Below are 113,380 nucleotides of genomic sequence, written 5' to 3' on the forward strand. Positions count from 1 at the left end.
CCGTCCATCTGTTACCAGCGCAACCCTCAGCCCGCGGTCCTGCAGGACGGACAGCACCGGGGTCAGGCCGTGCAGTTCGGGCATGCCATTGGCGCATGGGCCCTGAAAGCGGACGACGACGACCGTGTCCTCGGTGAACTCGCCGGCCTGGAATGCAGTCTTGACCGAGGCCTGGTCGTGGAACACCCGAGCTTTCGCCTCGATCACCTGGCGGTCGGGGGCGACGGCCGAGACCTTGATTACCCCGCGACCCAGTGAACCATCGAGCTGCTTCAGCCCGCCGCTCGCCTGGAACGGATTGGAGGCGGGGCGCAGGATCCTGTCGTTCAGGCTTTCTTCCGGGCCATCTTCCCAGACCAGCGCGCCGTCGCGCAGCTTGGGCTCGCGGGTATAGCGCGCCAGCCCCTCGCCAGCCACGGTCCGTGTGTCGGGGTGCAGCAGACCTGCGCCCAGCAATTCGCCGATCATATAGCCGAGTCCGCCGGCAGCGTGGAAATGGTTCACGTCGGCAAGGCCGTTGGGATAGACCCGCGCCATCAGCGGTGTCGCGTCCGAAATCTCGGAAAAATCCTCCAGCGTCAGATGGATCCCCGCCGCACGCGCCATTGCCGGCAGGTGCAGCACCAGATTGGTCGATCCGCCGGTTGCCATCAGCCCGACCATGCCGTTGACGAAGGCACGTTCGTCCAGCACCTCGCCCACGGGCGTATATTCGTTGCCGAGGGCCGTGATCGCGGCCGCACGCTCCACCCCGGCAATGGTCAGGGCATCCCTGAGCGGCGTGTTCGGGTTCACGAAACTTGCGCCCGGCAGGTGCAGCCCCATGAATTCCATCAGCATCTGGTTGGTATTGGCGGTGCCGTAGAAGGTGCAGGTGCCCGGACCGTGGTACGAGGCCATCTCGGCCTCCATCAGCTTGTCACGGCCGACCTCGCCGGTGGCAAAAAGCTGGCGCACCTTCGACTTCTCGTCATTGGGCAGGCCCGACGTCATCGGCCCGGCCGGCAGAAACACCGTCGGCAGGTGCGAAAAGCTTGCCGCCGCCATGATCAGTCCCGGCACGATCTTGTCGCAGACGCCGAGGAACAGCGCCGCATCGAAGGTGTTGTGGCATAGCGCGACACCTGCCGCCATGGCGATCACGTCGCGAGAGAACAGGCTCATTTCCATGCCGGTCTGGCCTTGGGTGACACCGTCGCACATCGCGGGAACCCCGCCGGCCACCTGGGCTGTCGCGCCTGCCTTGCGCGCGGCCTCGCGGATCAGCTCGGGATACCTCTCGAAGGGCTGGTGGGCCGACAGCATGTCGTTATAGGCGGTGACGATGCCGATGTTCGGCGCCCGTCCCTCGGCAAGAAGGTCCTTCTCGGCCCCCATCGCCGCATAGGCATGGGCCTGGTTGCCGCAGCTCAGATGCGCCCGCGCCGGCCCCGTTTCGGCTGCGCGCCGCATCCGCTCGAGGTAGTCCTTCCGGCTGTCCTGACTGCGTTGCACGATACGTTCGGTCACTCGGGCGATCGTGGGGTTGAGGTCCATCGAACTCTCTCCTTCGCTGCTGCGAACGGTATAGCTGGTTAGCGCTAACGCCGCAATTCCCGGCCGCGATGTCGCCGGGTGTTTCCCGGGGATATTGACGCCTGCCATGTGGTTTCTGCAAGGCGGGCTTTCACTGATAGCGCTATCTAGGTCAAGTATGTTGAACTATATCGGTTGGCAGGGAGGGACCGCTAGTTCATTTGAAAAGGCAGGACCCATGACAGTTCAATCGCTCGACCACTTCAGCGACACAAATACCAAATTCAGCGACTTCTCCGAGATCGAACGCGAGGCGGCACGGCTTCGGGCCGAATTCATCCGTGAGCAGGCTGTCGCATTTTCCAGCTGGCTGCGCGGTGTGTTCCGCGGTCGTCCGCTTCGTCACCCGGCCTGACCCACCGCGGCGGCGGTCACAGGACCGCAGGACCACCCCTGAGATCGGTTCCCATGACCCGTTTGCCGATAAGGCCCCGGCAGTTCCACACGCCGGGGCTTTATCCTTTTCCGGGGACCGGATAGGTCGGGCATATGTCTGACGCTCCCTTGCCCGATTCACGCCCCGACACGTCCCGCGCCACGGTTCGCCTGCGCCCCAATGCCGATGCCCGCGCGATCCGCCACGGCTTCCCTTGGGTCTATGCCGACGAACTGGTGATCGACCGGCGCACCCGCGGCCTTGCCCCGGGCGCTATCGCCCTGCTCGAGGATGCCGCACGCACGCCCCTTGGTCTCGTGGCCGTCAACCCGTCGTCCAGAATCATCGCCCGAATGCTCGACCGCGATCCCGAGGTCAGCATCGACCAGCGGTGGTTCAAGGCGCGCCTGATCCGGGCGCTTTCGCTGCGCGAACGGCTTTTCGACACCCCGTTCTATCGTCTCGTCCATGCCGAGGCCGACGCGCTGCCAGGTGTGGTGATCGACCGTTTCGGCGACGCCGCGGTGATCCAGCCGAACGCTGCCTGGGCCGATCGGCTGCTCGGCCCGCTCTGTGACGCGCTGACCGAGGTCACCGGGATCCGGACACTGGTGATGAACGGAACCGGGCGGTCCCGGACGCTGGAGGGCCTGCCCGAGGAAACCCGGATCCTGAGCGGCGCGCTCGACGTTCCGGTGCCGGTGCCGATGAACGGAGCAATCTACATGGCCGACCTGATCGGCGGCCAGAAGACCGGACTGTTCTTCGATCAGCGCGACAACCATGCCTTTGCCCAGCGTCTGGCCCGCGGCGGCCGCGTTCTCGACGTCTTCTCCCATGTCGGGGGGTTCGGCCTTGCGGCACTGGCCGGCGGGGCGGAAAGCGCGCTCTGCATCGACGGATCGGCCCCGGCCCTCGAGCTGGCCGAGGCCGGTGCCCGGGCCATGGGCGCGTCCGAACGCCTTTCCATCCGCCGCGGCGACGCCTTCGATGCGATGGAAGCGCTCGCCGCCGAATCCGCGACCTTCGATCTCGTGGTCTGCGACCCGCCCGCTTTCGCCCCCTCGAAACAGGCGCTCGACGCGGGACTGCGCGCCTATGAGCGCGTTGCGCGCCTTGCCGCGCCGCTCGTTGCCCCGGGCGGCTATCTGGTGCTCTGCTCGTGCTCCCACGCCGCCGATCTCTCGCGTTTCCGCAATGCCTCGGCCCGTGGCATCGGGCGCGGCGGGCGTCGTGGCCAGCTTTTGCACACAGGGTTTGCCAGCCCCGACCATCCGATGCTGCCGCAACTGGCCGAAAGCGGCTATCTCAAGGCGCTGGCGTTCCGGCTCGCTCCGTGACTATCCCAGTGACGATCCCCGGGCCGTTTCGCGGCAAGCGGATCGTGATCGACGCCTGCGTGCTCTATCCGACCGTCCTGCGCGAGATGGTGCTTGGCGTGGCCGGGCAGGGGCTTTTCGTGCCGCTCTGGTCCGATCGCCTGCTCGAGGAGTGGGCCCGCGCCGTTGCCCGCCTTGGTCCGGTCCAAGAGGCGCAGGTTCGCGGCGAGATCGCGCTCCTGCGCGCCGCCTGGCCGCACGCCAGCGTCACCCCCCGCCAGGGCGATCTTGCGCGCCTCTATCTGCCCGACGAAAATGACGTCCACGTCCTCGCCGCCGCCATCGCGGGCTCTGCCGATCTGATCCTCACGCTGAACGCCCGCGACTTCCCGCGCCATACCCTGGCCGAGGAAGGGCTCGCGCGCATCGACCCCGACGGCCTGCTGACCCGGCTCTGGCTGTCCGATCCCGCAGCCGTCGCCACCGTGGCCGAAACCGTCCTGGCCGAGGCCGAACGGCTCGACAACGCCCCCCACGATCTTCGCAAACTGCTGAAAAAGGCCGGCCTGCCCCGCCTCGCCAAGGCCATCACGGCTTGAAGCCGCGGCCCGGCTTCTTCTGTTCCCAAATATCCCCGCCGGAGGCACGATCCGCCAAAGGCGGATCGTTCCGACTCAGCGCGCTCCCTCAGCCTTCCGGCAGGATCTGCCAGCGCGCCTCCAGCGCCTCGATTGCGGCCACCCGCTCGCCGGTCTTGGGATGGCTCATCAGCCAGGCGGGCGTGCCGCCACCCAACCCTCCGGTCAGATGCCCCAGCTTCGAAAGCAGGCTCTTCTGCGCTCCGGTGCCGATACCGGACTTGACCAGCAGGGCGGCGGCATAGGCATCGGCCTCGTACTCGTCCTGCCGGCTCAGCCGGGCGGCCAGAAGCGAGGTCACGGCGGTCGCGATCCAGACCCCGAGACCGGGCAGGAACCGGTTCAGCACGGTCGCAAGGGCCACACGTATCGCGTTCTGGCCGGAAAAGTCGATCATCCGGCGCCGCGAATGCCCCAGCGCCACATGGCCCAGCTCATGGGCGATCACGCTCGCCAGTTCATCGGCACTGACCTCGCCCGCGCGATAGCGTTCGTAAAAGCCCCGCGTCAGAAAGATCCGCCCGTCCGGCGCCGCCAGCCCGTTGATCGGCGCGACTTCGTAAAGATAGACGCGGATCCGCTCGATCCCGAGCGCCGCGGCCATGCGGTCGGTCAGACGCTTCAGCCGCGCATCGGCCAGTTCGGTCGACCGCGCATCCAGCTCCCGCGCCGTGCGCCAGGCCGAGAAGTGATACATCGCCAGCCCATAGGCCAGCATCAGCAGCAGGGGGGTCAGCTTCAGCATCACCGGGATATGGGGCCGAAGCGGGCTCCGGGCAAGCGGCGGGGCCGCGCCGGCGCGGCGTCGCTCACTTTGCCGGGGCGCGGTAGGGCGCGCGATGCGGCGCCAGCGTTACCACCAGCACGGCAATCGTGATCGTCACCGCGCCCGCCAGCCCCAGCGGTCCCGGCGGCGTGGCAAAGACCAGCACGTCGAACCCCAGCGCCAGAATCAGCCCAGTATAGTCGAGCGGTGCAAGGCTCGAGACCGGCGCACGGGCCACGGCCTCGGTCACCGCGATCTGCGCCAGACCACCGATCAGCCCGGTCACGGCCAGCAGCAAAAGGGTCGTGCCATCGGGGCTGACCCAGCCGAGCGGCAGGCTCGCAAGGCCAAGGATCGTCCCGGTCGCCGTGAAATAGAAGGCGATCGTCACCGGACGCTCGGTCCGGGTCATGGTCTTGATATGAACCTTCACGAAGGCCGACACGAAGGCAAAGGCGAACCCGGCCGAGACCCCGATCAGCGCGCCGTTCCCTGGCACCTCGAGCGATTCCCAGACCATCGCAATCACCCCGGCGAACCCCAGCGTCGTGGCGCTGATGACCAGCCAGCTCACCTTCTCGCGCGCCACGATCACCGCCATGGGCAGCACCAGGATCGGCGCCAGATAGCCCAGTGCCTGGGCGTTCGCGACGTGCAGATAGCGCAACGACAGAAACGACAAGGTCATGCCGCACATGCCGACAAGGCTGCGGGTCACGTGCTTGCCGGGATGGCCGGTCTTCAGCGCCGCCGGAAACTCGCGCCGGATCGTCATGTGAATCATGATCGGGACCAGCGCCATCGACGACCGCCAGAAGATCACCTGGCCCAGCGGAACGCTGTCAGACACCTTGTGGACAAGTGCCGACATCGTGGTGAACAGCACGATCGAAAACAGATACAGCGCGATGCCGGGAAACATGGGAGATCCGAGGGGGAAAGCGGCGACATTTCGGCGATACTCCCGCCTCGCCGTTCCCGCAAGCCTATTGCGTCAACGCAGGATCCGCATGCCCCGGGTGATCCCTTCCAGCGTCATCGGCACCATGCGATCCTCGAAGATCTCGCGGATGATTTCGATGGTCTGGGTGTACTGCCAGTGCCGCTCGGGAACCGGATTGATCCACAGATGGTCCGGCCATTGCGCGCGCGCCCGGTTCAGCCAGACCTGCCCGGCCTCCTCGTTCCAGTGCTCGTTCGCGCCGCCGCGGTGGATGACCTCGTAGGGGCTCATCGAGGCATCGCCGACGAAGATGCATTTATAGTCCGACCCGAACCGGTTCAGCACCTCCCAGGTCGGGGTCTGCTGGTCCCAGCGGCGGTTGTTGTCGCGCCAGACGCCTTCATAAAGGCAATTGTGGAAATAGTAGTGTTCGAGGTGCTTGAATTCGGTCCGCGCGGCCGAAAACAGTTCCTCGACCACACGCACAAACGGGTCCATCGATCCGCCGGCATCGAGAAAAAGGAGGACCTTGATCGCATTGTGCCGCTCGGGCCGGGTCCGGACATCGAGATAGCCATGATCGGCGGTCGCCCGGATCGTGCCGTCGAGGTCGAGTTCCTCCTGCGCTCCGGTCCGCGCCCATTGCCGCAGCCGTTTCAGCGCCACCTTGATGTTGCGGGTACCCAGTTCGACCGTGTCGTCGAGGTTGCGAAACTCGCGCCGGTCCCAGACCTTGACCGCGCGCCTGTGGCGGCTTTCGTCCTGGCCGATCCGCACGCCCTCGGGGTTAAAGCCATAGGCGCCGAAGGGCGAGGTTCCGGCGGTGCCGATCCACTTGCTGCCGCCCTGATGGCGCCCCTTCTGTTCCTCCAGCCGCTGTTTCAGCGTCTCCATCAGCTTGTCGAACCCGCCAAGCGCCTCGATCTCGGCCATCTCCTCGGCGCTCAGGTGCTTTTCGGCCAGCTTGCGCAGCCAGTCCTCGGGCAGGTCCACCGCCTGCAGCACATCCTCGAGCGTGATCGCCTCGAGCCCGCGGAAGGCTTCGGCAAAGGCGCGGTCGAAACGGTCGAGGTGGCGTTCGTCCTTCACCATGATGCTGCGGGCGAGGTAGTAAAACGCCTCGACGTCATAGGTGGCAAGCCCCGCCGCCATCCCTTCGAGGAAGGCGAGAAACTCGCGCAAGCTCACCGGCACACCACCGGCGCGCAGGGCCTGGAAGAAGGGAAGAAACATCGCCGCTCCTTGTTGGGCTCGGCGCAAGGATCCGCCGCGGCGGCGGGATCGTCAACCACTCCCGGCCGTTCGATCATAAGCGCCGAAAACCGCGCCCCGGCCGACCGCGCCCGCAGGGCGCCCTGGCCCAACGCTTTGTGCAAGCGCGCCAGCGCGCGCAGAAGGGCGGGAGCCTCTGGTTGCGGCGGGCCGCTACATCATCCGTTCGAGGAAGATGGTCACGAACACCCCGATAAGCGCAAAGGCAATGGCATAGCCCGCACCGTACTGCGCCATGTCCAGCCGCGTGCCGCCGCGTGCTCTGGCCACGAACACGCCCCGGATCGCTCCGATCAGGGCTGCCAGTATCACGATCATCGCCTGCTCCTGCCGCTCTTCGATGCGCCTGCCGTGTGCGCGCCTTGTGACCTATCCGCCCGGGCCTGGCACGGCAAGGGCAGCAACCCGATCGGTGCGGGCCTCAGCGACCGCCGGGGTGCCAAAGCCATAGCGCGCCCAACCCAGCGCTTCGGTCTGAACGGCCTTCGCCTCCTTGCGCTGTCCCATACGTTCCAGCGCCTCGGCACGCAGCATCAGCAGCGTCGACAGCAGCACCGCGTTTTCGGACGCCCTGGCCACCGGCACGTTCTGTTCGACCAGCGCAAGCGTCGCCTCGGGTTCGCCCGCGCTCAGCGCGAAGGCGGCAAGCTGCATCGCGACATGGGCTTCCTGCACCCGGGTGTCGGGCAGCGCGCGATAGAGCTTTCCGGCCTCGATGAAATCGGTCAGCGCCTCGGTCGAGTTGTGACCCAGCGCCAGCCGCCCCGAGGCATAAAGCGAAAAGCCAAGCCGCGTGTCGTTCCATCCGGCCTCCCTGGCCAGACGCACGGCGCGGCGGGCGGCATTCTGGCGCCGGGTGTGCGACCCGCGGGGGCCAAGTGCGGTCTCGATCGCATCGACCCAGGCCTCGGTGGTCGGTTGAACGGGCACATAGGGCCGGCGGGTTCCGGCCGGATTGAGCCGCGCCAGGATCGCCGGCAGCCGGCTTGCGACCTCGTCCCGTGTCATTCCGTTCTGCAGCGCCGGATCGTAATAGACCTCCAGCATCAGCATGTCGAAGCCGGTCAGAACGGTGTGAAAGTTGTCATCGTTGAACACCGAATCGGGCAGCCGGTAGAGGTCGTTCAACGGTCCCAGCGCTTGCGCGATCTCCTCGTGCAGGCAGTCGCGGGCCTCTTGCGGGCTGACATCGCCGGGCAGGAACACCGAGGCGTGTTCGCGCCGGTCGAGCGTCGTCCAGTCGGTCACGCTGGACCGCCAGGTGCTGCGGAATTCGTCCCAGCCGTCGACCCGAGGCACCACGAAACAGGCCGCGCGCGGCACCGCGCGCTCCAACTCTCGGCGCGGCAGCACCTCGACCACGATCCCGGCCGTCTCGCCCGCCTTGGCGCGGCGGATCTGCAGATGCGCCTCGTGGCGCAGCCGGGCGATCAGCTGGTCGAGGTCGCGCGACAGGACAGGGTCGGTCGATCCGCGCAGCTCGACCGTGATCTCGCCCTCATAGCGGGTCATCCGCGGCACCGGCCGGCCGCTTTCGAGCAGGAAGCTGAGGTCGAGGAAATCCTGCGCAAGCTGGCGATTGTTGCGGATCGTCGGTGTGACCGGCGCGGCGGAAAATGTCCGCATAACGGGCAGGTTGATCACCGACACGTCGAGGCGGTCGACCTGTTGCGGCTCTGTGCAACCGGCCAGTGCGCCGACCAGCCCGGCCACAGCTAGGATCCGGGCGCGGCCCAGTGTCATCACGGGTGCCGGGTGTATTTGACGAACGGAGATTTCTCGCCGATCCGGTCATAAAGCTGGCGCGCCGTGGTGTTGAACTCCTGCGTCATCCAATAGACCCAAGGACAGCCCGCGGCATCGGCCGCGGCATAGACCGCCTCGATCAGCGCCCGGCCGGCGCCGGTGCCGCGGACCGCGGAATCGACATAGAGGTCCTGCAGATAACAGACATTGTCGACCCGCCACATGTGACGGTGGAACAGATAATGGACGAGCCCGACCGGCCGGTCGCCGTGGAGCGCGAGAAACCCGTGATACTCGTGCGGATCGTCGGTCAGAAGCCGTGCGAACGAGGTGCGATAGACCTCTTCGTCGACCTTGGACTCATAGAACGTCAGATACCCGGTCCAGAGCCGGCGCCATTCGGCTTCGTCCTCGGACGTGATCGGACGAACGGTCAACTCTTGCCTCTCGGACATTCAGGGTCCCCGCCTCTGATTGGACTGTCTTGCGACAGGATCTTTTGTCGGACCCTAGCCGCCGGAATGGTCCGGGGGAAACGCCTGAGTCGGGGGCGAGGCTAGCACCCGCCCGACAGTTGCGGCAGTGCCTCTGTTCGCTTGGCAGTCGGTGCCGACTGACCTGTGACCCTCAGGTCCCGCAGAATGTCCTCTGTACCCGCTCGTCCTCGGTCGGCGGAAAGGTCAGCGGGCGGGTGTCGGCATCGGGATCGTCGAAGGGCCTCGCCAATGCCCGGACCAGCCGCGCCGCGGGATCGAGGTTGCCCTCCATTGCCGCCTCTATCGCCTGTTCGACCCGGTGGTTGCGCGGGATGATCGCCGGGTTGGCGGCCTTCAGCCGCTGTTCCAGATCGCCCGCCTCCGGTTCGCGCGCCAGCCGGTCCTGCCAGGCCGTCTCCCAGGCGTCGAAACCGGCGGGGTCGAGGAACTGATCGCGCGCCGTGCCATCTGCAAGCGCGCGGAACGTGTTGGTGAAATCCGCCTCGCCCGCGGCCATGCGGGCCAGCAGATCGCCAATCAGGTCGGCATCCCCGTCCTCGGCCGTCCTCAGCCCGATCTTGCGGCGGAACACCCCGGTCCAGGCATTGCGCACAAGTTCGGGAAATTCGTTCAACGCCGCCTGAGCTTCGGCCAGCGCGCTGTCCTCGTCGCCGTCGATTACCAGCAGCAGGCAGGAGGCAAGCTTGGCGAGGTTCCACATCAGGATGTCGGGCTGCTTGTCATAGGCATAGCGCCCGTGATGATCGATCGAGGAATAGACCGTCGCCGGATGAAAGCTGTCCATGAAGGCGCAGGGGCCGAAGTCGATGGTCTCGCCCGAGATTGCGGTATTGTCGGTGTTCATCACCCCGTGGATGAACCCGAGCCCCATCCACTGCGCCACCAGCCGCGCTTGTGCCGCGATCACCGCCTTCAGCAACCCCAGCGCGCCCTCTGCCTCGGGATAATGGCGCGCGATCACATGCGTGGTCAGCAGCTTCAACGCCTCGGTGTCGCGGCGGGCGGCAAAGAACTCGAAGGTGCCGACGCGAATGTGGCTCGATGCGACTCGTGTCAGCACGCCGCCCGGGTATGGGCGCTCGCGGCGCACCTGTTCGCCGGTGGCGACCGCGGCAAGCGCCCGGGTGGTTGGCACGCCAAGCGCGTACATCGCCTCGCTGACGATGAACTCGCGCAGCACCGGGCCGAGGGGGGATCGCCCGTCGCTGCCCGGCCGGCTGAACGCGGTGCGGCCGGCCCCCTTCAACTGGATATCGCGCCGCTTGCCCGACCGGTCGATGATCTCGCCCAGCAACAGCGCCCGCCCGTCGCCCAGAACCGGCGAGAACCCCCCGAACTGATGCCCGGCATAGGCCTGTGCCAGCGGGTCGGCGCCCGCCGGAACGGCATTCCCGGCCAGCACCGCAACCCCGTCGGGCGACTGCAGGGCCGCTGCATCGAGCCCCAGTTCCTCGACCAAAGCCAGGTTCAGAAGCAGCAGTTCGGGCTGCGCAACCGCCACGGGCGGCTGACGGACATAGAACCGGTCGGGCAGACGGGCATAGGAGTTGTCGAAGGCGATGGCGAGGGTCATGCGGGTCTCCTTTCCCCAAAGGTAGGGCGCGACGGGCCGCGATGCCAGTGCGGGTGACCGGACACGGCGCATTGTGCCAGGGCCCGGCACGCATGTCGCGGCCGCTTTGCCCCGTCGATCCTTGCGGCCGCCGGGACGGGCTGGTACCGAGGACCCGACGATGCCGAAAGGCTGAGCGGGAGAAAGGCAGGTCCGACCCATGTCGGGGGATCTGTCGATCATCGTCGGACCGGCGCCCATCGAGGCGCGGTCACGGCCCCCGTCATGCCGACGGCGCAGCAACGGGAGCCACGTCATGACCGCCACCTTGCCATCGACCTCGGACGAAAAGATCGGCGTGCTGCTGTGCGGCCACGGCTCGCGCAGCCAGGCGGCGGTCGACGAATTCGCGGTTCTGGCCCAGAAACTGCCGGCCCTGCTGCCCTCGGACTGGCATGTCGACTACGGCTATCTCGAATTCGCCAACCCGGTGATCCGCGTCGGGCTCGACAATCTGCGCGAGGCCGGTTGCACGAGGATCCTCGGCGTGCCGGGGATGCTGTTTGCCGCCATGCACGCCAAGAACGACATCCCCTCGGTGCTGAACGCCTATGGCCGGGAGCACGGGATCGCGGTCGATTACGGCCGTGACCTCGGCGTCGATGCCCGCATGATCCGCGCCGCCGCCGACCGCATCAATGCCGCCATGGCCGAGGCCGACGCCACCCAAGGCCCGGTTCCTGCGCACGAGACCTGCCTTGTCGTGATCGGCCGCGGTGCCTCGGACCCTGACGCCAATTCCAACGTGTCGAAGATCGCCCGCATGTTGTGGGAGGGGATGGGCTTTGGCTGGTGCGAGACCGGCTATTCCGGTGTCACCTTCCCGCTGGTCGAGCCCTGCCTCGATCACGCCGCAAGGCTCGGGTTCCGGCGCTATCTGGTGTTTCCCTATTTCCTGTTCACCGGGGTGCTTGTCGACCGGATCTATGGCTTCACCGACATGGTTGCCGCCCGCAATCCGCAGGCGCAATGGGTCAAGGCCGGCTATCTCAACGACCATCCGCAGGTGCTGGAAACCTTCGCCGAGCGGGCGACCGAGATCCTCGTCGGCAAGACCGACATGAACTGCGGGCTTTGCAAGTACCGCACCCAGGTTCTGGGGTTCGAGGCCGAGGTCGGGCGCGCTCAGGAAAGCCATCACCACCATGTCGAAGGGCAGGGGGCGAGCGCACCGGGATCGAATGTCGCCGACTGCAAGCTGTGCGATACATTCTGCACCGGTGTCTGCCGGCTCGACGCCGGTCAGGACCCGCATCACCACGGCCATCACCACGGCCATGGTCACGAACACGCCCACGATCACGGCCACCATCATGCCCATGGGCACGACCACGATCACGACCACGACCATGCGCATGACCATGGCCACGATCACCACCATCCGCCCTATCCCCACGCCAAACACCCGCTTGGCCCGGAAAGCGTGCGAAAGCACATGAAAACCGAATGATCCCGCGCTACGAACGCGACCCGGCCGAGATCTATGCCCGCAGTTTCGCCACGATCCGGGACGAGGCGGCGCTTGATACCCTGCCCGAGGATCTGCGCGAGATGGCGGTGCGGCTGATCCACGCCTGCGGCATGGTCGATGTGGTTGCGGATCTGCACGCCTCGCCCGGTGCGGCGGCCGCGGGCCGCGCGGCGCTCAAGTCGGGGGCGCCGATCCTCTGCGACGCCGAAATGGTTGCGCGCGGGATCATTGCGCGTGCCTTGCCGGCGGGGACGTTGCCCGTCGTGACGCTGAACGATCCGGCGGTCCCCGCACTTGCGGCGCGCCTTGGTACCACCCGCTCGGCGGCGGCAGTCGAGTTGTGGCGCGACCGCCTCGACGGTGCGGTCGTTGCGATCGGCAATGCACCGACGGCCCTTTTCCATCTGCTCGAACGGCTCGATCAGGGCTGGCCGCGCCCGGCGCTGATCCTCGGCTTTCCGGTCGGTTTTGTCGGGGCGGCCGAAAGCAAGAGCGCGCTGGCGGATCTGCCCCATGGCGTGGCATATGTTACATTGTTTGGGCGCCGCGGCGGGTCGGCCATGGCGGCGGCGGCGGTGAACGCCCTGACGCTTGGCCTGCAAGGAGACGGCACATGACCAAACCCTGGCTTGATATCGTCGGAATCGGGCACGACGGCTGGCACGGGATCAGCCCGCAGGCGCGCGCCCGGCTCGAGGCGGCCGAAGTCATCGTGGCAAGCCCGCGCCACCACGCGCTGGTGCCGGACCTGCCCGCCGAACGCCTGGAATGGCCGCATCCCTTCGGCATGCTCGGCGACGAGATCGCCGCCATGCGCGGCCGCCGGGTCGCCGTTCTGGTCACGGGCGATCCGCTGTGGTTTTCGGCAGGGTCGCTGTTTCTGCGCCGCTTCGATCCCGAGGAACTCACCTTCTATCCGAACCTCTCGTCCTTCCAGCTTGCTTCTGCGCGGATGAAGTGGAGCCTTGCCGATGTTGAAACCGTCACCCTGCACGGCCGCCCGGCCGAGCAGGCGCTGCCGTTCTTCGGCCATGGCCTCCGGTTGCTGATCCTTGCGCAGAATGGCGAAACGCCCGCCAAGGTCGCCGCGATGCTGACCGAGGTCGGGCTTGGCCCCAGCCGCCTGACGGTGCTGGCAGACATGGGCGCGCCCGAGGAGGCGCGGCTCGAAGGCCGGGCCGACAGTTGGGAGGCGGCGGCGCCCGATTTTCATGTTCTTGCCGTCGATTGCCGGGCCTCGGCCGAGGGGGCGTTCTATCCCCGCACCGGCCTGCCCGACGACGCCTTCATTCATGACGGCCTGCTGACCAAACGCGAGGTGCGGCGGATCACGCTGTCGGCGCTGGCGCCGCGGCGCGGCCAGCAGCTGTGGGATATCGGGATCGGCTGCGGCTCGGTCGCCATCGAATGGATGCGCGCCGACCGCGACATGCAGGCTATCGGCATCGACAGCTCGACCTCCCGTCTCGCCATGGCCGCGGCCAATTCGATGCGGCTCGGCGCGCCGCGGCTCGATCTGCGCAAGGGCAAGGTCCCCGAGGCGATGTCGGACCTGCCGCCGCCCGATGCGGTCTTTATCGGGGGCGGTCTGTCGACCGAGGTGGTGGACATCGCGTTTGCCGCATTGCACCGCCGCGGCCGGCTGGTCGCCAATGCGGTGACGCTCGAAAGCGCCATGCTTCTGGCCGAACTTCACGACTTGCACGGCGGCGAACTGACCCGGATCGACATCGCGCGCGCAACCCCCGTTGGCAACCGCCGCGGCTGGAAACCCTTCATGCCGGTCACCCAATGGTGCCTGGTGAAATGACGGCAGATATGAATACCAAGACGACCGGAATCCTATATGGCGTGGGCGTCGGCCCGGGCGACCCCGAATTGCTGACGCTGAAGGCGCATCGCCTGATCGCCGCAGCCCGTGTCGTGGCCTATCCCGCCCCCGACGACGGCGAGAGTTTCGCCCGCGCAATCGTCGCGAATGTCATCCCCGAAGGTGCCCGCGAGATCCCGATCGTGATCCCGATGCGCGACGCGCGCTTCCCGGCGCAGGCGGTCTATGACGCCTCGGCCGCCGAGATCGCCGAATGCCTTGCCTCGGGACAGGATGTCGTCGTTCTGTGCGAGGGCGATCCGTTCTTCTATGGCTCTTTCATGTATCTCTTTGCCCGTCTCGCCGGGCGTTTTTCGGTCGAGGTCGTGCCGGGCGTCAGCTCGCTTGGTGCCGTGACCGCGGCGGCGCGCCGTCCGCTTGTGGCGCGGGCCGAGGCGCTGGCGGTGCTGCCCGCGACGCTTCCGGTCGAAGACCTCGAAGCCCGCCTTGGCACCGCAGAGGCGGCGGCAATCATGAAACTTGGCCGCAATTTCCCGGCGGTGCGCGAATTGCTGACCCGGATGGGGCTGGCCGAGCGGGCGATCTTTGTCTCGCACGCCTCGCTGCCGGGCCAGATTGTCTGCCCGCTGGTCGAGGCGCCCGCGGTCGCGCCCTATTTCGCCATGGTGCTGGTGCCGGGGCAGGACGCGCATGTTCTCTGATCCCGCGCGCGCCGCTGCCGAAGGGCTGCGCCCGGTCGTCGTTTGCCTGATGCCCGGCTCCGAACCGTTGGCGCAGCGGCTGGCCGCGGCCTGCGACGGCCGCGCCGATCTGCGCGGGCGGGATTTCGACGACGTGTCGGGCCATCTTGCCGGGCTGTTTCTGGCCGGGCATCCAATCGTTGCGCTGGCCGCGGCGGGGATCGTGATCCGCGCACTTGCCCCGCATCTTGGCGACAAGTGGCGCGAGCCGCCGGTTCTGGCCGTGGCCGCCGACGGCAGCGCGGTTGTCCCGCTGCTGGGCGGGCACCGCGGCGCCAATGCGCTGGCGACCCGGCTTGGGGCTGCCCTTGGCATCGCCTCCGTGCCGACCACGGCCGGAGAGGCCGCCTTTGGCGTCGCGCTCGATGCGCCGCCGCAGGGCTGGCGGCTTGAGACCCCCGCGGATGCGAAGGCCGCGATGGCAGGGCTGCTCGCCGGGCGCCCGGCAACGCTCTCCGGCACGCCGGACTGGCTGGCCCCGCTGGCCGCCTCGGGCGCGGTGACGGCGACCGGAACGGCGAGCGACGACCCGGTGGTGCTGAACGTCGAGGGCGCGCCGCCGCTGGTGTGGCGCAGGCAGGATCTGGCGCTTGGCGTCGGCTGCGCCCGTGGCTGCGAGCCTGCCGAGCTGATCGGGCTGGTGGGGCGGACCCTGGCCGAGGCCGGTCTGTCGCAAACCGCCGTTGCATCGGTCCATTCGCTCGATCTGAAGGCCGACGAGGCCGCGGTTCACGCGCTCGCCCGCCACCTCGGCGTGCCGGCCCGGTTCCACCCCGCAGACCGGCTGGAGGCCGAGGCCGCGCGTCTGGCCAACCCCTCTGACGTGGTGTTTGCCGAGGTCGGCTGCCACGGCGTGGCCGAGGCGGCGGCGCTGGTCGCGTCCGGCCCCGCGGCCAGGCTGCTGGTCGAAAAGGCGAGGACGACTGCCGCCACCTGTGCGGTCGCGCGGATCGGCGCGGGCGGCGAGCCCGGTACCCCGCGCGGCCACCTTGCGATCGTCGGCATCGGCCCGGGGGATGCATCCCTGCGCACGCCCGCGGCCAGCCGCGCCATTGCCGAGGCCGAGGAACTGGTGGGCTATGGCTTTTACATCGACCTGCTGGGCCCGGCCGCCCGCGGCAAGGTCCGCCGCGATTTCGCCCTGGGGGAAGAGGAAGCGCGCTGCCGCCACGCGCTCGAATCCGCGGGCGAGGGGCGGCGCGTGGCGTTGATCTGTTCCGGCGATGGCGGCATCTATGCCATGGGCGCGCTGGTGATGGAGCTGCTCGACCGGCCCGCCGAACGTGGCGGCGTCTCGCCCGCCGCGCGCCGGGTCGAGGTGCAGCATATCCCCGGCATCTCGGCGCTGCAGGCGGCATCTGCCGGTGCGGGCGCGCTGCTCGGGCACGATTTCTGCGCCATTTCGCTGTCGGACCTTCTGACCCCGCGCGACACGATCCTGACCCGTCTGAGGGCGGCGGCAGAGGGCGATTTCGTCATCGCGTTCTACAACCCGGTGTCGCGCCGCCGCCGGACGCTTCTGGCCGAAGCGCGCGAGATCCTGCTGGCCCGGCGGCCGGCCGACACGCCGGTTCTGCTGGCCACGAGCCTTGGCAGGCCGGAGCAGTCCTTTCGTCTGCGCCGTCTCGATGCGCTCGATGTCGAGGAGGTCGACATGATGACAATCGTTCTGATCGGGTCGTCGGCCTCGCGCCGGGTTGCCTCGGGCGATGCCGCGGCGGGTGCCGGTGGCGAATGGCTTTATACCCCGCGCGGCTATGCCAAGCGGATCGACGGAGGTGCCGCATGAGCGTCCATTTCATCGGGGCAGGCCCCGGCGACCCCGAACTGATCACCGTCAAGGGCCAGCGCCTGATCGCCGAATGCCCGGTCTGCCTTTACGCCGGTTCGCTGGTGCCCGAGGCGGTGGTGGCCGGTGCGCCGGCGGGCGCGCGGGTGATCGACACCGCCCCAATGGCGCTTGACGAGATCATCGCCGAGATCGCGGTGGCCCATGCGAAGGGGCACGACGTCGCCCGTGTGCATTCGGGCGACCCCTCGCTCTATGGTGCAATTGCCGAACAGATCCGGCGGCTTCAGGCGCTTGGCATCCCCTATGACATCGTGCCGGGGGTTCCGGCCTATTGCGCCGCCGCCGCCGCGATGGGGCAGGAACTGACCCTGCCCGGGATCGCGCAGACCGTGATCCTGACCCGGACGGCGATGAAATCCTCGGCCATGCCCGAGGGTGAGGATCTTGCAACGCTTGGCGCCTCGCGCGCGACGCTGGCAATCCATCTGTCGGTGCGCAACCTGCTGGCCATCGAACGCGAGCTTGCGCCGATCTATGGCGCCGATTGCCCGGTTGTCGTGGCCTATCGCGTCGGCTGGCCCGACGAGGTCATCCTGCGCGGCACGATGGCCGACATTCGCGACAAGGTGCGCGAGGCAAAGCTGACCCGCACCGCGCTGGTCTTTGTCGGCCGGGTCTTTGCCGCGACCGCCTTCCCCGACTCCGCGCTGTATGACGCCGATCAACCGCATCTGTTGCGACCGCGGCGTAAGCCTGCCTGAAAGGCCGGGGTCGGGGCTTGCCACCAAAGCGGCAGAAACGTCAGGCCGCGGCGATGACGTGGGCGAAGGATCCCGCGACCGATCCCGATTGCAGCCCCATTTCGGGCAGCGGGCTGCCCGTGGCATCGACGGCATGAAACAGCCGCCCTTCGGCGCCCTCGCGGGTGATGGTGGCATAGTGGAATTCATGCGCCATGAGCGCCCCCTGCCAGGGCGCACCGGGCAGCGGGGACAGCCTGCGATAGCCAAGCGACAGCTTTCGCGTAGCGAATGAGGTTTCAAGCGGCAGCAGCCCCAGCATGGCATGCGCCGTCCCCTCGGCATCGACCATCCCGGAACCGAGCGTCATGTAGCCGCCGCATTCGCCATAGATCCGGGCGCCGCGCCGCGCCGCAGCCTGCATTCCGGCGCGGAAAAGGGCCGCTGCGGCGAGCCTTCCGCCGTGAAGTTCGGGATAGCCGCCGGGCAGGAACACCGCATCGGCCCCGGGTGACGGTGCCTGATCCGCAAGCGGCGAGAACGGCAGCACCTCGGCGCCCTGCGCCCGCCAGTCGGCCAGAAGATGCGGATAGGCAAAGGCAAAGGCCGCATCCGAGGCGACGGCGATCCGCTGGCCAAGCGGCGGAAGGCGTGCCGGGACGGGCGCCTCGGGCGCGGCCAACGGGCCTGCCGCCTGCGCCAGCCGGTCGAGGTCGAGATGGCGCTCGATCCGGTCCGCGAGCGTGTCGAGAAACGCCTGAAGCCCATCGGTCTCGGCCGCCTGAACCAGACCGAGATGGCGTTCGGGCAGCCGCATCCCCGCCTCGCGTGGCAGCGCGCCAAAGACCGGGACCCCCGCCGCCGCGATCGCGCGGGCGCAGAGCGCCGCATGGCCATCGGAGCCGACGTTGTTCAGGATCACCCCGGCAAGCGGCAGATCGGGCCGCAGCGCCCTAAGCCCCGCGACCGGCAGCACCGCCGATTGCCCGGTGCGGGCAACGTCGAGCACCAGAACCAGCGGCAGCGCCAGCGCCGCGGCCAGATCCGCGACCGATCCGCAGTCGTCGCGGCCTGCATCGAGCACCCCCATGGCGCCCTCGACCAGCAGCAGATCGCCCCCCTGCAGCGCCGCCCTTGCCCTCAACTCGGCAGGCTGCATCGCCCAGGCGTCAAGGTTGACCGAGGTCCGCCCGCAGGCCGCGGCATGAAACGCAGGGTCGATATAGTCGGGGCCGCTTTTTGCCGCCCGCACCGCAACGCCGCGCCGGGCAAGCGCGCGCAGCAGGCCAAGCGTCACAGTGGTCTTGCCGCTGCCCGAGGAGGGGGCCGCAATCACCAGCCCGCGCGCGGCCATGCTCAGCCGACCTGTTGCGGCACGCCCCGACCGAGCGGGTCGAGCGAGCGTGGCGCCAGACCCTGAGCCTGCGACATCCAGTCGATCGCCTGGCGCATCAGAACGACCCGGCCGAGGCAGACAATCGCGGGTGCCGCAACCTCGTGGCGTGCCGCTTCGGCCGCCGCGTCCCCGAGGGTGGTTTCCAGAACCGTCATCCCGGGCAGGGTCGCGTTCGAGACGATGGCGAGCGGCTCGTCGGCCGGCCGCCCGGCCGCGAGCAGCGCTTCGGTGATCTTCGGCAGGTGCTTCACCGCCATGTACATGACGATCACCGGGCTTGACCGCGACAGTGCCGCCCAGTCGATTGCGGCCGGGGCAAGACCTGTCTGGTCGTGCCCGGTCAGGAAGGTCACGGCCTGATTGACGTCGCGGTGGGTCACCGGGATGCCGGCCCAGGCCAGCCCGCCGATCCCGGCCGAGATCCCGGGCGTCACCCGGATCGGCACCCCGGCCTGCACCAGCGTCTGCGCCTCTTCGCCGCCGCGGCCGAAGACGAAGGGATCGCCTCCCTTCAGCCGCAGCACCCGCTGCCCCTCGCGCGACAGCTCGATCAGGCGCAGCGAGATGTCGCGCTGTCGGGCCGAGGGCCGGCCGCCGCGCTTGCCGGCATATTCGAGCCTGCAGCCCGGCCTGCGCCAGTCGAGGATCCGGTCGTCGACGAGGGCATCGTGGACGATCACATCGGCAAGTCGCAGGGCGTGAAGCCCGAGAAGCGTCATCAGCCCCGGCTCGCCGGGGCCAGCGCCCACAAGCCAGACGAGGCCGGGCGGAAACTCGGGCCAGTCATGGGCGGGCAGGGAAATCGTGGTGTCTTCAGTCATGCTGCCGAGCATATCGTCGCCCCGCGGCGAAGGCGAGGCGGAAGCGGCGGCCGGAGGCCGCGCCCGTTGGGCGCATGCAGCGAAAAGCCTGCTGCTTGCGGCAGAAATGTGCCGACCCGGGGCGCCGCGCGGCAGTGCCGGCAGACCCGCCGCGGCATGCGTCATAACGGCATGATATGACGGGCAGAACATGACGGCCAAACCGAGTGGCAAGTTTCTGGCCATCCGCTATACCTCGGCCATGACGCGCGCACCCGACCGCCCCCTCAGAACCGGCTTCACCACCGGGGCCTGCGCCACCGCGGCGGCGGCGGCGGCCTGCGGGGCGCTGGTGACGGGCGAATGGGTCGATCCGGTCGAGATCGTGCTGCCTCGGGGCCAGCGGGTCGCCTTTGGGCTCGCAACCCGTGCGGCGGGTCCGGGCTGGGCCCGGGCCTCGGTCCTCAAGGATGCGGGCGACGATCCCGATGTCACCCATGGGGCCGAGATCGTGGCGCGCCTGCGCCACGGCGCACCGGGGCAGGGGGTGACGTTCCGCGCCGGCGCCGGCGTCGGCATCGTCACGCTTCCGGGCCTGCCGCTGGCGGTGGGCGAGCCCGCGATCAACCCGGTGCCGCGGCAGATGATGACCCGCACGGTCGAGATGATTGCCGCCGCCCGCGGCATCGCCGCGGATTTCGAAATCGAGATTTCGGTGCCGGGCGGCGCGGCGTTGGCGGAAAAGACCTGGAATCCGCGGTTGGGGATCGTCGGCGGGCTGTCCATCCTCGGCACCACCGGCATCGTGCGCCCGTTCTCCTGCGCCGCCTGGATCGCCTCGATCCACCGCGGGGTCGATGTGGCCCGCGCCGCAGGGCTGCGCCATGTTGCGGGGGCGACCGGCGCGACCTCCGAGGCGGTCGTGCGCGCGCGCTTCGGCCTGCCCGACCCCGCGCTGCTCGACATGGGCGATTTCGCCGGGGGGCTGCTGAAATACCTTGCCCGCCACCCGGTGCCGCGCCTGACCATCGCGGGCGGCGTCGGCAAGCTGACGAAGCTCTCGCAAGGCGCGATGGACCTGCATTCGGCGCGCAGCCAGGTCGATTTCGCCGCTCTGGCCGCGCTTGGGGCGCGTGTCGGCGCCGATCCTGCCGCCATCGCCGCCTGCAACACCGCCCTTCAGGCGGTCACGCTGGCCGGTCCGCCGCTGGCGCAGGTCGTGGCCGAGGCTGCCCGCGCCCGCGCCCTGCAGGTGGTGGCAGCGGCGGGCATCGCGGTCGATGTCGTGATGATCGACCGGGCCGGGACCGTGCTGGCCACCGCCGGGCCGGACGATCCTGCATGAAGCGGGTGCTGATCCTTGGCGGCACCGGGGAAGCCCGGGCGCTGTCGCATCGGCTGGATGACCTCGCCGATCTGACGGTGGCGCTGGCCGGGGTCACGCGCACGCCCGCGGCCTACGGCGGGCGGCTGCGGATCGGCGGCTTTGGCGGCGCCGAGGGGCTGGCGCGCTGGCTGGAGACGGAACGAACAGATGTTCTGGTCGATGCCACGCATCCCTTCGCGGCCCGGATCAGCGCCCATGCACAGGCGGCTGCCGCCCGGGCAGGCTGCCTGCTGCTGCGGCTCGAACGCCCCGAATGGCACCCCGCGCCGGGCGAGCATTGGCAGGTCGTTGCCGACCTTGCAGCCGCCCTTGCAGCCCTCCCGCCCGGGGCGCGGCCGTTTCTGGCCACTGGCGCTGGGTCGGTCGCGGCGCTTGCGGCACGACCCGACCTTGGCGCCGTCCTGCGCTCGATCGAGCCTGTCCCGGACCTGCCGGCGCGGATCACCCATCTGCGCGCCCGCCCGCCCTTCACCGTCGCGGAGGAGACGGCCATGCTGCGCGATCATGCCGTCACGCATCTGGTTCTGCGCAATTCGGGCGGTGCGGCCGGGCGCACCAAGCTGGCCGCCGCCGCCGCGCTTGGCCTTCCTGTCCTGATGATCGGCCGGCCACCCTTGCCGGAGGGCGTCGAATGCCTGCCGACCGTTGACGCGACCCGGCGCCGGATCCTCGGCCTCCCGGCGCTTGACACTCCGAAGCCGCCGGCGCCATAACCCGGCGACGAGGTTCCCGGGCAGGTTGCCCGGGCCAAGAGGGAATGCGACGGGCCAGACAACCGGCCCGAACCGCAGCCGCCCCCGCGACTGTACGCGGCGAGCCCGCGCCCAAGGCCACTGACACGGCGCCGACACCGGCGATCTGTCGGGAAGGCGGGCGCAGGGCCCCGACCCGCAAGCCAGGAGACCTGCCTCGTGCTGCCGGCGCTGCCGGACAGGGGAGTGGTTCGGGCGGGGTGCCCCGGAACGCGCGGCCATTCCGGCTGTCCCCGCAACGCGTGCATCCCTCCGAAGGCCCCGAAGGAGCTCGCTTTTCATGGTTCAGAAGATCCCCGCCACGGTCGTCACAGGGTTTCTGGGGGCTGGCAAGACCACGCTGATCCGGCATCTGATCGAAACCGCGGGCGGCAAACGCATCGCGCTGATCATCAACGAATTCGGCGATCTCGGCGTCGATGGCGAGATCCTCAAGGGCTGCGGCATCGCAGGCTGCGCCGAGGACGACATTGTCGAGCTGTCGAACGGCTGCATCTGCTGCACCGTGGCCGAGGAATTCCTGCCCGCCATCCAGAAGCTGATCGACCGCGAACCGGCGCCCGATCATATCGTGATCGAGACCTCGGGCCTGGCCCTGCCGCAGCCGCTGGTCCGCGCCTTCAACTGGCCCGGCATCCGGACCCGGGTGACGGTCGACGGCGTGGTGACGCTGGTCGACGGGCCGGCGCTGGCCGAGGGGCAGTTTGCCGGCGACGCCGCGGCCATCGATGCCCAGCGTGCCGCCGACGGCAACCTTGACCACGAGACGCCGCTGTCCGAGCTGTTCGAGGATCAACTCGCCTGCGCCGACATGGTGGTGCTGAACAAGGCAGATCTGTTGACGCCCGAGCTGCTGGAAGCGCTGACCGGGCGCCTGCGCGAGGCTGTGCGGCCCGGCGTGTCGGTTCTGCAGGCCGCGAAAGGTGCGGTCGATACCGCGGTGTTGCTGGGGTTGGGCATCGGGGCCGAGGATGACATGGCGGCACGGGGTGAGGTGCACCACCATCATGACGACGATCACGACGACGACGATGAGGATGACGAGGACCACCACCACCACCACGACCACGGCCATGACGAATTCGAAAGCTTCGTGGTCAGCCGCGGCGAGATCGCCGACCCGGCGGCCTTTGCTGAAAGGGTGGCCGAGGTGATCCGCGCCCACGACATCCTGCGGCTGAAGGGCTTTGCCGCCGTGGCGGGCAAGCCGATGCGGCTGAGCCTGCAGGCGGTCGGACCCCGGATCGACAGCTATTTCGACCGACCGTTCGCAGCGGGCGAGGCGCGCGAGACCCGGCTGGTGGTGATCGGCGAGGCGGGCCTCGACCGGGCGGCCATCGCGGCCGCGCTCGCGGCATGACTGCGGTGCTGCGCGCCGCCGATCCGCGCGAGCCGGGCGCCACGGCGCTGTTGCAGGCCAGCCACGCGGTGATGCAGGCAAGCTCGCCCCCCGAGGCGCAGAACTATCTGCCGATCGACAAGCTGTTGGCACCCGATATCCGGTTCTTCGTGGCCGAGGTCGAAGGGGACGCGCGGGGCTGCATCGCGCTCGCCCGTCGCGACGGCTATGGCGAGGTCAAGTCGATGTTTGTGCGCGCGGATGCGCGCGGCGCCGGGCTTGCCGATGCGATGCTTGCCCATGTCGAGGCCGAGGCGCGGGCCGATGGCCTGACGCTGATGCGGCTTGAAACCGGAACCGAGCTGAAGGCTGCGTTGGGGTTCTACCAGCGCAACGGCTATGCCTTCTGCGGGCCGTTCGGCGATTACACCCCGACGCCCTGGAGCCTCTATATGCAGAAAACGCTCTGATGCATCTTCTCGCTGCGACGCCCGGGCAGGTCAGCGATGGCGCCGAGCCGGTCGATCCCGGTCAGGATCCGGCCGACATCGTATTCCTGTCGGCGGCGGACACCGAGCTTGCAGCGCTGTCTGAAGCGCGCCAGGGGATGGCGGCGCCGCTGTCGCTGAGGCTCGCCAACCTCGGCTGGCTTGGCCATCCCTATACCGTCGACACCTATATCACCGATACGCTCGAACGCTCGCGGCTGGTGGTGGCGCGGGTTCTTGGGGGCGCGGCCTATTTCCCCTATGCGGTCGAACAGCTTTCGGCGCGGCTTCGCGCGGCCGGGGTGCAACTGGCGCTGCTGCCGGGCGATGACAAACCCGATGCCGAACTGCTGGCGCTGTCGACGGTGGCGCAGCAGGATTGGCAGGCGCTCTGGGGATACTGCGTCGAGGGTGGGCCGCAGAATGCGGCGCGGTTTCTCGAACTTGCCGCGCACATGCTGGGGCAGGGCGACCGCCCGCCCGGGGCCGAGCCGCTGCTGCGCGCCGGGGTCTACTGGCCCGGGGTCGGGCAGGCGCGGCCCGAACAGGCGCGGGCCGGCTGGACGCCCGGCGCGCCGGTGGTGGCGGTGGTCTTCTACCGGGCGCTCTTGCAAGGCGCGGGGCTGCATCCGGTGAACCAGATGGTCAAGGCGCTGTTGCGGCGGGGACTGAACCCCTTGCCGGTCTTTGTCGCCTCGCTGAAGGATCCGGTCTCGGCCGCGACGCTCGACCACCTGTTCGGCGACGATCCCCCGGACCTGGTGCTGAATGCAACGAGCTTTGCCGTGTCCTCGCCCGACCCGGGCACCTGGGGGGCGGGCGGTCGGGTGCCGACGGTTCTCGACGCAGGCGGCGCGCCGGTGCTGCAGGTCGTATTCTCGGGCGGGTCCGAGGCCGACTGGGAGGCCAGCGCGCGCGGGCTGAATGCGCGCGACATCGCGATGAATGTCGCGCTGCCCGAGGTCGACGGGCGGGTGCTGACCCGCGCTGTCAGCTTCAAGGCCGAGGCCTATTTCGACGAAGCGACCCAATGCGCCATCGCGACCTATCGCGCCCGCGGCGACCGGGTGCAGTTCGTCGCAGATCTGGCCGCCGCCTGGGTCCGGCTCGGCCGGGCGGCGCCTGCCGAGCGCAAGGTCGCGCTGGTGCTGGCGAATTACCCCAACAAGGACGGGCGGCTTGCGAATGGCGTCGGGCTCGATACCCCGGCGGCGACGGTCGGGGTGATGGGGTCGTTGAAAGTCGCCGGGTATCGCGTCGAGACTGCGCCCGACAGCTCGGACGATCTGATGCGCGCAATCCTCGCCGGGCCGACCAACTGGCTGACCGACCGGGCCGAGCGGCAGGGCGGCGAGCGGCTGTCGCTTGCGGCCTATCGCGCCGCCTATGATGCGCTGCCGCTTGCGCTGCGCCAGCAGGTCGAAGACCGCTGGGGCCTGCCAGAGGCCGATCCGTTTTGCGACAGCACCGGATTTGCCCTGTCGATCCTGCGCTATGGCAATGTCGTGGTGGGCGTGCAACCCGCCCGCGGCTATAACATCGACCCGAGCACCAGCTATCACGCACCCGATCTGGTGCCGCCGCACAACTATTTCGCCTTCTACTTCTGGTTGCGCCTGAACTTTGGCGCGCATGCCATTGTCCATATGGGAAAACACGGAAACCTCGAATGGTTGCCGGGCAAGTCGGTGGGGCTGTCCGAGGATTGTTTCCCCGAGGCCGTGCTGGGGCCGATGCCGCATGTCTATCCCTTCATCGTCAACGATCCGGGTGAAGGCACGCAGGCCAAGCGGCGGGCGCAGGCGGTGATCGTCGATCACCTGACCCCGCCGCTGACACGCGCCGAAAGCTATGGCCCGCTGCGCCAACTCGAATCGCTCGTCGACGAATATTACCAGGCCGCAGGCGTCGATCCGCACCGGGTGGTCTGGCTGCGTGGCGAGATCCTGTCGATGATGACGGCGACGCGGGTCGACGAGGATGCCGGCATCGCCGAGCAGGACGATGCCGACAGCCGGCTGCAAAAGCTCGACGCCTGGCTGTGCGAGCTGAAGGAAAGCCAGATCCGCGACGGGCTGCATGTCTTTGGCGCCGCACCCGAGGGGCGGCTTGCGACCGATCTGATCGTGGCGCTGACCCGGGTGCCGCGCGGCGACGGGACGGGCGGCGATGCCTCGCTGATCCGGGCGCTGGCGGCTGATTTCGCGATGCGGTTCGATCCGCTCGACTGCGCCATGGCCGAACCCTGGCAGGGGCCGCGGCCCGAGGTGTTGTTGCACCTGCCGGAAGCAGAGGCAGAATCCGAGTCAGACGCGGTTTCGCCTGTCTGGCGCAGCAACGGCGATACGGTCGAACGGCTGGAGCTGTTCGCCCAGGCGCTTGTCGCGGGCCGTGTTGCGGCGCCGGGCCCGGCGTCCACCGCTGTCATGGAACGGATCGAGACGCAGGTGCGCCCGGCGGTTGCGGCCTCGGGCGCGGCCGAGATGGCGGGGCTTCTGACCGCCCTTTCCGGCCGCTTCCTCGCCCCCGGCCCGTCGGGGGCGCCGACGCGCGGCCGGCTCGACGTGCTGCCGACAGGACGCAATTTCTTCTCGGTGGATGCGCGCGCGATCCCGACCCGGGCTGCCTGGCAGCTTGGCTGGAAATCGGCCTCGCTGCTGGTAGACCGGCATCTGCAGGATCAGGGCGACTGGCCGCGGGCGATGGCGCTGACCGCCTGGGGCACCGCGAACATGCGCACCGGCGGCGATGACATCGCGCAGGCGCTGGCGCTGATGGGGGTGCGGCCGGTCTGGGACGAGATGTCGGGCCGGGTCACGGGGTTCGAGGTGCTGCCGCTGTCGACCCTCGGGCGGCCACGGGTCGACGTGACGCTGCGGGTCTCGGGATTTTTCCGCGATGCCTTTCCGGCGCAGGTCGATCTGGTGGCCTCGGCGGCGCGTGCGGTCATGCAACTGGACGAGCCCGAGGCCGAAAACCCCGCCGCCGCGCGTTTTGCCCGCGAGGCCGCCGAACTGGGCGCGGAGGCCGCCGGGTTCCGGGTCTTCGGGTCGAAACCCGGGGCCTATGGCGCGGGACTGCAGGCGATGATCGACGAGCGGCTCTGGCAGGGCCGGGCCGATCTGGCCGAGGCCTATGTGGTCTGGGGCGGCTATGCCTATGGCGCCGGGGTCGAGGGCGCGCCGGCCCGCGAGACATTTGCCCGCAGGCTCGGGCAGGTCGAGGCGGTGGTGCAGAACCAGGACAACCGCGAACACGATCTGCTCGACAGCGACGATTACTATCAGTTCGAGGGCGGCATCGCGGCTGCGGTCGAGACCCAGCGGGGCGAGGCCCCGGCGATTTATCACAACGACCATTCCCGCCCCGACCGCCCGGTCATCCGCACCCTCGAGCAAGAGATCGCCCGCGTCATTCGCGCCCGTGCCATTAACCCAAAATGGATCGACGGGATCAAGCGGCACGGCTACAAGGGGGCATTCGAGATGGCGGCCACGGTCGACTATCTGTTCGCTTTCGCGGCCACCACCGGCGCTGTGCGCAACCACCATTTTGATCTGGTCTTTGAGGCCTATCTGGACGACGAGGAGACCCGAGCATTTATCGAGATCCACAACGCGCCCGCCCTGCGGGAGATGGCACAGCGCCTGACCGAAGCGATCGACCGGGGACTCTGGGTACCGAGGTCCAATTCGGCGCGCGCGCTTCTGGAGACGTTGACGGCGTGAACCTGCCGCGTCGGCTCGGCCCCGACGATGCCGACATGGAGGCGGTCCATGTGCTGCTGGTCGAGAGCTTTGCCGATATGGAGGGGCAGATCGACCCGCCCTCGTCGCTGACCCGGATGGGGGTGGACGACCTGCGGGTGCTGGCGGCCGAAGGCCCGGCCTGGGTGATCGGCGCGCCGCCCGTCGGCTGCGTCTTTACCCGCGTCCAGGGCGACAACCTCTATCTGCAAAAGCTTGCGGTTGCGCCGGCGGCCCGCGGCCGGGGCGTGGCGCGCCGGTTGATCGACACGGCGGCCGATCATGCCCGGGCCGAGGGACTGCAGGCGCTGCAACTGAAGACCCGTATCGAGCTGGTCAAAAACCACGCCGCCTTCATTCGGCTCGGGTTTTCCTGCATCGGATGGAGCGCCCATCCCGGATACGAGCACGCGACCAGCCTGACCTTTGCCCGGCTAGTCGACGATCCGGAGCAAGACGGGTGAAAGCGACGGTAAGCGGCCATTGCCTGTGCGGCGCCGTGGCCTATGAAACCGACGGAGCGCAGAACTGGGCCGGCTATTGCCACTGCGCAAGCTGCCGGCGGAACTGTGCCGCGCCGGTCGCCGCCTTTTTCGGGGTTCCGAATGGCCACTGGCGCTGGACCGGGGTGGACCCTGCGATCTATCGCTCGTCCCCCGGGGCTGCGCGGCTGTTCTGCGACCGCTGCGGCACGCCCATGGCCTATGCAACCGACGCGGCGCCGGACGAGATCCATTTCTATGCCGCCACGATGGCGGACCCGGCCAGCTATCGCCCCGAGGTCCATTATCACGTTGACGAGGCGCTGCCGTGGCTTGCGATCGCCGACGAACTGCCGCGGCAGAGGGACTGAGGGCAGGGCCCGAGAACCTCGAATGACGAACGGAGACAGCACACGATGATCTGGTCCATTGCCATCCTTCTCGGCTGCCAGCTGGCGGGCGAGATCGTGACCCGTTTCCTCGGTCTGCCGTTGCCGGGGCCGGTTCTGGGCATGGCGCTGCTGCTGGGGCTGCTGGTGGCGATCCCGCGGCTCTATCGGCTGGTTGCGCCGACCGGCCACACGATCCTTGCCAATCTGTCGTTGCTGTTCGTGCCGGCGGGTGTCGGGGTTGTGGCCAACCTCGACGTCGTGTCGGAACACGGGCTGGCCTTGTTGACGGCGGTGGTGGTCAGCACGGTGCTGGCGCTGGTGGCGGGCGTGCTGAGTTTTCGCGCGGTGGCGCGCCTGATGGAGCGGCAGGAATGACCGACCTGACCGAGCTCTGGATCTATCTCAGCCAGGGGCCGCTGCTGTGGCTGACGGCGACGGTGGTGGCCTATGGCATCGGCGACACGCTGTTTGTCCTGTCGGGCCGGTCGCCCTGGGTCAACCCGGTACTGATCGCCGTGGTGCTGTTGTCGGTGGCGCTGATCGCGACCGGAACGCCCTATGAGACCTTTTTCGGCGGCGCGCAGTTCGTGCATTTCCTGCTCGGGCCTGCGACCGTGGCGTTGGCGCTGCCGCTTTATGCGAACCTGTCACTGGTGCGCAGTGCGGCCTTGCCGATGCTGGCGGCGCTGTTGGCCGGATCGCTGGTCGCGATGCTCTCGGCCATCGCGGTTGGCTGGGCGCTGGGGTTGCGTGGCGAAGTGCTGCTGTCGCTGGTGCCGAAATCCGCGACATCGCCGGTGGCGCTTGGCGTCGCCGAGGTCATTGGCGGGATCCCCAGCCTGACCGCTGCACTGGTGATCATGACGGGGATCACGGGCGCCGTCATCGTCACGCCGCTGTTCAACGCGCTCGGCCTGACCGACTGGCGGGCACGGGGTTTTGCCGTGGGCGTCGCAGCCCACGGGATCGGCACCGCGCGGGCGTTTCAGGTCAACGACACGGCGGGCGCCTTTTCGGGCATCGGCATGGGGTTGAACGCGCTTCTGACGGCGATCCTGGCGCCGCTCGTGGCGAACTGGCTGTTCTGAAGGAGACTTTCGATGAGCGACGAAGACACCGCCCGGCACAATGCCAAGATGGCCAAGAAGAAGGTCGCCCGCGAAAAGATCATGGCGACCAAGACCGAAGAGAAGGGTCTGGTCATCGTCCATACCGGCAAGGGCAAGGGCAAGAGCTCGGCCGCCTTCGGGATGATCTTCCGCTGCATCGGCCACGGGCTTCCCTCGGCCGTGGTGCAATTCATCAAGGGCGGCATGGCGACCGCCGAGCGGGACCTGATCGAGCGCCACTTTGCCGATCTCTGCGAGTTCCACACCATGGGCGAGGGTTTCACCTGGGAGACCCAGGACAAGGCGCGCGACATCGAACTGGCCCGCGCTGCCTGGGAAAAGGCCAAGGAGCTGATCCGCGACGAGACGATCCGCATGGTGCTGCTCGACGAGATCAACATCGCGCTGCGGTATGACTACCTCGATACCGACGAGGTGGTGGCCTTTCTGAAGACCGAGAAACCGGCGATGACGCATGTCGTGCTGACCGGACGCAATGCCAGCGACGCGGTGATCGAGATCGCCGATCTCGCGACCGAGATGGAACTGCTGAAGCACCCGTTCCGCTCCGGGGTGAAGGCGCAGGCCGGGGTGGAGTTCTGAGCGTGGCGCGCCGCCCTGCCGGGGTGCGGTTTGCCCGTGCGGAGAAGAGTTTTTGTGCCTCCGGCGGGGATATTTTCGAACAGAAGAAGTTCGGGGTCGTTTTGCGATGACGGCGCGGGCGCTGATGGTTCAGGGCGCGGGGTCGAACGTCGGCAAGTCGCTGCTGGTGGCGGGGATGGCGCGGGCCTTTGTGCGCCGCGGGCTGGCGGTTCTGCCGTTCAAGCCGCAGAACATGTCGAACAATGCGGCCGTGACCGCCGACGGCGGCGAGATCGGGCGCGCCCAGGCGCTGCAGGCGCTGGCCTGCGGGGTGGCGCCGACGGTCGACATGAACCCGGTGCTGCTGAAGCCCGAGACCGAGACCGGGGCCCAGGTGGTGGTGCAGGGCCGTCGCGTCGGCACGCTCGGGGCGGGCGATTTCGGCGCGCGGAAGGCCTCGTTGCTGGCGCCGGTGATGGAGAGTTTCGGCCGGCTTGCCGCGGCGGCCGATCTGGTGCTGGTCGAGGGCGCGGGCAGCCCGGCCGAGGTCAACCTGCGGGCGGGCGACATCGCCAACATGGGATTTGCGCGGGCCGCCGGCGTGCCGGTGCTGCTGGTGGGCGACATCGACCGCGGCGGGGTGATCGCCCAGATCATCGGTACCAGGGCGGTGCTCGACCCGGCCGATGCGGCGATGATCGGTGGCTTTGCCATCAACAAGTTCCGTGGCGATCCGCGGCTGTTCGAGGATGGATACCGCCGGATCGAGGCGCAGAGCGGCTGGCGCGGGTTCGGCGTCGTGCCCTGGTTTGCCGATGCCGCGCGGCTGCCGGCCGAGGATGCGCTCGACCTGCCGCGCGGTGGCGGCACCGGCGGCTGGCACGTGGTCTGTCTGGCGCTGTCGCGGATTGCCAATTTCGACGATCTCGACCCGCTTGCGGCCGAACCCGGGGTGCGGCTGAGCATGCTGCGCGCGGGCGAGGCGCTGCCGGGCGATGCCGATCTGGTGATCCTGCCCGGCACCAAGTCGACCCGCGGCGATCTGGCGTTTTTGCGGGCGCAGGGCTGGGACATCGACCTTGCCGCGCATGTGCGCCGTGGCGGCCGGGTGCTGGGGCTGTGCGGCGGCTATCAGATGCTCGGCCGGGCGATCCGCGATCCGCAGGGACTCGAAGGCCCGCCGGGCGAGACCGCGGGACTCGGCCTTCTCGATGTGGTGACCGAGATGCACCCCGAAAAGCGGTTGAGCGAGGTGACAGCGACCGACCCTGCCAGCGGCGCCGAGTTTCAGGGCTATGAGATCCATATCGGGCGCACCGACGGGGCCGACCGCGCCCGGCCCTTCGCCCGGGTTGCGGGCGCGGATGAGGGGGCCGTTTCGGCCGACGGGCGGGTGATGGGCAGCTATCTGCACGGGTTGTTCCGGGCCGACGGCTATCGCCGGGTCTGGCTCGACCGGATGGGGGCAGTGTCCTCGGATCTGGCCTATGGCGCGCATGTCGAGGCGGTGCTCGACCGGCTCGCCCGGCATCTCGAGACGCATCTGGACCTCGATGCGCTTCTGGCGATGGCCCGCCAGCCCGGCGGGTGAGAGGGGGGCTGAGGCCCGGAAACCGGGGCTCGGGTCAGGGGTCGAGCGGCGGCACGCGGGCGACGAAATGGCCCTTCACGCCCTGCGGCCATTGCCGAAACGGCACCAGGCCGCCGTCGTTTTCGGCATGAAGCGCTGCGTAGTCGGCCAGTGCCGCGGCATCCTCGGGCGTGCCCTCGAACCGGCCGAGCACATATGTCATCCGGCCGGCGGCCGAGACGGCGGCGTTGCAGCCATGCTCGCAGCCCATCAGGCAGGGGGTGCCCCGGACCTGCAGGCCCGGATGCGCGGCGGCGGCCTCCGTGACGCGGACCAGAAAGGCCTCGCCATCGGGCGGCAATGTGCGGTCGTCGCGGGCGGCTTGCCTGCGGCAGGTGGTGCAGATGGTGATCGTGGTCATTTTGGCGGTCTGTCCGGGGCGCGCGCGTGCAGGGGATCGGGTCTGCACCTCGCCCGTGGCGCCCGGAATGTCCAGCCCCCGTGCCGGGCGCAATCTGCGCCAGCGACGGCAGGGCCAGTCGGGGGGCCATGGGGGCCGGGTGTCGCCGGCCCCCTGGCGATCAGACGAACCGGTTGACCCAGTTCTCCAGCCGTTCCTGACGGCCGGACCGCGGCTCGGGGTCGATCCCTTCCGAGATGACCCGGTTCGCGATACTGTCGAGCGTGCCGTTTTTCAGCATGTCGCGGGCAACGGGTGTATCCCAGCCGGCATAGCGTTCGTCGCGCGCCGCCTCGAGCCCGCCGTCCTGCAGCATCGCGGCAGCCGCCTTCAACCCGCGGGCGCAGACATCCATCGCGCCCACATGCCCCGCGATCAGATCGACGGGATCGAGCGACTGGCGCCGCACCTTCGAATCGAAATTGGTGCCGCCGGTGGTGAATCCGCCCGCCCGCAGCACCTCGTAGTAGGCCAAGGCGACTTCGGGCACGTTGTTCGGGAACTGGTCTGTGTCCCAGCCCGACTGATAATCGTTGCGGTTCATGTCGATCGACCCGAGGATCCCGAACGCCGCCGCCATCGCCAGTTCGTGTTCGAACGAATGCCCGGCCAGGATCGCGTGACCCTGTTCGATGTTCATCTTCACCTCGCCCTCGAGCCCGAATTCCTTGAGGAACGAATAGACCGTGTTCACGTCATAGTCGTACTGGTGCTTCGATGGCTCCTGCGGCTTCGGTTCGACCAGGATCTGGCCCTGAAACCCGATCCGGTGCTTGTAGTCGACTACCATCTGCAGGAAGCGCCCGGCCTGATGGCGTTCGCGCGAGAGATCGGTGTTGAGCAGCGTCTCATAGCCCTCGCGCCCGCCCCAGAGCACATAGTTCTGCCCGCCGAGCGTGTGGGTCGCGTCCATGCAGGCCTTCACCGTCGCAGCGCTCCAGGCAAAGACGTCGGGGTCGGGGTTGGTTGCCGCCCCCGACATGAACCGGCGGTTGGTGAACAGGTTGGCGGTGCCCCACAGCAGCCGGGTGCCGGTCTGTTCCATCTTTTCGCCGAAATACTCGACGATCTCGTCGAGCCGCGCCTTGCTTTCGGCGAAGGTCGCGCCCTCGGGGCGCACGTCTTGGTCGTGAAAGCAGAAGAACGGCTGACCGAGGATCGCGAACATCTCGAAGGCGGCGTCGGCCTTGATCTTGGCGTGTTCCATCGTATCGCCCCACCAGGGACGCTCGAAGCTGCGGCCGCCGAACGGATCGCCGCCTTCCCAGGCGAAGCTGTGCCAATAGGCGACGGCAAAGCGGAGGTGGTCCTCCATCCGCTTGCCAAGCACGATCTCGTCCGGGTCGTAATGCCGATAGGCCAGTTCCGACGTACTGTCGGGATCGAACCTGACCGGTTCGATCCCCTCGAAGAAAGATGTCATGACAACCCTCTGAGCGCTTTGTAGGTCTCGCGATAGCGCGCCTGCGCCTCGGCAAAGCCGGCGGTCAGCGCGGGCACGGGTTCGACCACGGTCTCGATCCGGGGCAGGGTCGCGATCTCGGCCCCGGCGCCGGTGGCCGCCATCATGCCGAGCCGCGCCGCGCCGAAGGCGCCGCCGAAATCCCCCGCCTCGGGGACGGAAATCGGCATGTCGACTGCCGTGGCAATGGCCTGCAGCCAGTAGTGCGACCGGCTGCCGCCGCCGACCGCGATCAGCGTGTCGAACCGCGTGCCGGTGGCGGCAAGCGCGTCAAAGCTGTCGCGCACGGCATAGGTCACGCCTTCCAGCACCGCGGCGGTGGCGGCGGCGCGGTCGGTCGAATGTTCTAGCCCGGTGAAGCTTGCCCGGATCTGCGCGTCGTTGTGCGGCGTGCGTTCGCCGCCGAGATAGGGCAGGAACAGCGTGCGTCCGGGCGCGCGCAGGGTATCGCCCAGTTCGGTGGTCAGGGCGGCGGCGTCCGAGCCGACAAGCCGCGCGTACCAGTTCAGCGCATCGGTTGCGGCAAGGAACACACCCATCTGGTGCCAGGTGTCGGGCAGGGCGTGACAGAAGGTGTGCACGGCAGTCGCGGGATCGGGTTGATAGGCGTCCGAGGCGGCAAAAAGCACCCCGGAAGTTCCGAGCGAGACAAAGGCGTGCCCCGCCTTGACGACGCCGACGCCGACCGCCGAGGCGGCGTTGTCGCCGCCACCGCCCGCGACCACGACACCGGGGCCAAACCCCCAGCGCTCGGCCAGTTCGCTGCGGACCTTGCCAGACACTTCGCTGCCTTCGACCAGCCGCGGCATGTTGGTGCGGTCAAACCCGCTTTCGGCCAGCAACGTATCGGACCAGTCGCGCGCGCCGGTATCGAGCCAGCTTGTACCGGCGGCATCCGACATCTCGGACACGGTCTCGCCGGTCAGCCACAGCCGCAGGTAATCCTTCGGCAACAGGACCATGGCTGTGCGGTCAAAGATCTCGGGCTCGTGGGCCTTGACCCAGGCGAGCTTGGGCGCGGTGAAGCCCGGGAAGACGATATTGCCGGTGATCTCGCGCCAGGGGGTCGTGGCGTCCATGGCCGCGGCTTCCTCGAAGGCGCGGGTGTCGTTCCACAGGATGCAGGGCCGCAACACGTCGTGGCCCTGATCGAGCAGCGTCGCGCCATGCATCTGGCCCGAAAGCCCGATGCCGCGCACGGCCTTCAGCGAAGTCTGTGCCGCCAGTGCATCCAGCACCGTGGCGGCGGCCGCGATCCAGTCGGCGGGCGATTGTTCGGACCATCCGGGGTGCGGACGCGAGACCGTCAGCGGTGCCGTGGCTTCTGCCACCAGCTTCTGGTCGTCGTCGATAAGCACCGCCTTCAGACCCGAAGTCCCGAGATCGAGACCTATATACATGTTATGCTGCTCCTTTTTCCGGCCTCTTGCCGAGGATGATCATTCCGAGGATGTCGTCCTCGGTGACCTCGTCCACCTTCACGGTGCCGACAAGCATGCCGTTCTTCATGACCGATGCGCGGTCGCAGAGCTGTTTCACGGCATGAATGTCGTGATCGATCAGAAAGATCCCCAGTCCCTGTGCCTTGAGTTCGTTGATAAGATTGGCGACCATCGCCGTTTCTTCGACGCCAAGGGCCGCGGTCGGCTCGTCCATTATCAGGATCTTGGCGTTGAAATAGACCGCACGGCTGATCGCGACCGACTGGCGCTGGCCGCCCGACAACCCCTTCACCGGCGTGTGGAACCGCTGGAAGTTGGGGTTGAGGCGCGCCATGATCTTGCGCGTCTCGGCCTCCATCTGGGCGTCGTTCACCAGACCCGAGCCGGTCACCAGTTCGCGGCCCAGAAACAGGTTCGAGGCGGCGTCGAGGTTGTCGGCCAGCGCGAGGGTCTGATAGATCGTTTCCAGCCGATAGCGGCGGGCGTCGCGCGGGCTGTGGATATTCGCAAGCTCGCCGTCGATATAGATCTCGCCGGCATCGCGCGTCAGCGCCCCCGAGAGCATCTTCATCAGCACCGACTTGCCGGCGCCGTTATGGCCGAGAACGCCCATGACCTCGCCCGGGTAGAGGGTCATCGAGACGTCGTTGACGGCGTGGATGCCACCGAAGGACTTGCGCATGTTGCGCATCTCGACCAGGGGCGTGCCGCGATCTGTGGGAGTATTCATGGCTCAATCCCCCGTGCGCTTGCGATACATGATGTCGACATAGACGGCCAGCACCAGCACAACGCCGACTACGATGTTCTGATAGGGCGCGTCGACCCCCACCATTGCCATGCCAGATTGCAGCGATTGCATGATCAGCGCACCGAGGATGGCGCCATAGATCGTGCCGACCCCGCCCGACAGCGCGGTGCCGCCGATCACCGCCGCGGCGATAACGCGAAGCTCGTCCAGCGTGCCGATGTCGTTGGAATGGAAGTTCAACCGCGCCGAGGCGACGACCGCCGAGATGGCGCAAAGAAACCCCATGATGGCGAAGATCTTGACCGTCAGGAAGCGGATGTTGATGCCGGCAAGTTCGGTCGCCTCGGGGTTGCCGCCGGTGGCAAAGATATAGCGGCCAAGCCGGGTTTTCTGGGCAATGACGGTCATCACGCTTGCGACGACGATCAGCAGCAGCACCGAATAGGGCACGCCGTAGCCTGCGGTATAGCCTGCGGGCATGGCTTCGCCGCGCGCCTCGAACATGCGGCTCAGCCGCGCCGACGGGATTTCATAGGCGTTCAGAACCCAGATGAAGCCAAGGATCGTGCCGACTGCGAACAGGGCGATGACCGTTTCGGCCCAGATCGGTTTGACTGGGAAGTCGTGCTTGATCTTGTTGCGGCGCGCATTGGCGATCATCAGCAGCGCAAGCGCCGCAAAGATGGCGCCAAGGACCCAGCTGCCGGTCACGCCCATGGTGCCGTCGATGCCGCCGAGCGTCACGAACGCCGGATCGAGCGGGCCGATGGTCTGGCCGCTGGACAGGTGCCAGGCGACGTTACGCCAGACGAACAGGCCCCCGAGCGTGACGATGAAGGCCGGGATCGTCAGATAGCCGACGAGCCAGCCCTGAAAGGCCCCGATCGCGATGCCGACAACGGCGCCGACCAGGATCGCGATGGGTGCGATCAGCGGCGAGCCGAGCGGAAGGCCCAGCATTTGCGGCAGCACGTGGACCTGCGTCATCGCCATGAAAGCGGAGCAGGTGGCCAGCAGCGCGCCCACCGAAAGGTCGATGTGGCGCATGACGATGATGAAGACCATGCCGGTTGCCATGACGGCGACCGAGACGGTCTGGATGGTGAGGTTGAATATGTTGCGCGGGGTCAGGAAACGACCGCCCGTCCAGACGTCGAACACCACGCAGATGATGACGAACGCCCCGATCATGCCAAGCAAGCGGGTGTCGATCTCCATCGTGTCTAGGATGCTGCGGCGGCTTTGCGTGGGCAGCCCGCGGGGTTCCGTACTGTCGGCCATCTGGCACTCTCCGGATGCGCGAGGTATATCACCCCCGCCGGTTTCGGCGGGGGTGACGGATCGGGTTCAACTCGTCTGCGTCAGTTGCTGCAAGGCGCGGGGCCGTCGGTGACACCCTGGCAGAGCGACTCGATGCTGATCCAGCCGGCGTCGGTGACCACGGTCAGGTTTTCCGAAGTGATCGGGATCGGTTGCAGGAACTTGGCCCACATGGTCACGCCCGATGGCGAGGTCCACTGCATGGCGCCGTCGATCTGCGACATCTCCGTGCCGCCCGCGAGCGCCACGGCGATCTCGCCCGCGGTCTTGCCAAGCTCGCGCGCGTCCTTCCACACCGACACGGTCTGGGTGCCCTTTGCGACCCGGTTCAGCGCGGCATGGTCGCCGTCCTGACCCGAGACCGGGATGCCGTCCATGCCCTGGGCGGTCAGGGCTGCAACGGCGCCGCCGGCGGTGCCGTCGTTCGATGCCACGACCGCATCGACCTTGTTGTCGTTGGCGGTCAGAAGCTGTTCCATGTTGCGCTGCGCGTTGGCGGGCAGCCAGCCGTCGGTATAGGCCTCGCCGACGATTGTAATGTCACCGGAATCGACCGCCGCCTGCAGCACCTCTTGCTGACCGCCGCGCAGGAAGTCCGCGTTCGGGTCGGTGGGCGAACCCTTGATCATCACGTAGTTGCCCTTGGGCGCCTTCGCCAGCACCGCACGCGCCTGCATCCGCCCGACCTCGATATTGTCGAAGGTCAGATAGAAGGCGCGCGGATCCTCGATCAGCCGGTCATAGGCGATGACCGGGATGCCCTCGTCGGCCGCGGCCTGCACTGCGGGAATGATCGCCTGGGTGTCCTGGGCCAGCACGATCAGGGCGCTGACGCCCTGGCTCATCAGCGCCTCGATGTCGCTGATCTGCTTGGACGAGGACGACTGGGCGTCGGCCGAGATGTATTTGACGCCGTTGGCTTCCAGCGCCGCGACGATTGCCGCCTCGTCGGTCTTCCAGCGTTCTTCCTGAAAGTTCGACCAGCTTACGCCGACGGACATGTCCTGAGCCAGCGCCGTGGTCGTGAAGGCGGTCGTCAAGGCAGCCGCCGCAATGAAAAGATTGCGCATGAATTCCTCCCGATTATGTCGACCCTCTTCTCTCCCAGAGGGTAGAGCGGTCATGCTCGCCGCCCACGACGCGGAGGATTGACTGGATTAATTTAATTGTCAAAATAAAAATTCAGGCGCGATACCGGCTATGCCGGGTTTGGGGACGCCTCGGGGGGAGATGTTTAAAATGAGGGCGGCATTCTGCAGCGCAGAAAGTGAATATATTGTGGCGGTGAATTAATGAACCGCTTCCAACCCGATGACGTTCCGGTGCTTTCCCGCCCGGAGGAGGGCTGCGGTCCGATCCTGCCGCCGCACGGGTCGACCGCCCCGCCGATGCGCCAGCAGGTCTTCGACTGCATCCGGTCGCGCGGGCGCATGTCGCGAATCGATGTCGCCAAGTACCTGGGCGTCAGCCCCGCCTCGGTCACGTCGCTGGTCTCGGAGCTGCTGGCGGCGGGGCTTCTGACCGAGGTTGCGGGGCCCGGGCCGCAGAAGACGACCAACCGGGGCCGTCCGCCGGTGGCATTGTCGGTGCGGGCCGAGGCGGGCTATGTCGCCGGGATCAAGCTGAGCGATCTGGTTCATACCGGCGTCATCGTCGATTTCGCCGGCCGCCCGGTGGCCGAGGCCCGCCTGTCGCGACCCGACCTGCGCACCGACATCGACCTTCTGGTCGACGAGGCCGATACCCTGCTGGAGCGCATGCTTGTCGAGGCAGGCATGACCCGCAGTGCCCTGTCGGCGGTGGGGATCGGGCTGCCCGGGATCGTCGATCACCCGAACGGCGTGGCGCTGTGGTCGCCCATCCTGCGCGGGCTTGGCATCCCGGTGGCGCAGCTGATGTCGGCGCGCATGGGGCTGCCGGTGCATGTCGACAACGATGCCAACGTGCTGACCATGGCCGAATTGTGGTACGGCGGTGGCCGCAGCCTCGCCGATTTCGCGGTGGTGACGCTGGAATTCGGTGTCGGCATGGGGCTGGTGATGAACCACAAGCTTTGGCGCGGCGCCCACAGCGTGGGCATGGAACTGGGCCACACCAAGGTGCAGCTCGACGGCGCGCTCTGCCGCTGCGGCCAGCGCGGCTGCCTCGAGGCCTATGTCTCGGATTACGCACTGGTGCGCGAGGCCTCGGTGGCGCTGAACCTGCACCGCAACCGCACCGACACCACGCAGGTCATGCTGGAAAACCTGTTCGATCAGGCCAAGGCCGGCAACGAGGCGGCGCGCAGCATCTTCCGGCGTGCCGGGCGCTATCTGGCGGTCGGGTTGGCGAATGTGATCAACCTGTTCGATCCGACGCGGGTGATCCTGTCGGGGGCACGAATGCGATACGACTATCTCTATGCCGAGGAGGTGCTGCGCGAGATGCGGGCGCTGACCCTGAACATGGGCCGCACCCTGCCCGAAGTCGAGATCAACGCCTGGGGCGATCTAGTCTGGGCCCGCGGCGCGGCAACGCTGGCGCTGTCCGCGGTGACCGAGGAGCGCACCGCAGGCGGGGAGGCAGCGGCATGACGCGGCGCATCACGAGGCTCGCCGCGGCGCTGCTGGTTGCCGCGAGCGTTGCGGCGCCGGTGTCGGCCGACCCGGTGGCGGTCCGCTTTGCCGACGAAAGCGCGGCCTTGCCGGTCGAGCACGTCTATTCCGGCGGATGGGAGCATTTCGTTGGCGGCGGGGTTGCGGTCTTCGATTGCAACGACGACGGCCGGCCCGAGATCCTGGCCGCCGGCGGCACCGAACCGGCGCGTCTGTTCCTGAACCGCACCGCGGGACCGGGCCAGCCGCTGGCCTTCGAGCTCGCCCCCGGCCTGCCCGCGTTGACCGAGACCACCGGCGCCTATCCGATCGACATCGACAGCGACGGGGTGATCGACCTGGCGGTGCTGCGGGTCGGGCCGAACGTGGTGCTGCGTGGGCTTGGCGATTGCCGGTTCGAGGAGGCGACCGAGGCGATGGGCCTGACCTTCCCCGACCGCTGGACCGCCGCCTTCTCGGCCACCTGGGAGGGCGACGCGGCGCGCCCGACGCTGGCCTATGGCAATTACGTCGACCGCAGCAATCCCGACGGACCGTTCGAGGCCTGCGACGTCAACGAACTCTATCGACCCGAGGGCGATCGCTATGGCGCAAGGCGCGAGCTTGCGCCTGGGTTCTGCGCGCTGTCGATGCTGTTCTCGGACTGGAAACGCGAGGGCCGGGCGGACCTGCGGGTGTCGAATGACCGGCATTACTATGTCCGCGGCGGCGCCGAACAGATGTGGCGGATGGGGGAAGAACCGCGGCTGCTGGGCGCCGGGGATGGTTGGCCTGCAATCTCGATCTGGGGCATGGGGATCGCCAGCCGCGATCTGAACGCCGACGGCCGCCCCGACCTTGTGCTGACCTCGATGGCCGATCAGCTGATGCTGCTGTCGGATGGGGCAAGCGCGTATCAGACCGCGCCCTATACCATGGGGGCTGCGGCGCAGCGGCCGCATCTGGGCGACGATGGCCGGCCTTCGACCGGCTGGACGGCGACATTCGGGGATGTGGACAATGACGGGCGGGACGATCTGTTCATCGCCAAGGGCAATGTCGATCAGATGCCCAGCAATGCGATCCACGATCCGAACAACCTGTTGATGCGCCAGCCCGATGGCTCGTTCATCGAGACCTCGGTCACGGCGGGTGTGGCGACGATGGCGCGGTCGCGCGGCGCGGCGCTGGCCGATTTCGACGGCGACGGGCGTCTCGATCTGACGGTGGTGAACCGCCGGGCGGCGATCGAGCTGTACCGCAACCTGTCCGAGGGCACCGGCAACTGGGTCGAGATCGCGCCGCGACAGGCGGGCGACAACGGCTTTGCGGTTGGCGCCTGGATCGAGCTTGCCTGCGATGGCGCGCCGCTGACGGCGCGCGAGATCACCATTGGCGGGGGCCATGCCGGTGGTGTCCTCTTGCCCGAACATTTCGGTCTGGGCGAGGTTGGCGAGCTGCGGGTGCGGGTCGTCTGGCCCGATGGCGGTGCCAGCGACTGGGTGCGCCTGGATGCGAACCAGCGGGTCGAGCTGTGGCGCGGCGATGGCGCGGCCGTCGAGGTAAGGCCTGCGGGCACAGCGGCACGTCCCTGAGGCGTGCCTGGGGTCGTGCGATCCGAGGACCTGGCACAAGCCCCTGCTCAGGGCGACGGCTGCGGTCAGCTTCGAGTCGGGCGGGTATCGGGCAGGGTGATCCGGGCCACCTGTTCGGCAATCGGATCGACGGACAGGGGATGGATTTCGGAATCATGCGCCACCGGGTCGCCGATCGGCTGCCAGATGCCGCCCTTGTAGATCTCGAGCGCATCGAACCCGGCCTTGTAGCCCATCTTCGGGCTGCCCGGCACCCAGTACCCGAGGTAGACATAGGGCAGACCCGCGCCGCGGGCGATGGCGATATGATCGAGGATGATATAGGTGCCAAGCGAGCGCTGGATCAGGTCCGGGTCATAGAAGCTGTAGACCATGCTCAACCCGTCATCGAGCACATCGGTCAGGCAAACTGCCGTCAGCGCCCCCGCGACCGGGCCGCGCGTTCCTTCGCGGCGCTCGCGGTATTCGACCACGCGCGACCGCACCGGGGTTTCCTCGACCATCGCCGCGAATTCGAAGATGTCCATGTCGGCCATGCCGCCGTCGGCGTGCCGGCTGTCGAGATAGCGGCGAAACAGCGTGTACTGATCCTCGGTCGCCCAGGGCGAGGTTGCCTGACGCACCAGAGTGTCGTTGCGGCGCATGGCGCGGCGCTGGCTGCGGCTGGGTTCAAAATCGGCCACCCGGATTCGCGCCGACAGGCAGGCCTTGCAATCGGCGCAGGACGGCCGATAGAGCACGTTCTGCGAGCGCCGGAAGCCCTGTTTCGACAGGGAGTCGTTCAGCGTGCCGGCATAGTCGCCCTGAAGTGCTGTGAACAGCTTTCGCTCCATCCGCCCGTTCAGATAGGGGCATGGCTGAGGGGCCGTCACATAGAACTGTGGTGCGATCGGTAGGGTGTGGCGCATCTGGGGGCGAAATATCGAGATTTACCGGCAAACGGTAGCAGGGCCAGGCAGTTCCGCCAAGCCCTGTTTCCGCTGTGCCGCCGTTCGGCAGCAGTGTCGCCTCAGCGGCTGCGGTTGATCGCCGTGGTCCCGAGGACCATGTCGTGCAGACCCTGGGAGCGTGCCGAGGTCATCATCAGCACCGCCGAGATCAGTTGCGGCACCAGGAACGAGACACAGAGCGTATAGAGCAGCGTGTGCATGATGGCATCGGCCGGCCCGAACCGTTCGCCGCGTCCGGTGCGCAGCTGGATCGACATCAGACGCATGCCCCAGGTCGCCGATCCGCCGGCGATGGTGAACACCCGGTAGAGGAAACTGATGCCAATCCAGAGCAAGGGATAGAAGAACAGCCCCAGGAAGGCGGTGAACGGCAGCGCCAGAAGCGTCAGCAGAAACACCAGAAGGGCGTCGAAGACCCAGGCGATCGCCCGCTTGACCGGGACGTCGGCATAGAGGTCGGCGTGAAGATCGGGGTCGGGAAGGCCCCAGAGAGGGTCGTTCATGCTGCTCATCTGTGCGGGATCCATGGAAAGTTCAAGGGCGGTTGCGAAAGCGCCGCGACCGGGATGCGGCCGCGGCATCGGAGAGAGGGGCAGGGTCGGGCGGCCGGGGCGCAGGGATCGGCGCCCCGACGTTCGGGATCACGAGGCGTTGGGCGTTTCGCCCTCGATCGCATCGTCGTTCGGCGTGCGCGCACTGCGGGCGCGGTCCGCCATGAACTGGTCGAACTCGTTCTTGTCCTTGGCTTCGCGCAGCCGTTGCAGGAACGACTCGAAGGCTTCCTGCTCTTGCTCCAGCCGTTGCAGCGTCTCGGTCTTGTAGGCGTCAAAGGCGCTGTTGCCGCTCGGCCGCATGGCGGCGTGCATGGCGTGGAAGTCGCGATGGCGGCCGCGGCCGCGGTGTTGGCAGGTTCCCCTGAACATTCGTTTGCTCCAGATCATGTATGCAAGAAAGGCAAGCCCGATGGGCCAGAAAATGATGAACCCCAGGATCATGGCAGCGATCCAGGCACCCTTCCCGCGCTGGTCCAGCCAGCTTTCGGCCCGTCCGAACCACCCAGTGGCTGCGACGTCGGCGGTTGTCATGTCGAACTCCTCGTTTCTGTCTATGTGAATGTCTTTCACATTATCCGAGATGGGAGATCACGCGCCGGTGTTCAAGACCACATGTGAAAGGTTTTTACATTTTTTGAGGGCGCGCCCCGACGCCGTCCCGGCGCAGTCGCTGCTCAGGCTTCGGTGAATTCTGCCTCGGTCGCGCCGCAGATCGCGCGCAGCGTTTCGGGGGCGATGCCGAACACGTGGCGCGGCGTGCCTGCCGCCGCCCAGACCAGGTCGAAATCGTTCAGGCGGGGGTCGAAGAAGCTGCGGATCGGGGTCTTGTGGCCGACGGGCGAGACACCGCCGATGGCAAAACCCGTGACCTCGCGCACCCGCCTGCCCTCGGCCGGGTGGGTCAGCTCGCCCAGCAGATCTGCAATGCGTGCGGTCGAGACCCGGTTGCCGCCGGCCGTGACGAACAGGGTCAGCACGCCGCTTTGTCCGCCCTCGACGACGATCGACTTGGCGATCTGGTCAAGCTCGCATCCCACGGCCTCGGCGGCGGCCAGAGCGGTGCGGGTGCTGTCGGGCATCTCGCGCAGGTCATGCGCCGCACCGGCAGCATCGAGCGCTGCCATAACGCGCTTCAAGCTCTTGCTCATCCCGACTCCTTTCGCCCTCGGCCCGCGCAGGATATTGTCATCTCCGACGATCACAAGACAAGGAACCGGGGCGATGGCGGCGGCGGAGCTGGAAACGATGCTCGCCTGCGAGACTGCGGTCTGGCAGGCGCTGCTGACGGGCGATGCCGCTGCCGATGCGGCGCTGCTCGAGGCGGGCTTCCTCGGGGTCTATGCCACAGGCTTTGGCGACCGTGCCGAGCACGCGGCCCAGCTTGCCGGCGGTCCGACCGTGGCGGGATACCGGCTGAGCGAGGCGCGGTTGCTGCCGCTTGCCCCCGGGGTCGTGCTTCTGGCCTATCGCGCCGATTTCACCCGTGTCGGCGCCAGCGAGGAGGAGGCGATGTATGTCTCCTCGATCTGGCGTCGGGACGGAGACGGTTGGCGGAACGTCTTCAGTCAGGACACCGCCGCGGGCGAGGAACGGCCGGTTTGACGGAACGCTGACATCGGTCGCGGTAGCAGGGGGGCGCTGCCCCCCATCGCGGCGTGCCGCGACTCCCCCCGAGGTATTTTTGCCAAGAAGAAATCCGGGGTGGCGGGTTTGGACGGGGGCTGCGTTCAGTAGGCGCCGCTGCGCATCCGTTCCGAACGCCGCCGCAGCATTTCGAGCGTCACCAGCATCGACATCGAGATCAGGATCAGCATCGTCGCCACGGCAAGGATCGAGGGGCTGATCTGTTCGCGCAGGCCGGAGAACATCTGCCGCGGGATCGTCCGCTGTTCGGGACCGGCGAGAAACAGCACCAGCACCACCTCGTCGAAGGAGGTGACGAACGCGAACAGCGCGCCCGAGATCACGCCGGGCCGGATCAACGGGATCACGATGTCCCAATAGACCTTCAGCGGCCGCGCCCCCATGGACAGCCCGGCGTAGTAGAGCGAGCGGTCGAAGCCCGCGAGCGTTGCCGTGACGGTGATGATCACGAAGGGCACGCCGAGCGAGGCATGGGCGATGATCAGCCCGAAATAGGTCCCGACCAGGTTGAAGCGGGTGTAGAAGAAGAACATGCCGGCGGCGACGATGATCAGCGGCACGATCATCGGCGACAGCAGGAAGGCTGTGATCAGCCGCTTGAAGGGCATCGCCGGGTTCGAAAGCCCGACCGCCGCCACGGTGCCGAGGATCGTCGCGATCACCGCCGCGGCAATGCCGACGATGAAGCTGTTCTTGACCGCCAGCATCCAGCGTTCGTCGCTGAACACATCGGCGTACCAGCGCAGCGAATAGGCATCGAGGTCGAAGGAGACCATCCCGGGGGTGAACGAGAAATAGGGCTCGGCATTGAACGACAGCGGGACGATGACAAGGATCGGCAGCATCAGGAACAGCAGTACCGCAAAGGCGAACCAGCGCAGCCCGTAGTGACCGAGGATGTGCCAGAAGGTGTAATAGGCCGGAAGATGTTTCATGTGCCTATCCGAACTTGATGTTGCCGGCCCCGACGAAGCGGTCGTAGACCCAGTAGAGCAGCAGGATGACCACCAGCAGCATGGTGCCAAGCGCCGCTGCAAGCTCCCAGTTGTTCGATTGCTGCATGTGGAAGGCGATGATGTTCGAGATCATCTGTCCCTTGGTGCCGCCGACCAGCGCCGGCGTGATGTAGTAGCCGACCGAGATGATGAAGACGAGCAGCGCGCCGGCCGAAAGCCCGGGCAGGGTCATCGGCAGGTAGACCCGGAAGAAGGCGGGCAGCGGGCGCGCGCCCATCGACAGCGCCGCGCGCATGTAGCTGGGGTCGATCCCCTTCATCACGCTGTAGAGCGGCAGGATCATGAACGGCAAAAGGATATGGGTCATCGCGACGATGGTCGAGAATTCGGTGTAGAGCATCTCGAACGGCGAGCGGGTGATGCCCGCCCCCATCAGGAACGAGTTGACGACGCCGTTGGTTTGCAGCAGCGCGATCCAGGCGGTGGTGCGCACCAGAAGCGAGGTCCAGAATGGCAGCAATACGAAGACCATCAGAAGGTTTGCGGTCTTGGCCGGCGCGGTCGCCAGATAATGTGCCAGCGGATAGCCGAGGATCAGCGTTGCGATCGTGATGATCAGCGCCATCTTCAGCGTCTTGATGAACAGATCCACATAGATCCGCGCTCCGTCGCGCGGCATGATACCCCCCGCGGGCGAGCGTTCGAGATCCATGGCGGTCAGGAAATAATCTGCAGTGAACGTGTTGCCCGACGTGATGATGCCGCGCCAGACCTCGGGATCGGTCCATTTCTCGTCGGCTGCGGCCAAGAGCGCGGCGCCCGATGCGGCGATTTCGGAATCCTCGGCGCGGGCGATCTTGCGGGCGGTCGATTTCACCAGGCTCGAACTGCCGGGAACGACTCGGTTCAGTTCTTCGGCCATCTTGCCCGACAGCCGTTCGTCGGCCAGCCGCTTCAGGTCGGCGGCAAAGATCGCCTGGGTCTCGGCAGGTGGCAGGCCGGTGCGGTCCCAGGCCTTCAGCGCCTTCAGGCTGTCGGGGATCAGGGTGGAGACGGTCGGGTGATAGAAGCCGCGCACCAGCATGGTGCCGATCGGGGCCGCGAAGGTGAACAGCAGGAACAGCAGGAGCGGCGCGACAAACAGAAAGGCTGTCATGCGTCGCCGGCCCAGTTCGCTGCGGGCGGATCTGCGGTCGGCGGCGGTAAGGGGGATGTCGGTCATTGGCGCTCCTCGGGGATACGGGGCGGTCTTGCGATGCCGCGCGCCACTGTCTGGCAGCGCGCGGCCCGGTCTTGCGAGACTACTGCAGCAGCCACTCGTTGAAGGCTTCGCCGAGCGACTCGCCATAGTCGGCCCAGAAGATGCCGTCGGCCTTGATGCCGACGTCGGTGTGCGCCGAGGGCAGGCTCTGGGTGATGGCCGCGTCGACATAGGCGTCAGAGGACTTCCGCGTCGGGCCATAGGCCACGTCGATCATGCCGGCGAGCGGCTTCGAGCTGGTTGCGAACTTGATGAAGTCCCAGACCACGTCCTTCTTGGCCGTGCCCTTCAGGATCGACCAGACGTCGATGTCATAGACCTGGCCGTCCCAGACGATCTCGAACGGCTTGCCGTCATCGGCGATGGCGGCATAGATGCGGCCGTTTGCGGATTGCACCATTGCGGCGCCGCCGTCGTTCAGCAGTTGCGGCGCTTGCGACCAGCTGTCGAACCAGACAATGTCGTCCTTGATCGTGTCGAGCTTGGCGAAGGCGCGGGCCTGGCCCTCGTCGGTGGCCAGGACGTCATAGACCTCGTCCATCGGCACGCCGTCGGCCATCAGCGCCCATTCGAGGTTCACCTGCGGCCGTTTGCGCAGCGCGCGCTTGCCGGGGAATTTCTCGGTGTCGAAGAAATCGGCGATGGATGTCGGGGCCGGGCCCTCGGCGGCCTTGTCGTAGGCATAGATCACCGACCAGACGATCACGCCGACGCCGCATTCGTTGGCGATGGCCACGGGGATGAAATCTTCGGCCGCCGGTGTGCCGTCGTCGCCCGGCGGCAGATCGCCCATGTCGAGCACTTCAAGATAGCCCTCCGAGCAGGCCCGTTCGAGGTCGATCGCCTCGATGTCGACGGCATCCCACTGGATATTGCCGGCCTCGACCTGTGCCTTCATCTCGGCGATGCCGCCCGGGTAATCCTCGAACAGCACCTCGTTGCCGGTCGCCTCGACCCAGGGGTCGATCATGTATTTCTTCTGGACCGCGCCATAGGCGCCGCCCCAGGACACGATGGTCACGGTTTCGGCCTGTGCCTGGCCCATGGCGCACAGCATAAGGGCTGTGACACCGGCCAGAAGTTTTGTGTGAAGTTTCATTGGTCTCTCCTGTTGGTGGGGACCTGCGGCGGGGTCTCGGCCCCTTCCCCGATTGACGCGCCCCTCAGGCCGGGAACGCGATGCAGTCTTTGGCAAACCAGACCAGCGAGGCGATATCGCCTTCCTTGAGGTCGGGGGCGGCGGAATCGTTGAGAAACTTGATGTTGATGTCGCCGCCGCCCTGCAGCTTGAAATAGTAGCGGATGAAATCACCGACATAATAGTGGGTCACGTGCCGGACGCTCACCTGATTGTCGTGCGCGCCGCGGTCATCCTGCATGTAGAGCTTTTCGGGCCGGACCGAGATCCGGCACCGCGTGTTCGCGGCCAGTCCATGCGCGGCGACGGCGGTGATCGTACCGCCCTCGGGCAGGGTGATCTTCGCCATGCCGTCGGCAATGGTGTCGACATGGCCGTTGACGAAGTTGTTCTCGCCGATGAAGTCGGCGACGAAGGCGTTGCTGGGCTTTTCGTACAGCTCGGCGGGTGGCGCGCATTGCTGCACCACACCATCGTTGAAGACCGCGATGCGGGTCGACATCGACAATGCCTCGGTCTGGTCATGGGTGACATAGACCACGGTGAAGCCAAGCTTTTCGTGCAGCCGGGTGATTTCGTACTGCATCTGCTCGCGCAGCTTCTTGTCGAGCGCGCCGAGCGGTTCGTCCATCAGGATCAGCGAGGGTTCGAAGATCAGCGCCCGCGCCAGCGCAACCCGCTGGCGCTGTCCGCCCGACAACTGGCCGGGATAGCGGCCGCGAAATCCGTGCAGTTCGACGAGGTTCAGGTATTCGCCGACCCGATCCTGGATGTCCGAGCGGGTCATTTTCCGCACCTGCAGCGGATAGGCGAGGTTCTCGGCGATCGTCATGTGCGGGAACAGCGCGTAGTTCTGGAACACCATGCCGATGTTGCGCTTGTAGGGCGCGGTTCTGGTGATCGACTTGCCGGAAATGCTGATGTCGCCGCTGGTCACGCTTTCGAACCCTGCCAGCATCATCAGCACCGTGCTCTTGCCCGATCCCGAGGGGCCGAGCAGGGTCAGGAATTCGCCTTCGGCCACATCGAGGCTGAAATCCTTAACCACCAGCGTCTTCTGGTCGTAGCTTTTCTTGACATTGTCGAACCGTAGGAAAACGTCGCTTCTGTCCAAGGGCATGCCGGGTTCCGGTCCTCTCTGCTTTGTCACGATATCCCAAACTCCAGACGCGCCGCAGGACCAGTGCGGCAGAAACGGGGTTCGGAATTGGTCCTATCGTGGCGGATGCCGAGGCTGTTGCAACGAATTTGTGCATCGTCGGCCCGGATTTCCTGTGGCCTTGATGTCCCTGGTCTGGCGCGTCGCCGGTGGCGGCGACCGAAGGGGTGGCACCCCAGCCCTGCTGTTTTCTTATTAAGTTATTGAAATTAAATCTGTTAATTTGCGTGGCCGCAGTTCTCTCGATCACATGCCGCCACGCCTGATCCTGCCCTGGCAACGTACCGGGGCGTTCGCCGCCAACCCGACCGGTAGCTTTGCCGCATACCTCTGTCACGATTTCGAGCAGGTTGTGCGATTTCCGGGCGGTTCTGTGACGCGCGCTTCTGTGACCTCCAGCGCCCCGCGGCACGCGCCCTTTGTCTCGGCGGTCGGGGATGTCGCCCGGCGTCTCGTCACAAGGACAGCACGACCGGGCCAGCGCGCGCCCAAAATGTTGGCAGAAACGGTCGGGAATGCCGAAAACCACACCCGGCCTCCATTGTCGGCGCATTGTAGCGTTTGTCACAACGCTTCCATTTCGAATGAGTTTTCACCAAGGTATTGAAATAAAACGATCTTGTTTCGGCTCCGGGGTTGGCACGCTGCGTGCTGAATAGGCGTCGAGTGCGGCCGAGCCGCCGTCTCGTTCAATGTAGATGAACCGAAACAAGGAACCGCAAATGAGCGCACTTCGGCAAATCGCCTTCTACGGCAAGGGTGGGATCGGCAAGTCGACCACCTCGCAGAACACGTTGGCTGCTCTCGTCGAGCTGGGTCAAAAGATCCTGATCGTCGGGTGCGACCCCAAGGCCGACTCCACCCGCCTGATCCTGAACTCCAAGGCTCAGGACACCGTGCTGCACCTGGCGGCCGAAATGGGTTCGGTCGAGGACCTCGAACTCGAAGACGTCCTGAAGGTCGGCTTCAAGGACATCAAATGTGTCGAGTCCGGCGGACCGGAGCCGGGGGTTGGCTGCGCCGGCCGCGGCGTGATCACCTCGATCAACTTCCTGGAAGAAAACGGCGCCTATGACGACGTCGACTATGTCTCCTACGACGTGCTCGGCGACGTGGTTTGCGGCGGCTTCGCAATGCCCATCCGCGAAAACAAGGCCCAGGAAATCTATATCGTGATGTCGGGCGAGATGATGGCGCTCTATGCCGCCAACAACATCTCGAAGGGCATCCTGAAGTACGCCAACTCGGGCGGCGTGCGTCTGGGCGGCCTGATCTGCAACGAGCGCCAGACCGACAAGGAACTGGAACTGGCCGAAGCCATGGCTGCCAAGCTCGGCTCGAAGCTGATCCACTTCGTGCCGCGCGACAATATCGTGCAGCACGCCGAACTGCGCCGTCAGACCGTCATCGAATACGCGCCCGACAGCAAGCAGGCCGACGAGTACCGCCAGCTCGCCACCAAGATCCACAACAACTCGGGCAAGGGCGTGATCCCGACCCCGATCACGATGGAAGAGCTGGAAGAGATGCTGATGGAGTTCGGCATCATGCAGTCGGAAGAAGAGCGTCTGGCAGCGATCGCTGCGACCGAAGCAGCCGCGGGCTAATTTCTCGTGGCCGGCCCGTCGCGGGCCGGCCCTCAACCGCCAGTGAGAAGGAGCCAAAAGGATGGCCAAAGATCACGTCAGCGGCCCGGAAGACTACGAGGCCCTCATCGAAGAGGTGCTCGAAGCCTATCCGCTCAAGGCCCGTAAAAGACGCGCCAAGCACCTGCAGGTGTCCCAGGCCGACCCCGAATCCGAGCCCGATGCCACGACCGGCATTGCCAGCAAATGCGACACCACGAAGTCGAACATCAAGTCGATCCCCGGCGTGATGACGGTTCGCGGCTGTGCCTATGCAGGGTCCAAGGGCGTGGTCTGGGGTCCGGTCAAGGACATGATCCACATCAGCCACGGTCCCGTGGGATGCGGTCAGTATTCCTGGTCCCAGCGCCGCAACTACTACATCGGCAAGACCGGCATCGACAGCTTCGTGACCATGCAGTTCACGACCGATTTCCAGGAAAAGGACATCGTCTTCGGCGGCGACAAGAAGCTCGCCAAGATGATCGACGAACTGGAAGAGCTGTTCCCGCTGAGCCGGGGCACCACGATCCAGTCGGAATGCCCGATCGGCCTGATCGGCGATGACATCGAGGCGGTTGCCAAGGCGAAGAACAAGGAACACGGCAAGACCATGGTTCCCGTTCGTTGCGAAGGCTTCCGTGGCGTGTCGCAATCGCTCGGCCACCACATCGCCAACGACGCTGTGCGGGACTGGGTCTATGAAAAGGGCGACGGCGGGGCTGCCAAGGACTACGAGGGCGGCAAGTACGACGTCAACGTGATCGGCGACTACAACATCGGCGGCGACGCCTGGGCCTCGCGCATCCTGCTCGAGGAAATGGGCCTGAACGTGGTCGGCAACTGGTCCGGCGACGCCACCCTGGCCGAGATCGAGCGTGCACCGAAGGCCAAGCTGAACCTCATCCACTGCTACCGGTCGATGAACTACATCTGCCGCTACATGGAAGAGAAGTACGGCGTGGCCTGGATGGAGTACAACTTCTTCGGTCCGACCCAGATCGCCGCGTCGCTTCGCGCCATCGCGAAGAACTTCGACGAGACGATCCAGGAGAACGCCGAGAAGGTGATCGCCAAGTACCAGCCGCTGGTCGATGCGATCAACGCCAAGTACCGTCCGCGCCTCGAAGGCAAGTCGGTCATGCTCTATGTCGGCGGCCTGCGTCCGCGCCACGTCGTCACCGCCTATGACGACCTCGGCATGGTCATCGCCGGCACCGGCTATGAGTTCGGCCATGGCGACGACTACAAGCGCACCGGTCACTATGTGAAAGAAGGCACGCTGATCTACGACGACGTCACGGGCTATGAGCTCGAGAAGTTCATCGAAAAGATCCGCCCCGACCTGGTCGGCTCGGGCATCAAGGAAAAGTACCCGACGCAGAAGATGGGCATCCCGTTCCGTCAGATGCACAGCTGGGACTATTCCGGCCCGTACCACGGCTATGACGGCTATGCCATCTTCGCCCGCGACATGGACCTGGCGATCAACAACCCGGTCTGGGGCATGTACGACGCCCCCTGGGACAAGCCTGCCGCCATCGCGGCCGAGTGACCCTGACCCGCGGGAGGTGCCTCCCTCGATCTCCCGCGGGATCCCTGTTTCCTCAATCCGGCGCGTCTCGGAATGCGGACGGCCAACACGAAGGATCAAGACCATGCCCCAATCGGCGGACAAGGTGCTCGACCATGCACCGCTCTTCCAGCAGCCCGAATACAAGGAGATGCTGAAGAACAAGAAGGTCAAGTTCGAATGCGGCCATCCCGACGAGATGGTCAAGGAAATCGGCGACTGGAGCAAATCCTGGGACTACCGGGAAAAGAACCTCGCCCGCACCGCGGCGACCATCAACCCGGCCAAGGCCTGCCAGCCGCTGGGGGCCGTCTTTGCCGCCGCCGGCTATGAAAGCACGATGAGCTTCGTGCACGGCTCGCAGGGCTGCGTCGCCTATTACCGCTCGCACCTGTCGCGCCACTTCAAGGAGCCGGCCTCGGCGGTCTCCTCCTCGATGACCGAAGATGCGGCGGTGTTCGGCGGGCTGAACAACATGGTCGACGGTCTTGCCAATACCAAGGCGCTGTATGACCCGAAGATGATTGCGGTCTCGACCACCTGCATGGCCGAAGTCATCGGCGACGACCTGAACTCCTTCATCCAGCGGGCCAAGGAAGCCGGCTCGGTGGAACAGGACTTCGACGTTCCCTTTGCCCACACCCCGGCCTTCGTCGGCTCGCATGTCGACGGCTATGACAACATGCAAAAGGGCATCCTGACCAACTTCTGGGAAGGCCAGGAGCGGGTTGCGAACCAGTCGATCAACATCGTTCCGGGCTTCGACGGTTTTGCCGTCGGCAACATGCGCGAACTCAAGCGTATCCTCGAGACGATGGAAATCGACTACACCTTCCTGTCGGATGTGTCGGACGTTTATGACACCCCGTCGGACGGCACGTTCCGCATGTTCGATGGCGGCACCAAGCTCGAGGACGTCAAGGCTGCGCTGAACGCCAAGGCCACGATCTCGATGCAGGAATACTGCTCGCCGAAGACGCTCGAGTACTGCGAGAAGCAGGGCCAGGAAACGACCTCCTTCCATTATCCGATGGGTGTGGCCGCAACCGACGAACTGCTGATGAAGCTCTCCGAACTCAGCGGCAAGGCGATCCCCGACAGCCTGAAGCTGGAGCGTGGTCGCCTGATCGACGCGATGGCCGACAGCCAGGCCTATCTGCACGGCAAGACCTATGCGATCTACGGCGACCCCGACTTCGTCTATGCCATGGCCCGCTTCGTCCTCGAAACCGGCGGCGAGCCCCGGCACTGCCTTGCCACCAACGGCAACAAGGCCTGGGCGAAGAAGATGCAGGCGCTGTTCGACTCCTCGGACTTCGGCAAGGAATGCCAGGTCTGGGCCGGCAAGGATCTTTGGCACATGCGGTCGCTCATGGCGACCGAGCCGGTCGATCTGCTGATCGGCAGCTCCTATGGCAAGTACCTCGAGCGCGACCTCGGCACGCCGCTGATCCGCCTGTCGTTCCCGATCTTCGATCGTCACCACCATCACCGCTTCCCGACCTGGGGTTACCAGGGCGGCCTGCAGGTTCTGGTCAAGCTGCTCGATACGATCTTCGACAAGCTTGATGAAGAAACCGACGTCCCGGGCGAGACCGACTACAGCTATGACCTGACCCGCTGAGGCCGGTCCGCAGCCACGGGTTCGACCCGAAACCAACGCCGGCAGCCCGAAGGGGCTGCCGGTTGTCGTTTGTCCGCCGGATCAGAGCGGTATCCGCGTCTTGTACTCTTGGTGCAGACCGACCCAGGCATCCCAGAACGGCGGCGGCACTGTGCCCGAGGCGCGGGCCACAAGCAGATCGAGATGCGCATGCCAGCCGGCGCCGATCATCTGCCGCATCTCGCCCTCGGGCAGGCGGCGGTGCACCAGCGTCAGCAGCACGTCGCTGCCCTGTGCGGAAAGCGAGATCGTGACCTCGCCATCGGCCCCCCAGGTGAAGCCAAGCTGATGCGGCGGTTCGAGCGTGGTAATCCGGCTCTCCATCCGGTGCTCGCCGGTCAAGCCATCGGGCCGCTTTCCCGGCGGATCGGTCAGTTCGTTGTTCCTCCAGACCAATTCGAAGGGCGCGCCGACCGTCATGTCCATGTCGCCCGCGGCCAGCCATTTTCGGCGAAGGTCGCTTTCGGTCAGATAGGACCAGACCCGCTCGACCGGGCCGGGCAGGATCCGCCGGATCGTCAGGGTGTCGGGTGCGCTCAGCGTGCCATAGGCATCGATTGTCTCGGTATCGGTCATGCGTCGTCTCCCTTCGGGGTTGATGGTGTCGTGTCGCATTCCTTGCGCAACAGATCTTCGAGGGCATCCAGCCGGCTATTCCAGAATCCTTCGTAGAAGCTCAGCCATTCATGGGCGTTTGCCAGAGCCACCGGGTTGAGCCGGCAGACATGCGTACGCCAACGCACCTCGCGACGGATCAGGCCGGACTTTTCCAGCGCCTTGATGTGCTTCGAGACCGCCGCAAGCGAGATATCGAAGGGCGCCGCCAGGTCACCGACACTGCGTTCGCCCTCCGAGAGGGCGCGCAGCATCTGTCGGCGTGTGGGATCGCCAAGGGCGTGAAAGATGGCGTCGAGCTGGGGGGATTCTGATTCAACCATAGTGTTGAATGTATACCTGTGGCGAAATGAATCAACCAAAGAGTTTAATGACGGTGCCCTGCCTCCAATCTCCGTGGTGATCGGGGGGCGACAGGTGCGGGGCGCAGCGGCCGTCACGCCCGCCCGTTTGTCGTGTCACATCCCCGACAATGCGCCCGACATTCGACCGGGCCCGGCTTTCCGGCTACATTCCGGCTCTGATCTGTTCGGTATTTCAGTCTCTTGAGGCGGCGGGCCCCGCACGCTCGAACTTGGCACGCCGCTTGCTGTGTTTCTTGAAACCACAGGGGTGTGCCATGGCCGACGCATTGAAGGACAAGATTGCCGATGTCTTCAACGAGCCTGCCTGCGGGACCAACGTCTCGAAGTCCGAACAGCAGCGCAAGAAGGGCTGCGCCAAGCCGTTGACGCCGGGGGCCGCCGCCGGTGGCTGCGCCTTCGATGGCGCCATGATCGCGCTGCAACCCATCGTCGACGCTGCGCATCTGGTCCACGCGCCGCTCGCCTGCGCCGGCAATTCCTGGGACAACCGCGGCGCTGCCTCCTCGGGTTCGATCCTCTATCGCACCGGCTTCACCACCGACATGACCGAGCTCGATATCGTCATGGGCCATGGCGAGAAGAAGCTCTATCGCGCGATCAAGGAACTCGTCGCCGCGCATAACCCGCCGGCGGTCTTCGTCTATTCGACCTGCGTGCCCGCCCTGATCGGCGACGACATAGATGCGGTCTGCAAGGCCGCCACAGAGAAGTTCGGCACGCCCTGCATCCCGGTGAATGCGCCGGGCTATGTCGGATCGAAGAACCTTGGCAACAAGCTTGCGGGCGAGGCGCTGTTCGATCACGTGATCGGCACGCTCGAGCCCGAGGAATGCACGCCCTACGACGTCAACATCATCGGCGACTATAACTTGTCGGGCGAGTTGTGGCAGGTGAAGCCGCTGCTTGACCGGCTCGGGATCCGCATCCTCGGCTCGATCACCGGCGACGCCCGCTATCGCCAGGTGGCGATGGCGCACCGGGCGAAGGTCACGATGCTGGTCTGCTCGAAAGCGCTGATCAATCTCGCGCGGAAGCTGGACGAGACCTATGGCATTCCGTTCTTCGAAGGCTCCTTCTATGGCATCTCGGACACCTCCGAAGCGCTGCGCATCATGTGCCGGATGCTGGTGGAGCAGGGGGCGGAGCCCGAACTGCTCGACCGTTGCGAGGCGCTGATCGCCGAAGAGGAAGCGAAGGTCTGGGCCGATCTCGACCGGCTTCGTCCCCGTGTCGCGGGGCGAAAGGTGCTGCTCTACACTGGCGGCCACAAATCCTGGTCTGTCGTTTCGGCGCTGCAGGAACTTGGCATGGAGGTCATCGGCACCTCGGTCCGCAAGGCCACCGACGAGGACAAGGAGCGCGTGAAGGAAATCATGCAGACCGACGCGCACATGTTCGACAACATGGCGCCGAAAGACATGTACCGGTTGCTGAAAGACGCCAAGGCCGACGTGCTGATGTCGGGCGGACGCAGCCAGTTCGTGGCGCTGAAGGCCAAGATGCCCTGGGTCGACGTCAACCAGGAAAAGCACGAGCCCTATGCCGGATACGTCGGCATGATCGACATGGTTCGCGCCATCGACCGGGCGGTGAACAACCCGATGTGGGCAGAGCTTCGCAGCGACGCCCCCTGGGACGACCCGCTGCCCGCAACCACAGTGATGCCGGCGCACAAGGGGGCCTGTCCGGTCACGCATATTCCCGCCGGGGTCAACCGGCCGGTTGCCCCGACCCCACCAAGACCGGCGCGCGCCGAGGGACCCACCGGCGCCGGGTTCGCCGGGCTTGGCTCCTCTGAAACCGACTTCGAGGATTGCTGAGATGACCAAGGTCGTACACCCCAGACATGCGCTGTCCACCAACCCGCTGAAATCCTCGGCCCCGCTTGGTGCGGCACTTGCCTATCTCGGCATCGAAAGCGCGATCCCGCTGTTTCACGGCAGTCAGGGCTGCACCGCCTTCGCCATGGTCCATCTGGTGCGCCACTTCAAAGAGGCGGTGCCGCTGCAGACCACGGCGATGAACGAGATATCGACCATCCTCGGCGGCGCCGAGCAGATCGAAGAGGCGATCGAGAACCTGCGCAAGAAATCGGCGCCGAAGTTCATCGGCATTGCCTCGACCGCGCTGACCGAGACCCGCGGCGAGGATGTGGTGGGCGAGTTGAAGGAAATCGTCGCCCGCCGCAAGGACTTCGCCGACACCGCCATCGTCTATGCCTCGACCCCCGACTTCACCGGCGCGCTGGAAGACGGCTGGGCCCGTGCCGTCGAGGCCATCATCGCGACGCTGGTGCCCGAGGCGCCCGAACGCGACCCCGACCTGCGGCGGGTGAACCTGCTGTGCGGCAGCCACCTGACCATTGCCGAGGTCGAGGAACTGGTGCGCCTGATCCGCGCCTTCGGCCTCGATCCCATCGTGCTGCCGGACCTCACGTCCTCGCTCGACGGCCATGTCGGCGACGACTGGCGCGGCACCTCGCTTGGCGGCACGACGCTTGAAGACATCGCCGCGATGCCGCGCAGCGCCTATACGCTGGCGGTCGGGGAATCGATGCGGGGTGCCGCCCGGCTGCTCGAGGATCGCGCCATGGTGCCGTATCGCGTGTTCCCGTCTGTGACCGGCCTCAAGCCCGTCGATGCCTTCATCCGCACCCTGATGGCGCTGTCGGGCCAGCAGGATGCGCCGCCGAGCGTGAAACGCGACCGCGCCCGCCTTCTCGACGCCTCGCTTGACGCGCATTTCCACACCGGCGGGCTCAAGGTGGCGATCGGTGCCGATCCCGACCTGCTGTTTTCGCTCTCGACCACGCTGGCGGGGATGGGGGCCGAGATCGTGACCGCGGTCACCACCTCGCAGGCCTCGCCAGTGCTGGAGCGGATGCCCTGCGACGAGGTTCTGGTGGGCGATCTCGGCGATCTGGAACGCGGCGCCGCCGCGGCCGGGGCCGCGATGCTGCTGACCCATTCCCACGGCCGCCAGGCTGCGCACCGTTTGCACCTGCCGCTGGTGCGCGTCGGTTTCCCGATCTTCGACCGGATCGGGGCGCAGGACATCTGTCGCGTCGGGTACCGCGGCACCCGGGCGTTTCTCTACGAGATCGCCAACATCGCCCAGGCACAACATCACGCCGCGACCCCGCAAGACTTCGGCGCGGCCCCCATTGCAGAGGAGTTTGACCATGTCCCGCACGCTGCGACTTGTTGAGACCGACGCGGACGACAGCGAGCCGAAGCCGCTCCGCGTTGCCATTGCGACCAACGACATGGAGCATCTCGATGCCCATTTCGGCTCGGCCAGGAAATTCGCGATCTACGACGTCACTGCGCGCGACGTGCGCTTTGTCGAGGCCCATGAATTCGACAACGTGACCAAGCAGGCCGGCAAGCACGACGATCTCGACGACAAGATCACGCCCAAGGTCGAGGCATTGACCGGCTGCGCGCTGCTGTTTGCGCTGGCCATCGGCGGGCCTTCGGCCGCCAAGATCGTCCGGGCCGGGATCCACCCGATCAAGCGCAAGGACCCCGAGCCCATCGCCGACGTGCTGGCGCAAGTGCAGACCATGCTGAACGGCACCCCGCCGCCGTTCCTGCGCAAGATCCTCGGGACGGCGCCGAAACCCGATTTCACCGAAGAATACGATGACGAGGAGACCGTCTGATGACCACCGAAACCCTTGATGCGCCGCGCGGCGGCGACTGGGTCGACAGCGACTTCCTCAAGCAGCTTGCCGCGGTCATCCGCGCCGAGGACAGCTATGGCCAGTGGGACGACAAGTCGGATGCCGACATCATGTCCGAGTTCATCGTGACCCGCGAGGAACGCCGCGACATCCCGATCATCGGCGACCCCGACCCGGAAGTCATGTGGCGGATCAGCAAGTTCTATGACGCCATCGGCCTGATGATCGAAAAGCGCTCGGGCTGCATGGCGTCGCAGATGCAGAAGATGAGCCATGAAGGTTTCGGCCGTATCGTTCTGATCGCGGGCCGGCTGGTCGTGGTCACGAAGCACCTGCGCGACGTCCACCGCTTTGGCTTCGAGACCTGGGAGAAGCTGGCCGAGGCCGGCGAGAAGGTGATCGCGGACGCCGTTGCCACCATCGAGACCTATCCCGAGCCCGCCCGGGCCTGACCGAGGAGCCGATCATGAGCGTCGAAGAACTGGAAGCCCGGATCAAGAAACTGTCGATGCGCTCGACGACCGCGAAGATGAACCTTCACGACCTGTCCGAGGAATTGCCGACCGACTGGCAGAAGATCCCCGAGGTCGCCGAAGCAACCTATGAGGTCTTCAAGGAGCTGGCCGAGGCGCGCAAGGCGCTGAAGGAAGCCAAGAAGGCCGAGGCATAAGCAGGAAGGACCAGACGCCAATGCCGATGACAGCTCTCACCCGCGGGGGGCAGGAATACACCCCCGAATTCCTGATGGCGATCAACGCCGAAAAGTGCATCGGCTGCGGGCGTTGCTACAAGGTCTGCGGCCGGGGCGTGATGACGCTCAAGGGGATGACGGAGGAGGGCATGATCCTCGGCCCCGAGGACGACGATTATGACGAGTACGAGGACGACATCGTCAAGAAGGTCATGGTCATGAGCGATGCCGATGCCTGCGTCGGCTGCGGCGCCTGCGCCCGGGTCTGCCCCTCGGATTGCCAGACCCATGCCACGATCGACTGAGGCGCGGGGGCAGGGACACGCCGCGGCCAGGGCCGCGGCGGCCGAGGCGATCCTGATGCAGGTCGATCTGGCCTGCATCCTCGAGCATGCGCTTGCGGAACGCGCGCGCGGGCAGGGGCCGCTCACCGACCTTCTGGGGCTCGATGCGGAAAGTCTGCGTGCCTTGCGCGACCGCTGGTTTCCCGAGGCGGATCTGCCCGACCTCGACGCCCCGCTGGCGCCGGTCCCGGCCGATCAGGACGCGATCGCGCAGCTGATCCTGTGGCGCGGCGGGCGGGCCGACGACGCGGCGCGCTGGCTTGCCGCGATCCTCGCCCGCCGGTCGATGGAGCCGCGGCATCTGTGGGAGGACATGGGTCTGCCGAGCCGCGTGGCGCTGAACGAGATGATAGCCCGCGTGTTCCCGCGCCTGAAGGCGGCGAACAGCCAGAACATGCGCTGGAAGAAATTCCTCTATCGCCAGATCTGTTCGGACCAGGGGTTCTTGCTGTGCCTGTCGCCAACCTGTGGCGAATGCCCGGAGCGCAGCGATTGCTTCGCGCCGGAATGAGGCCGGGTGTGGGTACGAGACGGCAGGGAGCTTGCGGCGCCTCAAGGCCTTGGAGCAGTTCTCTTCGGACCGCTGGGTCAGGTATTTTTGCCAAGAAGAAGCATGGGCCGCGGCAGGTGAGGGGGAGGCGATGAGCGATTTCGGCACGCTTCTGGCCGGTGCCGAGGCGGCGCGGACCCGGCCGCTGGAAAGTGCCGCGGCGGTTGCCCGGGCACTGGCCGCGGCGCCCGAGGACCCGGAGGTCCGCCTTGCCGCCTATCGGTTCTATTTCTACAGCCACGATTACGTTGCCGCGGGACCGCAGGCCGAGGCGATTTTGGTTCATGCCGCGCGGCGGCTCAACATCGCCACCGACTGGCGCGCGGTCGCCCCGGGCGACGCGCCGTTCAAGGCCCATGAATTCGCCCCGGGGCTTTACCTGCAGGCGCTGGTCGCGATCGGCTATTGCGCGGCGCGGCGCGGCGAGTTGACGCTCGCCCGCGCCGCCCTGGGCAAGGCGGCCGAGCTTGATCCGACAGACCGTTTCGGGGGCGCCGCCCTGCTCGGCGCGGTCGAGGCGGTCGCGGACGACGCGGCGCCCTGAGCGGTCAGTTCCTGAGCCAGGCCTCTGCCGCCTCCATGTGATCGGGCGCGAAGACCTTTGCCTTGTCGCCGGCGATCCCGGCGCCGACCCGCGCGGCCAGCTTCTGCCAGCTTGACGCCGCGACGATGGCGATCCGGTCGAGCTGGCCGATATGGTCGCGCACCAGCTTCAGATGCTCGGCGATCCCCGCGAGCCCCTGCCAGCCGTCGAAGTTCCGCAGGTCGAGCAGAAGTGCGAAACGGTCGTTGGCGCGCAGGAAGGCGTTCAGATCCTCGGTTTCCTCGGCATAGACCTCGGGGTCGATCTGGCCCAGAAGTTCCACGTGCAGCACCCCGCCGCCGAGGTCGGTCTGGTGGATTGCCCCGAGCGATTCCTGAAGCCAGCGCTTTGCCGCATCCTGTTCCGACAGCGGGAATACCTTGACCGGGCAGGGCATCAGGATCGAAAGCCCGCTTACCGCTGCGGTGATCCAGCTCGCGTCGCCCACGACGGCGATCCGGTCGAACCCGCGCCAGTGGCGCAGCCCCATCACGGCATCGTCTGCCATGGCCCGCAACGAATATCCCGAAAAACTCGGGTCGATCCGGCCCAGCAGGCGGATGCGGTCGTGTTGCTCGAGCGCGGCATCTATCGCGGGGATCAGGACCTGCTTGTAGTCGGCGTCGCTGACCTCGCCGGAGATTGCGATTTCCAGCAGGTCGGCACCGATGGGAGATGTGACTTCGATCATGACACAATGCGCCTCCTTGCGCAGGTGCGGCTGTGGCGGCATCGCGCCGTCAGGTGGCCGCGGTTCCTGTGCACCAGAGATAAGGCGTCTGCCGCTTCGCTGCCAAGCGGCGGGTCAATCCGCCGCGCGGGCAGGTCCGGTGTCCGGGCCCGATCTGCGGGCCTAGCGCTCGGGGGGCGACCAGTCTTCCGGCGGGATCTCGCGCCGTCTGAGGCGGATGGCCATGCCAAGCGCAACGCCGACCCCGATTGCCACGGTCAGGTCGGTCAGGACTGTCAGGGTCAGGGTCAGGAACAGCAGGATCAGGTCCGGACGCCGCGCGCCGAGACGGTCGCGCCACTTGTGCGGTTCGCTCATGTTCCAGGCCGTCAGCAGCAGGATCGCGGCCAGCGCCGGCATTGCCACCCGCCCGGCGAGCGGCGCGGCAACCATCATCACCAGAAGGATCGTCAGCGCATGGACCAGACCAGCGACCGGGGTCTTTGCCCCCGCGTTCACGTTGGTTGCAGTACGGGCGATGGCCCCGGTCGCGGGCAGCCCGCCGAACAGTGCCGAGCCGATGTTGGCCACGCCCTGGGCGATGACCTCGGCATTGGGGCGATAGTTGCCGCCGAACATCCGGTCGGCGACGCTGGCCGACAGCAGCGATTCGACCCCCGCGAGAAACGCGATGATGAAGGCCGAAGGCAGCAGCTCGGTGATCTGGGCGGGATGGATGGTGGGGATCTGTGGCCAGGGCAGGCGGTCGGGCAGGGCGCCAAAGCGGGCGGCGATGGTTTCGACCGAGGGCGAGGCGTAGAGCGCCAGCGCCGAGCCCACCGCCACCGCCACGATCAGCCCGGGAAAGCGCGGGAAGGCGCGGCGGAGCACCAAGATAAGGACCATGGTCAGAACGCCGATCCCGAGGCTCGACCAGTCGAGCGTGTCGCGGGCGGCCCAGAAAGCGGCGATCTTGGGGATGAACTCGGCCGGGACCGCGTCCATCTGCAGCCCGAGCAGATCCTTGATCTGGCTGGTGCCGATGATGATCGCGATGCCGATGGTGAAACCGTCGATCACAGGCTCGGGGACATAGCGCACGAGGCTGCCGGCCTTCAGGCGGCCGGCGATGACCAGGATCACGCCGGCCATCAGGGTGGCCAGCACCAGCCCGTCATAGCCATGTTTGGCGATGACGCCATAGACCACGACGATGAAGGCCCCCGTGGGGCCGCCGATCTGGACCCGGCTGCCGCCGAGAAGCGAGATCAGGAAGCCGCCGATGATGGCCGTGATCAGCCCGGTGGCGGGGTTGGCGCCCGAGGCAATGGCGATCGCAAGACTGAGCGGGATCGCCACCATGGCAACCGTGATCCCGGCCAGAAGATCGGACATGAATTCAGCCCGTTTATACCCGGGCAGGGTGGAGAGGATTTTGGGTTTCATGCAACGCAGGGGGTGAGAGATCATCGGCGCCGCCTCGCGGCGCCGGCCGCTGCACATTGCGATGCCGGCGCGGTTGGGTGCAACCGGTTTCGGGCCAACCGGACAAAGTTTTGTGTCGCGGTTCCGCCAATGTCGGGGGGGTGGCACAGGCAAGATCGCCCCAACCCCATGAAAATTCGTGGGAACATATCTTGGCACGGAGTTTGCTGTGACCTTTCGGAATGCGATGGACCCCGACAGGAGAGCCAGGATGATCGAGATTACGGAAAGTGCGCGCACCGCGATAAAGACCGCCATCGATGGCGCCGGCCGCCAGGTCGCGGGCCTGCGTGTGATGGTGCAGGGCGGCGGTTGTGCCGGGCTGAAATACGGCATGGCGCTGGAGCTCGAGGCGCAGCCCGACGACGCCGTGATCGAGGCGGGCGAGGTCATCGTTCTGGTCGATCCTGAAAGCCAGCCGCATCTGGCCGGCACGACCATCGATTTTGTCACGGGCCTCGAAGGCTCGGGCTTCGTTTTCAATAACCCGAATGCCTCCAGCTCCTGCGGCTGCGGCAAGTCTTTCTGCTGAAAGGGCACAGCCGATGTGGGATTACAGCGACAAGGTCAAGGACCACTTCTTCAACCCGCGCAACGCCGGCGCGCTGGCAGGGGCCAATGCGGTCGGCGAGGTCGGCTCGCTGTCGTGCGGCGACGCGCTGAAGCTGATGCTGAAGGTCAACCCCGACACCGACATCATCGAGGACGCCAAGTTCCAGACCTTCGGCTGTGGATCGGCCATCGCCTCGTCTTCGGCTCTGACCGAACTGATCATCGGCAAGACCATCGAGGAAGCCCGGCGCCTGACCAACCAGGACATCGCCGAATTCCTTGGCGGGTTGCCGCCGGAAAAGATGCACTGCTCGGTCATGGGGCAAGAGGCGCTGACCGCCGCCGTCGCCGCCTGGAAGGGCGAAGCGGTCGATGACGACGACCACGAGGACGGCGCGCTGATCTGCAAGTGCTTTGCCGTCGATGCCGGCATGATCGAACGCGCGATCCGGACCAACAAGCTGACCAACCTCGAGATGGTGACCTTCTACACCAAGGCCGGCGGCGGCTGCAGCTCGTGCCGCGAGCCGCTTGAGGAACTGTTGTCCGATGTCAACCGGGCGATGGTCGCCGAGGGCTTGCTGAAAGCAGAAGAGGCCTATGTCTTCGGTGCCGCGCCGAAACCCCAGCCGGCGAAGAAAAAGGCGCAGGGCTTCGTGATCCCCGACATGCCGCCGATGGCGGCCGCGCCGGCGCCCGCCGCCCCGGTGCAGATGGCGCCGATCCAGATCGAGATGCCGGTGGCCGTGGCAGCGCCGCGTCCCGCCGCTGTTCCCGCCCCCGCCCCGGTCGCCGCCGCCGCCGGCCTCAGCCCTGCCAAGGAGGCGATCGTGGTCGCGAAGATCATCGAGGAGATGCGCCCGGTGTTCCGTGCCGACGGCGGCGATGTCGATCTGGTGGACATGGAGGGCTCGCTGGTGCTCGTCCAGCTGACCGGCGCCTGCTCGGGCTGCCAGCTCGCCTCGGCGACGCTTGGCGGGCTGGCGCAAAGGGCGTCCGAGGCGCTGGGTCGTCCGATCCGCGTCATGCCCGTGGCGAAAAGCTGAGGAGAGCCGAACATGACCCCTGTCTATCTCGACAACAACGCCACGACCCGGGTGTTTCCCGAAGTGGTCGAGGCCATGCTGCCCTATTTCAGCGAGCAGTTCGGCAATGCCTCGTCGATCCATGCCTTCGGTTCCGAGGTTGGCGGTGCGCTGCGCATTGCGCGCCGCTCGCTGCAGGCGCTGATCGGCGCCGAGTTCGATCACGAGATCATCTTTACCTCGGGCGGCTCGGAATCGAACAATACCGCGATCCGCTCGGCCCTGGCCGTGCAGTCGGGCCGCAACGAGATCGTCACCTCGGCCGTCGAACACCCGGCCATCCTGCAACTCTGCGCCTGGCTGGAGAAGCACGAGGGCGTGGTCGTTCACCGCATCCCGGTCGACGAACAGGGCCGGCTCGACCTCGATGCCTATCGTGCCGCGCTGTCGGACCGGGTGGCACTGGTCACCCTGATGTGGGCCAATAACGAGACCGGCACGATCTTTCCGGTCGACGGGTTGGCCGAGCTTGCCCACGGCGTCGGTGCGCTGTTTCACACCGATGCGGTGCAGGCAGTGGGCAAGGTCAAGGTCGACGTGAAGAACACCGACATCGACATGCTGTCGCTCAGCTCGCACAAGTTCCACGGGCCGAAGGGCCTTGGCGCGCTGTACGTGCGCAAGGGCATTTCCTTCCGGCCGTTGATCCGTGGCGGGCATCAGGAGCGCGGCCGCCGCGCCGGCACCGAGAATGCGCCGGCGATCATCGGGCTTGGCAAGGCGGCCGAGATGGCGATGGCGACGCTGCAGGAAGACGGGATCCGCATGGCCGCGCTGCGCGACCGGCTGGAAAAGGGTCTGGTGCAGCAGATCGGGCATTGCTTTGTCACCGGCGATCCGCATGACCGTCTGCCCAATACCGCGACCGTCGCCTTCGAGTTCATCGAGGGCGAGGCGATCTTGCTGAAACTGAACGAGGCCGGGATTGCGGCCTCGTCGGGGTCGGCCTGCACGTCGGGCTCGCTCGAACCCTCCCATGTGCTGCGGGCGATGAACATCCCCTTCACCGCGGCCCATGGCGCGATCCGGTTCTCGCTGTCGCGCGAAACCACCGAGGAGGACATTGACCGGGTGTTGACGGTGATGCCGAACATCATCGCCGGGCTGCGAGCGATGTCGCCGTTCTGGTCGGGCGAGGGCGCCACGCCGGACGGCTTCAACCCGGCCTATGCCTGAACTCCGGCCCGGGCTTCGGTCCGGGCCTGCAACCCTGGCCTTGCCCGAGGAGTGATCCCGATGACCGCGCTCTTCCCTCCCGTTCGTCTGGCCAACCGCCCGGCGGTTCTGTGCGACACGACATTGCGCGATGGCGAACAGACCGCCGGCGTCGCCTTTTCGCTCGACGAAAAGCGGGCGATCGCGCGGGCACTCGACGCCGCCGGGGTCTCGGAACTCGAGGTCGGCATCGCCGCCATGGGCTGGGAGGAGGTCGCCGAAATCCGCGCGATCATCGCCGAGCTGGAAAGCGCCGAGCCGGTGGTCTGGTGCCGGCTTCGCATGGGCGATCTCGACATGGCGGGCAAGACCGGCGCGCGGCGGGTGCATTTCGCGGTGCCGACCTCGGACCGGCAGCTTGTCGGCAAGCTGAAGGTCGACCGCGCCTGGGCGCTGCAGAACACCGCCGAGCTGGTCTATACCGCCGTTTCACGGGGCTTTCATGTCTCGGTCGGGGCCGAGGATGCGAGCCGCACCGACCCGGCCTTCGTGGCCGAGATCGCGCGTGTGGCTCAGGCGGCCGGCGCGATCCGGTTCCGGCTGGCCGATACGCTCGGGCTGCTCGATCCGTTCGGCGCCCATGCGCTGGTGTCGGCAATCGTGGCGCGCACGGTGCTGCCGATCGAGTTTCACGCCCATGACGATTTCGGCATGGCCACCGCGAACACACTGGCTGCCTGGCACGCGGGAGCCTCGCACCTGTCGGTAACGGTGAACGGGCTGGGCGAACGTGCGGGCAATGCTGCGCTGGAAGAAGTCGCCGCCGCCCTCGAGGCGCAAGGCGTGGCCACCGGGATCGACCTGCACTGCCTGTCCGCGTTGTCGTCGCTGGTGGCGCTGGCCTCGGGCCGTCCGCTGCCGCCGAACAAGTCGGTGGTGGGCGATATGGTGTTCTCGCACGAGGCCGGGATCCATGTCGACGCGATCCTGAAGAATGGCGACACCTACGAGGACCCGCGCTCGGCCCCGGCCCGGTTCGGACGTGAACGGCGGCTGGTTCTGGGCAAGCATTCGGGGATTGCAGGCCTGCGCGCGGCACTGGCGGCGGCGAACCTGCCGGCGGGCGAGGCGGTGGCCCGCGCGATCCTGCCCTTGCTGCGGGACTTTGCGGTGCGCGAGAAGCGCCCGGCGGCGCCCGAGGATCTGGCGCATCTGGTGGCCATGGCCTGGCATCTGGAGCGGCTGAACGCAGAGGACGGCGAATGACGATCCTTGCCCTGATCCGGTCGGATTTCGACGCCATCGGCCACCGCGATCCGGCAGCGCGCGGCCCTGTCGAGACGGCGCTGACCTATCCCGGCCTGCATGCCGCGACAGCGTATCGATTTTCACACGCGCTGTGGCGGCGCGGGCTGCGGTTTCCGGCGCGGGTGCTGTCCTATCTCTCGCGCATGTTCACTGGCATCGACATCCATCCCGGGGCGCAGATCGGCCCCGGGTTCTTCATCGACCACGGCGCCGGTGTGGTGATCGGCGAGACCGCGGTGATCGGGCGAGACGTGACGCTCTATCATGGCGTCACGCTCGGGGGTGTCAGCTGGTCGCCGGGAAGGCGACATCCGAGCCTTGGCGATGGCGTTATGGTCGGGGCGGGCGCCAAGATCCTCGGGCCGATCACCGTCGGTGCGGGCGCGCGGGTCGGCGCCAATTCGGTTGTGGTCGAGGAGGTTCCGCCCGAGGCCACCGTGGTCGGCATTCCCGCCCGGATCGTTCAGACCGAGCGGCCGCATTCGACCGATCCCTACAGGGTCGATCTGGACCACCACCTGATGCCCGATCCCGTGGGCCGGACGCTGGCGCGGCTGGCCGACCGGATTGCCTTTCTCGAGGCGCGGCTTGCGGCCCGCGACAGCGCGGCACGAATCGACCCGACCCTGAAGGGCTGTGCCGAACCCTGGGACGAACGTCGGCACTGAGCCTGAGGCGACATTCCCGACCCGACCCGACCCGATCCCGCCCGGTTCCGCCCCGCGCCGGGCGGCTTGGCGTCCGGGTTGATCCCTGCGGCAACAGGCACCGCGCGGTGCGCCGGCACGGGGGCACGGGGGCACGGGGGCGGTTGGCACGCGGACCGGTTGGCACGGCGCCAGGTTGACACCCGCGCCCCTGTCGCAAAACCATCATTGTCAGGCCGGGAGAATCCGACAACTCTGGGCAAGCGGTTGAATTTGCGTATCTTAAATAGTTGGCACGATTATTGCTGTGTCTATTGCAGATGCGGTGGCGTCCAAGCCGGTTGCCACCGCCGCGGATCAGCAAAGGAGACGCCGAATGCCCAAGGATTTCGAAACCGCCGGAGTGCTCGACCACATCTCGGGTCTTTCCTCGGCCGAGGATATCTTCACCTATCTCCTCATGCCCTACGAGCCCGAGGTGCTGAACGTCTCGCGGCTGCACATCATGAAGCGTTTCGGCAGCTATCTCGGCAAGGCCGACCTCTCGAAGCTCGATGCCGACGAGACCTTCCTTGCGGCGCGCCAGTGCCTGAAGCGCGCCTATGGCGACTTCCTCGAATCGACGCCGATGAAGGAAAAAGTCTTCAAGGTCTTCCGCGACGAGGAAGAGAAGCTGAAGGCGCGCTTTGTCGGGCTCGACAGCCTGAAGCTTGCCACCGACTGACAAGGACCGCCGCGAGGCTGCGCCCGCTCTGAAGCGGCCGCGGTCTTGGGGGTGTCCGGGCACCGACATGTACAAACTGGCGCGGGGATTGGAATGAGGACGGCGACGACACCAGCGACAACTCGGACGGATGATCGGCCCTTTCAGACGCGCCCTCAGGCCGGCGCCGGCCGGCCGCACATCGCCATCAACCGCAAGCCCGAGGACAGCGCGGCGCTGCGCGCGCTGACCCGGATCTGCCCGGCGGGCTGCTACAGCTTCAACGACGACGGTCTGGTCGAGATCTCGGCCGAGGGCTGCCTGGAATGCGGCACCTGCCGCATCGTCTGCAATGCGACCGGCGAGGTCGTCTGGTCCTATCCCTGCGGCAGCTACGGCACGCTGCTGATGGTCGGATAGGCGCCATGCGGGGATTGGTTTTCGGGATCAATCTGGCGATCGCCCTTGCGCTGCTGGCGGCGATTGGACGTGTGGCCTGGGCTGAAGCGGCCCCGGCACCGGTAGCAGAGGCGGCGTCGCCATGGCGTCGCTAGACCGGAGGCTGCGGGATGATCGTCTGTTCCTGTACGCGAATGACCGACCAGGCGCTTGCGGACGAGGTTGCGCGGATCCTGCGCGAGGACCCGCAAGCGCTGATCACGCCGGGGCGGGTGTTTCACGGCCTTGGCGAGCGGATCCAGTGTGGCGGCTGCTGTCGGCTGATCGACATGCTGATCGCCGCGGACCTGCGTCAGCGGCGCGCGGCGGCAGATGCTCCGAACGACAGTGCTGCCGATCTGCCAATGGCTGCGGAATGATCCGCGCCTGCATTGACGCGGGCGGGCTGATCGCGCGGCCCTGTCGCCGGTCTGGCACCGGAGTTGGGGGTCGAAGGCTCGGCCGCGAGGCGCGGCGGAAATCATGGTAGGCTGAAGATCATGCAACTGGTTCAGACGGCATCCCAGAAGGCGATCATGACGATGAGCGGGCAGATGCTCAGCTCGATCGCGATCCTTGGCATGTCGACACAGGATCTTTCGGAACACCTGAAGGAAAAGGCCGCGACCAATCCCGCGGTCTCGTACCGGCCGCCGCGGTTTCTGGGCTCTGGCGGCGGCGAGGGGTTTGACGCGGTGGCGGCACTCGCTTCGGACAAGCCAAGTCTGATGGCGCATGTGGTCGCGCAGATCGAACTGGCCTTTGCCGCGCCGGCAGACCGGGTGCTGGCGCTGCGCTTTGCCGAGTCGCTGGAACCGACCGGCTGGCTCAGCCAGCCCCTCGCGACGATCGCAGCCCTTGCGGGCGTCGCCGAGGCACGGGCCGCGGCGCTGCTGGACCGGTTGCAGCAGTTCGAGCCGACGGGCCTGTTTGCCCGGTCGCTGGCCGAATGCCTGAAGCTTCAGGCGCGCGAGGCCGATCAACTGACATGGGAGCTTGAGGCGCTGCTCGACAATTTGCCGCTGCTGGCCGAGGGACGCACTCGCGAGCTGGCCGAGCTGTGCGATTGCGATCCCGAGGATATCCCCGAGATCGCCCGCCAGCTGCGCGGCTTCGACCCGAAACCGGGGCTGGCCTTTGCCCACGAACCGACACCGATCTTTCCCCCCGACCTGACCGCGACCCGCACCGATCAGGGCTGGTCGGTCGAACTGAACCGCGCCGCGACCCCGGAGATCACGGTCAGCCCCGACCGGCTGCCGGGCGGCACGGCCGACCCGCAGGCGCGCGCGTTCCGGCGCAAGGCGCTGGCCGAGGCACGGGCGCTGGCCCAGGCACTGGAGCGGCGCGGCGACACCTTGCTGCGCACCGCGGCGGTGCTGGTGGCGCGCCAGTCCGAGTTCATGCTGAAGGGGCCGGGCCATCTGGTGCCCTTGTCGCTCGAGGATGTGGCCGAGGAACTGGAGCTCAACCCCTCGACGATCAGCCGCGCCACCTCGGGCCGGATGATCCAGACGCCGAACGGCGCGCTGCCGCTGCGCGCGTTTTTCAGCCGCTCGATGTCCAGCGCCTCGGGCGGGGCGGTGTCGCAGGATGCGCTGCGCGATTTCGTGCGCCGGACAATCGAGACCGAGGATCCGGCGCGGCCGCTCAGCGACGATGCCATCGTCACCCTGGCGCGCAAGGCCGATCTGGCAATCGCCCGCCGCACCGTCGCCAAGTATCGCTCATCGCTCGGCATCGCGTCGTCCTACCAGCGGCGGCGCAACCCCGACGGCCGCCGGTCGGCTGCATTCTGAAACAGCCTGCCCGAGTCGAAATCCAATCCCCGAAAATCTCATTTGCACCTTACCGCGATTTCAGACTTTGATTGATATGCGGGCATGGGGTCTGTTAGCGCGCAACAAAGCGTCAGCCGCAACCGGATCCTTGCTGCAATTTTGCGCGTGCGCGCCGCCAAGCGGACAGAGCCACGGAAATGTAGCTACCTTGAAAGAAGAAGTAGTCGAAAAGTCAGCGGCGGAGATTCAGCTGCCGAGCACTTCCAAAGCAATTCCAGCACAGGCTTGGAGTAGCCAATGATCGAAGTTGCGCATCCTGTAGATGACGTCCGTTCCGACCAGCGAGGGACGCGTTCCGCGGCGTCTCGCGCATCCGAGGTCGAGCGATTGACGCTGAACGCGGTCTACGAGATCGCGAAGATGCTGACCAGTGCGCCGGACCCGATTGCGGTCATGCCGACGGTGATGAATGTGCTGTCGTCGTTTCTGGGGCTGCGGCACGGGGCGCTGGCGCTGTTGACCGAGCCGGATCGGCCGATCACGGCCGTCAAGGTCAATCCCTATCGCATTGCCGCCACCACCAGCGGATTGAATCGTGGCGATACCGATCCCGATATCCTGCCCGAGGCCGTCGCACAGATGGTGTTCCGGACCGGGGTGCCACTGGTGTCGTGGGATCTGGCCGAGGATTTCGGCCCCGAGGCGGTGCCCGAGCGCCTGCGTGGCGAGGGCTATACCCTGATTGCCGTGCCGGTGCGCGAACAGACACGGTCGATGCTGGTCGCAGGCGTTCTCTGTGCCTATCGCAGTCACGAGGATCGTGGCGCGGGCCTTGCCGACAACGATATCGGCGTGCTGACCATGGTCAGTTCGCTGCTGGAACAGTCGCTCAGGTTCCGCCGCATCGTGGCGCAGGACCGCGAGCGGGTGCTGACCGATGCCCGCCGGGCCTTGTCGGCGGCCCAGGAGGAAGTTCAGGCGAGCGCGCGTCCGGTTACCGTCGAGGGGATCGTCGGGTCGAGCGTCGAGATCTCGGACGTGATCAGTAGGGTTCAGAAAGTGGCCCCGACCCGCGCACCGGTTCTGCTGCGCGGCGAAAGCGGTACCGGCAAGGAGCTGTTCGCGCGGGCGATCCACACCATGTCGGATCGCAAGGACAAGCCTTTCGTGCGGGTAAACTGTGCCGCGCTGAGCGAGACGCTGCTGGAATCCGAACTGTTCGGCCACGAGAAGGGCGCCTTTACCGGCGCCAGCAGTCTGCGCAAGGGCCGGTTCGAACTGGCAGACGGCGGCACGCTGTTTCTGGACGAGATCGGCGAGATCAGCACCGCGTTTCAGGTCAAGCTTCTGCGGGTACTACAGGAGGGCGAGTTCGAGCGTGTCGGCGGCGCCAAGACCATCAAGGTCGATTTCCGGCTGGTCACGGCGACCAACCGCGACCTTGAGGAAGCGGTGGCAATGGGCAAGTTCCGCGCCGACCTGTACTTCCGGATCTGCGTGGTGCCGATCATGCTGCCGCCGCTGCGCGAACGGCCGAACGACATCCGGCCGCTGGCCGAGCTGTTCCTCTCCCGCTTCAACGACGATCACGGCACGAACCTTCGCTTCGCCCCGGATGCCTTCGAGACGATCTGTGCCTGCAAGTTCCCCGGCAACGTCCGCGAGCTGGAAAACTGCGTCAATCGCGCGGCCGCGCTGTCGAACGAAGAGGTGATCGTCGGCGACGCCATGGCGTGTAACCAGAATTCGTGCCTGTCGGCCGATCTCTGGCGATTGCAGAAGGGCAACTCCTCGCCGATCGGCGGGCTTGCCTCGGGCGAAATCATCATGCCGTCGGTCGTTGCGGGGCGTGCGGCCCCGCCCCCGGCCCCTGCAGTGGCCGCGCCCGCCGCCGCCCCGGCCGCAACGGATTTTGCCGGCAAGTCGCGCAAGACTGCCGACATCGACCGCGAGGAACTGGTGACGGCGATGGAGCAGGCCGGCTGGGTCCAGGCAAAGGCGGCGCGCCTGCTGGGGATGACCCCGCGCCAGATCGCCTATGCGCTGAAGAAATACGATATCGAGGTTCGCAAGATCTGATTTCGGCACGTCTCCCTAGACCTGTAAGCGGCCACCCCGGGTGGCCGCTTTTTTTGTCCGGCAGACCGGCATCTGACAATTTGGGGGCTTTGGGCAGGCGGGCGTCACGCCAAGAGTCGCAAAGCCCGCCTTTTCATGTCGCAGGCTTGTACCTTGTCCGACATTGTCGCGCGGTGAACTCCATTAAATCAAGACGTTAAAACTTGGCACGCTGCTTGCTTGGTTTGTTTCGACCGGACAAAAAGGAGACCGCGCCATGAGTAGCAACGTGATTTCCCTCGAAGGGTTGGGCGTCGCCTCCCGCGATGAACTGACCAAGGCGATCGAGGCGGAGGGATGTTCCTCGTCCTCCTGCGGATCCTCGGATGCCCCCGAGGACATGGATCCAGCAACCTGGGCCAAAGTGCAGGACCACCCCTGCTATTCCGAAGAGGCGCACCATTACTTCGCCCGGATGCACGTGGCCGTGGCGCCGGCCTGCAACATCCAGTGCAACTACTGCAACCGCAAGTATGACTGCGCCAACGAAAGCCGCCCCGGGGTGGTCAGCGAACGGCTGACGCCCGAACAGGCGGCGCGCAAGGTGATCGCGGTCGCCAACGAGATCCCGCAGCTGTCCGTTCTGGGCATCGCCGGGCCGGGCGACAGCGCCTATGACTGGCGAAAGACCAAAGAGACCTTCAAGCGGGTCGTCGAAAAGCTTCCCGACATCAAGCTGTGTCTCAGCACCAACGGGCTCGCGTTGCCCGATCATGTCGACGAATTGCTCGACATGAACATCGACCACGTGACGCTGACGATCAACATGATCGACCCCGAGGTCGGCACCAAGATCTATCCCTGGATCTTCTGGGACCACAAGCGACGCACCGGCCTCGAGGCCAGCCAGATCCTGCACGAGCGGCAGATGCAATCGCTCGACATGCTGCACGAGCGCGGGATCCTGGTGAAGGTCAACTCGGTGATGATCCCGGGGATCAACGACAAGCATCTGCTCGAGGTCAACAAGGAGGTGAAGCGCCGCGGCGCCTTCCTGCACAACATCATGCCGCTGATCTCGGCGCCCGAACATGGCACTGTCTTCGGCCTTGAAGGCCAGCGCGGGCCGAATGCTGCGGAACTGAAAGAGCTGCAGGATGCCTGTACCGGCGGTGCCAACCTGATGAAGCATTGCCGGCAGTGCCGGGCCGATGCGGTCGGGCTTCTGGGCGAGGACCGGGGTCAGGAATTCACCATGGATCTGGTCCCCGAAGAAGTCAGCTATGATCCCGCCAAGCGCGAAGCCTATCGCGACTGGGTGGAGAAGGAACGCGGCGACCGTCGTCAGGCGGCCGAGATTGCCAAGGCCGAGACCGAGGCCGCCGTCGCCGATGGGGCGCAGGCCCTGCTGGTCGCGGTGGCGACCAAGGGCGGCGGACGGATCAACCAGCACTTCGGCCATGCGACCGAGTTCCAGATCTTCGAGGTCGATGCCGATGGCGTCCGCTTCGTCACCCACCGGCGTTGCGACAACTACTGCGTCGGCGGCTATGGCGAGGAGGACAAGCTGGAACTGGTGATCAAGACGCTGGAGGGCATCGACACGATCCTCTGCGCCAAGATCGGCGACTGCCCGAAAGAGGATCTGGCGGCGGCCGGGATCGAGGCGATCCAGGACTATGCCTTCGACTATATCGAAACCGCGGTCTCGGCCGTCTATCGCGCCCGCATGGGTCTGCCGGCCATGCCGGCCGAAACCGCCTGATCGCGTCAAAGGAAAGGAACGGCCATGGCCTATCAGATCGTGCAAGCCAGTTGCACCGTGTGCGGCGCCTGCGAGTTCGAATGCCCGAACGCAGCGATCAGTTTCCAGAGCGATACCTACATCATCGACCCGGATCTGTGCACCGAATGCAAGGGCAACTTCGACACGCCGCAATGCGCCGCGGTGTGCCCGGTGCCCGACACCTGCATTCCGGCCTGAGCCGGGATGCGTGAAGGTCCTGCTCCTGTGGACTGGCAGGGGGCGCCGATCGACTGCGCCGCCTGCCGGTTTCGTTCCAGGCTGGACCAGGGACATTGCGGGCAGGGATGGGCCTGCGTCCACGACCGCTATGCCAAGCGGATCGAGCGGTTCTTTCTGCTCAATCCGGACCTCGCCGACGATTGCCTTTCGATGCCCTATTTCGAGACCCGGATGAACGCGGCGCGGGTGGCGACGCTGTTCCGGCTGCCAAGGCTTCTGACCGACCCCGATGCCGGGGTGCGGGCGATGGCGATCCTGCGGTTGCCGGCCGCGCATGCCGAACGCCGGATCAAGGACCCGGACCGCCGGGTGCGGATCGCGGTCGCCCACCGGATGCGGCCTGACGCGCTGTTGCCGTTGATGGAGGACCCGGATTCCTATGTCCGCTCGATCGTCGCGCGGCGGGCCGACCCCGGGGCGCTTCCGGTGATGCTGGGCGATGCCGACCCCGAGATCCGCCGCATCGTGGCGCGCCGGATCGGCGAGGCCTGGCTTGACCGGCTGCGCAGCGATCCCGACCCGTTGGTGCGCCGCGAGGCCGCCGGCCGCCGGCCGGGGCTGTTTGTCGCCGACACCGACATTCGGGTCCGCCATGTGGTGGCCGAGCAGGGCAGGCTCGAGGATGTGACGCCTCTTCTGGACGACCCCGAGGACATCATTCGCGAGACCGCGGCAGCGCGGCTTGCCCAATTGAAGGAATCTGCCGATGTCGACCGATGACCGCGAGATCGAGGTCTACCGCGCCCCGCGCTACATGCCCGGCGACAAGGTGGTCTCGAAGCGAAGCATCAAGAACGACGGCACCATGGCGGGCCGCGAGATCGGCGAAGTCGTCGTGAAGAAGGGCGATGTCGGCTATGTCCGCGACATCGGCGTCTTCCTGCAGCAGTTCTATATCTATTCGGTGGATTTCGTGGCGCGCGCCAACATCGTCGGGATGCGCGAGCGCGAGTTGGTGCCGGACGAGACAAACGTCCGGGTGGGCTCCGCGCTGGCCGGCGAAACCCGGCTTCAGTCCCATATCGTGACCCGGCAAACCCTGGCTCAGAAGGAGACAATTTGATGAAGGTGATCATTCGCGACACGCCCAAGGGGATGGAGGCGTATGTGGCCAAGAAGGACCTCGAGGAAATCATCGTCGAAATGGAAAAACCCGACCTGTGGGGCGGCTGGGCGAAGCTGGCCAATGGCTGGGTCTTTGCCATGCCCGCATTCGATGTGCCGCCGAAGCTGCCGATCACGGTCGAAGCGACGCGCCTTTCTGCGGCGGAGGATTGAGCCATGAGCGATCTGGATATTCTTGACGACGTGCTGGGCGAAGTCTCGAACGGCGCCCGCATCCCCTATCTCGGCGCAGAGGTCGCGGCGCTGTCGGGCGGGCTTGCCCCGACCACGCCCAATGCGCTTTGCGCCAGGATCGAGGCCGAGGTGCGGGTGCCGCGGCGCGCCAGCGGCAACCTGTGGTCGGCCGCGCAATATGTCGAAAGCCGCAAGTTCCGCGCGACGCTGAACACGATCGTCGAGCGTGCCTTTGCGGTCGAGGACGGCGGGCCGAACCCGATCCACGACTGGCTGGCGCGGGTGCGCCCGCCGATGGTGGTGGATGCCTGGTACGACGACGGGTTGCTGAACGCGTTCTCGGGGCCGGACAACTGGGGCTGGGTACAGGGTGTCAGCCGCAACGGCGAGTGGACGCTGATCTGGACCCGGGCCTATGATTCCAGGGGCGAGGAAGTGGACGAGGCGCGATCCGACTGGCCGACGCTGATCTACAAGCCCCACGGGCTGGCGCGCAAAGGGTCGAGCTTTCTGATTTCGGACAGCGACTATGTCGAGGTTCTGACCGAGATCGACATTCAGACCCCGATCCCCGAGGAGGTGCGCCGCCGTCGCACCGGGCGGCCCTTCCTGTTCCTCGGCTGCCGGTTCGACGATCAGATGCTGCGGATCTTTGCCCGTCAGATCGCCAAGCGTTCGGCCGAAAACCACGTCGCGGTGATCGAGGGTGACCTCACCCGGATGGAACGCAAGTTCCTTGACGAAATGGGGATCCGCCGGATCGACCTGCCGCTCTCGGCGGTGGCAGACCATCTGATGGTGCCCGAGGGCTGATTGGCCCAAGGCAGACTGAAAACGCCCGGGCGCCGTTTCGGTGCCCGGGCGTTTTGTCGTTCAATCGCAGCCGTTTCAGTTCTGGCGCGACCACCAGACCAGAGTCGCCACCGCCAGCACGGCGATTGCCGCCACGCCAGCCATTTCCAGCCAGTGGGGATGGAGATGCGGAATGCCGGCATCGTGGGCGGCCGCGGGCATTGCGGCAAAGATGGCGGGCAGGGCGGCGAGTTTCTTCATCGGGCAGGCTCCGTTCGGCAGGAAGGGTCAGGGGCTCGGGTGGGCGACCGCCGGCAGCGGCCTTCCCCTTGTTCGTACATCCACTTGTGGGCCGATGCCAAGAGAGGCGCGGCGTTTTCCCGGCGTCACCAGTTTGCCGCACGCAGCGGATCGGTCAGGCCCGTGGGCTCGTCCTGTTCGACCTCGCGGTGGACATTCCGGGCGGGGCTTGCCACCGCATCGCGGCCCTTCTCGAAGCTCTGTTCCAGCACGACCTCGCGATAGGCCTTGTTGAGCGTGCGGGCACGTTCGGCCGAGGGGAACAGCGCCACCGTCACATCCGCCTCGAGTGCCCGGGCAAAGGCCGGGTCAAGCGTGCCGTCGGCGTCGAAGGCGCGCGCGATGATCTCGTGATTGTTGCGGAACTCGTCGCCCGCGCCGTTCTGCAGCAGATAATACAGGATCTCGCCGTTGCCGTCGGTACGGACCGGATCTGGCGTGCCCTGAAGCCCCTTTTGCGTCCAGTGATACCAGCCGCGGGCATGGGCGGTGTCCGCGGCGAGTTTGCGCGGAAAGGCAAAGGCCGCGTCGTCGGTCACGCCGATGCTGCCATGGCAGCCCATGCAGAACACGGTTTCCTCGAAGGTCTGCGGCCGCAGATCGCCCTGCGCATCCTCGATGAACGCCTGATAGCGCCAGCCCGTGCCATTGCCGATGCCGGTTTCAAGATTGCCGAAGAACTGCTTGGTCCGGTCGGGGAAATCCGCGTCCTCCTTGATCTCTGCGAGCGCCCAATCCTCGAGGTTGGCATAGGTCCGCCAGCTGGTCTTGCGGGCGTAACGGACCTCCTTGATGCGGGGGGCCATGGCGATGTCCCCGGCGGCGACGTCGATGTAGCGCACCGTATGCAGGAACTCGGTGCCAAGCGGGAAGAGGCCGGCGGCCAGCGGGGCGTCGCCAGCGGCCTGCGCATCCTTTGCGGCGCCGACATAGGACATGTTGCGGCCCTGCTTCGGGGCCCAGTCGAAGGCGACGTGATCGGCGGTGCCGAGCGTGCCGTCCTTGTCGAGATCGACGCCATAGACCGTTTCATCGACCGGGTCGATTGCCACGTCGCTGCGGCGGATCAATGCCTCGGTGATCGCAAGGTTCAGCTTGTAGGCCTCGGCGTCAGGGCGGCCATCCGCGGTGGTGCGATAGATCTCGGGCAGGCGGATCAGCACGTCGTCGGTCGAACCGTTGGCCGGCCAGAAGGTCGAGGGCAGCGGCATGTAGGCGAAGGCGCGCCAGCCCGTGGGGGTGCCGTCGGGCGCGTGGTCAAAACCGGCGTCATCGAAGGCGAAATAGGCATCGGGCACATAGCCCGCCCAGGCGCCGTCCTTGTCGTAATCCCAATCGGCGGGCAGGTCGGCCAGCTTGCGCGCCAGCGTGATCGTACCGTCGGCGTCGAAATAGTTGTCGCCTTCGACATAGGCGTCGATCTCGGCATCCGAAACGGCGGCAATCGCCGCGGTGCGGTCGACGAAAAGGTTGGTCCAGGGGTTCTTCAGCGCCGGGCCCGGGAAGGCATAGGACTGCTGCAGGTCCGGGTCGTTGACATAGTTCGGCACGCGCGCGCGGACATGGCAGGTAAAGCAGGGGTTCTCGACCTTGCCGGTCGCCGCATTCTGCGTGTCGGTATAGCATTGCGGCGGGATATAGGCGGTCGTGTTTCGCAGAACCTTCGATGTCAGGTCCTGCGCCATGCCGGGGCCGGCGGCCAGAATCACGGTCAGGGCGGTCAGGGTGGATCGCATGTTCAGCGCCTCGGTTCTTCTCTACGGAAAAGAGAGGCGCCGCGGCGCCTCTCCCGAATTTTCCTTGGGCTTGAAGGCTTATTCAGCAATGGCCTTCATCGGGCCGATGTAGCCGACATAGGCCATGGCGTCGGTCGGATCCGCCAGCTTGTCTTCGTCGGACTCGCCATAGGGGTGCTGCACCACGGCGATGATATAAGACCAGCCGTTGATGTTCGGGTAGAAATAGGGCGAGGTGGTTTCCGAACCGTAGGGGGTCGACAGAACCCGGGTCAGGCCGCCCGTCTCCATGTCATAGGCCCAGATCACGTCGTTCTGGTGGCCCGAACCGGTGTCCTCGCCGATGATCAGCGTGCGGGTGCCGGTCAGGAAGGTGACGTTGTCGGGGTTTGCGATCCCGTCGATGTCACAGGTGTTGCCCGCCATCTCCGAATTCTCGGGGTAGTCGGTCGGGATGCCGGCGACGAGGCCCTTGACCGATTTGGCCACATAGTCGGACTTCATGTCGGCATCGGCCGCGAGGTCGAACTCATAGACAGCGCCGCATTCGTTGACGGTCAGCTGGACGTCGTCCGGGCCACCCTTGTCCTGCTTGCTGCCCTTGGCCATGCCCTTGGCAACTTCCGACATCGAGACGAACAGCTTGTTCGTGGCCGGGTCGAAGGTGATGCCTTCTTCCTTGCGCAGCTCGGTCGTCGCGCCCTTGATGGCGGCATAACGGCGGGTTTCAAGCCGCGAGGCAGCCATGTCCATGCCGTCCTTGACCTTCAGGCATTCCTGACCGGCCGAGGTGTTGATCGAGGTGAAGCCTGCGGCGCAGCTGCCGTCTTCGCCCGGCGCAACCGCGTCGAAGATGTCGGCGAAGGCCGGCTTGCTTTCGACGATCTTGCGGATCTCGTCGGAGGTGGCATGGCCCAGGTTGACCCAGGTCAGGTCGGCCGCACCGGCGCCGTCGCCCGAGGTCTGGTGCCACTTTTCGGCATAGAGCGTGCCGGCGTCGAGGTTGCCGGCCTCATCGGCCACGAACATGTAGAAGCCGACGTTGGTGCCGTCATCCGACATGTAGACGGTCTTCTGGTCGGGCATGACGTAGCCGAGCTCGAAGGCCATGCGGCCGGCGGCGAGGTGCTGTTTCACCGTGTCCTTGCCATCGGCGCTGACGGCAACTTCGGTCAGCCAGCCGTAATGGTAGGGATTGAAGACGTCGCGGAACTGTTCGAGCGTCATGGTGTCCGGATCGACGCCGAAGAAGCGGGCCATGGGCTTGAAGTAATCGTCGATGTCGTCCAGCGATGCGGCCTCGAAGACCGAGCGCGCGTCGGGCTCATATTCTTCCGAGCCGAGGTGCGTGCCCCAGGGGGTCACGGACCCCGCGCAGGGAACCCAGAGGCCGCCGAACTCGGAAAAGTCTACCGGGCGGGTCGAGATCGGGGTCAACATGCCGGTGTCGGCATCCTGGCTGAGTTCGGAGAGGTACATCGCACCGGGGCGCGATTCAAAATGGGTGACCGAGAACAGCTTGTCGCCGACGGGCAGCAGCGAGGTGAAGTCGGCATCGACGGAAATATGCACCGAGCCGTCCGCGTTGGTGACCGGAAGGCCGTTCTGATCGACCAGCTCCGCAAACACGTTGCCACCGATCTTGTCGCCGCTGCGGGCGAGGATGTGATAGCCGGTCTCGTTGGTGACGCCGCCATAGGTGACGGACGGCGTGGCCAGCACCTGGCGTTTCATCGCGTCGGTATTGGCGAAGGGGACCGGGGTGAATTCGATGGTTTGGGCACAGGCAGCACCCAGCGAGCCGACGACAGCGGTCGTGGCCAGCAGCGCAATTTTCGTGGAGATCATGAGACACCTCGTGAGTAGTCGTAACCGATACTGACCCGGAACGTCGATTCGCTCCAGATTGTCGGCATAGGCCCCGGCTACTCCGGCTATGCGACAGGCATGTGACCATTCAAAAATCATGGTACTATCAGAAATCATGAGTATTTTCATCTGGTTTTCGGGTGTGTCACCCTCTGTTTTCTCCCCCGACCCCTGCGCGCAGGGCGGGCGGGCCACCGGGGCGCGAAGGACCTGGAACGTCCGGAAAGGGCCCGATGCGGGACCGCCGGGTGACCGGCCGCGGACCAGCCCCCCGGCGCGATGCGCCCTGCTTGGGGCGGCCCTGGTCAAGGCGGTGGCCCTGACATTCACTCTGGTCTGGTTTGCCGCCGCGGCGGGGGCCGATACCTTGCGGATCGGGGTGCTGGACTATTCCGGGGCGGACCACCCGCTGACCGACTGGACGCCCACGATGGAGGCGCTCGACGCCGGTCTGCCGGGGTTCGACGTCGAGCTGGTCGCGCTCGACATTCATGCGCTCGAGGCGGCGGTGGCGGCGGGGACGCTCGATTTCCTCATCACCAATCCGGGAAATTACGCCGAGCTCGAATACCGCTATCACATCAGCCGGATTGCCACCGCGGACGAAAACCTGCCTGTGGCCTCGACACTTGTCGCGGTCGACCCGGCGCCTGCGGGGCTGGCGGATCTGGCAGGCAAGCGGCTGGCCGTGGTCGCGACCGAGGCGTTCGGCGGGTTTCAGGCGATGTGGCGCGAGTTGGCCGAGGCAAACCCGGGGCTGCCGGGACGGATCGACTGGGTGGTGACCGGCTATCCGATGCAGTCGGCGGCCCAGGCGGTTCTGGACGGTCGGGCCGATGCGGCGGTGTTGCGCGCCTGTCTGCTGGAGGAATTGCAGGCCGCCGAGCCGGAGGTATACGGCAGGCTCGTGTCCTTCGAGGCACGGTCCGATCCCGAAAGCGGCTGCGCGGTGTCGAGCCGGACCTATCCCGGCTGGCCCTTTGCCAAGATGGCCCAGACCCCGCCCGATCTGGCCAAGCAGGTGGCGGTGGTGCTGTTGCAGATGCAGGACGGCAACGTCTGGACCGTGCCGGTCGATTACCAGCCGGTGCACGACCTGCTGCGGGCACTGAAGATCGGGCCCTACGCGCGGACCGGTCCGGTATCGCTCAGCGAGTTCTTCGAGGATTACCGCGAATGGCTGTTCGGGATTGCTGCGGCGCTGGCATTCTGGGCGATCCATTCGGTCCGGACCGAGACGCTGGTCAGGCGCCGGACCCGGGCGCTCGATCAGGCCAACGCCGGGCTGAAGCACGAGATTGCCGAACGTCACCGGATCGAGGAGGAGGAACGCCAGCACCGCCGCGAGCTGGAACATGTGGCGCGGCTGTCGATCCTGGGCGAAATGGCGTCCTCGATCGCGCACGAACTGAACCAGCCGCTCAGCGCCATTTCGACCTATGCCCAGGGTTGCCTGATGCGGTTGAAGGCCGGGCGGCTCGACCCGGGCGACATGGCGCGGGCGTCCGAGGAGATCGCCGCGCAGGCCGACCGCGCGGCGCTGGTCATCAAGCGGATCCGCGCCTTCGTGCGCAAACGCGAGATCCAGCGCACTCCGGTCGATCTGAGCGAGATGGTGCAGGATTGTGCCGCATTGTTCGAGGCGACGACGCATCGCGCCGGCGTCCGGGTCGAGATGCTGCTGGCCCCCGATCTGCCGACGGTGCAGGCCGACCGCGTGCATCTGCAACAGGTGGTGCTGAACCTGGTGCAGAACGCGGTCGATGCCATGGCCGCGATCCCGCCCGCAGAGCGTCGGCTGCTGATCCGTACCGCGGTCGAGGTCGATCCGCTGCGTGGCGAGGGTCTGTGCCTGTCGGTGCGCGACCGCGGCTGCGGCATGAACGACGCAGCGCTCGATCGCTTTGCCGAAGCCTTCCACACCACCAAGCCCGAGGGGATCGGACTGGGGCTGGCGCTCAGCCGCTCGATCGTCGAGGCTCATGGCGGAAGCCTGCGGGCGGAACGGCCGCAGGACGGGCAGGGGCTGCGGGTGACACTGTGGCTGCCGATCGGGGAAGAGGCATGAGCGACGAAGATGCCGTGATCCATGTCGTCGATGACGACCGCGCGGCGCGCGAGGGGCTGGGATTTCTGCTGTCCTCTCTGGGACTGACGGTCGCGGCGCACGCCTCGGCGGCCGATCTGCTGGCGCGGCTCGATCCCGGGCTGGTCGGCTGCATCCTCGCCGATGTGCGGATGCCGGGGATGACCGGGCTTGAACTGCTCGATGAACTCGGTCGCCGCGGCTGTCCGCTGCCGGTGATCGTGATCACCGGACATGGCGATGTGCCGATGGCGGTACAGGCGATGCGCGCGGGCGCGATGGATTTCTTCGAGAAACCCGTGAACGGCATGGCGCTCGTTGAACGCATTTCCGAGGCGCTGAAGCTTTGCCGCGAGCGGCTGGCGGCCGACCGCGACAAGGCGGGCCTGATGGCGCGGATCGAAAGCCTGACCGCGCGCGAGGCCGAGGTTGCCCGTGGCGTGTTGGCCGGCAAGCAGAACAAGGTGATCGCGGCCGATCTTGGCATCAGCCTGAAGACGGTCGAGATCCACCGTCACAATGCGATGGAAAAGCTGGGTGCAAGCGGCGCGGCCGATCTTGTGCGCCGGCTTGTCGCGGCGGGCTGGGGTAGCGAATAGGGGTTAACCCCTAGGCCCCGCGGGTTTCCCACGAATATCGCACCGGGAGGGGTGGGCGTAGTGTCCGGCTGATCGCAAGAGAAAGGATCAGCCCATGGAGATGAACCGTCGCGGCTTTCTGGGGGCGGTCGGTCGGGTGAGCATCGGTGCGGCGGCTTCGGTCGCAGGTGCCGGCCATGCCGCCGAGGCCGCCGCAGGGGGCCATATTCCTCACTGGGGCATGGTGGTCGATCTGCGCAAATGCATCGGCTGTCAGGCCTGCACCGTCGCCTGCATCATGGAAAACGACGTGCCCGAAGGCGCGTTCCGTACCCATGTCTCGGTCTATGAACTGGTGATGGACGGCCAGGACCCGGCGATGGTGATGCTGCCGAGGCTCTGCAACCATTGCGACAACCCGCCCTGCGTGCCGGTGTGCCCGGTCGAGGCGACCTTCAAGGCCGAAAACGGCGAGGTGCTGGTCGATGCCAGCCGCTGCGTCGGCTGCGCCTATTGCGTGCAGGCCTGCCCCTATGACGCGCGGTTCATCAATCATCAGACCCAGACCGCCGACAAGTGCACCTTCTGCTATCAGCGCACGCAAGCCGGGCTGCTGCCCGCCTGTGTCGAGACCTGCGTCGGCGGCGCCCGCAACTTCGGCGATCTGACCGATCCCGACAGCGAGGTGGCAAAGATGCTGTCCGAGAACGAGGTCTCGGTGCTGCGTCCCGAGATGCACACAAATCCCAACGTCTATTACATCGGGCTGCAGGACGTGCTGGCGGGCCGCGTGGCGGGCGAGGCCGCCTTTCATCCGGCCGTGCTGACCGAACCCGGCCTGACCGGAGCCGATGCCCACGGGGAGGGCGCATGATGGAAATCCAGGAACTCGTTGGCGCCGTTCACCATGTGGCATGGCTGCCCTGGGCGGTGCAGTATTTCTTCCTGATCGCGATCTCGACCACAGCCTTCCTGCTGGCGCTGCCGGCCTTCCTGCTGGGCCGGGAAGCGGCGCTGCCGCGGGCGCGGCTGGCGTTGATGACGGCGGTCACGACCGGCATCACGGCACCCATCGCGCTGCTTGCAGACCTGCACCAGCCGGGCCGGTTCTGGGAATTCTTCGTCTACACCAATGCCAGTTCGTGGATGGCCTGGGGCGCCTGGTTCGTCCCGGCCTATGTCGGATTGCTGGTGCTGTTCGCCTGGGCGGTGCACCGGCCTGCCTTTCACGCATGCGGACAGGAGGACTGGCGCTTTGCCTGGATCTTCCGCTGGCTCAGCCTTGGCGGGTCGGCGAACGGCTTTGCCCGGCCGCTGGGCTATGCCGCATTGTTCGCCGCGATCCTGGTGCTGAGCTACACCGGCGCCGAGGTCTATGTGGTCAAGGCACGGCCGCTGTGGAACACGCCGTTCCTGCCCTGGCAATTCGTCGCCACGGGCTTTGTCGGGGCGCTTGGCGTGATGCTGGTGCTCGAACGCGTGCTGAGCCGCGATGGCGGGACCGAGGCGCAATTGAACCGCCGTCTGGCGCTGTGGCTCGGCGTGGTCGCGGTGCTGGGAGCCGCCTGGTACGGCGTCGCCCTGTCGGGGATCAGCCCGCGCCACACCGAGGCGCTGGCCTCGGTCGCTGGCTTCCCGGTCTGGCACGTTCTTGCAATCTGGGGCGCCGGGACGGTCGCGATAACCTTCCTGCTGGCGTTGCTGGCGCCGCGCAACAGCGGCTGGGTCACCGGGCTGCTTGCGATCCATGCCGCCTGGATGTTCCGCTGGACCGTCTTCATGGGCGGACAGGCGGTGCCGAAGGTGGGGTCGGGTCTTTACGACGCGCTGCTGCCTGCCGGGATCGCAGGGCTGATGGGGGTAATCGGCACCTTCGGGCTCTGGCTGTTCCTGGTGATTGCCTACACCACCTTCATTCCCTGGTCCGAAGCAGGCGTGCCAACGGCCGGCAAGACCGCCGCGCCGTCCCGTCCCGCCAGCCAATTCTGAGGAGATCCGCCATGTCCACCCGCCGCAACATCCTGAAAGGCGCCGTCGCGACAGGCGCTCTGGGCACCTTCGCCGTCGGCTATGCCGGCACGATCCAGAAGCTCGCCCGCGGCCATTGGTCGGGCGAAAAACCCGCGGGCAACCTGACCGGCAATGCGCCTGCGCCCGAATTCAGCGTCGATGCCGCCACCGGCGACATCGAACTGAACCCCGATCAGGCGGTCAGCTATACCATGTGCATCGGCTGCACGACGCTGTGTGGCGTGCGGGTCAGGGTCGACAAGGCGCGCAACAAGGTGCTCCGGGTCGCGGGCAACCCCTATTCGCCGCTCAGCACCGATCCGGCGCTGCCCTACGAGACCCCGGTGCGCGACAGCTTCCGCGCCATCGCGCAGGAGGGGAAGGGACAGGGCCAGCTGCATCGCTCGACCGCTTGTGGCCGCGGCAACGCGGTGCTGCAGCAGCTCGACAATCCGCGCCGGGTGCTGGCGCCGCTGAAGCGGGTCGGGCCGCGCGGGTCGGGCCAGTGGCAGACCATCAGCTTCGAACAACTGGTGGAAGAAGTGGTCGAGGGCGGCGATCTGTTCGGCGAGGGTCCCGTCGCCGGACTGCGCGAGATCCGCGATCTTGAGACCCCGATCAAGGAGGGCGCACCGGAATTCGGCCCCCGCGCCAATGGCGTCGCGCTGATGAGCTCGGTCAACGACGGGCGCGAGGTCATTGTCCAGCGCTGGCTGAAGCAAAGCTATGGCTCGAACAATTTCGTCCGCCACGGGTCCTATTGCGGCGGCGCCTATCGGTCCGGGTCGGGGGCGATGTTCAACGATCTGAAGGGCATGCCCCACGCCAAGCCCGATTTCAGCAATGCCGAGTTCATCATCTTTGCCGGGACTGCGCCCGGCAATGCCGGCAACCCGTTCAAGCGGGTGGGCGCGCTGGTGGCCAAGGCGCGCAGCGACGGCGATCTCGACTATGTCGTCATCGACCCGGTGCTGAACAATTCGCAGAACGGGCCGTCGGGCGAGCGCTCGCGCTGGATCCCGATCATTCCCGGCACCGACGCCGCGCTCGGCATGGCAATGATGCGCTGGATGTTCGAGAACGACCGGATCAATGCCGCCTATCTGGCCCAGCCAAGCCAGGCCGCGGCCGATGCCGCGGGCGAGGCAAGCTGGTCCAACGCGACCCATCTGGTCATTGCCGACCAGAGCCATCCGCGGATGGGCAAGTTCCTGCGCGGCTCGGACCTTGGGGCCGAGATTGCGGGCGATCCCTACTCCGATGCCGATCCGTTCATGGTGGCCTCGGACGCGGGCCCCGTGGCTGCGGCCGATACCCCCGCGCCGCTGTTCTTCGAGGGCAGTGTCGAGACGGCGAACGGGCAGGTCGCCGTCAGCACGGCATTGAGCCTTTTGCGCGCCGAGGCGATGGCCCACAGCCTTGAGGAATACGCCGCCGGCTGCGGCATCCCGGTCGAAACCATCGTCTGGCTTGCGAGAGAATTCACCAGCCACGGCCGCAAGGCGGCGGTCAATTCGCACGGCGGCATGATGGGCGGGGCGGGCTTCTACAGCGCCTATGCTCTGATGATGCTGAACACGCTGATCGGCAACCTGAACTGGAAAGGCGGCACCACGGTCGCGGGCGGCTGGTTCCCCGACAACAAGGGGCCGGCCTATGACCTGGCAAGTTTTCCCGGTGCGGTGAAGGCCGGCGGCCTGCCGCTGGGGCGCAATGTGCCCTATGAAAAGACCAGCGAGTTCAAGGCCAAGAAGGCGGCGGGCAAGCCGTTTCCGGCCGACGGCCCGTGGTATCCGAACGCCCCGGGGCTGGCCACCGAGTGGTTTGCCTCGATGGTCTCGGGCTATCCCTATGGCATCGAGGCGCTGATCCTGCGCAACGCGAACCCCGTCTATGGCATCCCGGGCATCGAACATATGGTCGAAAAGCTGAAGGATCCCAAGGTGGTGCCCCTGATCGTGTCGATCGACCCGTTCATCAACGAAAGCACCGCAATCTCGGACTATATCGTGCCGGATTCGGTGATGTACGAAAGCTGGGGGTTTGCCAAACCCTGGGCCGGGGTCGCGACAAAGGTGACCACGGCGCGCTGGCCGGTGGTCGAGCCGAAGATGGCCCGCACGGCCGAAGGCGTGCCAATCGATGTCGACATGTTCCTGATCGCGACCGCAAAGCGCATGGGTCTGCCCGGGTTCGGCGAGAAGGCCATTCCCGACGCCGATGGGACGCTGCATCCGCTGAACCGGCCCGAAGACTGGTATCTGCGCGGCGCGGTCAATGTCGCCACCATCGGCAAGCCCGTGCCGGATGCAAGCGACGACGATCTCGCGGTCTCGGGCGTCGACCGGATCCGCCCGGATCTGGAGGCGGTGCTGAAGCCCGATGAATGGCGCAAGGCCGCGACGGTCTATGCCAAGGGCGGGCGCTACGAGAACGTCGACAAGTCGTTTGACGGCGAAAGGGCCGCTCATGCCTGGGAAGATCCCATGCAGGTCTGGAACGAATCCGTGGGCAGCGCCCGCAACGCGCTGTCCGGCAAACGCTCGCCCGGCACGCCAAGCTGGCGGCAGCCCGAGTTCGCGGATGGCACGAAAGTGTCCGACCACTTCCCGCAGGCCGACTGGCCGGTCAGCGTGATCAGCTTCAAGTCGCCGTTGCAGAACTCGTATTCCGTGGGCGCCTCGGCCTTGTTGCGGATCGTGGCGACCAATCCGGTCAATATCGGCCGCGCGCTGGCCGAGGCACATGGCATCGCGACCGGCGACATGGTGCGGCTGACGACGCCGGGTGGCAGCCTCGACAGCGTGGCCATTGTCCGCGACGGGGTGGCGCCCGACACGGTGGCGATCGAACACGGGTTCGGCCACCGCGGCTTTGGCGCGGCCACGGTCACCATCGACGGCACCACCTTGCCGGCCGATCCGCGGCAGGCCACTGGCGTGCTGCAAAACGATCTCGGCATGCTCGATCCAACCCGTGCGCTGGCGGGCGTCTGGGTCGACCCGATCTCGGGGACTTCGGTGCGGCAGGGCCTGCCGGCACGGCTCGAACGCATCGGCTAGGCCTTGGTCGGGTCCGGCCGGACAGAGCGGGGCGTCGCGGCATTTGCTGCGACGCCCCGCCTGCATTCTGCAATGCGGAACTTTTTTGTGAAAATGCGTGGGAATTCGTAGGGAAAGCCCGGAGGGTCACATAGGTACCGTCACAGTGCAGACGCTCTCGCGTATGGCCCGGGCGCCGAACGTCACATTGGGATGACAGGAGCAGACAATGGCACACCAAGACCCACATCTTCCGCAAACCGAACACACGGTTCCCTGGTTCTGGCCGCTTGCGGCCGGGATCGAGATGGGCGAGGCAGGGTTCGACCTGTTTCGGCAGAACATGAAGTTCATCGAGGAAGCAGCCGAGATCACGACCCCGCCCGCACCCGAATGGGCAACCGCGAACCGCGTCGTGCGCGACCTCGACACCATGCGGCTGCGCGATTTCTCGGCGCCGGATGCCCCGGCGGACGCGGTGCCGGTGATCGTCGATGCGCCCTATGCGGGGCACCATTCGACCATCGCCGATCATGCCCCGGGCCAGAGCCTGGTCGAGACGCTGCTGGCCTCGGGGGCGAAGCGTGTTTTCGTCACCGACTGGAAAAGCGCCACCCCCGAGATGCGCGATTTCGACATCGACAAGTACCTTGCCGAGATCAACGTCGTTGTCGACGACCTGGGCGGGCGGGCCAATCTGGTCGGGCTGTGTCAGGGCGGCTGGATGTCGGCCATGTATGCCGCGCGATTCCCGGGCAAGATCGCCTCGCTGGTGCTGGCCGGTTCGCCCATCGACACCGACGCCGGCGACGGGCCGATCCGCAAGATGGCGCATGAGACGCCGCTGTCGTTCTATCAGGAGCTGGTCGACAGCGGTGACGGCCGGATGCTTGGCCGCAACATGCTGGCCGGCTGGAAGAACATGCATCCGATGCAGCAATACGTCGAGAAATACCTCGACCTCTATGCCCATGTGAATGACGAGAACTATATCGACCGGACCGAGCGGTTCGAGGCCTGGTACGAGAACCCGCTGGACCTGCCGGGGCGGTACTACCTGCAGTCCATCGAACTGCTGTTCAAGGACAACCTCTTTGCCAAGGGCGAGTTCACCGGGCTCGGCCGCAAGCTGAACCTGAAGGACGTGACCTGTCCAACCTTCCTGCTGGCGGGCGAAAGCGATGACATCACGACCCGCGAACAGGTCTTTGCCGCACGCGGTTTGCTGGGCACGCCTGACGCGCAGATCGAACAGAAACTGGTTCCCGGCGGGCACATCGGCCTGTTCATGGGGGCGCGCACGTTGAAGGACGTCTGGCCCGGCATCGCGGAATGGATCGTCGCGAAGGGAGATGCGTGATGGCACGGAAATCCACTGTGGCGGCCACAGAGGGCGCCGACAAGTTTCAGACCCTGCCGCTGCCCGCACTCGAGGCCGAACTGAAGGCAACCCCGGACGGATTGAGCGATGACGAAGCCGCGCGGCGGCTGACGCAGTACGGCCCGAACGAGATCGCGGAAAAATCGGTCAGCGCGCTGAGGAAGTTCCTCGGCTATTTCTGGGGGCCGATCCCCTGGATGATCGAGGTCGCGGTGGTGCTGTCGGCAATCGACCGGCATTGGCCCGACTTCTTCATCATCCTGCTGCTGCTGTTCGCAAACGCCCTCGTGGGCTTTTTCGAGGAACATCAGGCCGGAAACGCCATCGCGGCGCTCAAGGGCCAGCTTGCCGCCAAGGCGCGGGTGCGGCGCGGCGGGGCCTGGAAGGACATCGCGGCGGGGGCGGTCGTGCCGGGCGACGTGGTGCATCTGCGGCTTGGCGATATCGTGCCGGCCGATGTACGGATCCTGAATGGCGCCGAGGCCGAAGTGGACCAGTCGGCGCTGACCGGCGAGTCGCTGCCGGTGACGCGGCACGAGGGCGACGCGGCGTTTTCCGGCTCGATTATCCGGACCGGGGAATTCGACGGTCTCGTCTATGCCACCGGCGCCAACACCTTCTTTGGCCATACCGCCCAACTGGTGCAGGAGAGCGGCGGCAAAAGCCACTTTCAGCGCGCAGTCCAGCAGATCGGCAACTATCTGATCATTCTGGCGCTGGTGCTGGTCGCGATCATCGTCCTCGTGTCGCTGTTCCGCGGCAATCCGCTGCTTGGCACATTGCAGTTTGCGCTGGTCCTGACGGTGGCGGCGATCCCGGTCGCGTTGCCGACGGTGCTGTCGGTAACGATGGCGGTCGGCGCCAAGCTGCTGGCCGGCAAGCAGGCGATCGTCAGCCGGCTGGCGGCAATCGAGGAACTGGCTGGCGCGGATATCCTGTGTTCGGACAAGACCGGCACGCTGACCATGAACCAGCTGACGCTGGGCGAGCCGTTCTGTCTGGACGGTGCGGACCGCGATGCGGTGATCCTGTCAGGGGCGCTTGCCTCGCGCGAGGATGGAGCCGACGCGATTGACGCGGCCGTCCTTGGCGGGCTGTCCGACCCGCAGGCGGTCGATGGCTGGAAGCTTGAGGAGTTCAAGCCCTTCGATCCGGTGGGCAAGCGCACCGAGGCGACGTTGACGGGCCTAAGCGGCACGCGGGTCCGCACCACCAAGGGGGCGCCGCAGGTGATCGTGGCGCTCTGCGATCTGGACGATGCGCGGAAGGCCGAAATCACCGAGGCGGTCGATGCCTTCGCCGCCAAGGGTTATCGCTCGCTTGGCGTGGCGCGGGCCGAGGGCGACGGTCCATGGACCTTCCTTGGCGTTCTGCCGCTGTTCGATCCGCCGCGCGACAGCGCCAAGGAAACGATCCGGCGCGCCCGCGCCATGGGCATCGACGTCAAGATGGTCACGGGCGACCAGCTTGCCATCGCGCGCGAGACCTCGCGGGTGCTGGGGCTTGGCACCGATATCCTCGATGCCGAGACTCTGGGCGATGCCCGCCACCACGAGGGCACGCGGGTCGACGATTCGATCGAAACCGCCGACGGCTTTGCCCAGGTGTTCCCCGAGCACAAATACCACATCGTCGATGTGCTGCAGCAGGGCGGCCATATCGTTGCCATGACCGGCGACGGGGTGAACGACGCGCCGGCGCTGAAGAAGGCCGATTGCGGCATCGCGGTCTCGGGGGCGACAGATGCGGCCCGCGCCGCCGCCGACATCGTGCTGACGACGCCCGGCCTGTCGGTGATCATCGACGCCGTGACCGAGGCGCGCAAGATCTTCGAGCGGATGAACTCCTACGCGATCTACCGCATCGCCGAGACGCTGACGGTCCTGCTGTTCATGGCGCTGTCGATCATGGTCTTCAACTTCTACCCGATGACCGCGGTGATGATCGTCATGCTGGCGCTGCTGAACGACGGCGCGATCCTGTCGATTGCCTATGACAATGTCGAGGGCAGCGCCGCGCCCGAGCGTTGGAACATGCGCCGGCTTCTGGGGATCGCCTCGGTGCTGGGGCTGATCGGGCCGATTGTTGCCTTCGGGCTGTTCTATATCGCCGACCGCAAGATGGGGATGCCGCGCGACCAGATCCAGACGCTTATGTATCTGCTGCTGTCGGTGTCGGGCCATCTGACCGTCTTCCTTGCGCGAACGCGCGGGCCGTTCTGGTCCTCGCGGCCGGCGAATGCGCTGATCCTGGCGGTGTTCGGCACCCAGGTCGTGGCGACGCTGATCGCGGTCTACGGGCTGTTCATGACCCCGCTTGGCTGGGGCTGGGCGCTGGCGGTCTGGGGCTATGCGCTGGTCTGGTTCCTCGTCACCGATCTGCTGAAGGTTCGCGCCTATCGGGTGTTCGATCCTGTGGACGCCTGATCCGGGGGGAGGATCCATCCGGTGAAATTGAGAGCGCCAGCGGGGGACCATCCCGCTGGCGCTTTTTTCATTGGTTTGGGTGCGGGCCGTGCGCCCGACCCGCGATCAGATGTTGGTCGTCCTGGGGCCGACCCACTTGGCCAGCAACTTCGGCAGAGCGAGGCCCGCCACCAGCGCGACCAGCCAGACGATCAGGACCGACAGCAGCCAGGTGTTCAGCCCGCTGATCTGAAAGCCGGACAGCAGCAGGTCGCAAAAGAACAGCCCGAGGAAGGTGGCGATCAGTGTGACGCTGCCCTGCATTGCGGGAAGGTTCTTTTTCGACAGGTTTTCCAGCAGCGGTCCCGCCAGCGCCTCGACCACCGACAGCAGCACAACGGCCAGAAAGAAGCCGCCGAAGTTGGTGGTGAAGCCGACAAGGAAGAACATGGCCACCAGCAGCCCGATTGCATTGGCCAGCAGGAAAACAAGGGCGGAAATCAACATCTTCTTCATGGGCACCTCCAAATGTCCGTTTCCCCGAACTCTATCCTCGCAGACGTGAAATCCAAACCCCCGTTGCGTCATCGGGTGACGGGTGCGTCGCCTTACCGCCGTTGTGCCGCACCGCAACGAAATCGGCCCCGGCGGATCTGCCGGGGCCGGGCTGGGGTGGGGGGAAAGCTCAGGCGCGCTCTGGCACCTCGAGCCCCAGCCATTCCTTGTAGAAGGTGTCGATGTCGGGTTCGAAATCGTGGATCACCGGGTACCAGGGCGTCGGCGCCTCGACATCCAGCAGATCGCCGGACAGGGGACAGAAGTATTCCCGGATCACCTGCCATTCGGTCGAAGGCGCCATCAGCCGGGGATAGATCTCTTCCATCCGTTCGGCGGTCTCGCGCACCCGGACCTTGGCATAGAGCTTCCAGTTCTCGGTCCAGTCGCAGAAATCGTGCCCGGCAAAGCTGCGTACCACCCATTTCTTGTCGCTGGCGCGCTGCACGATGAACAGCTTTGGCCCCAGCGGCAGGATGATCTTGTCGTCCCACGGCACTTCGTCCTGCAGGATCTCGATATACTTGACGAAACGGTCCTGGTCCTTCGGCGTCGACAGCATCTGTTGCAGCGTGTCGCGATCGATCTTGCCATCGACCAGGTCCTTGATCTTAGCCTTGGTGTAAGCCATTGAATCCTCCCTTGGAAAAGCCGGGCGCGGCGATCCCGCGCCCGCGCGCCATCATTCTTCGACCAGTTGAACCGTGTGGACGTCGGGCAGTTCGGAGATATCCATCGAATATTCCCGGCCATAGGACGGGATCGGCAGATCGGCCTCGTTCAGCACCCAGTCGTCGGGCAGGTTCCAGAAGGCACGGAAGTCCTTCTCGAACCGCGGCCCGAGCTTGAAGGACGCCGCGAACATCTGCTGCACATGGGTGCCGGCATCCTTGGCAAGGATCCTTTCGCGCTCCTTGGCCATCCATTCCTGCGTTGGCACCGCCTCGGCAAGCCGGGTCTTGCGGATCTCGGCGCGCATGGCCGCCGTTGCCGCCTCGTCGACACCCAGAAGCCCGTCGCCCGCCTCGGCCAGCACCACGCCATAGACCTTGTCGGCAAAGCGGCGCAGCAGATAGCCGCCGTTCACGTCGTCGGCCACCGATTGCGGTTCGCGGTCCATCGGATCGCCAAAGCCCGGACCACCGCGCATGTAGTTGAGGTAGAGGTCATAGTCCTCGAACATCGCCTCGGTGGTGATCGCCTGCTTGTCGCGCTTGATCCGCGCGCCGTCGAGCATGCTGTCCCAGACCGGGTTCTCGGGGTCGCTGTCGCCGCCGAAGGGGATCGGCTCGCCATTGGCGATCTTTTCCTTCAGCCCGGCATCATGCGCCTCGAAACGATAGCCCGAGGCCGCCGGATAGCCGCCCATCAACCCCCAGTCCGAACTGATATGGCCGTTGCCCATGAAGAACATGGTCCAGTCCTTGGCGTTCCAGACCATGCGCAGCGACTCGAACCCGCAGCCGCCGCGGTACTTGCCCGCGCCGCCAGAGGATGCCTTGATCTGACGGCCGAGATAGACCAGCGGTTCCGCCAGTTCCCAGATCTCCATGTCGCCCATGTCGCCTTCGGGGTTCCAGATCGCCGCGGCATGGCTGATGCCGTCGCCGACGGCGCTGGCCCCGACCCCGTTGGCCGCACATTCGAACGAGTTCACGGCGTGGATCTCGTCATACTGGTTGAAGCCGCCTCCCTGCAGCCAGTTCGAGGTATTGGCGTTGCCGGCGTTGACCTCTTCCAGATAGCCGCGGCCGAAATAGGACCGCGACAGGCCCCGCCACAACGCCGTCCAGGACGACACCAGGAAGTGCCAGGAATAGCTGAACGCCACCCGCCGGTCGTCGGGGTTCATCCAGGTGCCCTTGGGCAGCCGGAATTCGGTGCCATAGGCCGCGCCGTCGTTGATCATCTCGGTCGGGATCAGCGACTGGGTCATCATCACCCAGATGCCGGAGGTGAAGCTGACCTGATGGGCGTTGTAGGTGTGCCATCCCCAGCGGCTCGATCCCTCGAAATCCAGCCGCCATGTGCCGTCGCCGCGGATCGTCATCTCGGACGGCGTGTGCATGATCGTGTCGAGCTTGGCAAAGTCCGACGGCACCCGCACATCGTCATGGGCATAGGGCACGTCGACGAAGCCGACCTGCCGGTACTTGCCCGGAACCGTCATTGCCTTGATGCGGTTCTGCAACCCGGTGCGGCCGTGTTCGATGGCCTCGTAGGCGAACTTCCAGTAGGACTCGATGCCTTCTTCGGCGATCACTTCCTCGACCAGCTTGCGGATCATGTGGCAGCCGGCGACGCGGGTGCGTTCGTCCAGCATCCAGTAGCGCGTCGTGCGCACCGCACGCTGACTTTCGTGCAGCCAGTCGCGGAACAGCGTGTCGTTTGCGCCGACCTTGCGGCAGGTGACGGAATAGCCGTCGCCAAAGCGCTGGATCTGCCCGGTGGACATGGAGCCGGGGCCGACCGAGCCGGTGTCGATCACATGGGTCACGCCGCCGACCCAGCCGATCAGTTTGCCCTGGTGGAAGATCGGCACGATGGTGTGGATGTCACAGGGATGGACGTTGCCGATCAGGCTGTCGTTGTTGCAAAAGATGTCGCGGTCGTTGATGCCGGGGTTCGATTCCCAGTCGTTCTCGATCATGTACTTGATCGCCGCACCCATGGTTCCGACGTGGATGATGATCCCCGTCGAGGTCAGGATGCAGTCGCCCGCCGCGTTGTAGAGCGAGAAGCAGAGCTCGCCTTCCTGCTCGACGATCGGGCTTGCCGCGATCTTCTTGGCGGTCTCGCGGGCATCGACCACCCCGGCCCGCAGCCGCGAGAACAGCTTGTTGTAGTGGATCGGATGTTCGTCGCGCAGCTCCATGTGGCGCAGCCCGGCATAGTGGCCGGTCCGCTTGGTGGCCTCCATCAGCCGGTCGCGGTGTTGTTTCAGGGTCTCGCCGCCGCGGACGATCCCCTCCTTGATTTCGCTTTGAATGTTCATGTCTGTTGTCCTCCCTTGAGCCTCAGATTTCCTGCAGGTGGAACAGCCGGTGTTCGTCCAGCCAGGTTTCGAAACCGTCCGGCACGACAAAGGTCGTGGCGTCGGATTCGATGATCGCCGGGCCGAAGATCCGGTTGCCGGGCAGAAGCCGCTCCATCTGATAGAGCTGCGCGTCGAGCCAGTTGCCCTTGCGATAGAACTGCCGCGTGCCAAGCTTGGCCTCCTCGGGCGGCGTCGGGTCGTGCAGTTCCTCGCGCGGGATCCGCGGCTTCGGGATCGGCACCGTGCCGCGCATGATGGCCCCGGTCACCGAATACCCCAGCTCGGGCGAGCGTGCGGACGCGGCATAGACCCGGCCGTAGGTGTCGTTGAAGGCGTCGACCAGTTTGTCCCAGTCGTCAGCATTTCCGGCGCTGGCGATCGGGCTTTCGATCTCCAGATCGTTCAACTGGCCGCGGTACTGCATCCGGAAGCCAGGTTGCAGCGTCACCTTGTCGGCGGAATGGCCGTTGAGGGCGAATTCCTCCAGCACCCGCTCGGCCAGCTCGTCCCAGGCCGCCTGCAGGATTGCGGCCTGCTTTTCCTTGTCGGCCTCGTGGGCATGTTCGTCGATGTTGATGTCGAGCGACTTGTCATAGCGATATTCGAAATCCGCCGCCGCGCAGCCGAAGGCCGAGAAGCCCGCGGCCCAGGCCGGCACGATCACGTCCTCGAACCCCAGCCCTTCGGTATAGCCATAGGTATGGACCGGGCCGGCCCCACCATAGGAGAAGCAGACAAAGCTCGACGGGCTGTAACCCTTGCCCGAGATCATCGAACGCAGGTAATCGCGCAGATCGCTGTCGAGCAGTTCGATAACGCCGGCTGCCGCCTCTTCGACGGTCAGGCCGAGGGGGTCGGCGATCTGTTCCTTCATCGCGTCCCAGGCGCGCTGCCGGTCAAGCTTGACCTGGCCGCCAAGGAAATTGTCGGGGTTCAGATAGCCAAGGATGACGTGGCAGTCCGAGATTGTGACCGTCTCGATCCCGCTTGCCTCCCAGCAGACGCCGACGCGATAACCGGCGCTGTCAGGCCCGAGCTTGATCGCCTTGGTGTAGGGATCGAGCCGGATGAAGCTGCCGGCACCCGCGCCAACCGAATCCATCGCCACGAGCGGCAGCGACAGCACCAGACGCGCCATGTCGGGGTCGTTCTTGATCGTCAGTTCGTTCTGGGTGATCAGCGCCACGTCGAACGAGGTGCCGCCGATGTCGGAGCAGGCGATGTTCTTGTAGCCCAGCACCTCGCCCAGGTATTTCGCACCGATCACGCCGCCGATGGGGCCGGATACGATGGTCCGCGCCAGTTCCTTGGCCTTCCAGCTGATCGTGCCGCCATGGGTCGCCATGACGCGGAAGTCGAACTTCGATCCGTTGTCCTTGAACGCGGTCGAGATCTTTTGCAGCGTCTGGCGCGAGGGCTCGGCGGCATAGGCCTCGAGGATCGTGGTGTTGGTGCGGTGGGTTTCCTTGCGCACCGGGTAGTAGTCGGTCGAGGCGAAGACCGGGATCGACTTGCCGGCGGCTTTCACCTCCTCCTCGACGATGTCGCGCACCCGGCGTTCGTGCGCGGGGTTGCGATAGGAATGCAGCAAGGACACCACGATGCCTTCCACATCCTGCGCGACAAGGTCCTTGGCGGCCGCGCGCGCGGTTTCCTCGCGCAGCGGGATCACCACGGTGCCCGACATGTCGATGCGTTCCATCACGCCGCGTGTCAGGTGCCGCGGCACCAGCGGGTCGTCGTAATAGTGCGTGTTCAGGTGGATCCGGTCTTCATAGGCAAAGCCCAGATAGGCCTGGATGCCACGTCCCATGCGGTGGAAATCCTCCATCCCCGCATTGACGATCAGGCCGCAGCGCAGCCCCTTGCGCTGAACCACGCGGTTCAGCATCGCGGTTCCCGAATAGACCCCGGTCTGGATCTGCGCCAGCGCCTCGTCAAGCTCGAGCCCCCAGTGCTCCAGCCCCTCCTTGCTGGAAGCGATCAGGCCGAGCGCCTCGTTTTCCGGCGTCGACTGCGCCTTGCCGACCACGAAATCCCCGTCGGCATCTACGAAGAAGGTGTCGGTCATGGTCCCGCCGGCATCGATGCCCAGCACCTGGACGTTGCGTATGTTTTCCCTGTCGAGTGGCAAAGTATCGTCCTCCCTGCGTTGCTGTTCGGTTCGATCGAACCTCACGCCGGGGAAGATGGCAGGCGGCCGGGGCGTCCGGGCGTCCGATTGTCGGACTGCGGATCGGACATGCCGCGGACGCGAGATCGGGGCAGGCGGAGGACTGCTCTGCAACCGCCGACGGTCAACAAAAAAGGGCCTGCGCAAGCAGGCCCCTTTGGAACTGGCGGATGGCGCGGGTTACTGCGGGATGTCGCCCGTCAGACCCTCGACATAGAAATTCATGCCGGCGAGCGTGCCGTCGTCCGCGATCTCGCCCTCGGCAAGCCATACCGATCCGTCCTGCTTGTTCAGCGGGCCGGTGAAGGGGTGATAGGCGCCGGTGGCGATCTCTTCCTTCAGTGCCTCGGCCTCGGCCTTGACGTCTTCGGGAACGGCCGACGAGATCTCGCCGATCCCCACCATGCCGGCGCCGATCCCGTCCCAGGTGTTGTCGCTGACCCAGGTGCCGTCGATCACCGCACCGACGCGCGAGATGTAGTAGGGCGCCCAGACGTCGATGATCGACGAGATCCGCGGCATCGGCGCGAATTCGGCCATGTCGGATGCCTGCCCGAAGGTATAGACGTTGCCGGCCTTCTGGGCGGCGGCCTGCGGCGCGGTCGAGTCGGTGTGCTGCAGGATCACGTCGGCGCCCTGTTCGATCAGCGCCTGCGCGGCGTCGCTTTCCTTGGCGGGATCGAACCAGGTATAGGCCCAGATCACCGAGAACTGGATGTCGGGGTTGACCTTCTTGGCGGCGATATAGGACGAGTTGATGCCGCGGATGACCTCGGGGATCGGGAACGAGGCGATATAGCCGACCTTGTTGGTCTTGGTCATCTTGCCGGCAAGATAGCCCTGCACGGCGCGACCCTCATAGAAGCGGGCGGAATAGACGCCGACGTTTTCCGCGGTCTTGTAGCCGGTCGCGTGTTCGAACTTCACCTTCGGGAACTTCTTGGCGACGTTGATCGTCGGATCCATGTAGCCGAAAGAAGTGGTGAAGATGATGTTGGCCCCCGACAGTGCCATCTGGGTCAGCACCCGTTCGGCGTCCGCACCTTCGGGCACGCTTTCCTGTTCGATCAACTCGACCTTGTCACCATAGTAGTCGGCCATCTCCATCGCGGCCTCGTGGTGGTGCTGGCTCCAGCCGCCATCGTTCTTTGGCCCGACATAGATGAAGCCGACCTTGACCGGGCCGTTCTGGGCCATCGCCGCCGAGGCCAGGCCGACGACCGCTGCCGTGGCAAGGAGGAAGGTTCTTCTGAGCATTTTGGTCTCCCGTTGGTAAATCTGAACTCGTTCAGGTGGTGGCGTGAAAGCTCTGGCCAAGGGTTGCAGGGGCGCCAATGGAGGCCCGGCTGCGACCGGATATGATGACCAGAACGAAGATGGTGATGAGGTAGGGTGACATGGCCAGATACTCGACCGGCACCTTCAGGCCCGCGGCCTGCAGGTTCAGTTGCAGAACCGTCAGCCCGCCGAACAGATAGGCGCCGATCAGCACCCGCCACGGCCGCCACGAGGCAAAGACGACAAGCGCGAGCGCGATCCAGCCCGCCCCCGCGGTCATCCCTTGGGTCCATTGCGGCACCCGCACAAGGCTGAGATAGGCGCCGCCAAGCCCCGCGCAGGCGCCGCCGAAAGCGATCGCCATCAACCGGATGCGCACGACCTTGTAGCCGAGCGCATGGGCGGCATCGTGGTTTTCGCCGACCGCGCGCAGGATCAGTCCGCCGCGGGTCCGGGTCAGGAACAGCCAGACCCCGGCGACCAGCAGCAGCGAGATATAGACCATGGCGTCGTGCTGAAACAGCACCGGCCCCAGCACCGGGATGTCAGCGAGCGGCCCGAGGTTCAGATCCTCGACCCGGATCCCCTGCACCCCGACAAAGCTCTGCCCGATCAGCGCCGAGAACCCGAGGCCGAAGAGCGTCAGCGCAAGGCCGGTCGCAACCTGGTTCGACAGCAGGAACTGGGTCAGAAACCCGAACAGCATCGACATCGCCGCCCCGCCGAGGGCAGCCGCCAGATAACCGAGCGTCGCACTGCCGGTCTGGGTGGCGACGGCAAAGCCGCAGATTGCGCCAGTGATCATCATTCCCTCGACCCCGAGGTTCAGAACGCCCGCGCGTTCTGTCACCAGCTCGCCAATACCGGCAAGCAGGATCGGGGTTGCGGCGACCATAAGGGACGCAAGAAGCAGAAGCCAGTTGATCGAAGACAGGTCCATCAGGCGTGGCCCTCCCGGCCGATCTTGATACGAAAGTTCGAAAGCACGTCGACGCCGAGCAGGAAGAACAGCAGCATCCCCTGGAACGCCTGGATCGCAGCAGATGGCAGGCCCAGCATGAACGATGCAAGCTCGCCGCCGATATAGGTCAGTGCCATCAGCAGGCCCGCCAGCAGGATGCCGATCGGGTTCAGCCGGCCGAGGAAGGCGACAATGATCGCGGTAAAGCCATAGCCGGTGTTGAACGAGGTGGTGATTTGGCCCGCCGGCCCCGTGACCTCGAAGATCCCGGCCAGACCCGCCAGCGCGCCGCCAAAGCCGAGGCAGAAGATCACCAGCCGCGCCGGGCTGACCCCGCCGAACCGCGCCGCCCGCGGCGATTGTCCGGCAAGCCGGATGTGATAGCCCATCAGATGCCGCGACAGCAGGATATAGCCGAAGATCACCGCGATGATGGCCGCGACCACGCCCCAGTGCATGCCCGAATTCGGAAACAGCTCGGGGTTCGAGGCGGCCGGATAGCCCTGGAAGTTGCGCGAACCGGGAAAGCCGCCGCCCTCGGGGTTGCGCAGCGGCCCCAGCGCCATGGCGGCCATCAGCTTTTCGGCGACATAGACCAGCAAAAGCGACACCAGGATCTCGTTGGTGCCGAACACCACCTTCAGGACCGCCGGGATCATCGCCCAGAGAAACCCGCCAAATGCGCCCGCGATCACCATCGCAGGAAAGATCATCCAACTGTCCGAGGGATACATCGCGAGCCCGACCGCGGCGCCGAAGATCGCGCCCATGATGTATTGCCCTTCGGCGCCGATGTTCCAGATTCCGGCGCGAAAGCCCATGGCAAGCCCGACCGCGATCAGGATCAGCGGCCCCGCCTTGACCAGAAGCTGCGGCCGCGAATAGGCGGCGAACTGAGGGTTGAACAGCGGGTCGTAGAAGATGATCTTGATCGCTGCCACCGGGTCCTTGCCCAGCAGCGCGAACATCAGCCCGCCTGCCAGCATGGTCAGCAGCACCGCCAGAACCGGTGTCGCCCAGGTCCAAGCCTGCGACGGCGTGGGGCGTTTTTCCAGCCGTATCACAGGCGGCCCTCCTCATAGGTTTCCCGGATATCCTCGGCCTCGTCGGTGTCGGCCACATCCATGTCGTGCGCGCCCCCCAGCATCAGGCCGATCTGTTCCATGGTCAGCCCTTCGGTCGACCGCGGCGCCGACAGTTTGCCGGCGTTGAGTGCGGCAAAACGGTCCGAAACCTCAAGGATCTCGTCCAGATCCTGACTGATGACGATCACCGCCGCACCCTGGGCCGCCAGATCCAGCAGCGCCTGGCGGATCGAGGCGGCAGCCGCCGCATCGACGCCCCAGGTCGGCTGGTTCACCACCAGCACCGAAGGATCCTGCAGCACCTCGCGACCGATCACGAATTTCTGCAGGTTGCCGCCCGACAGCGCCCGCGCGGCCACGAACGGCCCCGGTGTGCGCACGTCGAAATCCGCGATGATCTCCTCGGCGAAGTCCTTTGCCTTGCCCCAGCGCACGAACCCGCCCTCGGCCAGCTTCCTGCGGTGCCAGCCCGACAGCACGGCGTTTTCCACCAGCGTCATGTCGGGGGCGGCGGCATGGCCCAGCCGCTCCTCGGGCGCGCTCAGCATTCCCAGAGCGCGCCGGGCGTTGGGGCCAAGATGGCCGACCGCATTTCCCTGAAATCGCACCGTCTCGGACGAGCCCAGCGTCTCGCCCGACAGCGCGCTCAGCAACTCGTCCTGACCGTTGCCGGCAACCCCGCCGATGCCGAGGATCTCGCCGGCCCGCACCTCGAACCCGACGTTCTGCAGCCTCGTGCCGAATTCCTCGACATGTTCGCTGGTCAGCCCGGCAACCTGCAGTACCACCTTGCCAGGCGCGCTGCGGCTGCGTTCGGGACGGTGCAATGCCTGCCCCACCATCAGTTCCGCGAGTTCCGAGGCCGAGCGTTCGCGCGGGTTGCAGGACCCCACGACCTTGCCGCGCCGCAGGATCGTCGCGCCGTCGCAGAGCGCGCGGATCTCCTCGAGCTTGTGCGAGATATAAAGGATCGAGGTGCCCTCGGCCTTCAGCTTGTTCAGCGTCGCAAACAGGATCTCGACCTCCTGCGGCGTCAGCACGCTGGTCGGTTCGTCCATGATCAGCAGCTTCGGGTCCTGCAGCAGGCAGCGCACGATCTCGACCCGCTGGCGTTCGCCGGCCGACAGATCGCCGACCATCCGCCGCGGATCGAGCGGCAGGCCATAGGCGTGACTGACCTCGCGGATCTCGCGCGACAGCTGGGTCGGCTTCGGCGGGTTCTCCATTCCGAGCCCGACATTCTCGGCCACGGTCAGTGCCTCGAACAGCGAGAAATGCTGGAACACCATGGCGACGCCCGCGGCCCGCGCGGCCCGCGGCTCGGCCGGGGTATAGGGCGTACCGTTCAGGATCATGGTGCCGGTGTCGGGCTTGACGAGGCCATAGATCATCTTGACCAGCGTCGACTTTCCGGCGCCGTTCTCGCCCAGAAGGGCGTGCACTTCGCCGCGACCGATGGAGAACGAGACATCGTCATTGGCGACGACCCCGGGATAGGCCTTGGTCAGGCCCTGCAAGGTAAGGAGATCGGTCAAGCGCTGCGCTCCAATGCGGAGGTGTTTCGGGAACGGGCGGCGGAAAGAAGGCGGGCGGCAACCCCGATCGCGATCGCCTGCGGATGCTTGCCAAAGGACGGATCGCCGATCGGGCAGGCGATGCGGGCGATCTCGGCCTCGCTATGGCCAAGCTGGCCGAGGCGTTTGCGAAACCGTGCCCATTTGGTCGCAGACCCGATCAGGCCGGCCGAGGCAAAGCCGTGGCCCAGCAGCGCGTGGCAGAGGGCGAAGTCGATTTCGTGGGAATAGGTCAGGATCAGGTGGTGCGCCTGCACCGGTGCATGCGGAATGGCCCGCACCGGATCGACCGCGACCAGAAGGTCGACGCCCAGGGGCGGTGCCTCGGGGAAACGGTCAGGGGCGGTATCGACCCAGGTCACCTGCCAGTCGGGCAGCGGGGCGAAGACATCGGCGATGGCCCGCCCGACATGGCCCGCGCCATGCAGCCAGAGCGCATTCGACCGTCGCGCGAGCGGCTCGACCAGCCAGCCCGAGACAAGCCGCGTGACCGGCCCGGCCGAGCCGTTGCGGACTGCGGCAAGCAGACGGCGCAGCGCAAACGGCGCCCGCTGCGCGGCATCGGCCGCCGCTGTCACAGCGCCCGGCCCGACCGGCCGCAAGACATGGCCCGCGATGGCCGCGCCCGCGATCCCGGCCAGCCGGTCTGCGTCGAGCACCTCGCTCACCAGCGTCACCGCCCCGCCGCAGCACTGGCCGAGGGCCGGCCCCAGCGGCAGCCGCGCAACGGTGCCACCGCCCTCGGCCAGCAACAGCCGTGCCCGTTCGCTCGCCAGCCACTCCAGCGCTCCGCCACCGATCGTGCCCGACTGCCCGCCCTGCCAGACCAGCATCGACGCCCCGGCCTCACGCGGGGCCGATCCGACCGCCTCGGCCACAACGACCCGCACCACACGCCCATGTGCAGCGATGGCCTGACGGATCTGATCGTGATCGAAACTCATCCCTGCACCCGCGTGACCGCCATCAGCACCCGCTCGGCGGTCGCTGGCGCGTCGAGCGCGGGATAGGCGGGCCCACAGGCTGCCACCGCGTCCGACAGCGCCATCAATGCCGAAATGCCCAACATCAAAGGCGGTTCGCCGACAGCCTTCGAGCGATAGATCGTGTCTTCTCGGTTCGCTCTATCCCATAGCGCCACGTTAAACACCTCGGGCCGGTCGCCGCAGGCCGGGATCTTGTAGGTCGAGGGCGCATGGGTCCTGAGCCGTCCCGAACCGTCCCAGACCAGTTCCTCGGTGGTCAGCCAGCCAGCCCCCTGAACATAGCCGCCCTCGATCTGGCCGATGTCGAGCGCGGGGTTCAGCGAGGTTCCCGCGTCATGCAGGATGTCGCAGCGCAGGATCCGGTTCTCGCCCGTCAGGGTGTCGATTGCGACTTCGGTCACGGCCGCGCCATAGGCGAAATAGAAGAACGGCCGACCGGATCCGGCGATCCGGTCCCAGGCGAGTTTTGGCGTCTTGTAGAACCCGGCGGCGCTCAGGCTGATCCGGGCCTGATAGGCCATCTCGACCGCCGTCTCGAAGGGCAGGGACTCGCCGCCGATCTCGACGCGGTCGCCCTCGAAGCGGACCGCGGCCGGCTTGGCCTGATAGCGTTCGGCAAGGAATGCAGCGATCCGGTCGCGGATCTGGTCGCAGGCGGCCTTCACCGCCATCCCGTTCATGTCCGATCCCGACGAGGCCGCGGTGGCCGAGGTGTTCGGAACCTTCCCGGTGTCGGTCGCGGTGATCTTCACCCGCCCGATATCGACGCCAAAACGGCTCGCCGCGACCTGCGCCACCTTCTGGAACAGGCCCTGGCCCATCTCGGTGCCGCCATGGTTCAGGTGGATCGAGCCGTCGTGATAGACATGCACGAGCGCACCCGCCTGGTTCAGATGCGTGAGCGTGAAGGAAATGCCGAACTTGACCGGGGTCAGGGCGATGCCGCGTTTGACCACCCCGTTGGTGGCGTTCCACGCGGCAATTGCAGCCCGGCGCGCACGATACTCCGAGGTTTCGACCAGCTCGGCCACCAGCCCATGCAGGCAGAAATCCTCGACTTCCATGCCATAGGGGGTGGTCTGCACCGGCGGCTTCTTCTGTTTCGAAATATCCTCGGGGGGGCTCGCCTCCGGCGAGCGGGGGGCAGACAGCCCCCCTCCGTCCTCGGCCCCGGGCGCCTCGGCATAGAAATTCGCCACCCGCACGTCGAGCGGATCGCGCCCCGTCACATGGGCGATGTGGTCCATCACCCGTTCGATGCCGACCATGCCCTGCGGTCCGCCAAAGCCGCGGAAGGCGGTCGCGGACTGCATGTTGGTGCGCAGCCGGTGCGAGGTGATGCGCACATCGGTCAGCAGATAGGCGTTGTCGGCATGCAGCATTGCCCGGTCCGCGACCGGCAGCGACAGATCGAGCGACCAGCCGCAGCGCATGTAATGGTCAAAGGCGATGCCAAGGATCCGGCCGCCGTCGTCGATTCCGACGCGATAATCGACGCGGATGTCGTGGCGCTTGCCGGTGACCATCATGTCGTCGTCGCGGTCATAGCGCATCTTGCAGGCCCGGCCGGTCCGGCGCGCGGCAATGGCACAGGCGATGGCCAGCGCAGTGCCCTGGCTCTCCTTGCCGCCAAAGGCGCCGCCCATGCGCCGGATCTCGACCCGAACCGCGTTCATGGGCAGCCCGAGCGCCTCGGCCACCTTGTGCTGGATCTCGCTCGGGTGCTGGGTCGAGCAGACCACGACCATGTCGCCGCCTTCCTGCGGCAGCGCAAGCGAGGCCTGACCCTCGAGATAGAAATGCTCCTGTCCGCCGACCTCGATACTGCCCTCGATCACCCGGGATGCTGTCGCGATGGCCGCTTCGGGATCGCCGCGCTGATAGATCCGCGGCCCGTCCTCGAACCGCCAGTCGGCGGCAAGCGCCTCCTCGACGCTCAGGATCGGTGTGCGCTCGGTCTTCGTCACCTTCCCCAGCCGCGCCGCCTTGCGGGCGGCGATATGGCTCTTTGCCACCACCAGAAACAGCGGCTGGCCGAGATAATGGACTTCGCCGGTGCTCAGCAGTTCCTCGTGAAACGCAGGCGTCGTCGAGATATCGTTGTGGCCCGGCAGGTCGGCTGCTGTCAGAACGGCGACGACACCGGGCGCCGCACGCACCGCATCGAGATCCATCTCCGCGACGGTACCGGCGGCAAAATCCGACAATCCGAAGGCAAGGTGCAGACAGCCGGCGGGAACCGGAATGTCGTCGACATAGCGCGCCTCGCCGGTGACGTGCAGGCGCGCGGAATCATGGGGCAGGGGGCGGGCGACGCTCACGGATGCACCTCGCGGACGTTGGTGACAGCGCCGGACGTTTCGGCAAAATAGCGCCGCAGAAGGTTCTGCGCCGCCAGCAGCCGGTAGCCGGCCGAGCCGCGCATGTCGGAAAGCGGCGTGAAGTCCTGCGCAAAGGCAGGCAGGGCCGCGGCGACGGTTTCGTCGGTCCAGGGCTTGCCGGTCAGGGCCGCCTCGACCGCGCTGGCGCGGGCCGGAATGCCTGCCATGCCGCCAAATGCGATCCGTGCCGAGGCGACGGTGCCGGCCTCGATCGTCAGGTTGAAGCAGCCGCAGACCGCAGAGATGTCCTGATCGAAGCGTTTCGAGATCTTGTAGCAGGCAAGGCCCGGGGCCTGCGCGGGGAAACTGACGGCCTCGACAAATTCGCCCGGGCGCCGGTCCTGACGCCCGTATTCGAGGAAAAAGGATTCAAGCGGCAGGCTGCGGCGGTCGTCGCCCCGGCGCAGGTGCAGTATGGCGCCAAGCGCGATCAGCGCCGGAGGGCTGTCGCCAATCGGCGAGCCGTTGGCGATATTGCCGCCGATCGTGGCCATGTTGCGGATCTGGACCGAGGCAAAGCGGGTCAGAAAATCGGCCAGCACCGGATGCGGCGCTCGCATCGCCTCGAGCATCCGGGAAATCGTGACGCCGGCGCCGAGGCGGATTTCCTCGGGCCCGATGTCGATGGTCTGCAGATCGGCGCATCCATGCAGGAACGCGACCTGTCCCAGATCGCGCAGCCCCTTGGTCACCTGCAGCCCCAGATCGGTGCCGCCGGCAAAGAGCCGCGCCCCGGAGTGTTCGAGATACCAGGCGGCGAGTTGGTCCGAGGAACGGGGCAGGAAGACTGCAGCGTCGGAAGCGGAGGGGACCGTTGCAGGGGGGCTGTCAGCCCCCCGCTCGCCTGTGGCGAGCCCCCCCGAGGATATTTCCGAACAGAAGAAATCGTCAGGCTCGTTCATCCAGTCCGGAACGGGGAGCGCAGCCGCGGCCTCGGCGGCGCGGACAATCGGGGTATATCCGGTGCAACGGCAGAGATTTCCGGCAAGCTGATCATCGTGATCCTTGCGGCCGGTCATGTGGGCGGCCGCGAGCGCCACGGTGATGCCCGGGGTGCAGAAGCCGCACTGGCTGCCGTGGTGCTCGATCATCGCCTGTTGCACGGGATGCAGCGCGCCATCCGGGCCCGAGAGTCCCTCGACCGTGCGCACGGCCTTGCCCTGAAGCTGCGGCAGCGGCACGAGGCAGGCGTTGATCGCCCGCGTGCCGTGTTCGGCATCGCTGAGAAGCACCGTACAGGCGCCGCAATCGCCTTCGTTGCAGCCTTCCTTGGTTCCGGTCAGGCCGCGATCTTCGCGCAGCCAGTCGAGAAGCATCTGCGATGCCGTCCCGTTCACCTGTATCGTTTCGCCATTGAGGCGGAAGGTAATCTCCATCCCGTCACCGGCCGCGGTACCCTGTTGGCGATGCAGCCGGCGCGCTCGATGCGGCGTAGAGGCGCGCGGTGCCCAGTTGCCCGGTCACAAAAGCCAAAGGTTACTGCCGTGGCAAGCGGCATGCGTCCGGCGCAGGCCACGCCGGCGCCGCTCTATCTGGCGCCGATGAAACGAGCAGAGTTCGGCGGGCTTTGGCCGAAAAACAGGCATATGCATTTTGTGGCAGGCGCGCGGGATTCGAGTCAATCCCGTTTCACCGCAGCGAGGCGACGGTTAAGATCGTACGATGAACAAAGATCCCCGATTCATCCACCTTCGCCTTCACACCGAATATTCGCTTCTTGAAGGCGCGGTTCGGGTCAAGAAACTTCCGGGGCTTGTGGCCGGGATGGGCATGCCGGCGGTTGCCGTGACCGACACCGACAACATGTTCGGCGCGCTCGAATTCTCGGTGACGGCCACCGCCAACGGGGTCCAGCCGATCCTCGGCTGTCAGGTCAGTCTTGGCTACGAGCCGACCCTGCCCGGGCAGAAGCCGGTTCCGCCGGCGCCGATCGTCCTGCTGGCGCAGGACGATGCCGGTTATGGCAATCTGCTGAAGCTGAATTCGTGCCTTTATTTGCGCGGTGACGGCCAGCTGCCGCATGTGACGCCCGAGGATATCGAACGGCATGCCGCCGGGCTGATCTGTCTGACGGGCGGTCCGGACGGCCCGCTTGGCCGGTTGGTGCGCGCGGGGCATCCCGAAACCGCCGAGATCTTGCTGGCGCGGTTGTCCGCGGCGTTTGCGGACAGGCTTTATGTCGAGTTGCAGCGCCATCCCGGCGAAGACGGGCTTCCCGGGGCCGAGGTGCAGACCGAACGGTTCTTTGTCGAGACCGCCTATGCACGGGGCCTGCCGCTGGTTGCCACCAACGACGTCTATTTCCCCGATTCCTCGTATTACGAGGCGCATGACGCGTTGATCTGCATTGCCGAGGGCGCCTATGTCGACCAGCAGCAGCCGCGCCGGCGGCTGACGCCGCAGCACTATCTGAAAACGCCCGAAGAAATGGCGACGCTGTTTGCCGATCTGCCCGAGGCGCTGGAAAACACGGTCGAGATCGCGCGGCGCTGCGCGGTCATGGCCGAAAGGCGCAAGCCGATCCTGCCGACCTTTGCCGAGAACGAGGTGGCCGAGTTGCGCCGGCAGGCCCATGAGGGGCTGGCCGAGCGGCTGAAGGTCATTCCCCATGCCGCCCCGGTCGAGGAATATGAGGCACGGCTGGAATTTGAGCTTGGGATCATCGAGTCGATGGGGTTCCCGGGCTATTTCCTGATCGTTGCAGATTTCATCAAATGGGCCAAGGCGCAGGGTATTCCGGTCGGGCCCGGGCGGGGGTCTGGTGCGGGCAGTCTGGTTGCCTATGCGCTGACCATCACCAACCTCGATCCGCTGCGCTACAGCCTGCTGTTCGAGCGGTTCCTGAACCCCGAGCGGGTGTCGATGCCCGACTTCGACATCGACTTCTGCATGGATCGCCGGGAAGAGGTGATCCACTACGTTCAGGGAAAATACGGCAAGGACAAGGTGGGCCAGATCATCACCTTCGGCGCGCTGTTGTCGAAGGCTGCGGTGCGCGACGTCGGTCGCGTGCTGCAGATGCCTTTCGGTCAGGTCGACCGGCTGTCCAAGATGATCCCGGTCGAGGGCGTGAAGCCGGTGTCGATCGAGAAGGCGCTGGCGACCGAAGAGCGTCTGCGCGAGGCCGCGAAATCCGAAGAGGTGGTGGACCGGCTGCTGACCTATGGCCAGAAGGTCGAGGGGTTGTTGCGCAACGCCTCGACCCATGCCGCGGGGGTGGTGATCGGCGACCGGCCGCTCGACGCGCTGGTGCCGCTTTACCAGGATCCGCGCTCGGACATGCCGGCAACCCAGTTCAACATGAAATGGGTCGAACAGGCAGGGCTGGTGAAGTTCGACTTTCTCGGGCTGAAGACGCTGACGGTGATCCAGAACGCGATCGACCTGCTGCGGGCGCGCGGGGTCGAGATCGACATCGACCACATTCCGCTCGACGATCCGAAAGCCTATGAGCTTTACGCCACGGCGAAGACCGTCGCGGTGTTCCAGGTGGAAAGCTCGGGCATGATGGATGCGCTGCGCCGGATGAAGCCGACCTGTATCGAGGACATCGTGGCGTTGGTGGCGCTCTATCGTCCGGGCCCGATGGAGAACATCCCGACCTATTGCGAGGTCAAGAACGGGCTGCGCGAGATTACCTCGATCCACCCGACCATCGACCACATCCTGAAGGAAACCCAAGGGATCATCGTCTATCAGGAACAGGTGATGCAGATCGCTCAGGTGATGGGGGGCTACAGCCTTGGCGGCGCCGACCTGTTGCGCCGCGCCATGGGCAAGAAGATCGCCGAAGAGATGGCCAAGGAGCGCCCGAAATTCGTCGAGGGCGCCAAGAAGACCCACGGCATCGATGCGAGGAAGGCGACCGAAGTCTTCGATCTGCTTGAAAAATTCGCCAATTATGGCTTCAACAAGTCCCACGCCGCTGCCTATGCCGTGGTCAGCTATCAGACGGCCTGGCTGAAGGCCAACCATCCGGTCGAGTTCATGGCCGCGGTCATGAACTGCGACATCCACCTGACCGAAAAGCTTGCGGTCTATGCAGAGGAAGTCCGCCGGGGTCTGGGGATCGAGATCGTGCCGCCCTGCGTCAACCGCTCGATCACCTCGTTCGGGGTCGAGGATGGCAAGATCCTGTATGCCTTGGCCGCACTGAAAAATGTCGGGGCCGAGGCGATGCGGCTGATCGTCGAGGCGCGCGGCCAGACCCCGTTCGTCAGCCTGTTCGATTTCGCCCGCCGGGTCGATCTGAAGCATGTCGGAAAGCGGCCGCTCGAGATGCTGGCGCGCTCGGGAGCCTTCGACGTGCTCGACCGCAACCGTCACCGGGTGCTGAAATCGCTCGATGCGCTGGTGGCCTGGTCGGCGGCCGTGCATGACCAGCGCGGTTCGAACCAGGTGTCGCTGTTCGGGGAATCGGGCGACGACCTGCCCGAGCCGCGGCTGCCGGAGATGCCAGACTGGTTGCCGAACGAACGGCTGGCCGAGGAACACGCCGCCATCGGATTTTACCTGTCGGGTCATCCGCTGGACGACTACATGGGGATGCTGCGGCGCCGCGATGTGCTGACGCTTGCCCAGGTGACCGAGCGGGTCAAGAGCGGCCCCGCTGTGGTCAAGATGGCCGGGGCCGTTTCCGGACGGCAGGAGCGCAAGTCGGCCCGCGGCAACCGTTTCGCCTTTGTGCAGATGTCCGATCCGACCGGGCTTTATGAGGTCACGGTGTTTTCCGACACGCTGGAGAAGGCACGCGACATCCTTGAACCCGGGCAGAATGTCGTCATCACCGCCGAGGCGACCTTCGAAAGCGAACAGCTGAAGCTTTTGTGCAAGGGCGCGCGTCCGGTCGATGCCATCGCCGGTGGCAGCGCCGGGCGCGGGTCTGGCGGGTTTTGCCTGTTCCTCAATTCGGCGCAGGCGCTGCCGGTCGTCGAATCGATCCTGCGCCGAACCGTCGAGGCTGGCCCGGTTCGCCTGAAGGGGCTGATCCAGGTGACATTGCTCGATCCCGGCCTGCCGGGCGAGGTCGATATGGCGCTGGGCGAAGACCTGCCGATCAGCCCGCAGGTGCGTGGCGCGCTCAAGTCCGTGCCGGGGGTGGTGACGGTCGAGGATCTGGACGCCTGATGCCGAAATCGCCCTTGTGCCCCGATTGCCGAGGGCAGGCCGAGGCGATACGCGAGGGGTCCGGCGCCGCGGGCGCTGCGCCTGAATAAAGGAGGGGACGCCGATGATCCGATCCGCAGCCGGCCGCCTGGCAGGCGCGCTGCTGGTTCTTCTGCTGGCCCTGCCGGCGCCGGCGGACGAGGCGCGCGGCCTTGGCAAGCTGTTCCGAAAGCGCGCGCCCGCGGTCTCCGGGCAAGCCGCCGGGGATGAGACCGGGGGCGGGGTCGAGGACGAGGGCGGGCCGGTTGTCAAGGTTTGCGGGGTCAAGGGCAGGTCGCTTGGTCGCAAGGTGGCCGATGCGCCGGGCGGCTGGTCGCTTCATGATCCCGCGCCGGGCGCCATGTCGGTGCGCGCCTTTGCCATCACCGGCTTCAAGGACCGCTGCGCCCGCCAGATAACCGGCGCAGTCGCGGTCTTCGGGTCGAGCGAGCTTTACGAAGTTCTTCACTTCGGTACGCTCGGGCGGCGTCACAGGGAAGACCCGGTCGCGGTGGCCTATGCCAAGCTGCGCGCCGGGGCTTGCGGCACCGCAACCGGCCGCTGCCCGCCGCGCGGGCAGGCGGCCCTCAGCCGCAATGTCGTCTTCGTCACAATCTATCCCAGCGCCGGCAGCATCGAGCATATCGACCTGCTGCTGAGCCGCGGTCGGCTGCTGGCGATCACGCAGCGCTGACGCCTGGTCGCTCCGGCAGCGGCCTCAACCGACCTCGGCGCCGACCAGATCCGCAGGCGCCAGCATATAGGCCTTGCCGAAACCGCCGTTCAGAAACCCGCGGAGGATGGCAAACCGGACAAAGCCGAAATCGGGGAAATCGACATAGAGCCGGGCCTTCGGGTGGTCGCGCAGCCAGTCGGCGCGCAGTTCGGATAGCGTCGGATCCGCAGGTCCGACGAATTTCGCCACGCATTGCAGGGTCAATCGGGGATGGCTCAACGGATCTCCCCGTGGCCCCGGCTCGCCCAAAAGCAGCGAGGCGGCCGGATCGGCCGTCAGCGCCCCGGTGTGCTGCGCAAGCGTCGAAATCAAGGTGAGCGGCACGCCATCGCGCGCGGTCCCGATCGCCACCCGTGTGACCATCGGCGCGCCGGAACCGGGTTCGATCACACCGAGCGCGGCAAAGCGCGCGCCGGCGATCAGGCGGCGTGCAAGGGTGCGTGCCTCGGCGTCGGTGGGGCGGATCGGATCGGTCGGCTTGTCGGTCATTTGCTGCCTTGCGTCGCTCTTGTTTGCCGCTCAGGGTAGCGTGCAAGGGCAGGGGGACGAAAGGGGGGGGAATGGGACGGGCCATGCAGGGGGCGGCTGCCGATCGCTATGCGACGCAGTCGGCGCGCCACGTTTCTTCACCGGTTTACCTGACCTGAATCAAGGCGTTCTGCGCCGTCTTGGGCTAGTCTCATCTCACCAAGGAGAATCCGTCATGTACAAAAACGTTCTTGTTCCCGTTTCCTTCGAAGCTGACCGGAACGCACGCCAGGCGATGGTTATCGCCCAGTCCATCCGTGACCCGGACGGCAAGATCACCCTGCTTCATGTGATGGAACACCTGCCGCAATACGCCACCGAGTATCTGCCGCCCGACCATATCGACCGGGCGCGCGAAGATGTCGCCTCAGGTCTGTCGGCCTTGTCCGCGGGCGTCGACAACGCCGAGGTGGTGGTGGTCGAGGGGCATTCGGCCCGCACGATCCTCGACTATGCCGACGAAGTGGGGACCGACTGCATCGTGATTGCGTCGCACCGGCCCGGCATGCAGGACTATTTCCTTGGGTCGACCGCCGCCCGCGTGGTGCGTCATGCCAAATGCGCGGTTCACGTCGTCCGCTGAACCTGACGCTTGCGGTTTCCTCTGCCCGCCGTGACCGCTAGTCTGCGCCGCGACGGGCAATCCTGCCCGACCTTCCGATTGGCTGAAAGGGCGGCAATGCGCGGCACCGAAACGGACCTGCGGCAATTGATCGAGGGCGGCACCACCGCCCGGGGCGAGCCTGTGTCGAAGCTTGGCTATTTCTGCGCACCGTTCCGGCCCGCGGCGGGCCCTTTTGCAGACGATGTGATCAAGGTCTATCGCTCGCGCGCCAGCGCGGCCGAGCTTGATCGGCTGGCCATCGCCCATGCGGCCTATGTTGCTGCGATCCGCGACAGTGGCGTGACATTGCCCGAGACCCACTTCCTGCTGCTGGAAACCGAAGGCGCCCGGGTGCCGGTCGTCGTGCAGGCGGCGCTGCCGCCCGAAAGCATGATGCGCCCGCAGATGATCGCGGCCGACCTCGACGGAGCGCTGGCGCTGATGGAGGCCGCGGGCGAGGTCATTGCCACCTTCTGGGCTGCGGTCGCCGACCGCCCCGAACGCATCGGGTTTCACCCCTCGATCCGCAACCTTGCGGTGATCGACGGGCAGGGGATATTCTTCGACACCTTCCCGCCGCTGATCGGCTATTCGCGCGACGAGATGGGGCGG

103 protein-coding genes, 1 pseudogene and 1 riboswitch (2 of these 105 cut by a window edge) are annotated in these 113,380 nt (G+C 66.4%); of the genes and pseudogenes, 61 read left to right on the top strand and 43 right to left on the bottom strand.

Annotation, left to right across the window (positions count from 1 at the left end; all coding sequences use genetic code 11):
- A protein-coding gene (edd, locus tag DQG17_RS15260) for a phosphogluconate dehydratase (protein ID WP_116133721.1) crosses the window boundary here: on the bottom strand, positions 1-1,536 show its 5' portion. Its footprint begins 270 nt before the window's first position; the window shows 1,536 of its 1,806 coding nt (coding positions 1-1,536); it begins with the start codon at positions 1,534-1,536; its stop codon lies off the left edge, out of view.
- Between the two features lie 217 nt (positions 1,537-1,753).
- Between edd and DQG17_RS21710 the strand changes: the two genes are divergently transcribed.
- From DQG17_RS21710 to DQG17_RS15270, 3 genes are all read left to right on the top strand, one after another.
- Positions 1,754-1,930 carry an RSP_7527 family protein gene (locus tag DQG17_RS21710; protein ID WP_157973631.1) on the top strand — a complete coding sequence of 59 codons (177 nt, stop codon included), beginning with the start codon at positions 1,754-1,756 and terminating at the stop codon, positions 1,928-1,930.
- A 134-nt stretch (positions 1,931-2,064) separates the two neighbouring features.
- Positions 2,065-3,291: an RSP_2647 family RNA methyltransferase gene (locus DQG17_RS15265; RefSeq protein WP_116133722.1), complete on the top strand. Its 1,227-nt coding sequence runs from the start codon at positions 2,065-2,067 to the stop codon at positions 3,289-3,291.
- On the top strand, positions 3,288-3,869 hold the full coding sequence (locus tag DQG17_RS15270) for an RSP_2648 family PIN domain-containing protein (protein WP_255415662.1): 582 nt from the start codon (positions 3,288-3,290) through the stop codon (positions 3,867-3,869). Before DQG17_RS15265 ends, DQG17_RS15270 begins: the two co-directional genes overlap by 4 nt.
- An 88-nt stretch (positions 3,870-3,957) precedes the next feature.
- Here DQG17_RS15270 and DQG17_RS15275 read toward each other — a convergent pair whose 3' ends face one another.
- The 7 genes from DQG17_RS15275 to DQG17_RS15300 form a co-directional block, all read right to left on the bottom strand.
- Positions 3,958-4,653, bottom strand: coding sequence for a M48 family metalloprotease (locus DQG17_RS15275; protein WP_116133723.1), 696 nt, complete (start codon positions 4,651-4,653; stop codon positions 3,958-3,960).
- Positions 4,654-4,717: 64 nt separating this feature from the next.
- Positions 4,718-5,596: a DMT family transporter gene (locus DQG17_RS15280; RefSeq protein ID WP_116133724.1), complete on the bottom strand. Its 879-nt coding sequence runs from the start codon at positions 5,594-5,596 to the stop codon at positions 4,718-4,720.
- A 72-nt stretch (positions 5,597-5,668) separates the two neighbouring features.
- Complete coding sequence (locus DQG17_RS15285; protein WP_116133725.1) at positions 5,669-6,850, bottom strand: VWA domain-containing protein; 1,182 nt, start codon at positions 6,848-6,850, stop codon at positions 5,669-5,671.
- Between the two features lie 192 nt (positions 6,851-7,042).
- The gene (locus tag DQG17_RS21870) at positions 7,043-7,207 is read right to left on the bottom strand and encodes a hypothetical protein (RefSeq protein ID WP_198666150.1); all 165 of its coding nucleotides are present in this window, start codon (positions 7,205-7,207) and stop codon (positions 7,043-7,045) included.
- Positions 7,208-7,258: 51 nt separating this feature from the next.
- The gene (locus tag DQG17_RS15290; protein ID WP_232829460.1) at positions 7,259-8,632 is read right to left on the bottom strand and encodes a DUF2927 domain-containing protein; all 1,374 of its coding nucleotides are present in this window, start codon (positions 8,630-8,632) and stop codon (positions 7,259-7,261) included.
- Complete coding sequence (locus DQG17_RS15295) at positions 8,632-9,090, bottom strand: GNAT family N-acetyltransferase (protein ID WP_116133726.1); 459 nt, start codon at positions 9,088-9,090, stop codon at positions 8,632-8,634. Before DQG17_RS15295 ends, DQG17_RS15290 begins: the two co-directional genes overlap by 1 nt.
- 172 nt (positions 9,091-9,262) lie before the next feature.
- Positions 9,263-10,705 (bottom strand): YdiU family protein, encoded by a 1,443-nt coding sequence (locus tag DQG17_RS15300; RefSeq protein ID WP_116133727.1) that lies wholly within the window; start codon positions 10,703-10,705, stop codon positions 9,263-9,265.
- A 295-nt stretch (positions 10,706-11,000) separates the two neighbouring features.
- On the opposite strand from DQG17_RS15300, the gene DQG17_RS15305 reads away from it, so the two are divergent.
- The 6 genes from DQG17_RS15305 to cobM are packed head-to-tail and all read left to right on the top strand — an operon-like array spanning position 11,001 to position 17,339.
- Positions 11,001-12,194, top strand: coding sequence for a sirohydrochlorin chelatase (locus DQG17_RS15305; RefSeq protein WP_116133728.1), 1,194 nt, complete (start codon positions 11,001-11,003; stop codon positions 12,192-12,194).
- Complete coding sequence (locus DQG17_RS15310; protein ID WP_116133729.1) at positions 12,191-12,832, top strand: precorrin-8X methylmutase; 642 nt, start codon at positions 12,191-12,193, stop codon at positions 12,830-12,832. Before DQG17_RS15305 ends, DQG17_RS15310 begins: the two co-directional genes overlap by 4 nt.
- The gene (cbiE, locus tag DQG17_RS15315; RefSeq protein WP_116133730.1) at positions 12,829-14,025 is read left to right on the top strand and encodes a precorrin-6y C5,15-methyltransferase (decarboxylating) subunit CbiE; all 1,197 of its coding nucleotides are present in this window, start codon (positions 12,829-12,831) and stop codon (positions 14,023-14,025) included. Before DQG17_RS15310 ends, cbiE begins: the two co-directional genes overlap by 4 nt.
- A gap of 8 nt (positions 14,026-14,033) precedes the next feature.
- The gene (gene cobI / locus DQG17_RS15320) at positions 14,034-14,747 is read left to right on the top strand and encodes a precorrin-2 C(20)-methyltransferase (protein ID WP_116133731.1); all 714 of its coding nucleotides are present in this window, start codon (positions 14,034-14,036) and stop codon (positions 14,745-14,747) included.
- A complete protein-coding gene (gene cobJ / locus DQG17_RS15325) occupies positions 14,737-16,575 on the top strand; it encodes a precorrin-3B C(17)-methyltransferase (RefSeq protein ID WP_116133732.1) in 1,839 nt (612 codons plus the stop codon). The genes cobI and cobJ overlap by 11 nt, the downstream gene beginning before the upstream one ends.
- A complete protein-coding gene (gene cobM, locus DQG17_RS15330) occupies positions 16,572-17,339 on the top strand; it encodes a precorrin-4 C(11)-methyltransferase (RefSeq protein WP_116133733.1) in 768 nt (255 codons plus the stop codon). The genes cobJ and cobM overlap by 4 nt, the downstream gene beginning before the upstream one ends.
- Before the next feature lie 40 nt (positions 17,340-17,379).
- Here cobM and DQG17_RS15335 read toward each other — a convergent pair whose 3' ends face one another.
- Together DQG17_RS15335 and cobA are read right to left on the bottom strand one after the other, a co-directional pair.
- A complete protein-coding gene (locus tag DQG17_RS15335; protein WP_116133734.1) occupies positions 17,380-18,672 on the bottom strand; it encodes a cobyrinate a,c-diamide synthase in 1,293 nt (430 codons plus the stop codon).
- Positions 18,673-18,674: 2 nt separating this feature from the next.
- A complete protein-coding gene (cobA, locus tag DQG17_RS15340) occupies positions 18,675-19,535 on the bottom strand; it encodes a uroporphyrinogen-III C-methyltransferase (protein ID WP_116133926.1) in 861 nt (286 codons plus the stop codon).
- A 241-nt stretch (positions 19,536-19,776) separates the two neighbouring features.
- Between cobA and DQG17_RS15345 the strand changes: the two genes are divergently transcribed.
- The 11 genes from DQG17_RS15345 (at position 19,777) to DQG17_RS15395 (ending at position 31,382) form a co-directional block, all read left to right on the top strand.
- Positions 19,777-20,859 carry a cobalt-precorrin-5B (C(1))-methyltransferase gene (locus DQG17_RS15345; RefSeq protein ID WP_116133927.1) on the top strand — a complete coding sequence of 361 codons (1,083 nt, stop codon included), beginning with the start codon at positions 19,777-19,779 and terminating at the stop codon, positions 20,857-20,859.
- Complete coding sequence (locus DQG17_RS15350; protein ID WP_116133735.1) at positions 20,856-21,614, top strand: cobalt-precorrin-6A reductase; 759 nt, start codon at positions 20,856-20,858, stop codon at positions 21,612-21,614. The genes DQG17_RS15345 and DQG17_RS15350 overlap by 4 nt, the downstream gene beginning before the upstream one ends.
- Positions 21,608-21,828: riboswitch (cobalamin riboswitch) on the top strand. It overlaps the preceding gene by 7 nt.
- A gap of 105 nt (positions 21,829-21,933) precedes the next feature.
- The gene (cobW, locus tag DQG17_RS15355) at positions 21,934-23,013 is read left to right on the top strand and encodes a cobalamin biosynthesis protein CobW (protein WP_116133736.1); all 1,080 of its coding nucleotides are present in this window, start codon (positions 21,934-21,936) and stop codon (positions 23,011-23,013) included.
- Positions 23,010-23,462: a GNAT family N-acetyltransferase gene (locus DQG17_RS15360; protein WP_116133737.1), complete on the top strand. Its 453-nt coding sequence runs from the start codon at positions 23,010-23,012 to the stop codon at positions 23,460-23,462. Before cobW ends, DQG17_RS15360 begins: the two co-directional genes overlap by 4 nt.
- Entirely contained in the window at positions 23,462-27,208 is a 3,747-nt protein-coding gene (cobN, locus tag DQG17_RS15365) for a cobaltochelatase subunit CobN (protein ID WP_116133738.1), read from the top strand. Before DQG17_RS15360 ends, cobN begins: the two co-directional genes overlap by 1 nt.
- Entirely contained in the window at positions 27,205-27,690 is a 486-nt protein-coding gene (locus tag DQG17_RS15370) for a GNAT family N-acetyltransferase (RefSeq protein WP_232829461.1), read from the top strand. Before cobN ends, DQG17_RS15370 begins: the two co-directional genes overlap by 4 nt.
- The gene (locus DQG17_RS15375) at positions 27,687-28,079 is read left to right on the top strand and encodes a GFA family protein (protein ID WP_232829462.1); all 393 of its coding nucleotides are present in this window, start codon (positions 27,687-27,689) and stop codon (positions 28,077-28,079) included. Before DQG17_RS15370 ends, DQG17_RS15375 begins: the two co-directional genes overlap by 4 nt.
- 45 nt (positions 28,080-28,124) lie before the next feature.
- Positions 28,125-28,475, top strand: coding sequence for a CidA/LrgA family protein (locus DQG17_RS15380; protein WP_116133740.1), 351 nt, complete (start codon positions 28,125-28,127; stop codon positions 28,473-28,475).
- Entirely contained in the window at positions 28,472-29,188 is a 717-nt protein-coding gene (locus tag DQG17_RS15385) for an LrgB family protein (RefSeq protein ID WP_116133741.1), read from the top strand. The genes DQG17_RS15380 and DQG17_RS15385 overlap by 4 nt, the downstream gene beginning before the upstream one ends.
- Before the next feature lie 12 nt (positions 29,189-29,200).
- Positions 29,201-29,812, top strand: a complete 612-nt coding sequence (gene cobO / locus DQG17_RS15390; RefSeq protein ID WP_116133742.1) for a cob(I)yrinic acid a,c-diamide adenosyltransferase — start codon at positions 29,201-29,203, stop codon at positions 29,810-29,812.
- 106 nt (positions 29,813-29,918) lie between these two features.
- Complete coding sequence (locus tag DQG17_RS15395; protein WP_116133743.1) at positions 29,919-31,382, top strand: cobyric acid synthase; 1,464 nt, start codon at positions 29,919-29,921, stop codon at positions 31,380-31,382.
- A gap of 34 nt (positions 31,383-31,416) precedes the next feature.
- On the opposite strand, the gene DQG17_RS15400 is transcribed toward DQG17_RS15395, so the two are convergent.
- The 6 genes from DQG17_RS15400 to xylF all read right to left on the bottom strand — a co-directional run bounded on the left by DQG17_RS15400 (position 31,417) and on the right by xylF (position 37,866).
- The gene (locus DQG17_RS15400; RefSeq protein WP_116133744.1) at positions 31,417-31,782 is read right to left on the bottom strand and encodes a DUF1636 family protein; all 366 of its coding nucleotides are present in this window, start codon (positions 31,780-31,782) and stop codon (positions 31,417-31,419) included.
- A 160-nt stretch (positions 31,783-31,942) separates the two neighbouring features.
- Positions 31,943-33,244, bottom strand: a complete 1,302-nt coding sequence (gene xylA, locus DQG17_RS15405) for a xylose isomerase (RefSeq protein WP_116133745.1) — start codon at positions 33,242-33,244, stop codon at positions 31,943-31,945.
- Positions 33,241-34,683 (bottom strand): xylulokinase, encoded by a 1,443-nt coding sequence (gene xylB, locus DQG17_RS15410; RefSeq protein ID WP_116133746.1) that lies wholly within the window; start codon positions 34,681-34,683, stop codon positions 33,241-33,243. The genes xylA and xylB overlap by 4 nt, the downstream gene beginning before the upstream one ends.
- Position 34,684: 1 nt before the next feature.
- Positions 34,685-35,455, bottom strand: coding sequence for an ATP-binding cassette domain-containing protein (locus tag DQG17_RS15415; protein ID WP_116133747.1), 771 nt, complete (start codon positions 35,453-35,455; stop codon positions 34,685-34,687).
- Between the two features lie 3 nt (positions 35,456-35,458).
- A complete protein-coding gene (locus DQG17_RS15420) occupies positions 35,459-36,757 on the bottom strand; it encodes a sugar ABC transporter permease (protein WP_116133748.1) in 1,299 nt (432 codons plus the stop codon).
- A gap of 80 nt (positions 36,758-36,837) precedes the next feature.
- On the bottom strand, positions 36,838-37,866 hold the full coding sequence (xylF, locus tag DQG17_RS15425) for a D-xylose ABC transporter substrate-binding protein (RefSeq protein WP_116133749.1): 1,029 nt from the start codon (positions 37,864-37,866) through the stop codon (positions 36,838-36,840).
- Between the two features lie 222 nt (positions 37,867-38,088).
- On the opposite strand from xylF, the gene DQG17_RS15430 reads away from it, so the two are divergent.
- Positions 38,089-39,369, top strand: coding sequence for an ROK family transcriptional regulator (locus DQG17_RS15430; RefSeq protein ID WP_116133750.1), 1,281 nt, complete (start codon positions 38,089-38,091; stop codon positions 39,367-39,369).
- Positions 39,366-40,964 (top strand): CRTAC1 family protein, encoded by a 1,599-nt coding sequence (locus DQG17_RS15435; RefSeq protein ID WP_116133751.1) that lies wholly within the window; start codon positions 39,366-39,368, stop codon positions 40,962-40,964. Before DQG17_RS15430 ends, DQG17_RS15435 begins: the two co-directional genes overlap by 4 nt.
- A 65-nt stretch (positions 40,965-41,029) precedes the next feature.
- On the opposite strand, the gene DQG17_RS15440 is transcribed toward DQG17_RS15435, so the two are convergent.
- The 4 genes from DQG17_RS15440 to DQG17_RS15455 all read right to left on the bottom strand — a co-directional run bounded on the left by DQG17_RS15440 (position 41,030) and on the right by DQG17_RS15455 (position 43,616).
- Positions 41,030-41,872 (bottom strand): arginyltransferase, encoded by an 843-nt coding sequence (locus tag DQG17_RS15440; protein ID WP_116133752.1) that lies wholly within the window; start codon positions 41,870-41,872, stop codon positions 41,030-41,032.
- Positions 41,873-41,973: 101 nt separating this feature from the next.
- Entirely contained in the window at positions 41,974-42,417 is a 444-nt protein-coding gene (locus DQG17_RS15445; protein WP_116133929.1) for an RDD family protein, read from the bottom strand.
- 138 nt (positions 42,418-42,555) lie between these two features.
- Positions 42,556-42,999 carry a DUF2852 domain-containing protein gene (locus DQG17_RS15450; protein WP_116133753.1) on the bottom strand — a complete coding sequence of 148 codons (444 nt, stop codon included), beginning with the start codon at positions 42,997-42,999 and terminating at the stop codon, positions 42,556-42,558.
- 143 nt (positions 43,000-43,142) lie between these two features.
- Complete coding sequence (locus DQG17_RS15455; protein WP_116133754.1) at positions 43,143-43,616, bottom strand: YbaK/EbsC family protein; 474 nt, start codon at positions 43,614-43,616, stop codon at positions 43,143-43,145.
- 73 nt (positions 43,617-43,689) lie between these two features.
- On the opposite strand from DQG17_RS15455, the gene DQG17_RS15460 reads away from it, so the two are divergent.
- Complete coding sequence (locus tag DQG17_RS15460) at positions 43,690-44,070, top strand: nuclear transport factor 2 family protein (RefSeq protein WP_116133755.1); 381 nt, start codon at positions 43,690-43,692, stop codon at positions 44,068-44,070.
- A gap of 125 nt (positions 44,071-44,195) precedes the next feature.
- Here the strand turns inward: DQG17_RS15460 and DQG17_RS15465 are convergent, their stop codons facing one another.
- The 4 genes from DQG17_RS15465 to DQG17_RS15480 all read right to left on the bottom strand — a co-directional run bounded on the left by DQG17_RS15465 (position 44,196) and on the right by DQG17_RS15480 (position 48,587).
- Entirely contained in the window at positions 44,196-45,047 is an 852-nt protein-coding gene (locus DQG17_RS15465; protein WP_116133756.1) for an ABC transporter permease, read from the bottom strand.
- A 4-nt stretch (positions 45,048-45,051) separates the two neighbouring features.
- Positions 45,052-46,290: an ABC transporter permease gene (locus DQG17_RS15470; RefSeq protein WP_116133757.1), complete on the bottom strand. Its 1,239-nt coding sequence runs from the start codon at positions 46,288-46,290 to the stop codon at positions 45,052-45,054.
- A gap of 79 nt (positions 46,291-46,369) precedes the next feature.
- Positions 46,370-47,428, bottom strand: a complete 1,059-nt coding sequence (locus DQG17_RS15475; protein ID WP_116133758.1) for an ABC transporter substrate-binding protein — start codon at positions 47,426-47,428, stop codon at positions 46,370-46,372.
- A 64-nt stretch (positions 47,429-47,492) separates the two neighbouring features.
- Positions 47,493-48,587: an ABC transporter ATP-binding protein gene (locus DQG17_RS15480; RefSeq protein WP_116133759.1), complete on the bottom strand. Its 1,095-nt coding sequence runs from the start codon at positions 48,585-48,587 to the stop codon at positions 47,493-47,495.
- 761 nt (positions 48,588-49,348) lie between these two features.
- On the opposite strand from DQG17_RS15480, the gene nifH reads away from it, so the two are divergent.
- From nifH to nifK, 3 genes are all read left to right on the top strand, one after another.
- Positions 49,349-50,233: a nitrogenase iron protein gene (gene nifH, locus DQG17_RS15485; protein WP_116133760.1), complete on the top strand. Its 885-nt coding sequence runs from the start codon at positions 49,349-49,351 to the stop codon at positions 50,231-50,233.
- A gap of 61 nt (positions 50,234-50,294) precedes the next feature.
- Positions 50,295-51,806, top strand: a complete 1,512-nt coding sequence (gene nifD / locus DQG17_RS15490; RefSeq protein ID WP_116133761.1) for a nitrogenase molybdenum-iron protein alpha chain — start codon at positions 50,295-50,297, stop codon at positions 51,804-51,806.
- Positions 51,807-51,909: 103 nt separating this feature from the next.
- The gene (gene nifK, locus DQG17_RS15495) at positions 51,910-53,448 is read left to right on the top strand and encodes a nitrogenase molybdenum-iron protein subunit beta (RefSeq protein WP_116133762.1); all 1,539 of its coding nucleotides are present in this window, start codon (positions 51,910-51,912) and stop codon (positions 53,446-53,448) included.
- 81 nt (positions 53,449-53,529) lie between these two features.
- On the opposite strand, the gene DQG17_RS15500 is transcribed toward nifK, so the two are convergent.
- Together DQG17_RS15500 and DQG17_RS15505 are read right to left on the bottom strand one after the other, a co-directional pair.
- Entirely contained in the window at positions 53,530-54,063 is a 534-nt protein-coding gene (locus DQG17_RS15500; RefSeq protein ID WP_116133763.1) for an SRPBCC family protein, read from the bottom strand.
- On the bottom strand, positions 54,060-54,425 hold the full coding sequence (locus DQG17_RS15505; RefSeq protein ID WP_116133764.1) for a helix-turn-helix transcriptional regulator: 366 nt from the start codon (positions 54,423-54,425) through the stop codon (positions 54,060-54,062). Before DQG17_RS15505 ends, DQG17_RS15500 begins: the two co-directional genes overlap by 4 nt.
- Before the next feature lie 296 nt (positions 54,426-54,721).
- On the opposite strand from DQG17_RS15505, the gene nifE reads away from it, so the two are divergent.
- From nifE to DQG17_RS15545, 8 genes are all read left to right on the top strand, one after another.
- A complete protein-coding gene (gene nifE, locus DQG17_RS15510; RefSeq protein WP_116133765.1) occupies positions 54,722-56,287 on the top strand; it encodes a nitrogenase iron-molybdenum cofactor biosynthesis protein NifE in 1,566 nt (521 codons plus the stop codon).
- 1 nt (position 56,288) lies between these two features.
- Entirely contained in the window at positions 56,289-57,674 is a 1,386-nt protein-coding gene (nifN, locus tag DQG17_RS15515) for a nitrogenase iron-molybdenum cofactor biosynthesis protein NifN (RefSeq protein WP_116133766.1), read from the top strand.
- Positions 57,649-58,131, top strand: coding sequence for a nitrogen fixation protein NifX (gene nifX / locus DQG17_RS15520; RefSeq protein ID WP_116133767.1), 483 nt, complete (start codon positions 57,649-57,651; stop codon positions 58,129-58,131). The genes nifN and nifX overlap by 26 nt, the downstream gene beginning before the upstream one ends.
- Positions 58,131-58,604, top strand: coding sequence for a NifX-associated nitrogen fixation protein (locus tag DQG17_RS15525; RefSeq protein ID WP_116133768.1), 474 nt, complete (start codon positions 58,131-58,133; stop codon positions 58,602-58,604). The genes nifX and DQG17_RS15525 overlap by 1 nt, the downstream gene beginning before the upstream one ends.
- A gap of 14 nt (positions 58,605-58,618) precedes the next feature.
- Positions 58,619-58,822, top strand: a complete 204-nt coding sequence (locus DQG17_RS15530) for a CCE_0567 family metalloprotein (protein WP_198666151.1) — start codon at positions 58,619-58,621, stop codon at positions 58,820-58,822.
- A 20-nt stretch (positions 58,823-58,842) separates the two neighbouring features.
- Positions 58,843-59,148, top strand: a complete 306-nt coding sequence (fdxB, locus tag DQG17_RS15535) for a ferredoxin III, nif-specific (protein WP_116133770.1) — start codon at positions 58,843-58,845, stop codon at positions 59,146-59,148.
- Positions 59,132-59,698 (top strand): nitrogen fixation protein NifQ, encoded by a 567-nt coding sequence (locus DQG17_RS15540; RefSeq protein WP_232829464.1) that lies wholly within the window; start codon positions 59,132-59,134, stop codon positions 59,696-59,698. Before fdxB ends, DQG17_RS15540 begins: the two co-directional genes overlap by 17 nt.
- Before the next feature lie 130 nt (positions 59,699-59,828).
- Complete coding sequence (locus DQG17_RS15545) at positions 59,829-60,281, top strand: hypothetical protein (RefSeq protein WP_116133771.1); 453 nt, start codon at positions 59,829-59,831, stop codon at positions 60,279-60,281.
- Between the two features lie 4 nt (positions 60,282-60,285).
- On the opposite strand, the gene DQG17_RS15550 is transcribed toward DQG17_RS15545, so the two are convergent.
- On the bottom strand, positions 60,286-61,011 hold the full coding sequence (locus tag DQG17_RS15550) for an STAS/SEC14 domain-containing protein (protein WP_198666152.1): 726 nt from the start codon (positions 61,009-61,011) through the stop codon (positions 60,286-60,288).
- A gap of 162 nt (positions 61,012-61,173) precedes the next feature.
- Positions 61,174-62,385: a SulP family inorganic anion transporter gene (locus DQG17_RS15555; protein WP_369908052.1), complete on the bottom strand. Its 1,212-nt coding sequence runs from the start codon at positions 62,383-62,385 to the stop codon at positions 61,174-61,176.
- A 301-nt stretch (positions 62,386-62,686) separates the two neighbouring features.
- Between DQG17_RS15555 and DQG17_RS15560 the strand changes: the two genes are divergently transcribed.
- The 16 genes and pseudogenes from DQG17_RS15560 to DQG17_RS15635 all read left to right on the top strand — a co-directional run bounded on the left by DQG17_RS15560 (position 62,687) and on the right by DQG17_RS15635 (position 76,340).
- Positions 62,687-63,007: an iron-sulfur cluster assembly accessory protein gene (locus tag DQG17_RS15560; protein WP_116133773.1), complete on the top strand. Its 321-nt coding sequence runs from the start codon at positions 62,687-62,689 to the stop codon at positions 63,005-63,007.
- A 13-nt stretch (positions 63,008-63,020) separates the two neighbouring features.
- Entirely contained in the window at positions 63,021-64,073 is a 1,053-nt protein-coding gene (gene nifU / locus DQG17_RS22160; protein ID WP_116133774.1) for a Fe-S cluster assembly protein NifU, read from the top strand.
- A 12-nt stretch (positions 64,074-64,085) separates the two neighbouring features.
- On the top strand, positions 64,086-65,288 hold the full coding sequence (nifS, locus tag DQG17_RS15570) for a cysteine desulfurase NifS (RefSeq protein ID WP_116133775.1): 1,203 nt from the start codon (positions 64,086-64,088) through the stop codon (positions 65,286-65,288).
- 60 nt (positions 65,289-65,348) lie between these two features.
- On the top strand, positions 65,349-66,533 hold the full coding sequence (gene nifV, locus DQG17_RS15575) for a homocitrate synthase (protein ID WP_116133776.1): 1,185 nt from the start codon (positions 65,349-65,351) through the stop codon (positions 66,531-66,533).
- Positions 66,530-67,243 (top strand): serine O-acetyltransferase, encoded by a 714-nt coding sequence (cysE, locus tag DQG17_RS15580; RefSeq protein WP_116133777.1) that lies wholly within the window; start codon positions 66,530-66,532, stop codon positions 67,241-67,243. The genes nifV and cysE overlap by 4 nt, the downstream gene beginning before the upstream one ends.
- 355 nt (positions 67,244-67,598) lie before the next feature.
- The gene (gene nifW / locus DQG17_RS15585) at positions 67,599-67,946 is read left to right on the top strand and encodes a nitrogenase stabilizing/protective protein NifW (RefSeq protein ID WP_116133778.1); all 348 of its coding nucleotides are present in this window, start codon (positions 67,599-67,601) and stop codon (positions 67,944-67,946) included.
- A 93-nt stretch (positions 67,947-68,039) separates the two neighbouring features.
- Positions 68,040-68,345, top strand: a complete 306-nt coding sequence (locus DQG17_RS15590; protein ID WP_116133779.1) for a ferredoxin family protein — start codon at positions 68,040-68,042, stop codon at positions 68,343-68,345.
- A gap of 149 nt (positions 68,346-68,494) precedes the next feature.
- Complete coding sequence (locus tag DQG17_RS15595) at positions 68,495-68,743, top strand: (2Fe-2S)-binding protein (protein WP_116133780.1); 249 nt, start codon at positions 68,495-68,497, stop codon at positions 68,741-68,743.
- A 120-nt stretch (positions 68,744-68,863) separates the two neighbouring features.
- Complete coding sequence (gene rpoN / locus DQG17_RS15600; RefSeq protein WP_116133781.1) at positions 68,864-70,162, top strand: RNA polymerase factor sigma-54; 1,299 nt, start codon at positions 68,864-68,866, stop codon at positions 70,160-70,162.
- A 279-nt stretch (positions 70,163-70,441) separates the two neighbouring features.
- The gene (gene nifA / locus DQG17_RS15605; RefSeq protein ID WP_116133782.1) at positions 70,442-72,223 is read left to right on the top strand and encodes a nif-specific transcriptional activator NifA; all 1,782 of its coding nucleotides are present in this window, start codon (positions 70,442-70,444) and stop codon (positions 72,221-72,223) included.
- A 256-nt stretch (positions 72,224-72,479) separates the two neighbouring features.
- Positions 72,480-73,967 (top strand): nitrogenase cofactor biosynthesis protein NifB, encoded by a 1,488-nt coding sequence (gene nifB / locus DQG17_RS15610; protein ID WP_116133783.1) that lies wholly within the window; start codon positions 72,480-72,482, stop codon positions 73,965-73,967.
- A gap of 24 nt (positions 73,968-73,991) precedes the next feature.
- Positions 73,992-74,180 (top strand): annotated as a pseudogene (locus DQG17_RS15615) (4Fe-4S dicluster domain-containing protein); the annotation flags it as partial.
- A gap of 12 nt (positions 74,181-74,192) precedes the next feature.
- On the top strand, positions 74,193-74,948 hold the full coding sequence (locus DQG17_RS15620) for a 4Fe4S-binding leucine-rich repeat protein (protein ID WP_116133785.1): 756 nt from the start codon (positions 74,193-74,195) through the stop codon (positions 74,946-74,948).
- On the top strand, positions 74,935-75,291 hold the full coding sequence (locus DQG17_RS15625) for a nitrogen fixation protein NifZ (protein WP_116133786.1): 357 nt from the start codon (positions 74,935-74,937) through the stop codon (positions 75,289-75,291). The genes DQG17_RS15620 and DQG17_RS15625 overlap by 14 nt, the downstream gene beginning before the upstream one ends.
- Entirely contained in the window at positions 75,291-75,506 is a 216-nt protein-coding gene (nifT, locus tag DQG17_RS15630; protein WP_116133787.1) for a putative nitrogen fixation protein NifT, read from the top strand. Before DQG17_RS15625 ends, nifT begins: the two co-directional genes overlap by 1 nt.
- Positions 75,507-75,509: 3 nt before the next feature.
- Positions 75,510-76,340, top strand: coding sequence for an SIR2 family protein (locus tag DQG17_RS15635; protein WP_116133788.1), 831 nt, complete (start codon positions 75,510-75,512; stop codon positions 76,338-76,340).
- 75 nt (positions 76,341-76,415) lie between these two features.
- Here DQG17_RS15635 and DQG17_RS21715 read toward each other — a convergent pair whose 3' ends face one another.
- The 3 genes from DQG17_RS21715 to DQG17_RS15645 all read right to left on the bottom strand — a co-directional run bounded on the left by DQG17_RS21715 (position 76,416) and on the right by DQG17_RS15645 (position 80,203).
- Positions 76,416-76,580, bottom strand: a complete 165-nt coding sequence (locus tag DQG17_RS21715) for a hypothetical protein (RefSeq protein WP_157973632.1) — start codon at positions 76,578-76,580, stop codon at positions 76,416-76,418.
- Between the two features lie 125 nt (positions 76,581-76,705).
- Complete coding sequence (locus DQG17_RS15640) at positions 76,706-78,355, bottom strand: hypothetical protein (RefSeq protein WP_198666154.1); 1,650 nt, start codon at positions 78,353-78,355, stop codon at positions 76,706-76,708.
- A gap of 78 nt (positions 78,356-78,433) precedes the next feature.
- Positions 78,434-80,203 (bottom strand): PhoX family phosphatase, encoded by a 1,770-nt coding sequence (locus DQG17_RS15645; protein ID WP_116133790.1) that lies wholly within the window; start codon positions 80,201-80,203, stop codon positions 78,434-78,436.
- A gap of 334 nt (positions 80,204-80,537) precedes the next feature.
- On the opposite strand from DQG17_RS15645, the gene DQG17_RS15650 reads away from it, so the two are divergent.
- The 7 genes from DQG17_RS15650 (at position 80,538) to DQG17_RS15680 (ending at position 91,746) form a co-directional block, all read left to right on the top strand.
- The gene (locus tag DQG17_RS15650) at positions 80,538-82,292 is read left to right on the top strand and encodes a PhnD/SsuA/transferrin family substrate-binding protein (RefSeq protein WP_198666155.1); all 1,755 of its coding nucleotides are present in this window, start codon (positions 80,538-80,540) and stop codon (positions 82,290-82,292) included.
- Positions 82,289-82,909 carry a response regulator transcription factor gene (locus DQG17_RS15655; RefSeq protein ID WP_116133792.1) on the top strand — a complete coding sequence of 207 codons (621 nt, stop codon included), beginning with the start codon at positions 82,289-82,291 and terminating at the stop codon, positions 82,907-82,909. Before DQG17_RS15650 ends, DQG17_RS15655 begins: the two co-directional genes overlap by 4 nt.
- 94 nt (positions 82,910-83,003) lie before the next feature.
- Positions 83,004-83,762: a sulfate reduction electron transfer complex DsrMKJOP subunit DsrO gene (gene dsrO / locus DQG17_RS15660; RefSeq protein ID WP_116133793.1), complete on the top strand. Its 759-nt coding sequence runs from the start codon at positions 83,004-83,006 to the stop codon at positions 83,760-83,762.
- The gene (gene nrfD / locus DQG17_RS15665; RefSeq protein ID WP_116133794.1) at positions 83,759-84,877 is read left to right on the top strand and encodes an NrfD/PsrC family molybdoenzyme membrane anchor subunit; all 1,119 of its coding nucleotides are present in this window, start codon (positions 83,759-83,761) and stop codon (positions 84,875-84,877) included. Before dsrO ends, nrfD begins: the two co-directional genes overlap by 4 nt.
- Before the next feature lie 11 nt (positions 84,878-84,888).
- Complete coding sequence (locus DQG17_RS15670; protein ID WP_116133795.1) at positions 84,889-87,960, top strand: molybdopterin dinucleotide binding domain-containing protein; 3,072 nt, start codon at positions 84,889-84,891, stop codon at positions 87,958-87,960.
- A 208-nt stretch (positions 87,961-88,168) separates the two neighbouring features.
- The gene (locus DQG17_RS15675) at positions 88,169-89,299 is read left to right on the top strand and encodes an alpha/beta fold hydrolase (protein WP_116133796.1); all 1,131 of its coding nucleotides are present in this window, start codon (positions 88,169-88,171) and stop codon (positions 89,297-89,299) included.
- Entirely contained in the window at positions 89,299-91,746 is a 2,448-nt protein-coding gene (locus DQG17_RS15680) for a plasma-membrane proton-efflux P-type ATPase (RefSeq protein WP_116133797.1), read from the top strand. The genes DQG17_RS15675 and DQG17_RS15680 overlap by 1 nt, the downstream gene beginning before the upstream one ends.
- A gap of 105 nt (positions 91,747-91,851) precedes the next feature.
- Here DQG17_RS15680 and DQG17_RS15685 read toward each other — a convergent pair whose 3' ends face one another.
- The 11 genes from DQG17_RS15685 to xdhA all read right to left on the bottom strand — a co-directional run bounded on the left by DQG17_RS15685 (position 91,852) and on the right by xdhA (position 107,131).
- Positions 91,852-92,241, bottom strand: a complete 390-nt coding sequence (locus tag DQG17_RS15685; protein ID WP_157973633.1) for a phage holin family protein — start codon at positions 92,239-92,241, stop codon at positions 91,852-91,854.
- A gap of 169 nt (positions 92,242-92,410) precedes the next feature.
- A complete protein-coding gene (locus DQG17_RS15690) occupies positions 92,411-92,911 on the bottom strand; it encodes an acetone carboxylase subunit gamma (protein ID WP_116133799.1) in 501 nt (166 codons plus the stop codon).
- Positions 92,912-92,962: 51 nt separating this feature from the next.
- On the bottom strand, positions 92,963-95,275 hold the full coding sequence (locus DQG17_RS15695) for a hydantoinase B/oxoprolinase family protein (RefSeq protein ID WP_116133800.1): 2,313 nt from the start codon (positions 95,273-95,275) through the stop codon (positions 92,963-92,965).
- A gap of 22 nt (positions 95,276-95,297) precedes the next feature.
- Positions 95,298-97,451, bottom strand: a complete 2,154-nt coding sequence (locus tag DQG17_RS15700; RefSeq protein ID WP_116133801.1) for a hydantoinase/oxoprolinase family protein — start codon at positions 97,449-97,451, stop codon at positions 95,298-95,300.
- Between the two features lie 219 nt (positions 97,452-97,670).
- Positions 97,671-98,747, bottom strand: coding sequence for a BMP family ABC transporter substrate-binding protein (locus DQG17_RS15705; RefSeq protein ID WP_116133802.1), 1,077 nt, complete (start codon positions 98,745-98,747; stop codon positions 97,671-97,673).
- 31 nt (positions 98,748-98,778) lie between these two features.
- A complete protein-coding gene (locus DQG17_RS15710; RefSeq protein ID WP_116133803.1) occupies positions 98,779-99,708 on the bottom strand; it encodes an ABC transporter permease in 930 nt (309 codons plus the stop codon).
- Positions 99,708-100,793 (bottom strand): ABC transporter permease, encoded by a 1,086-nt coding sequence (locus tag DQG17_RS15715; protein ID WP_116133804.1) that lies wholly within the window; start codon positions 100,791-100,793, stop codon positions 99,708-99,710. The genes DQG17_RS15710 and DQG17_RS15715 overlap by 1 nt, the downstream gene beginning before the upstream one ends.
- Positions 100,790-102,349: an ABC transporter ATP-binding protein gene (locus tag DQG17_RS15720; RefSeq protein ID WP_116133805.1), complete on the bottom strand. Its 1,560-nt coding sequence runs from the start codon at positions 102,347-102,349 to the stop codon at positions 100,790-100,792. The genes DQG17_RS15715 and DQG17_RS15720 overlap by 4 nt, the downstream gene beginning before the upstream one ends.
- Positions 102,346-103,332 (bottom strand): xanthine dehydrogenase accessory protein XdhC, encoded by a 987-nt coding sequence (gene xdhC / locus DQG17_RS15725; RefSeq protein WP_116133806.1) that lies wholly within the window; start codon positions 103,330-103,332, stop codon positions 102,346-102,348. The genes DQG17_RS15720 and xdhC overlap by 4 nt, the downstream gene beginning before the upstream one ends.
- Positions 103,329-105,695: a xanthine dehydrogenase molybdopterin binding subunit gene (xdhB, locus tag DQG17_RS15730; RefSeq protein ID WP_116133807.1), complete on the bottom strand. Its 2,367-nt coding sequence runs from the start codon at positions 105,693-105,695 to the stop codon at positions 103,329-103,331. Before xdhB ends, xdhC begins: the two co-directional genes overlap by 4 nt.
- Complete coding sequence (gene xdhA / locus DQG17_RS15735; protein WP_116133808.1) at positions 105,692-107,131, bottom strand: xanthine dehydrogenase small subunit; 1,440 nt, start codon at positions 107,129-107,131, stop codon at positions 105,692-105,694. The genes xdhB and xdhA overlap by 4 nt, the downstream gene beginning before the upstream one ends.
- A 286-nt stretch (positions 107,132-107,417) precedes the next feature.
- Between xdhA and dnaE the strand changes: the two genes are divergently transcribed.
- The gene (gene dnaE / locus DQG17_RS15740; protein ID WP_116133809.1) at positions 107,418-110,882 is read left to right on the top strand and encodes a DNA polymerase III subunit alpha; all 3,465 of its coding nucleotides are present in this window, start codon (positions 107,418-107,420) and stop codon (positions 110,880-110,882) included.
- 103 nt (positions 110,883-110,985) lie between these two features.
- Positions 110,986-111,594: a hypothetical protein gene (locus DQG17_RS15745; RefSeq protein ID WP_116133810.1), complete on the top strand. Its 609-nt coding sequence runs from the start codon at positions 110,986-110,988 to the stop codon at positions 111,592-111,594.
- A gap of 24 nt (positions 111,595-111,618) precedes the next feature.
- Here DQG17_RS15745 and DQG17_RS15750 read toward each other — a convergent pair whose 3' ends face one another.
- Positions 111,619-112,125, bottom strand: a complete 507-nt coding sequence (locus DQG17_RS15750) for a HugZ family protein (protein ID WP_116133811.1) — start codon at positions 112,123-112,125, stop codon at positions 111,619-111,621.
- A gap of 214 nt (positions 112,126-112,339) precedes the next feature.
- Here DQG17_RS15750 and DQG17_RS15755 point away from each other — a divergent pair, with 214 nt between their 5' ends.
- Positions 112,340-112,747: a universal stress protein gene (locus tag DQG17_RS15755; protein ID WP_116133812.1), complete on the top strand. Its 408-nt coding sequence runs from the start codon at positions 112,340-112,342 to the stop codon at positions 112,745-112,747.
- A gap of 96 nt (positions 112,748-112,843) precedes the next feature.
- A protein-coding gene (locus tag DQG17_RS15760; protein WP_116133813.1) for a DUF6206 family protein crosses the window boundary here: on the top strand, positions 112,844-113,380 show its 5' portion. 309 nt of this gene lie beyond the right edge of the window; 537 of the gene's 846 nt are visible here — the first part of the coding sequence; the start codon lies at positions 112,844-112,846; the stop codon falls past the right edge of the window.

This window comes from Tropicimonas sp. IMCC34043, assembly GCF_003390845.1.
Classification (GTDB): Bacteria; Pseudomonadota; Alphaproteobacteria; order Rhodobacterales; family Rhodobacteraceae; genus Tropicimonas.

Coding starts and splice junctions, on each gene's coding strand:
- DQG17_RS15545 (WP_116133771.1), top strand. CDS start 59,829: ATGAGCGATTTCGGCACGCTTCTGGCCGGTGCCGAGGCGGCGCGGACC.
- DQG17_RS15310 (WP_116133729.1), top strand. CDS start 12,191: ATGATCCCGCGCTACGAACGCGACCCGGCCGAGATCTATGCCCGCAGT.
- DQG17_RS15655 (WP_116133792.1), top strand. CDS start 82,289: ATGAGCGACGAAGATGCCGTGATCCATGTCGTCGATGACGACCGCGCG.
- DQG17_RS15540 (WP_232829464.1), top strand. CDS start 59,132: ATGCCACGATCGACTGAGGCGCGGGGGCAGGGACACGCCGCGGCCAGG.
- cobN (WP_116133738.1), top strand. CDS start 23,462: ATGCATCTTCTCGCTGCGACGCCCGGGCAGGTCAGCGATGGCGCCGAG.
- xylF (WP_116133749.1), bottom strand. CDS start 37,866: ATGCGCAATCTTTTCATTGCGGCGGCTGCCTTGACGACCGCCTTCACG.
- nifX (WP_116133767.1), top strand. CDS start 57,649: ATGTCCCGCACGCTGCGACTTGTTGAGACCGACGCGGACGACAGCGAG.
- DQG17_RS15435 (WP_116133751.1), top strand. CDS start 39,366: ATGACGCGGCGCATCACGAGGCTCGCCGCGGCGCTGCTGGTTGCCGCG.
- nifV (WP_116133776.1), top strand. CDS start 65,349: ATGACCGCGCTCTTCCCTCCCGTTCGTCTGGCCAACCGCCCGGCGGTT.
- DQG17_RS15695 (WP_116133800.1), bottom strand. CDS start 95,275: ATGAACATTCAAAGCGAAATCAAGGAGGGGATCGTCCGCGGCGGCGAG.
- nifN (WP_116133766.1), top strand. CDS start 56,289: ATGACCAAGGTCGTACACCCCAGACATGCGCTGTCCACCAACCCGCTG.
- DQG17_RS15525 (WP_116133768.1), top strand. CDS start 58,131: ATGACCACCGAAACCCTTGATGCGCCGCGCGGCGGCGACTGGGTCGAC.
- nifK (WP_116133762.1), top strand. CDS start 51,910: ATGCCCCAATCGGCGGACAAGGTGCTCGACCATGCACCGCTCTTCCAG.
- nrfD (WP_116133794.1), top strand. CDS start 83,759: ATGATGGAAATCCAGGAACTCGTTGGCGCCGTTCACCATGTGGCATGG.
- DQG17_RS15265 (WP_116133722.1), top strand. CDS start 2,065: ATGTCTGACGCTCCCTTGCCCGATTCACGCCCCGACACGTCCCGCGCC.
- DQG17_RS15500 (WP_116133763.1), bottom strand. CDS start 54,063: ATGACCGATACCGAGACAATCGATGCCTATGGCACGCTGAGCGCACCC.
- DQG17_RS15290 (WP_232829460.1), bottom strand. CDS start 8,632: ATGACACTGGGCCGCGCCCGGATCCTAGCTGTGGCCGGGCTGGTCGGC.
- xylB (WP_116133746.1), bottom strand. CDS start 34,683: ATGTATATAGGTCTCGATCTCGGGACTTCGGGTCTGAAGGCGGTGCTT.
- DQG17_RS15295 (WP_116133726.1), bottom strand. CDS start 9,090: ATGTCCGAGAGGCAAGAGTTGACCGTTCGTCCGATCACGTCCGAGGAC.
- DQG17_RS15480 (WP_116133759.1), bottom strand. CDS start 48,587: ATGCCCTTGGACAGAAGCGACGTTTTCCTACGGTTCGACAATGTCAAG.
- DQG17_RS15385 (WP_116133741.1), top strand. CDS start 28,472: ATGACCGACCTGACCGAGCTCTGGATCTATCTCAGCCAGGGGCCGCTG.
- xylA (WP_116133745.1), bottom strand. CDS start 33,244: ATGACATCTTTCTTCGAGGGGATCGAACCGGTCAGGTTCGATCCCGAC.
- DQG17_RS21710 (WP_157973631.1), top strand. CDS start 1,754: ATGACAGTTCAATCGCTCGACCACTTCAGCGACACAAATACCAAATTC.
- DQG17_RS15400 (WP_116133744.1), bottom strand. CDS start 31,782: ATGACCACGATCACCATCTGCACCACCTGCCGCAGGCAAGCCGCCCGC.
- DQG17_RS15470 (WP_116133757.1), bottom strand. CDS start 46,290: ATGACCGACATCCCCCTTACCGCCGCCGACCGCAGATCCGCCCGCAGC.
- dnaE (WP_116133809.1), top strand. CDS start 107,418: ATGAACAAAGATCCCCGATTCATCCACCTTCGCCTTCACACCGAATAT.
- DQG17_RS15670 (WP_116133795.1), top strand. CDS start 84,889: ATGTCCACCCGCCGCAACATCCTGAAAGGCGCCGTCGCGACAGGCGCT.
- cobM (WP_116133733.1), top strand. CDS start 16,572: ATGAGCGTCCATTTCATCGGGGCAGGCCCCGGCGACCCCGAACTGATC.
- DQG17_RS15675 (WP_116133796.1), top strand. CDS start 88,169: ATGGCACACCAAGACCCACATCTTCCGCAAACCGAACACACGGTTCCC.
- DQG17_RS15380 (WP_116133740.1), top strand. CDS start 28,125: ATGATCTGGTCCATTGCCATCCTTCTCGGCTGCCAGCTGGCGGGCGAG.
- DQG17_RS15640 (WP_198666154.1), bottom strand. CDS start 78,355: ATGCGATCCACCCTGACCGCCCTGACCGTGATTCTGGCCGCCGGCCCC.
- DQG17_RS15305 (WP_116133728.1), top strand. CDS start 11,001: ATGACCGCCACCTTGCCATCGACCTCGGACGAAAAGATCGGCGTGCTG.
- DQG17_RS15360 (WP_116133737.1), top strand. CDS start 23,010: ATGACTGCGGTGCTGCGCGCCGCCGATCCGCGCGAGCCGGGCGCCACG.
- DQG17_RS15420 (WP_116133748.1), bottom strand. CDS start 36,757: ATGGCCGACAGTACGGAACCCCGCGGGCTGCCCACGCAAAGCCGCCGC.
- nifU (WP_116133774.1), top strand. CDS start 63,021: ATGTGGGATTACAGCGACAAGGTCAAGGACCACTTCTTCAACCCGCGC.
- DQG17_RS15430 (WP_116133750.1), top strand. CDS start 38,089: ATGAACCGCTTCCAACCCGATGACGTTCCGGTGCTTTCCCGCCCGGAG.
- DQG17_RS15680 (WP_116133797.1), top strand. CDS start 89,299: ATGGCACGGAAATCCACTGTGGCGGCCACAGAGGGCGCCGACAAGTTT.
- nifS (WP_116133775.1), top strand. CDS start 64,086: ATGACCCCTGTCTATCTCGACAACAACGCCACGACCCGGGTGTTTCCC.
- DQG17_RS15755 (WP_116133812.1), top strand. CDS start 112,340: ATGTACAAAAACGTTCTTGTTCCCGTTTCCTTCGAAGCTGACCGGAAC.
- DQG17_RS15685 (WP_157973633.1), bottom strand. CDS start 92,241: ATGAAGAAGATGTTGATTTCCGCCCTTGTTTTCCTGCTGGCCAATGCA.
- cobO (WP_116133742.1), top strand. CDS start 29,201: ATGAGCGACGAAGACACCGCCCGGCACAATGCCAAGATGGCCAAGAAG.
- DQG17_RS15505 (WP_116133764.1), bottom strand. CDS start 54,425: ATGGTTGAATCAGAATCCCCCCAGCTCGACGCCATCTTTCACGCCCTT.
- nifW (WP_116133778.1), top strand. CDS start 67,599: ATGCCCAAGGATTTCGAAACCGCCGGAGTGCTCGACCACATCTCGGGT.
- dsrO (WP_116133793.1), top strand. CDS start 83,004: ATGGAGATGAACCGTCGCGGCTTTCTGGGGGCGGTCGGTCGGGTGAGC.
- DQG17_RS15345 (WP_116133927.1), top strand. CDS start 19,777: ATGACGCGCGCACCCGACCGCCCCCTCAGAACCGGCTTCACCACCGGG.
- DQG17_RS15465 (WP_116133756.1), bottom strand. CDS start 45,047: ATGAAACATCTTCCGGCCTATTACACCTTCTGGCACATCCTCGGTCAC.
- DQG17_RS15550 (WP_198666152.1), bottom strand. CDS start 61,011: ATGATCGAAGTCACATCTCCCATCGGTGCCGACCTGCTGGAAATCGCA.
- DQG17_RS15625 (WP_116133786.1), top strand. CDS start 74,935: ATGTCGACCGATGACCGCGAGATCGAGGTCTACCGCGCCCCGCGCTAC.
- DQG17_RS15645 (WP_116133790.1), bottom strand. CDS start 80,203: ATGATCTCCACGAAAATTGCGCTGCTGGCCACGACCGCTGTCGTCGGC.
- cobA (WP_116133926.1), bottom strand. CDS start 19,535: ATGACTGAAGACACCACGATTTCCCTGCCCGCCCATGACTGGCCCGAG.
- DQG17_RS15300 (WP_116133727.1), bottom strand. CDS start 10,705: ATGACCCTCGCCATCGCCTTCGACAACTCCTATGCCCGTCTGCCCGAC.
- nifT (WP_116133787.1), top strand. CDS start 75,291: ATGAAGGTGATCATTCGCGACACGCCCAAGGGGATGGAGGCGTATGTG.
- nifB (WP_116133783.1), top strand. CDS start 72,480: ATGAGTAGCAACGTGATTTCCCTCGAAGGGTTGGGCGTCGCCTCCCGC.
- fdxB (WP_116133770.1), top strand. CDS start 58,843: ATGCCGATGACAGCTCTCACCCGCGGGGGGCAGGAATACACCCCCGAA.
- DQG17_RS15620 (WP_116133785.1), top strand. CDS start 74,193: ATGCGTGAAGGTCCTGCTCCTGTGGACTGGCAGGGGGCGCCGATCGAC.
- DQG17_RS15560 (WP_116133773.1), top strand. CDS start 62,687: ATGATCGAGATTACGGAAAGTGCGCGCACCGCGATAAAGACCGCCATC.
- nifE (WP_116133765.1), top strand. CDS start 54,722: ATGGCCGACGCATTGAAGGACAAGATTGCCGATGTCTTCAACGAGCCT.
- DQG17_RS15710 (WP_116133803.1), bottom strand. CDS start 99,708: ATGGACCTGTCTTCGATCAACTGGCTTCTGCTTCTTGCGTCCCTTATG.
- nifD (WP_116133761.1), top strand. CDS start 50,295: ATGGCCAAAGATCACGTCAGCGGCCCGGAAGACTACGAGGCCCTCATC.
- DQG17_RS15555 (WP_369908052.1), bottom strand. CDS start 62,385: ATGTCCGATCTTCTGGCCGGGATCACGGTTGCCATGGTGGCGATCCCG.
- DQG17_RS15350 (WP_116133735.1), top strand. CDS start 20,856: ATGAAGCGGGTGCTGATCCTTGGCGGCACCGGGGAAGCCCGGGCGCTG.
- DQG17_RS21870 (WP_198666150.1), bottom strand. CDS start 7,207: ATGATCGTGATACTGGCAGCCCTGATCGGAGCGATCCGGGGCGTGTTC.
- DQG17_RS15530 (WP_198666151.1), top strand. CDS start 58,619: ATGAGCGTCGAAGAACTGGAAGCCCGGATCAAGAAACTGTCGATGCGC.
- DQG17_RS15445 (WP_116133929.1), bottom strand. CDS start 42,417: ATGAACGACCCTCTCTGGGGCCTTCCCGACCCCGATCTTCACGCCGAC.
- cysE (WP_116133777.1), top strand. CDS start 66,530: ATGACGATCCTTGCCCTGATCCGGTCGGATTTCGACGCCATCGGCCAC.
- cobW (WP_116133736.1), top strand. CDS start 21,934: ATGGTTCAGAAGATCCCCGCCACGGTCGTCACAGGGTTTCTGGGGGCT.
- cobJ (WP_116133732.1), top strand. CDS start 14,737: ATGTTCTCTGATCCCGCGCGCGCCGCTGCCGAAGGGCTGCGCCCGGTC.
- DQG17_RS15285 (WP_116133725.1), bottom strand. CDS start 6,850: ATGTTTCTTCCCTTCTTCCAGGCCCTGCGCGCCGGTGGTGTGCCGGTG.
- DQG17_RS15705 (WP_116133802.1), bottom strand. CDS start 98,747: ATGCTCAGAAGAACCTTCCTCCTTGCCACGGCAGCGGTCGTCGGCCTG.
- DQG17_RS15595 (WP_116133780.1), top strand. CDS start 68,495: ATGATCGTCTGTTCCTGTACGCGAATGACCGACCAGGCGCTTGCGGAC.
- DQG17_RS15395 (WP_116133743.1), top strand. CDS start 29,919: ATGACGGCGCGGGCGCTGATGGTTCAGGGCGCGGGGTCGAACGTCGGC.
- DQG17_RS15460 (WP_116133755.1), top strand. CDS start 43,690: ATGGCGGCGGCGGAGCTGGAAACGATGCTCGCCTGCGAGACTGCGGTC.
- DQG17_RS15745 (WP_116133810.1), top strand. CDS start 110,986: ATGATCCGATCCGCAGCCGGCCGCCTGGCAGGCGCGCTGCTGGTTCTT.
- cbiE (WP_116133730.1), top strand. CDS start 12,829: ATGACCAAACCCTGGCTTGATATCGTCGGAATCGGGCACGACGGCTGG.
- DQG17_RS15450 (WP_116133753.1), bottom strand. CDS start 42,999: ATGACAACCGCCGACGTCGCAGCCACTGGGTGGTTCGGACGGGCCGAA.
- cobI (WP_116133731.1), top strand. CDS start 14,034: ATGAATACCAAGACGACCGGAATCCTATATGGCGTGGGCGTCGGCCCG.
- xdhA (WP_116133808.1), bottom strand. CDS start 107,131: ATGGAGATTACCTTCCGCCTCAATGGCGAAACGATACAGGTGAACGGG.
- nifH (WP_116133760.1), top strand. CDS start 49,349: ATGAGCGCACTTCGGCAAATCGCCTTCTACGGCAAGGGTGGGATCGGC.
- DQG17_RS15455 (WP_116133754.1), bottom strand. CDS start 43,616: ATGAGCAAGAGCTTGAAGCGCGTTATGGCAGCGCTCGATGCTGCCGGT.
- DQG17_RS15335 (WP_116133734.1), bottom strand. CDS start 18,672: ATGGCCGCGCGCGGGCTGGTGATTGCGGCCCCCTCCTCGGGCAGCGGC.
- DQG17_RS15415 (WP_116133747.1), bottom strand. CDS start 35,455: ATGAATACTCCCACAGATCGCGGCACGCCCCTGGTCGAGATGCGCAAC.
- nifA (WP_116133782.1), top strand. CDS start 70,442: ATGATCGAAGTTGCGCATCCTGTAGATGACGTCCGTTCCGACCAGCGA.
- xdhC (WP_116133806.1), bottom strand. CDS start 103,332: ATGAGTTTCGATCACGATCAGATCCGTCAGGCCATCGCTGCACATGGG.
- DQG17_RS15690 (WP_116133799.1), bottom strand. CDS start 92,911: ATGGCTTACACCAAGGCTAAGATCAAGGACCTGGTCGATGGCAAGATC.
- DQG17_RS15635 (WP_116133788.1), top strand. CDS start 75,510: ATGAGCGATCTGGATATTCTTGACGACGTGCTGGGCGAAGTCTCGAAC.
- rpoN (WP_116133781.1), top strand. CDS start 68,864: ATGCAACTGGTTCAGACGGCATCCCAGAAGGCGATCATGACGATGAGC.
- DQG17_RS15275 (WP_116133723.1), bottom strand. CDS start 4,653: ATGCTGAAGCTGACCCCCCTGCTGCTGATGCTGGCCTATGGGCTGGCG.
- DQG17_RS21715 (WP_157973632.1), bottom strand. CDS start 76,580: ATGAAGAAACTCGCCGCCCTGCCCGCCATCTTTGCCGCAATGCCCGCG.
- DQG17_RS15280 (WP_116133724.1), bottom strand. CDS start 5,596: ATGTTTCCCGGCATCGCGCTGTATCTGTTTTCGATCGTGCTGTTCACC.
- DQG17_RS15590 (WP_116133779.1), top strand. CDS start 68,040: ATGAGGACGGCGACGACACCAGCGACAACTCGGACGGATGATCGGCCC.
- DQG17_RS15440 (WP_116133752.1), bottom strand. CDS start 41,872: ATGCGCCACACCCTACCGATCGCACCACAGTTCTATGTGACGGCCCCT.
- DQG17_RS15750 (WP_116133811.1), bottom strand. CDS start 112,125: ATGACCGACAAGCCGACCGATCCGATCCGCCCCACCGACGCCGAGGCA.
- DQG17_RS15475 (WP_116133758.1), bottom strand. CDS start 47,428: ATGAAACTTCACACAAAACTTCTGGCCGGTGTCACAGCCCTTATGCTG.